Genomic DNA, 112,391 nt, shown 5'->3' with positions numbered 1-112,391 from the left:
CCCACTCGAGGTGGACCACCTTGTAGCCCTTGTCCTTCAATAGCCGCAGCAGCGAAGGCAGGGCCTTGACCGTCGGACCGTTGGCGTCGTGCATGAGAACGATGCCGCGTCCGGTTTTGGTCAGGTTTTCCGCCAGGCGCACCATCAGCACTTCGGTCGTGTCGTTCGGCAACCAGTCGTTGATGCCCAGGTCGATCGACATGACGCCGACCCTGGCGGCCTTCAGCGCCGCCAGCATCGTCGGTGTTTCTTCCAGATACGGGAAGCGGTAAGCCGGCGCGGCCACGCCCAGCGCGGCCTGATAGGCGGCCTGGTTCTTGCGCAGGTCGTCGAGTTGCTGCTGCGCGCCCAGCTCGGACAGGTGCGGATGGGTGTTGCTGTGCAGGCCGGCCGAGTGCCCTTCGGCGACGCCGCGCCGCGCCAGCTCCGGCGAAGCGGCCAGTTTCTCGCCGATCATGAAGAACGTCGCTTTGACGCATTGATCGGCCAGCGCCGCCAGCACGGCGGGCGTGCCCGACGGTTCCGGGCCGTCGTCGAACGTCAGCACGACCTCGCCTTTTTCCAGCGGCAGCGCGGCATGCTGTTGCGTGCCGTACAGCGCGCCGTCGCGTGGCAGCTTGATGGTGCGGCTGGTGCCGAGCTTGTCGGCGCCGCAGTCGGCGGCCAGGGCCGGGCCGGCCAGCGCGGCCAGCACGCCCAGTGCGATGAGCTTGACGACTCTTCCCGCGCAAGCCATGTTCAGACGGCGCGTTGGCGGCGGCGGGCCATTCCCGCCACCAGTGCCACGCCGGCCAGCATCATGGCGTAGGTTTCAGGCTCGGGGACGGCGCTCACGGCCAATTGCGTGCCTTCGATCAGGGCGGCGGGGCTCAAAGCGTTTTCGAGGCCGCCGCTCCAGACGCCAGCGGCGGTCGACAGCGCGTAGTTGGCGGTGTTGCCGGTCGTCCAGGTTGCCGACGTGCCGAAAGCGGAGGTGCCGGTCAGCCAATACGTGCCGGCGCCCAGCGTCCAGTTCAGGTTGGACAGGGTGGCGTTGGACAGCACGCCGGTCAGGTCGCTCGAGTAGATCAGCTTGCCCGATGGCAGCTGTTCGAAGTCGCCGGGCATGGGGAGGCCGGTGGCATCCTGCTTGACCGATGCCATGATGCCCAAGGTCAGCTTGCCCAAACCGCTTTCGTTATCGATGGCGGTCTTGATCGACGTGATTTGCGTCTCGGCGGTCAAGGTGAAGCGGACGGCGTGGCTTTGCTCGTAATGCACGCCGGCTTCGTCGGTGCCGTTGTCGACGTTGTACTTCAGGAAATCATAGGGGCCGAAGCTGTCGAACACCACGGCCGCATGCGCGGAGCCTGCCAACAAGCCGATGATGAGCATTGGAACTGCAAAAAAGCGTTTTGGTGACATGAAAAACTCCGTAATTTCAAACAAGTAGGAAAAGCACAATACCATTATTGCATGCCGACTTGTTAATTGAAATCATGAAATTTATTGCTGTCGTGAAATCGCGACGTTGCTATTTAACACATTTACCGGCGGGGCGGCGTACTTCAGGGCGCGCGGCCCCGGCGCAGCGCCCATCGCGCTGTGGTTACTATTATCTTGCTACTAAGGGGCCGGCGCCGCCGGGCAGCCGGACCACTTGCCGCTGGCCGGAATATGTTCGCCTTTCATGACCAAGGTCAAGGCGCCGAGGCGGGCGTTGTCGCCGACCACGGCGCTGTACAGCACCGCGCTGCGTGGTCCCAGATAGACGCGTGCGCCGATCGTTACGGTGTCGATTTTCATCACCCGGTCCTCGAATAAATGGGTCTGCGGGCAGGTGAGGGCGTTGAGCTCGCTGTAGTCGCCGATGCGCACGCAATCGAACTCGGTGATGTCGGTGGTGTCCAGATAAACGCCTTTACCGATTTTGGCGCCCATCAGGTTGAAGGCCAGCGGCAGCCATGGCGTACCGCGCAGATAGCGCATGAAGTTGGGCACGGCGATGCCTTCGTAGAGGTTGGTGACGCCCTCGGACAGCCAGACGAACGGCGTCCACATCGGCGCCGAATGCTTGCGGTAGCGGCCGATCAGTATCCACTTGAGCAGCGCCACGAAAACGTAATTGCCGACGCCGTAGACCAGCCCCGCCAGGGTCAGGTCCCAAACTACCTCGGCCCAGCGGCCGGCGCCGGCGGCCGGCATCACCTCCAGCACCAGCGTGTAGCCGACCGCGATCACCAGCGCGTGCGGCGCGACGATGCGGAACGCCTCGATCAGGCCGCGCCCGAGCCGGCGCATGGGCGAGGGATGGAACGTCAACGATTCCGGATAGCCGCTGGTCTGCTCGCGCGCGGGCAGGTTGATCGGAGGGGAGCCGAGCCAGGTGTCGCCGCTGTGCATGCGCGCGTTGTCCGGCGCGCGCGAATGGACGCCGATCAGCACTTGCTCGGGCAGCACCGTGCCGTCCGGGATGTAGGCGCCGTTGCCGACGAAGCTGCGGTTGGAGATCACCGTCGGCTGCATCGTCATCCAGCCGCCGTCGATTTCCTCGTCGCCCAGCATGACGGCATCGGCGATGAAGGTCTCGTCGCCCAGGGTCAGCATGTCCGGCACCACGCCCAGCGCGGTGGAGATCTCGGCGTCCTTGCCGACCTTGGCGCCCAGCAGGCGATACCAGTACGGCGCGAACACGGTGGCGTAAATACCGTGCAGCACTTGCAGGCTCGATTCCTGGATTTGGCTGACCAGCCATTTGGCGCAGTAGGTGTTGCTGTGCACCGCGAAGCGGCCCGGTTTCAGCTTGGGCAACACGGTCCAGCGGATGCCCGCCGACAGCAGCGCGGTGAGCAGGATCAGCACCGCGCTGGCGGGGAAGGCCAGCAGGAAGTAGCGCAGCAGGCGGATGCCCATGCCCTCGCCCTGGATCGCCGGCATCACGCCGGCTTCGTCGAACCAGTCGATCAGCACGAAGCTGGGGAACACCGGCATGAAGAACAGGGTGACGATCAGCAGGATGCCGGCGACGAAGAACACGCCTTCGCCCAGGCTGCGCGCGCGCGTGAGCGGCGGGCGTGGCGGCAGGCGGAAGGGATCGAAGGCGCCGGCGTCGCGCGCCGGCGAACCGGCCCAGATGCGGCCCGCCGGCACGCGGGCGCCGTCGCCCAGCGCCGATTGTCCGTCCAAGTGGCCCTGCGCTTCGACATGGGTGTTCCCCTCGAGGATGGCGAAGGAGCTGACGCAGGCGTCGCGCTCCAGCGTGATTTGGCCCAGGCGCAGCACGCCCCGTTCGACGCGGGCGTTCTCGAAATTGACGGCGTTGCCGATGCTGGCGTTGTCGGCGATGGTCAGCAGATCGGGCGCGCGCACGCTCATCGAGCCGATCGTCACATCGCGGCCGATCTTCGCGCCCAGCGCGCGCAGCCACCAGGCGTTGAGCGAGGATCCGCTTAACAGATACGCGGGCGCGGCTTCGACCAGGCGGTCGGCCAGCCACCAGCGGTAGTAGGTCAGGCCCCACAGCGGATAGTCGCCGGCCTTGATGCGGCCCGCGATCAGCCATTTGCCGCCGATGGCGATGGCGAATTCCATCACCGTCGCCAGCAGGAACACGCCGACCGAGGCGGCGATGGCGCGCTTGACGGAGTCGCCCGGGTCGCCGGTGAAGAAGTGGTAGGTGAAGAAGGGCGCCAGCCACTGCGCCATGCGCAGCGCCACCAGCGCCGGCATCACGGCCGCCTGGGCCAGGCCGCAGGTCCAGCGCTTCACTGCGGACGGCGGCGTCCATTCGGCTTCCTCCTTGCCGGCGCTGTGCGCCTCGCCGAGCACCTGCGCGATCTTGCCGACCTCGCGCTGCTGGTAGATGTCGCGCACGGTCACGTGGGCGTAACGCGGATCGGCGCGCAGGGCCGACGCCAGACGCGCGGCAAAAAACGAGTGGCCGCCAAGATCGGAGAAGAAGTCGGCGTGGCGTAGTATCGGCTGGCCGGGGAACAGTTTGCCCAGGGCGGCGAACAGCGCTTCCTCGGCCGGCGTTTCGGGCAGGTCCGAATCCTCGGCGCCGCCGCCGGGCGCGGTGCTGAGCGGCGTGGCCTTCAAGGTCTTGCGGTCGATTTTGCCGGAGGTCAGGCGCGGCATGGCGTCCAGGATTTCGTAGCGGCCCGGGACCATATAGGGCGGCAGCTTGTCGGCCAGGCCGGCGCGCAGCGCGCGCGGGTCAAGCGTCACGCCGGCTTCGGCGACCAGGTAGGCGACCAGCTGGTCGATGCCGTCGTCCTTGCGCAGCAGGACCGCCACGGTGCCGACCCCGTCGGCCTGCGCCAGCAGCGCCTCGATCTCGCCCAGCTCCACGCGGAAGCCGCGTATCTTGACTTGATCGTCGGCGCGGCCCAGGCACACCACCTCGCCGTCGGTGCCGATGCGCGCCAGGTCGCCGGTGCGGTACAGGCGCTCGTCATGCCGGCCGCTGGACCAGGGATTGGGCAGGAATTTTTCCACCGTCAGGTCGGGGCGGCCAAGGTAGCCGGCGGCCAGGCCGGGGCCCGTGATGCACAATTCGCCGATCTCGCCGCGCGGCAGCAGGCGCAAAGGCGCCCCCGGTGCGGCGTCGGGATTGGCGTCGGCATTTGTGTCGAGCACCAGCAGGCCGTAGTTGGGCAGCGGCGTGCCGATGGTGACCGGGTGGCCGGGGCGCAGGCGCGCCAGGCTGGCCGACACCGTCGCCTCGGTCGGGCCGTAGGTGTTGAACATCTGGCGGCCCTCGCGCGACCAGCGTTCGACCAGCGATTCCGGGCACATCTCGCCACCGAGATTGATCAACCGCAGGCTCGGCACGTCCTGGTTGAACAGCGCGAGCAGCGTGGGGACCGCGTGCAGTACCGTCACCTGCTGCTGGTCGAGCATGCGCGGCAGCGTTTCGGGATCGCCGCTGATCTCCTTGGGGCCGAGCCACAGGGTGGCGCCGGCCAGATAGGCGATCCAGATCTCCTCGAACGACATGTCGAAAGCCACCGAGAAGCCTTGATACACCTTGTCGGCCGCCGTCACGCCCAGCACCGCGTTTTCGCTGCGCAGGAAGTGGCAGATGCTGCGCTGGGTGATCAAAATGCCTTTGGGTTTGCCGGTGGAGCCGGAGGTGTAGATCACGTACGCCGGCTGGTCGGGCGAGACCTCGCCGCGCCGCGCCACGGGCGGGTTGGCGGCGTCCAGCAGCGCCTCCGCCGTCCACACCGGGCGGCCGATGCCGGCCAGGCGCGGCGCGAAGGCGGCGCAGGTCAGCACGCCGGCGCCGTCGGCGTCGTCCAGGCACACTTGCAGACGGTCGACCGGCGTGTCCTCGTCGACCGGCAGCCACGCCGCCCCGGCCTTGGCGATGCCGGCCTGCAGCACCAGCAGATCGATCCCGCGCGGCAGCCACAATCCGACGATCCGGCCCGGCCGCACGCCCGCCTCGATCAAGCGCGCGGCTACCAGATCGGCCTGCGCATCGAGTTCGCGGTAGGTCAGTTGGCGTTCGCCGGAGATCAGCGCGATCTGGTCCGGCGTGCGGCGGGCGGTCGCCTCCAGCAGGTCGGCCAGAATCTCCTCGCGCAGCAGTTCGCCCTGCTGGTGGCCATAAAGAATGTCGGCGTGCGGTTGCGGAAGCGTAAGGTGCGGCGTTACTGGCTCGTTCATGCTCAAACTTTATTAGGGGCGTGGTGTCATTGTACGGTACGCCTGGATCTTCCTCGATGGGAAGAATGCAAGTTCTGCTTACAGCCTTTACAATAGGAAATAAGAACCCCTGATTCATACGCCGTTTCAAAAAGGAGTCGCATGTTACCGAACCGTCCTCATATCGCCCCGATGCAATTTGACGATCCGATTGCCGCTTACGAACAGGTTCTGGCCATCTATGACGCCAACATCGCCCACCTGCGCGATGCCATGAAACGCTTCGTCGCCGGCGAGGACCTTGGCGAGCACGTCCGCGCTTGCTATCCCTTCGTCCGCGTCCATACGGACACCGTGGCGCGCGCCGATTCGCGGCTGGCGTTCGGCTTTGTCGCCGGCCCCGGAACCTACGAAACGACCTTGACGCGGCCCGACCTGTTCGCCCGCTACTACCAGGAACAGTTCCGGCTGCTGCTGAAGAACCACGGCCACCACCAGCAGGTGCGGCTGGAGGTGGGCACCAGCGCGCAGCCGATTCCGATCCATTTTTCGTTCGCCGAGCACGAGCACATTGAAGGCAGCATGACGGCCGAACGGCGCCTGTTGATGCGCGATGTCTTCGACTTGCCCAATCTTGCCGCGATGGACGACGGCATCGCCAATGGCACCCACGAGCCGCCGCCGGGCGAGGCGCATCCGCTGTCGCTGTTCACGGCGCCGCGCGTCGACTACTCGCTGCAGCGGCTGCGCCACTACACCGGCACCTCGTGCGAGCACTTTCAGAAGTTCGTGCTGTTCACCAATTACCAGTTCTATATCGACGAATTCGTCAAGCTCGGCCATGAGTTGATGGCGGCGGCCGGGCCGGAGCACGACTACATCGCCTTCGTCGAGCCGGGCAATATCGTCACGCGCCGCGTCGGCGAGGCGGTGCAGGCGGTCGACGCGCTCGGCGCCGCGCTGCCGCGCCTGCCGCAGATGCCCGGTTATCACCTGATCCGCGCCGACGGCGCCGGCATCTCGATGGTCAATATCGGCGTCGGCCCGGCCAACGCCAAGACCATCACCGACCACATCGCCGTGCTGCGTCCGCACGCGTGGCTGATGCTGGGCCACTGCGCCGGCCTGCGCAACACGCAGGAGCTGGGCGATTACGTACTCGCGCACGGCTATGTGCGCGAGGATCACGTGCTCGACGAGGATTTGCCGCTGTGGGTGCCGATCCCGCCGCTGGCCGAGGTGCAGGTGGCGATCGAAGCGGCGGTGGCCGAGGTGACGCAGCTGACCGGGCACGACCTCAAGCGCATCATGCGCACCGGCACCGTGGCCAGCACCGACAACCGCAACTGGGAATTGCTGCCGCAGCGCACGCCCGAGCGGCGTTTCAGCCAGAGCAGGGCGATCGCGCTGGACATGGAAAGCGCGACCATCGCCGCCAACGGCTTCCGTTTCCGGGTGCCGTACGGGACGTTGCTGTGCGTGAGCGACAAGCCGATGCACGGCGAAATCAAGCTGCCGGGCATGGCCAACAAGTTCTATCGAGACCGCGTCGACCAGCACCTGCGGATCGGCATCCGCGCCGTGGAAATGCTGCGCGATCTGGGTGTGGATCGGCTGCACAGCCGCAAACTGCGCAGCTTCACCGAAGTCGCTTTCCAGTAAGGCCGGCGGCGGCCAGCGCAAAAAATATGAATGTCTTTGCAAAATCGCATGCTAATATCGCAGCCGATTTACGATGCAAAATGACAATAATATTTTTGGAGAACTCATGAATTTGAAAATGCTGACCGCCAACGTCCTGGTCGCCTGCGGCGCCATCCTGTCGATCCAGGCCCATGCCGTCACGGTGGATTTTGAAGACGTCCCGGCCTATACCGACCAGGATTTTTCCTCGGGTGGCTTTGATTTCAGCCTGGTCGGGGACGGCGCCGCCGTCACGCCCACCGGTTCCTACTGCGGCGCACAGTGCCCTGACAACGGCACCCAATACTTCGTGGCGCCATATGGCCCGGAGTCGACGTCGCTGACGATGACGAAGGCCGGCGGCGGCTTGTTCGGCCTGTCCAGCTTTGACGGCGCCGGCGCCTTCAACTTCGGTGAGGGCTCGATCTTCATCCCCAATCAGATCGACGTTACCGGCGTGCTGGCCGGCGGCGGTACTGTGCACCAAGCCTTCCAGATCGATAAATCGACCGGCAGTACCGGCGGCCTCAATTTCACCTCGTATGCCTTCTCGTCGAGCTTCACCAACCTGGTGTCGGTCCGCTTCAGCAGCAGCGGCAGCGATCTGTCCGAGTTCAATGGCTTCTCGATCGATAACATCAACGCCACCGCCGTCACCGCCGTTCCCGAACCGGAGACGTACGCGATGCTGCTGGCGGGGCTGGGCATGATGGGCGTTATCGGCCGCCGCCGCCGCAAGGCTTGAAGCGATTCGCGCGAACGGAAATTGGCCGGGGCCTTTGATGGGCGCGGGCTACTCGGTTTTCGATCGCGTCGCCAGCGCCACGATGGCGACGCCGGCGGCGACGATCAGCGCGTCTTCAATCAGGCCGCTGCGGGTTTGGCCGATGCTGGCCATGGCCTTTTTGCGCCCCGACAGCGTCAGATAGGCGAGCGGCACGGCGGTTGCCACCGCGACCGCCGCGCCGGTTTTCTCCTTGCCCTCTGGCGCCAGGGCCGCGCCCGCGATCCCGGCGCTCGCCACGCGTGCCAGCAGTCCCAAAAAAACGGTGCGGTCAGGCGCCGTTTTCATTTTATCGCCCAATAGCTCACCGGCTCCCATGGCCAACGCGCCGTACTTGAACAGGGGGCGGTCCAAAAGTACCAGTTTGCCGGTGGTGTGACGGTGCGCCAGGCGGGCGGCCGAGATGGTGGCCATCGGCGTCATCGAACGGGCGCTGGCAACGGCGCCGATCAGTACGGAAGGCAGCAGGCTGCTGAGTTTCATGTTGTGACTCCTGGTAGTTGGGGATTGTTGATTCTGGTATCGAGTGATAAGAAAAGTCTAGCATTCGCGTGGCGCCGTACGGCGTGCGCGGGAACTTCATCCCTCACGTTAGGTGCGGTAAACCACTGTACCGATCAGCTTGTGTCCGAATGACAGACTTGACCCCGGGGCGGTTTTTGCCAGTGATACTTTTTTTGGTATCGAAAACCCGAAAAAATTGATTGGTTTGTTTTTTGCTCTGCCTCTAAGATGAAATCCGAAAGTTGCACCCAGCGTGGCAGCTCTCCCATAAAAACAGATAACAGACAACACTGGAGACCTATGAACTACCTCACCTCCGGGACTCGCGAGTCCCAGGCGAAGCATCGCCTCGTCCTCAAATCGAGCGTCGCAGTACTGGCCGCCGCCGGCCTTCTGAGCGCCTTCCCGGCCCTGGCCCAAGATACTCCGGCCGCTCCAGCTCCAGCTCCAGCCGTCGCCGCGCCTGCCGCCGCTGAAACACCTGCCGCCGCCGAGACCACGCCCGCTCCCGCGGCCGTCGTCACCGTGACCGGCGTGCGCCGCGCCGCGCAGAGCGCGCAGAAGATCAAGCAGGATTCGGACAACGTCATCGATTCGATCGTCGCCGACGATATCGGCAAATTCCCGGACACGAACGTGGCCCAGACACTGGCCCGCGTCAGCGGCATCCAGGTGCGACGCGACGCCGGCGAAGCCAATACGGTGCTGATTCGCGGCTTGCCCGGCATCGCCACGCTGATCAACGGCCGCGAGATGTTCACCACCACCGGCCGCTATATCAAGCTGGCCGACATCCCTTCGACCATGCTGCAGCGCGCCGACGTCTACAAGTCGCAGAGCGCCGACCAGGTGGAGGGCGGCATCGCCGGCGTGATCGACGTGCGCACCAACCGTCCCTTCGACTTCAAGGAATTCACCGCCAGCGCGCAGGTCGGCGCCAAGAACAAGGACAAGGCCAAGGCCACCGATCCGGAGTTGTCCGGCATGGTGTCGAACCGCTGGAAAACCGGCATCGGCGAAGTGGGCGCATTGTTCGGCGTGTCGTCGATCAAGGACCGCTTCCAGGAGGAGCGCGCGTTCCAGACCTTCCCGATCGATAAAAGCTTCGCCGCGCCCAACCTGACCGGCCCCGATCTGGTCGGCCTGCAGGACGTGCACGGCCAGCGCAAGCGCCAGGCCGCGAACTTCGCGCTGCAATGGAAGCCGAACGCCGATCTGGAGGTGTATGCCGAGGGTTTGCATTCGGTGCTGAAAAACACGGAGGAGACCGACTTCTTCGTCGGCCTGCCATGGGCGACGTCGGCCGATCAGATCAAGGTCACCAAAATTCCGGGCACCAACCAGACCGATACCATCACGTCGACCAATGCGTTCACCATCCTGTCGACCCAGGGCCGCGAGAACACCAGCACCGCTTCGCAGTACGCGATCGGCGCCAACTGGCGCGTGGCGCCGGGCCTGCGCGCGACCACCGAACTGGCGACCACGCGCAGCAAATTCGATTGGGTCAATCCGATCCTCGACACCAGCCTCAATGTCGACAATGTGTTCGTCAAGACCAACGTCAACGGCGGCGCATTCGTGCAGTATCAGAGCCCGGCGTTGAACGATCCAAGCAAAATCTTCCTGTCGCAGTTCTTCGACCGTTACGGCAGGGATCGCGGCAAGTCGACCGACTGGCGTGGCGACGTGACCTACACGCCGGAAGCGGATGGCTTGTTCAAGGAGTTCAGCGGCGGCCTGCGCCTGAATGAGCGCAGCGCCAGCTCGATCAAGTCGTTCGAGGGCAGCGTGCCGACGCCGGCCGGCATCGCCATGTCGAGCATTCCGGGCCTGTCGTGCAGCACCACGGAGTTCTCCGAGAATTACGGCACGCCGAAGTGGTCGACGCCTTGCGCCGGCTTTTTGATCAACAACACCTCGGTGATCCGCGCCGCCGCCACCGGCAACGCCGGCGCCAGGGCGCTCGATCCGGCGTCCTTCTTCTCCAACAAGGAGAAGAACTACGCCTTCTACGGCAAAGCGAAGGTCGGTTTCGACCTGGGCGAGTTCCCGGTCGATGGTGTGCTCGGCGTGCGTGTGACCAAAACCGATTCGGACATCCAGGCCAACGACAGCGTCGATGGCGTGCTGGCGCCGACCAACAAGGACTCGTCCAACACCGAAGTGCTGCCGAGCGCGAACTTCAAGCTGGCGCTGCGCAAGGATCTGCTGGCGCGTTTCGCCTACGCTAAGACGATGACGCGTCCGGACTTCGGCCAGCTTAATCCCGCCACCGCGTACATCAAGCCGAACGGCACCACCAACGTGGCGACGGCGAGCGGCGGCAATTCGGATTTGAAGCCGTTCACCGCGCAGAACTTCGATACCTCGCTGGAGTGGTACTTCGCGCCGACCGGCTCCCTGAGCGGCACGGTGTTCCGTCATAACTTCGACGGCTACATCATGAACCGTGTGATATCGGAGACCTTCCAGGGCATTCCTTACAATACGACCCGCCCGTTCAACACCGACAAGGGTCATCTGCAGGGCGTCGAGCTGGCATACCAGCAGTTCTATGACGGTTTGCCCGGCTGGTTGAGCGGCTTCGGTTTGCAGGCCAACGTGACCTACAGCGAAGGCGGCGTGACCGCGTCCGAGAACAAGGATATCGAGGGCAAGCCGTTCGCTGGCATGTCGCGCCTGTCGTACAACGTCGTGGCGCTGTACGAGAAAGAGGGCTGGTCGGCGCGCCTGGCGTACAACTGGCGTTCGAAGTTCGTCGACACCTACGCCGACACGCCGGACAGGAACAATCCGAACCTGGTGCCGAAGGATTTGATCGTCAAGGCGATGTCGTCGCTCGATGGTTCGCTGAGCTACAAGATCAACCCGCACGTGACCGTCAACCTGACCGGCACCAATCTGCTGAACTTCAAGTTCCAGGATTACTGGTCGGATTCGAAGATCTTCCCGCGTGACACGCGCCGCTATGATCGCACGGTCGGCCTGTCGATGAACTTGAAGTACTGATGTCACCACGTCGTTAAAAACTATCCCGCTTCTGCGGGATAGCTGCATTTTTAAGAGGTCGTAAATGTCGAATCAAAAATTATCGCTGTTGGAAAAAGTGGGCTTTGGCGCCGGCGACATGGCGTTGAACGTGGTGATTTCGTCGATGATGTTGATCATCACGTTCTTCTACACCGATATCTATGGATTGAAGACCTCCGACCTGGCCTTGCTGTTCCTGGTGGTCAAATTCGTCGGCGCCATCGCCGACCTGGTGGTGGGCCAACTCACCGACCGCTATGCCAGCGTGCGCATGGGCCGCTACCGCCCATGGCTGCTGCTGCTCGCCGTCCCCTACGGCATCAGCGTGTTCTTCGTCTTCACCACGCCCGACTGGGGTTACGACGCGAAGCTGGTCTGGGCCTATTCGACCTACATCATCATGACCGTCATGACCTCCGGCGTCGGCGTGGCCTACATCTCGCTGCCGAGCAGCCTGACCAACGATCCGCAGGAGCGCCTGTCGGCCAACGGCTACCGCCTGTTCTTCGCCAAGGTCGGCGCCTTCATGGTGACCGTGGTGGTTCCCGTCCTTTCCGAGCGCTGGGGCGGCGGCAACGCGGCCACCGGCTACCAGGCGGCGATGGCGGTGATGGCGGCGATGGGCGTGGCGCTGTTCCTGTTCTGCTTCTTCACCACCAAGGAGCGCGTGATCCACGTGGTGCAGCGCCAGTCGCTGTGGGCGCAGCTCAAGGTGCTGCTGCAAAACGACCAGTGGCTGATCCTGTGCGGCGTGTGCGTGACCGGCACCATCGGCTATGTGCTGCGCGCGACGGCGGCGATCTATTACGTCAAATACTATCTGGGCGGCGGCACCGCCACCGTGGCCACCTTCCTGTCGATCGGCGTGGTCGCCGCGATCCTGTCGATGATCGCCTCGACCTGGATCACCAAGTTCTATTGCAAGGTCAAGCTGTTCCGCTGGAGCCAGATCGCCGTGGGCGTGATCAGCGCCGCGATCTACTTTTTCGTCAAGCCGGGCGACATCATGCTGGCGTTCGTGCTGTACTTCGTGCTGTCGTTCGTGGTGGACCTGCATGCGCCGGTGTTCTGGTCGGCCATCGCCGAGACCATCGACTACGGCCAGGTCAAGACCGGCAAGCGCGTATCCGGCTTCGCCTTCGGCGGCATCTCGGTGTGCCAGAAGGCCGGCATGGGCGTGGCCGGCGCGCTCGCCGGCGGCCTGCTGACGTACTTCCAGTATCAGCCGAACCACGAGCAGACCGCGTTCGCGCTGCACGGCATCGTGCTGATGATGACCCTGATCCCCGGTTTCTTCCATACCTTGATGGGACTTTTGATGTTCAAATACCGGGTGACCGACGAGTATTACACGGAAGTGAAGAAGCAAATGGGAGCCGATTCTTATGTGGCAGTCTAATTTTTTGGAAAACGAAGCAATGGAAAGCAAAGACGTACTGCAGCCGCTGATCGAACAGCGCGCCGATCCTTTTATCATCCGCCACAGCGACGGCTATTACTACTTCACGGCCTCGGTGCCGCAGTACGACCGCATCGAACTGCGCCGCGCGAAAACCATCGCCGGCCTGGTCGACGCCGAAAAGGTCGACGTCTGGTTCAAGCCGGAGACCGGCGCGTACAGCGAACTGGTTTGGGCGCCGGAGATCCACTTCAACCAGGGCGCCTGGTATGTCTACTTCGCCGCCGCGCCCAGCCGCGAGATCAAGCACAAGCTTTTCCAGCACCGCATGTACGCGATCCGCAACCAGAACGCCAATCCGCTGGAGGGCGAGTGGGAGTTCATGGGCCAGATCGACACCGGCGTCGACACCTTCTGCCTGGACGCCACCACCTTCACCCACAACGGCCAGTTGTACTACCTGTGGGCGCAGAAGGACGTGGCCATCGAAGGCAACTCCAACCTGTACATCGCGCCGATGACAACCCCGTGGCAGCTGGGCGGCCCGCCGGTCATGCTGAGCAAGCCGGAATTCGACTGGGAGATCCGCGGTTTCTGGGTCAACGAGGGTCCGTCCGTGCTGAAAAAGAACGGCAAGATCTTCATCAGCTATTCGGCCAGCGCCACCGACGAGAACTACGCCATGGGCCTGCTGTGGGCGGACGAAAACGCCGACCTGCTGGACCCGTCCTCGTGGACCAAACTGAAGGAACCGGTGCTGCAAACCTGCTTCGAGCACGGCGTCTACGGCCCGGGACATAACAGCTTCACCATCGGCGATGATGGCGAAACTGTCATGTTGGTTTATCATGCAAGGACCTACACCGAGATTATCGGCGACCCGCTGTGGAATCCCGACCGTCATACCTATGTCAAGCCGCTCAAATGGGACGGGCAGGGCATGCCGGTCTTCGGAAAGCCGTCGATCGCTTAAACCCGGTCCGTGCGGCCGGTCGCTGCGCGACCGCCAAGGAATAATCGCGGCGGCCGGCGGGTTCATTCCCCCCGGCCGCCGACTCATTTGAAAGCTGAAAGCCATATCATGCAAGCCTCGATCACTGAATCTCCGTTCGGCCAGATGGCCGACGGCCGCGACGTCACCCGTTACACGCTGACCAACGCCAACGGCATGATCGTCAAGATCATCGACCTGGGTGGCGCCATCACCGAAATCCATGTGCCGGACCGCAGCGGCACGCTGGCCGATGTCAATTGCGGTTACGACGACGTCGCCGCCTACATGGGCGAATCCCATTACTTCGGGGCGCTGATCGGCCGTTACGGCAACCGCATCGCCAACGCCCGCTTCACGCTCGATGGCGAGACCGTCGCGCTGGACGTCAACAACGGCGTCAACCACCTGCACGGCGGGATCGACGGCTTCCACCGCCGCCTGTGGACCGGCGAAACCTTCACCACCCCGAATTCGGCGGGCCTGATACTCAGTTATGTCAGCGCCGACGGCGAGCAGGGTTATCCCGGCAACCTCGAAGTCACCGCCATCTATGAGCTGCGCAACGATAACGAACTGCGTATCGCTTTCCACGCCATCACCGACAAGGCGACGCCGGTCAACCTGACCAACCATGCGTATTTCAACCTGGCCGGCAAGGGCGATATCCTGGGCCACGAGCTGACCATCGTGGCCGACGCCTACACGCCGATCGACGCCGTGCAGATCCCGCTGGGCGATCTGCCGCCGGTCGAGGGCACGCCGTTCGACTTCCGCACGCCGCACGCGATCGGCGAGCGTATCGACCAGGATGACGGGCAATTGCGCAACGGCTTCGGCTACGACCACAACTTCGTGCTGAAAAAAACGAAGCCGGGCGCGCTGGAGATGGCGGCCCGCGTGCGCGATCCGGCCTCCGGCCGCGTGCTGGAGGTGTGGAGCCAGGAGCCGGGCATCCAGTTCTACAGCGGGAATTTCATGAATGACAAGATGGCCGGAAAAGGGCAGATCTACCGCTATCGCAGCGCGTTCTGCCTCGAACCGCAGCATTTCCCGGATTCGCCGAACCGCCCCGACTTCCCGTCGACGATCCTGCGTCCGGGCCAGGAATACTCGACGGTGATGGCTTACCGCTTCAGTACCGACGCGTAGGGCGGCGAAAACCGGCCGGTGATACCGGTTTTGATATCGAAGTTGATTAATAATTTATTGGAAAGATATCTCAGTCCATCTTAGTATGCTTTATCGATGCGGGGGCATGACATTCACGTCCCCGCACAGGAAAATACTGAGGAGAATTGCATGTCTGACAACGACAACAAGAAGGTAAAGCTGCGCTCCGCCGAATGGTTCGGCTCCCAAGACAAAAACGGTTTCATGTACCGCAGCTGGATGAAAAATCAGGGCATTCCTGATCACGAATTCCAGGGCAAACCGATCATCGGCATTTGCAACACCTGGTCCGAGCTGACCCCTTGCAACGCCCACTTCCGCAAACTGGCGGAACACGTCAAACGCGGCATCCTCGAAGCCGGCGGCTTCCCGGTCGAATTCCCGGTCTTCTCCAACGGCGAATCTAATCTGCGTCCCACCGCCATGTTGACCCGTAATTTGGCCAGCATGGACGTCGAAGAATCCATCCGCGGCAATCCGATGGACGGCGTCGTCCTGCTGGTCGGCTGCGACAAGACCACCCCTGCGCTGCTGATGGGCGCCGCCTCGGTCGACATCCCGACCATCGTCGTCACCGGCGGCCCTATGTTGAACGGTAAGCTGAACGGCAAGAACATCGGCTCCGGCACCGCCGTCTGGCAGTTGCACGAGCAGGTCAAGGCCGGTGAACTGAGCATGCACGACTTCCTCGCGGCCGAAGCGGGCCACTCGCGCTCCGCCGGCACTTGCAACACGATGGGCACGGCGTCGACGATGGCCTGCATGGCCGAATCGCTGGGCACCTCGCTGCCGCACAATGCCGCCATTCCTGCCGTCGACGCGCGCCGCTACGTGCTGGCCCACATGTCGGGCATGCGCATCGTCGACATGGTCAAGGAAGACCTGAAGCTGTCGAAGATCCTGACCAAGGAGAATTTCGAGAACGCGATCCGCGTCAACGCCGCCATCGGCGGCTCGACCAACGCCGTGATCCACCTGAAGGCGATCGCCGGCCGTATCGGCGTCGACCTGGAACTGGAAGACTGGACCCGCGTCGGCCGCGGCATGCCGACCATCGTCGACCTGCTGCCGTCGGGCCGCTTCCTGATGGAAGAGTTCTACTATGCGGGCGGCCTGCCGGCGGTGATCCGCCGCATGGGCGAGGGCAAGCTGCTGCCCAACCCGAACGCGCTGACCGTCAACGGCAAGACCATCTGGGAAAACTGCCAGGACGCGCCGATCTACGACGACGAAGTGATTCGTCCGCTGGAGAAGCCGCTGCTCAAGGATGGCGGCATCTGCATCCTGCGCGGCAACCTGGCGCCGCGCGGCGCCGTGCTCAAACCTTCGGCGGCGACGCCGGAACTGATGCAGCATCGCGGCCAGGCCGTCGTGTTCGAGGACTTCGAACACTATAAGAGCCGCATCATCGATCCGGACCTGGTGGTCGACGCCAACTCGGTGCTGGTGATGAAGAACTGCGGCCCGAAAGGTTATCCCGGCATGGCAGAAGTAGGCAACATGGGCCTGCCGCCTAAATTGCTGGCGGCCGGCGTCAAGGACATGGTTCGCATCTCCGACGCCCGCATGAGCGGTACCGCCTACGGCACCGTCGTGCTGCACGTGGCGCCGGAAGCGATGGCCGGCGGCCCGCTGGGCATCGTCAAGGATGGCGACTGGATCACGCTCGATTGCGCAGGCGGTTTGCTGAACCTGGAAATCTCGGACGCCGAAATGGCCGAACGCCAGGCCGCCCGCGTGCCGGGCAGCGCGCCGGGTCCGAAAACCGGCTACCAGCAGCTCTACATCGAACACGTGCTGCAAGCGGATGAAGGTTGCGACTTCGATTTCCTGGTCGGGAATCGCGGTTCGGCTGTTCCTCGCCACTCGCACTAATAATATCGGAGACACCATGCTACTCGTACAATTCAAGAACGAACAAGGCGCGCGCCAGATCGGCGTGCTGGAAGATAAGACCATCCGCGTCATCGATGGCTTTAACACCACCTACGCGCTGGCGCAGCAATCGATCCGCACCGCGATCGGCCTGGCCCAATTGGCCGAGCAATCGGTCGGCTCCACCACCGCGTCGTTCGACGAAGTGGCCGAAAGCGGCCGTCTGCTGGCGCCACTCGATCACACCGACGACGCCCACACCTACGTCACCGGCACCGGTCTGACCCACCTGGGCAGCGCCGACACCCGCGACGCCATGCACAAGAAAATCGGCGGCGACGTCGAAAGCCTGAGCGACTCCATGAAGATGTTCCGCATGGGCGTCGAAGGCGGCAAGCCTGCCGCCGGCGAAGCCGGTGTGCAGCCGGAATGGTTCTACAAGGGCGACGGCTCGATCGTGGCCGCCAGCGGCCAGGACTTGAGCATGCCCGATTTCGCGCTCGACGGCGGCGAAGAGCCGGAAGTGGCCGGCCTGTATGTGATCGGCGACGACGGCCAGCCTTACCGTGTCGGCTACGCCATCGGCAACGAGTTCTCGGACCACGTGACCGAGCGTCAGAACTACCTGTACCTGGCGCATTCCAAGCTGCGCGCCTGCGGCCTTGGCCCGGCGCTGCTGGTCGGCGAGGCGCCTGCCAATATCCAGGGCACGTCGCGCATCTACGACGTCGACGGCCAGGTGCGCTGGGAGAAGGCGTTCTTCAGCGGCGAGCAGAATATGTCGCACACCATCGGCAACCTGGAACACCACCACTTCAAATACCCGCTGTTCAAGCGCGCCGGCGATGTGCATATCCACTTCTTCGGCACCGCCACCCTGAGCGTGGCCGATAACATCGTCGTCAAGCCGGGCGAAACGTTCGAGATCGATTCGCCGCAGTTCGGTCCCGCGCTGCGCAACAAGCTGACCGTGTACAAAACCGAAGTCGCGAAAGTAAAAAGCTTATGATCATCACCGGCGATTCGCTGATTGGCGGCCAGGCCGTCAAAGGCACCGGCGCCGCCTTCCGCGCCTACAATCCATCGCTGCAGCAGTCGATGGACCCGGAGTTCACGACGGCGGACGTCAATCAGATCGACCAGGCCTGCCGCCTGGCCGAAGCGGCCTTCGACACCTTCCGTTCGCTGAGCGACGAGAAGCGCGCCGTGTTCCTGGAAACCATCGGTGAACAGATCATGGCCCTGGGCGATGTGCTGGTGGAACGCGTGATGGCCGAAAGCGGCCTGCCGCGCGCCCGCGTCGAAGGTGAACGTGGCCGCACCGTCGGCCAGTTGAAATTGTTTGCCAACCTGCTGCGCGAAGGTTCGTGGAACGATGTTCGCATCGACAAGGCGCTGCCGGAGCGCGCGCCGCCGCGTCCCGATATCCGCATGCGCATGATCGGCCTCGGTCCCGTCGCCGTTTTCTCGGCCAGTAACTTCCCGCTGGCGTTCTCCGTCGCCGGCGGCGACACCGCGTCGGCCTTCGCCGCCGGCTGCCCGGTGGTGCTGAAGGCGCACTTCGCCCACCCCGGCACGTCGGAGCTGGTTGGCCGCGCCGTCGTCAAGGCGGTCGAGATCTGCGGCCTGCCGGCCGGTGTGTTCTCGCTGCTGACCGGTGTCGGCAACGAGATCGGCCAGGAAGTGGTGCGTCATCCGGCCATCAAGGCGGTCGGCTTCACCGGCTCGCGTGGCGGTGGCCTCGCGCTGATGGCGGTGGCCGCCGCGCGTCCGGTGCCGATCCCCGTGTATGCCGAAATGAGCTCGATCAATCCGGTGTTCCTGCTGCCGAAGGCCTTGGCCACCCGCGCCGAGGAATTGGCCGCTGGTTTCTCCGCCTCGCTGGTGTTGGGTGTGGGCCAGATGTGCACCAACCCGGGGCTGGTGATCGGCATCGCCGGTCCGGACCTGGACCGCTTCAAGGCCGTCGCGTCGACGGCGCTTGCGGGCGGCGCGGCGTGCGCCATGCTGTCGCCGGGTATCGCCGGCAGCTACAAGCGCGGCATCACCCAGCTGGCCGATAACGCCGACGTCAACACGCTGGCGCTGGCGCCGCAGTCGGAAGGCAAGGCCGCTCCGGCGCTGTTCGACACCAGCAGCGCGGCATTCCTGGATCAGCATGTCCTGTCGGAGGAAGTATTCGGCCCGGCCTCGCTGGTCGTGGCCTGCAAGGACATCGCCGAAATGCGCCAGATCGCCGAGGAACTGGAAGGCCAGCTGACCGCCACCTTGCTGATGGACGAAGCGGACCTGGACGCCGCGGCGCAGCTGCTGCCGGTGCTGGAGCGTAAAGTCGGCCGCATCCTGGCCAACGGCTACCCAACCGGCGTGGAAGTGTGCAGCGCCATGGTGCACGGTGGCCCGTTCCCGTCGACGTCGGATGGCCGCAGCACCTCGGTCGGCACCGGCGCGATCACGCGCTTCCTGCGCCCCGTCTCGTACCAGAACCTGCCGCAGCAGCTGCTGCCGCAAGTGCTGCGCGACGAAGGCGGCGCGCCTTGGCGACGCCTTGAAGGTGAATTGAACCACAAGTGATTTGTGGTGGCTGTACCGGCCCCGCCACGGCGGGGCTTTCGTCTATAAAAACAACGGAGACTGTATGACCCAATTGGCTAAATTCGCCAGCCTGCGCGGCAAGCGCGTGTTCATTACCGGTGGCGGCACCGGCATCGGCGAGGCGATGGTGATTTCCTTCGCCGAGCAGGGCGCCAAGGTCGCCTTCGTCGACATCGCCCGCGACGCCAGCCTGGAGCTGGTTCGCCGCGTCAAGGAAGCAGGCTACCCGGAGCCGGAGTTCCGCGTGTGCGACATCACCGACATCCCAGCCCTGCAGTCCACGATGGCCGAAATGGCCGGCATCATCGGTTCGTTCGACATCCTCGTCAACAACGCCGCCAACGACCAGCGCCATGCAACCCAGGACGTCACCGTCGACTACTGGAACGAGCGTATCGCCATCAACCAGCGTCCGATGTTCTTCACCTGCCAGGCGGTTTTCGAGGGCATGAAGGAAAAGGGCGCCGGCTCGATCATCAACGTCGGCTCGATCTCGTGGCAGGTCAAGAACGCCGGCTATCCGGTGTACGCCACCTCCAAGGCGGCGACCCATGGCCTGACCCGTGGCCTGGCGCGCGAATTCGGCGCCCACGGCATCCGCGTCAACACCGTCACGCCGGGCTGGGTGATGACCCAGCGCCAGATCGACCTGTGGCTGGACGAAGCGGGCGAGCAGGATATCAAGCGTAACCAGTGCATGCCCACCAAGTTGATGCCGCAGCATATCGCGTCGATGATTCTGTTCCTGGCCGCCGACGACGGCGCCATGTGCACGGCGCAGGAATTCATCGTCGATGGAGGATGGGTTTAAGTTGTAACGCAGTAGAAGGACCAGCAACACCGTTCGCCGCCCCGGAGACACCACCCTTAGAGGTGGCGGGGCTACATAACCCTAAAAAATTGGTGAGAACATGGTGAATAAATTTATCTCCGCGGTCGCGGTGGGCGCCACAGCCGCGTCTACCGCCTTTGCGGCTTCCCCCGGCGCGTTGACGAGCCCCGATCGCCACATCAGCGTCCAGCTGAACGAGTCGCCCGGCAAACCCCTGACCTATACGGTTTCCCGTGACGGCAAGCCGGTGTTGCTGGCCTCCGAGCTCGGGCTGCAACTGCAAGGCGCCGATCTGGCCGGCGCGCTGACGATCGCCGCCAGCTCCAAGGTCAGTACCGTCACCGACAAATACCAGATGGCCACGGGTAAGAAGCGTGACATCACCTACAGCGCCAACGAACAAACCTACTCCGTGCAGAACGCGCGGAAGCAGAAGATGGACATCGTCTTCCGCGTGTCGAACGACGGCGTCGCCTTCCGCTACATCGTCGCCGAGCCGTCGCTGCCGCGCAAAAAACTGATCCAGGAACGCACCACGTTCGCGCTGCCGACGTCGGCCAAGGCCTGGCTGCAGCCGATCGCGGTTGCGCAAACCGGCTGGGGGCGGACCAATCCATCCTACGAAGAGCACTATCAGATGGACATCCCGGTCGGCACGGTATCGCCATCGCCGGCTGGCTGGGTGTTCCCGGCGCTGTTCAACGCGGGCGACAACTGGCTGGCGATTTCGGAAGCGGGCATGGACGGCAGCTTCCAGGGTTCGCGCCTGGCGCCGGAGTCCAAAGGCGGTAAATACAGCATCGGAAATCCGATGAAGGAAGAAGTCTATCCCGATCGCGGCCTGCTGGCCGATGTCGAAGGCACACTGACCTCGCCATGGCGCCTGATGGCGCTTGGTTCGCTGTCGACCGTGGTCGGCTCGACCCTGGGCACCGACCTGGCGGCGCCGGCGATCGCGTTCGACAAGCAGCTGGTCAAGCCGGGCCACGCGTCCTGGAGCTGGGCGCTGCTGAAGGACGACGCCACCGTCTACGACGTGCAGAAGAAGTTCATCGACTACGCCGCCGACATGAAGTGGGACTACACGCTGGTCGACGCCGACTGGGACCGCAAGATCGGCTACGAGAAAATGAAGGAACTGGCCGACTACGCCGCGACCAAAAACGTCGGCGTCCTGGTTTGGTATAACTCGTCCGGCGCGTGGAACTCGACCGAGTATTCGCCGAAGGGCAAACTGCTGACGCACGAGCAGCGCGTGGCCGAGTTCAAGCGCCTGCGCCAGATGGGCGTCAAGGGTGTCAAGATCGACTTCTTCAACGGCGACGCGCAATCGATGATCGCCTACTACGTCGACATTTTGAACGACGCGGCGGCCGCCGGCCTGCTGGTGAACTTCCACGGCGCCACCTTGCCGCGCGGCTGGACCCGCACCTGGCCCAACCTGATGACGATGGAAGCGGTGCGCGGCATGGAGTTCACCACCTTCGAGCAGGCCGACGAGGACAAGATGCCGACCCACGCGGCGATGATGCCGTTCGCCCGCAACCTGTTCGACCCGATGGATTTCACGCCGATGGTGTTCGGCGACATCCCGAAGATCAAGCGCACCGGCAGCAATGGCTTCGAACTGGCGACGTCGGTGTTGTACGTGTCGGGCATTCAGCACTTCGCCGAAGTACCGGAGGGGATGGCGACCGTGCCGGCCTATGTCAAGAGCTTCCTGCAGGAGTTGCCGCGCAGCTGGGACGACAGCCGCCTGGTCGACGGTTTCCCCGGCAAATACGCGGTGATCGCGCGCCGCGCCGGCGACACCTGGTACATCGCCGGCATCAACGCCACCGAATCCGACAAGGCGCTGACACTGGACCTGTCCTTCGCCGGGGGCAAGCTGGGCACCATCATCGCCGACGGTGAGGGCGAACGGAGTTTTAGCCAACGCGAGATCGCCGGTGGCAAAAAAGCAGCAGTAACCATCAAGCCGCATGGCGGCTTCGTGATAACAATAAAACAGTAATCAGGAGATTTACAATGAATCACATCAAACGTGCAGTTCTCACCCTGTGCCTGGTGGCGTCGGGCGCCGTCCTCGCCGCGCCTGTCGGCGTGACGATCGACACGACCAAGCCTGGTCCGGTCATTAACAAGAACATCTACGGCCAGTTCGCCGAGCATCTGGGTACCGGCATCTACGAGGGCATCTGGGTAGGTCCTAAATCGAAGATCCCGAACGTCAATGGCTGGCGCAAGGACGTCGTCGGCGCGCTCAAAGCCATGCACGTGCCGCTGGTGCGCTGGCCGGGCGGCTGCTTCGCCGACGAATACCACTGGCGCGACGGCATCGGCGCGCGCGAGAAGCGTCCGGTCAAGGTCAACACCAACTGGGGCGGTGTGGAGGAAAACAACGCCGTCGGCACCCACGAATTCTTCGAACTGGCCGAGCAGCTTGGCGCCGAGACCTACGTCAACGGCAACCTGGGCACCGGCAGCGCGCAAGAGATGTCGGAATGGGTCGAGTACATGACCTCCGACAGCAAGTCGACACTGGCGGAGCTGCGCCGCAAAAACGGCCGTGACAAGCCGTTCAAGGTCGACTACTTCGCCATCGGTAACGAGGCATGGGGCTGCGGCGGCAACATGTCGCCGCAACATTATGCGAACCTGTACAAGAACGTCGAAACCTTCCTGCGCGCGCCACCGCAGTACCGCCCGAAGATGATCGCCAGCGGCGGCAACGACCACGATCTCACCTGGACCGAAACGCTGAGTAAAGAGCTCAAGAAGCAGACCTACGGCATCAGCTTCCACTACTACACCATCCCGACCGGCCAGTGGGAAGTGAAGGGGATGGCGACCGGCTTCAAGGAAGACCAGTGGTTCTCGACCCTGTCCAACACGATCAAGATGGATGGCTTCATCAAGAACAATACGGCGGTGATGGACAAGTACGATCCCGAGAAAAAATTGGGCTTCCTGGTCGACGAGTGGGGCACGTGGTACGACGTCGAGAAGGGCACCAACGCCGGCTTCCTGTTCCAGCAAAACACGCTGCGCGACGCGGTGGTGGCCGCGCTGAACTTCAACATCTTCCACGACCACGCCGATCGCGTGCGCATGACGAACATCGCGCAGATGGTCAACGTGCTGCAGGCGATGATCATCACCGACAAGGACAAGATGGTGTTGACGCCGACCTACCACGCGTTCCAGATGTATGTGCCGTTCCAGGACGCCACTTCGCTGCCGCTGAAGTTGACGAATAATCCGCAGTATTCGTACAACGGCAGCAGCATCCCGGAGATCAGCGCTTCGGCCGCCCGCGCCAAGGACGGCAAGCTGTATCTGGCGCTGGTCAACACCAACCCGACCAAGGAAGCGGAAATCGCCGTGGACGTTCCGGGCCAGGCCATCAAATCGGTCAACGGACGGGTGCTGACGTCCGCCGCGATGGACACGCATAACAGCTTCCAGTCGCCGGAGGCGATCAAGCCGGCGCCATTCAGCGCCACCGCCGGCGCCGATGGCAAGCTGACGGTCAAGATCCCGGCCAAGGCCGTTATCGTGGTCGCTGTGGAGTAAGCCGTAAGCCCGCGAGGCCGCGCCCGGCGTGGCCTCGCATAGTCAATCGAGGTTGTAGATGAAGCATATTTTTTCGACGATGGCTTTGGTGTTGGGCGTCGCCGTCCTGTCTGCGTGCACCGCCAAGGAAGTCAGCGTGCACGATCCGGTGATGGCCAAGGAAGGCGATACCTACTATGTTTTCAGCACGGGGCCCGGTATCACTTTCTACAGTTCGACCAATATGAAGGACTGGAAGCTGGAAGGCCGGGTGTTCAAGGACCAGCCGTCATGGGCCAAACGCGCGGCGCCGACCTTCGACGGCCATATCTGGGCGCCGGACGTGCAGTTCCATAACGGTAAATACTATTTGTACTATTCGGTGTCCGGATTCGGTAAAAACACGTCGGGTATCGGCGTCACCGTCAACAAGACGCTCAATCCCCGCTCCCCCGACTACCGGTGGGAAGACAAGGGCATGGTGCTGCAGTCGGTGCCTCTGCGGGACGACTGGAACGCCATCGATTCGAACATCATCGAGGATGAAAAAGGCGTGGCCTGGATGTCGTTCGGCTCCTTCTGGAGCGGACTGAAACTGGTCAAGCTGAACGACGCCTGGACCGGGTTGGCCGAGCCGCAGGAATGGCATTCGATCGCCAGCCGGACCGCCAACGTCGACGCGCCGGCCGGCACGGAGGCCGGGCCGGGCGAGATCGAGGCGCCGTTCATCTTCAAGAAGAATGGCTACTACTATCTGTTCGCATCGTTCGGCCTGTGCTGCCGCAAAGGCGACAGTACCTACAACGTCGTCGTGGGCCGCTCGACATCGGTGACCGGTCCTTACGTCGACAAAAAAGGCGTGGACATGATGAAGGGCGGCGGCTCGCTGCTGATCGCCGGCGACAAGGACTGGAAGGGCCTCGGCCACAACAGCGCCTACACGATGGACGGCAAGGACTACCTGGTGCTGCACGCCTACGAGACCGCCGACAACTACCTGCAAAAGCTGAAAATCATGGAAATGAAATGGGATGCGAACGGGTGGCCGGCGGTTGACCAGGCCGACTTGAACAAATACCGCAGCATGCAGCTGCCGCCTAAATAATGGCGGCGGCCACCCACAAGCCGGCGCGCCGGCGCACCTTGCGCTATGCCGCCAGCGCGATGGCCGCCGCAGCGGTTCCACCGATGGCCGGCGCGGCGACGCCTGCATCCGCCGCAACGGTGGCTGACAAGGCGCCGTTACGCCTGTTCCCGCTGTCGGCGGTGCGTCTGACCGCCAGCCCGTTCCTGGAAGCCCAGCAAACCGACCTGCGCTACATTATGGCGCTGAACCCGGACCGCCTGCTCGCGCCTTTCCTGCGCGAAGCCGGCCTGAAGCCGAAAGAGGCCAGCTACGGCAACTGGGAGTCGACAGGACTGGATGGCCATATGGGCGGTCACTATCTGACCGCGCTGGCGCTGATGTCCGCTGCCACCGGTGATGAAGAAGTCCTCAAGCGCCTGAACTACTTCGTGGCCGAACTCCAACGCTGCCAGGCGAGCAACGGCGACGGCTACATCGGCGGCGTGCCGGGCGGCGCCGCCGCATGGCGCGATATAGCGCAAGGCAAACTCCAGGCGGACGGTTTCTCCGTCAACGGCAAATGGGTCCCCTGGTACAACCTGCACAAGCTGTACGCCGGCTTGCGCGACGCCCACGTCTACGCGGGCAACCAGGATGCTCGCGCGATGCTGATCGCGCTATGCGACTGGACTATCGGGCTGATCTCGCACCTGAGCGAAGAACAGATGCAGAACATGCTGCGCTGCGAGCATGGCGGCATGAACGAAGTGTTGGCCGACGTCTCCGAGATGACGGGCCAGCAAAAATACATGGACCTGGCGATCCGCTTTTCGCACCAGGCCATTCTGCGCCCGCTGGAAGATGGCAAGGACCAGTTGACCGGCCTGCACGCCAATACGCAAATCCCGAAAGTCATCGGCTTCAAGCGCATCGGCGACATCACCGGCCGGCGCGACTGGCAGAAGGCCGCGCAGTTTTTCTGGCAAACCGTGCACGATCACCGCACCGTCGCCATTGGCGGCAACAGCGTCAAGGAACACTTCCACGACCAGAACGACTTCTCGTCGATGATCGAGGAAGTCGAAGGCCCCGAGACCTGCAATACCTACAATATGCTCAAGCTCACCGGGTTGCTGTTCCTCGGCGACGCGAAAGGCAGCTACGCCGATTATTATGAGCGCGCGCTGTACAACCATATTCTGGGATCGCAGCGTCCCCACAGCGGCGGCTTTGTCTACTTCACGCCGATGCGGCCGAACCACTATCGCGTCTATTCGCAGCCGCAGCAGGGCATGTGGTGCTGCGTGGGCTCGGGGCTCGAGAGCCACGCCAAGTACGGCGAGTTCATTTACGCGCATCGCGGCGACAACCTGTACGTCAACCTGTTCATCCCGTCGACCTTGAACTGGCGCGAGCAGGGCGTCTCCATCCGCCAGTCCAACCGCTTCCCCGATGAAGGCAGCAGCACCATCACGGTCAAGGGCAACAAGACCTTCACCTTGAAAATCCGCTATCCGGAGTGGGTGGCGCCCGGGGCGCTGCGCGTAGCCGTCAACGGCAAGCAGGTCGCCGCCAGCATCGGCGCCGACCGCTATGTCAGCGTCCGCCGCCAGTGGCGCGACGGCGACAAGGTCGATATCGCACTTCCGATGACGACCCGGCTCGAACAGATGCCGGACAAATCCAACTACTACGCGGTGCTGCACGGCCCCGTGGTGCTGGCTGCGAAGACCAACCCGTTCCCGGACGAGAAGCTCAATTTCCTGGCCGACGACTCGCGCATGGGCCATATCGCCTCCGGGCCTGTGAGCCCTTTGCAAACGGCGCCGGTGCTGGTCGACGACAGTCCCGCCTTTGCAGGCCGATTCAAGCCGGTATCGGGCAGGGCGCTGACGTTCGTGGCGCCCGGACTGGTGGACGGCAAGGATGGCAAGCAGGGCACCACCTTCGTGCCGTTCTTCCGCGTGCACGATTCCCGCTACATGGTTTACTGGCCGTATGCGACGGCGGCGGATCTGGCGGCCACGCGCGCCAAGGCCGCCGAGGACGAGGCGGCGCGGCTGGAACTGGATGCGCGCACCATCGACCAAGTAGCGCCGGGCGAGCAGCAGCCGGAGTCGGACCACTTCTTCAAGGCCGAAGGCGGCGAATCCGGGTTGGCCAAGGGCCGCCGCTGGCGCCATGCGACAAGCTGGTTCAGCTACGACCTGACCGACAAAAAGTCGGAGGCCCGCGCTTTGCTGCTGACATATTCGAAAGGGGACGCCGGCCGCAGGTTCGATATCCTGGTCAACGGCCAGTTGCTGGCCGAGGTGGCGCTGGACGCCAAGGCCGCGCAGGAGCTGTACACAGTTGAGTACCCGATCGCACCGGCGATGGTCGCGGCGGCTGGCGGGAAACTGGTGGTCAAGTTCGTGGCACGCAGCGGCTCCACCGCCGGCGGCTTGTACGGCCTCCGGCTGCTGCGTTGAGCTATAACTTATGAAGCTTGGCTGATACCGAAATCGATATCGTAGTTGACCAAAATATCATTGGATAGATATTTGTGTTTCTCATAGTATGTGATTAATAAGTATATAAAAATCTAATCTGGAGACCTTGCTATGACATGCAATCGCAGAACCGTACTCAAAGCCGGCGTCGCTGCGGCGATCGTCGCCGCCTTCGGTAGCGTAGGCCCGGCCTTCGCCGCCAAACCGCTGGTCATCGGCTTCTCGCAAGTCGGCGCAGAGAGCGAATGGCGCACCGCCAATACCGTCTCGATCAAGGACGCCGCCAAGAAGGAGGGCATCACCCTCAAATTCGCCGACGCGCAGCAGCGCCAGGAAAACCAGGTCAAAGCGATCCGCTCGTTCATCGCCCAGCGCGTCGATATCATTGCGTTCTCGCCGGTGGTCGAATCGGGTTGGGACACGGTTCTGCGCGAAGCCAAGGCCGCGAAAATTCCTGTCATCCTGACCGACCGCGCCGTCAACGTCACCGACCCGTCGCTGTACGTGACCTTCATCGGTTCCGATTTCGTCGAAGAGGGCCGCCTGGCCGCGCGCTGGCTGCTGGAGCGCGCCAAGAAGACGCCCGACGCCACCTTCAACATCGTCGAGCTTCAGGGCACCGTCGGCTCGGCGCCGGCGATCGACCGTCAGAAGGGCTTCGCCGAAGTCATCGCCGCCAACCCGAAGCTGAAGGTCATCCGCTCGCAGACCGGCGACTTCACCCGCACCAAGGGCAAGGAAGTGATGGAAGCGTTCCTCAAGGCAGAGGGCAAGAAGATCAACGTGCTGTACGCGCATAACGACGACATGGCCATCGGCGCGATCCAGGCGATCGAGGAAGCCGGCATGAAGCCGGGTAAGGATATCCTGGTGGTCTCGATCGACGGCGTGCGCGGCGCCTTCCAGGCGATGGTCGCCGGGAAGATGAACGTGACCGTCGAGTGCAACCCGCTGTTCGGACCACAGCTGATGCAGATCGCGCGCGACGTCGCCGCCAACAAGCCCGTACCCAAGCGCATCACGGTGCAAGAGGGCGTATTCCCGGCCGAGGTGGCGGCCAAGGAATTCCCGAACCGCAAATACTGATAGCCTGCCGCGATGAGTACATTAGCGCAAGCCGCGTCTTCGACAGCGCCGGTGCTGGAGCTGCGCGGCATCAGCAAAGCCTTCCCCGGCGTGCAAGCCCTGAGCGGCGTCGCGCTGAAACTGTATCCGGGCGAGGTGCATACGCTGATGGGGCAGAACGGCGCCGGCAAATCGACGCTGATCAAGGTGCTGACCGGCGTGTACGCGCCGGACCATGGCGAGATCCTGCTCGATGGCCAAGCGATCTACCCGGCGTCGACCCTCGATGCGCAGAACCTCGGCATCAGCACCGTCTACCAGGAAGTGAACCTGTGCCCGAACCTGTCGGTGGCGGAGAATATCTTCATCGGCCGCTATCCGCGCAAGTTCGGCGGCATCGACTGGCGCGGCATGCAGCAGCAGGCGGCCGAGCTGCTGGAGCGGATGCAAATCCGCATCGACGTGACCATGCCGTTGGCGCACTATCCGCTGGCGATCCAGCAGATGGTGGCGATTTCGCGCGCGTTGCTGGTGTCGGCCAAGGTGTTGATCCTCGACGAGCCGACCTCCAGTCTCGACGAGAAAGAGGTCGACCTGCTGTTCAGCGTTCTGCGCGGCCTGCGCGGGCAGGGCATGTCGATTTTGTTCGTCACCCACTTCCTCGACCAGACCTATGCGATCTCCGACCGCATCACCGTGATGCGCAACGGCGAACGGGAGGGGGAGTACGCCTGCGCCGATCTGTCGCGGCTTGAACTGGTGAACAAGATGGTCGGCGCGCCGGCCGCTGCCACGCCCGATGCCTTCACCGCCGTACCCGCCATTGTGAACGATGCCGCCCCCGCCGCAGCGCCATCGAAACTCAAGGCATTCCTCAGCGCCCGCGGCCTTGGCCGCAAAGGCGCGCTGGCGCCGATGGATATCGAGCTGCGCGAGGGCGAGCTGCTTGGCCTGGCCGGCCTGTTGGGCTCCGGCCGCACCGAGGCGGCGCGCCTGCTGTTCGGCGCCGACAAGGCCGACAGCGGCGCCATCACCATCGACGGCAAGGAACGCAGTTTCAACTCGCCGCGCGACGCCATCGCCGCCGGCATCGGTTTTTGTTCGGAAGACCGCAAGCACGAAGGCGCGATCCTCGACCTGTCGGTGCGCGAAAACGTCATTCTTGCCTTGCAAGCCCGCATGGGCTTAACGCGTGCGATCCCGCTCAAACGCCAGCAGCAACTGGCGGAAGGATATGTCAAGGCGCTCGGCATCAAGACCGCCAGCATCGAGACGCCCATCGGCACGCTCTCCGGTGGCAACCAGCAAAAGGTGCTGCTGGCGCGCTGGCTGGCGACCGAACCGAAAATGCTGATCCTGGACGAGCCGACGCGCGGCATCGACGTGCGCGCCAAGCAGGAGATCATGGATTACGTGGTCAAGTTGTGCCGCAAGGGCATGTCGATCCTGTTCATCTCGTCCGAGCTGCCGGAGGTGCTGCGTTGCAGCGACCGCATCGTCGTCATGCGCGACCGTAAAACCGGCGGCGAGTACCCGCGCGGCGTACTCGATGAAACCTCGGTGCTGCACGTGATCGCGGCGGAAGGGGCGCACGCGAAATGAGCGACTCGACCAAAATGAGCATGGTGCGGCACCCGCTTTTCCGGCCGCTGGCGGCGCTGGCGATCCTGCTGCTGATCGACCTGTTGCTGATCCCCGGCTTCTTCCACATCGAGATCAAGGACGGCCACCTGTACGGCAGCTTGATCGATATCGCCAACCGCGCGGCGCCGCTGGCGCTGGCCGCGATCGGCATGACCCTTGTCATCGCCACGCGCGGCATCGACATTTCTGTCGGCGCTGTGGTCGCCATCAGCGGCACCGTCGCCTCGATGCTTATCGGCGGCACCATGGTGATGAACAACGGCGTGCCCGAATACGTCGCCAACACGCCGATGGTGTGGGCGCTGGGCGCCGCCATGGGCGCTGCGTTGCTGTGTGGTGCGTGGAACGGCGTGCTGGTCGCGGGCCTCGGCCTGCAACCCATCGTCGCCACCTTGATCCTGATGGTGGCGGGGCGCGGCCTGGCGCAGTTGCTGACGGACGGCCAGATCGTCACCGTCTACTACGAACCGTTCTTCTTCCTCGGTAGCGGGTATCTGTTTGGCCTGCCGTTTTCGCTGTACATCGTCGCCGCCGTTTTCGTCGTGACGTTCCTGTTGATGCGCAAGACGGCGCTCGGCCTGTTCATCCAGTCGGTCGGCATCAACCCGGTGGCCGCGCGCCTGGCCGGCTTGAAGACCGCGACGCTGATCTTCTTCGTCTACCTGTTCTGCAGCGCCTGCGCCGGACTCTCCGGCCTGATGATCAGCGCGAACATCAAGAGCGCCGACGCCAACAACGCCGGCCTGCTGCTGGAACTGGACGCGATCCTGGCCGTCACCCTGGGCGGCACCTCGCTGGCTGGCGGTAAATTCAGCCTGGCCGGCAGCGTGATCGGCGCCTTGATCATTCAAACGCTCACCTACACCATCTACTCGCTCGGCCTGCCGCCGGAAGTGAACATGGTCGTCAAATCGGTGGTCGTGTTCCTGGTCTGTATTTCGCAGTCGGCCGAATTCAAAAACATGTGGCGCCGCGTCTTCCCGGCCCGCTCCAAAGGAGTCGCAGCATGAGCGCGAGCGTCATGACCGGCGCCGTCGCCGGGGCCAAGCGGTCCCGCCCGCGTGGCCTGACGTCGTCGCCGTATTTCACCTCGCTGGTGACTGTGCTGCTGCTGGCGGTGCTGCTGGTCGCCGGCGGCGCCGCCTACCCGGGTTTCCTGTCGCTGCAGGTGATGTTCAACCTGCTGATCGATAACGCCTTCCTGCTGGTGATCGCGGTCGGCATGAGCTTTGTGATCCTGTCGGGTGGCATCGACCTGTCGGTCGGCTCGGTGCTGGCGCTGACGACGATGATCTCGGCCTGGCTGCTGCAAACCTGGCATGTGCCGCCGCTGCTGGTGATCGCGATTTCGCTGGCGCTGGGCGCCGGTTTCGGCGCGGCCATGGGCGCCATCATCCACTATTTCAAGCTGCAACCGTTCATCGTCACCCTGGCCGGGATGTTCCTGGCGCGCGGCCTTTGCTACCTGATCAGCATTAACTCGATCACCATCGACGATCCGTTGTTCGTCGCCATGTCGCAGACGCAGGTGCCGGTACTGGGCGGCTTCCTGTCGCCGGGCGCGCTGATCGCGCTGGCGATGCTGGCCGTCGCCATCTACGTCGCGCATTGCACGCCGTTCGGCCGCGCCATCTACGCCGTCGGCGGCAACGAGCAGTCCGCGCTGATGATGGGGCTGCGCGTGGCGCGCACCAAGGTGCTGATCTACGCCTTCAGCGGCTTTTGCGCGGCGCTGGCCGGCGTGCTGTTCTCGTTCTATATGTTGTCCGGTTACGGCCTGCACGCGCAGGGCACGGAGCTGGACGCCATCGCTGCGGTGGTCATCGGCGGCACCTTGCTGACCGGCGGCTACGGCTATGTCGCCGGCGCGCTGTCCGGCGTGCTGGTGCTCGGGACCATCCAGACGCTGATCGCCTTCGACGGCACCCTCAGTTCGTGGTGGACCAAGATCGTCATCGGCGGTCTGCTGTTTGTATTCTGCGTCGTGCAGCGCCTGATGGCGATCGGCGCGACGGCTAAAAAATAAGATATTACTGGAGAGAGCTTTGAAAACAAAACTGATGAAATTTGCCGCCATCGCAGCGGCGGGGATGGCTTTTGCCGCGACGAACGGCGCGCAAGCGGCCAACCCGATGTTCCCGAAACTGTTCACCGCCGATCCGTCGGCGTATGTCGACGGCGGCACGGTCTACCTGTACGTGGGCATCGACAGCGCCTCCGTCAAGGACAAGGACTACGTGATGAAGGAATGGCGCGTCTACAGCAGCTGCGACATGCAAAACTGGAAGGATCTCGGCTCGCCGCTTAAGCCGTCGGCCTTCAAATGGGCGATCGGCAAAGTCGACGCCTGGGCCGCCGACGTCACCAAGCGCAATGGCAAATACTACTTCTATTCGACCGTCGATCACGCGACCATCCCCGGCCGCGCCATCGGCGTGGCCGTCTCCGACAAGCCGGAAGGCCCGTTCGTCGACGCGCGCGGTTCGGCGCTGGTCACCAACGACATGACCCTGGAAGCGCCGATCGCGTGGGACGATATCGATCCGGGCGTGTTCGTCGACGACGACGGCCAGGCGTATCTGTACTGGGGTAACACGGTACTCAAATACGCCAAGCTCAAACCGAACATGACCGAATTCGATGGCCCGATCCACACGGTGGGCATGGACCGCTTCACCGAGGCGCCGTACATGCACAAGCACAAGGGCGTGTACTACCTGTCCTATTCGCGCGACTTCCCGGAGACCACCGCCTACATGATGTCGAACAGCCCGATCGGCCCATGGAAGTTCGGCGGCGTGATCATGGAGAAGAACGCCAAGGTCAAGACCATCCACCAGGCCATCGTCGAATTCAACGGCAAGAACTACATCTTCTACCACAACGACAAGCTGCCGACCGGCGGCGAGTACCGTCGCTCGGTGGCGGTGGAGGAGTTCCAGTACAACGCCGACGGCACCATCCCGTTCATCAAGCAAACCAAGGAAGGGCCTGCGGCCAATCCTAGTTCGGCTTGCAAGTGATATTGAAACGATGGGTTTTGACGCAAAATCAATACCCGTCGTGATATCATTTTCCTATGGATACTAATTCGAACTGGTTCCTGCGCGCGCGCCTCAAAACGCGCCAGCTGCTGCTGCTGATCGCGCTGGACGAACAACGCAACATCCACCGTGCGTCGGAAGATTTGCACATGACGCAGCCCGCCGCGTCCAAGCAGCTCAAGGACCTGGAGGAGATGCTCGGCGTGCAGCTGTTCGACCGTCTGCCGCGCGGCATGGAGCCGACCATTTACGGCGAGACGATGATACGCCACGCCCGCATGGCGCTGACCAGCCTCTCGCTGGCGCACGAGGACATCGTCGCCATCAAGGCCGGGCTGACCGGGCAGGTCGACATCGGCACCATCATGACGCCGGGGATCTCGCTGCTGCCGCAGGCGATCACGCGCACCAAGCAGGCGTCGCCGCGCCTGCGCATCGGCGTCGAGATGGAGCAGTCCAACATCCTGCTCGAGCAGTTGCAGCGCGGCCGGCTGGACTTCATGATCGGCCGCATTCCGGAGCGTCAAAGCGCGCAGGGGCTGGCCTACGAGGAGCTGGGCGACGAGCCGGCATGCGCGGTGGTGCGTCCCGGCCATCCGCTGCTCAAGGCGCGCAACCTGCAGCTGCGCGACATCGCCGGGCAGCCGTGGATACTACCGCCGCAGGGCAGCATCCTGCGCGCGCGCTGCGAATTGATGTTCCGCCGCGCGGGCCTGGAAGTGCCGGGCAACGTGGTCGACACCACGGCGGTGCTGCTGATTAAACCGCTGCTGCAGCAGACCGACGCGCTCAATGTGATGCCGATCGCGGTGGCCAAGTATTACGAGTCGCAGGGAGTGCTCAACATCCTGCCGATCGAGCTGCCGTGCCGGATGGACGCTTTCGGCATCATCACGGTGGACGGCCATTTGATGTCCCCGGGCGCGGCGCTGCTGCTGCGCTATGTGCGGGAAGTGGCGAAGGATATCTACCAGATCGCCTAGGCTGTCATTTCGCCCCAGGGCACGCGGATTGTTGACTCAGTCAATCATATTGCGCATACTAGACCCATCGACATCGATGGGAAAGAACATGCACGACACTGTTTTTGACGGCCGCGTCGCCGACGTCCGGGCGTTCAACCGCTTCTTCACGCGCCAGATCGGCGTACTGCGCGAGGGCCTGCTGCACAGCGAATACACGCTCACCGAGATGCGCGTGCTGTACGAACTGGCCAACCAGGGCGACCAGCCGGCATCCACGCTGGGACGCGATCTGGGACTGGACCGGGGTTATCTGAGCCGCATCCTGGCCAAATTCGAAAGCCAGGGGCTGGTGGCCAAGGTGCCATCGCCCAGCGACGGCCGCGCCAAGCTGCTGCATCTCACCCGGCATGGCCGCGCATTGTACGAACCGCTGGACCGCCGCTCGCGCGAGGAGGTCGGCGACCTGTTGTCGCGCCTCGGGGAGCCCGACCAGTTGCGCATGCTCGAAGCGATGCGCACCATCCGCGAGCTGCTCGACACCGGCAGCGGCCTGAAATACGCCCAGCCATTCGTTCTGCGCGCGCATGGACCGGGTGACATGGAGTGGATCACGCGGCGCCACGGCGCGATCTACACAGCGGCGCAAGGCTGGGACGCCAGCTTCGAAAAGCTGGTGGGCGAGATCTGCGCCGACTTCGAACGCCACTTCGATCCGGCGCTGGAGCACTGCTGGATCGCCGAGATGGGCGGTGAGCGGGTCGGCTCGATCGCCGTGGCGCGCGGCGGCGAGGACGGTGTCGCCAAGCTGCGGTTGCTGCTCGTGGAGGAGGCGGCGCGCGGCTCCGGCCTGGGCTCGCGGCTGGTCGACGAATGCCACCGCTTCGCCAGGAGCGCCGGCTACCGCAAAATCCGCCTGTGGACCACAGACCAGCAAAAGGAGGCGCGCCAGATCTACCTGGCCAAGGGCTATACGCTGGTCGCGCGCGAACCGGTGCGCGCTTTCGGCCACGCTATGGTCAACGAGACGTGGGAGATGGCGCTCGACGCGGATCGCCCCGTCGCCTAGTCGATCTTCGGTTTGCGCTCGAAGCTGGCGAAGGTGTCCAGCAGCACCTTGGCGCGGAACGGCTTGACGATGACGCGGCTTACGTCCCGGCTGCGCAATTCGTTGACGAGTTCCGTGGTCGGGCAATCGACCATGACGGCGATCGGTATCCGGGCGTCGCTGGCTGACATGCCGCCGCGCACGCGGTCCAGCAGCGAGAGGTTGTGCCGGGCGCCGCCGAAGGCGCCGCAATCGAGCGAAATGACCGCGCCCTCGAAGGCGCGTTCGCGCAGCAGCCTTTCGGCCGCTTCCTCGGTCGCCGCCTCGTGCACCGCTCCCATGCCCAGCGAGCGCGCCGTCAGCGACACCGTCTTGCGCAGCAGCGGCTGCTCCTCCACCAGCAGCATGTTCAGCGGCCCGGATGGTTTGTCAGGCATCGGCCGACTCGCCGGTCAGTTCGGCCTGCAGCAGATCGCGCAGCGTCGACAGGATCGCCAGTTCGGTGGTGTCGAGCACGCGCGGGCGGTGGTCGATCAGGCACAGCGTGCCGATAGCATGGCCCGACGGCGCGTGCAGCGGCGCCCCCGCGTAGAAGATGACGTTGGGGGCGGCCGTGACCAGCGGATTGTCCGCGAAGCGCAGGTCGGCGCGCGCGTCCGGAATCACGAAGATGTCCTGCTGCAGGATGGCGTGGCCGCAGAACGAGACATCGCGGCCCGTCTCGCACACGTCCAACCCCACGCGCGCCTTGAACCATTGACGGTTGTGGTCCACCAGCGTCAGTAGTGCGATCGGCATGTCGAATTCCTCGGCGGCGAAGCGCACCACTTTGTCGAAGCGCTCCTCCGGCGGTGTGTCGAGGATCAGCATCGCGCGCAGTGCGGCCAGGCGCTCGGCGTCGAAATCGGGTATCGGGGCAGCTTGCATGGCGTCGATCCGCATCATGGGGTTACCGCGACTTTAGCATCTTTTTCACCCCGATTGCGTCGCGCGCCGGTTCTCTGGCACTATAGCCAGCATTTGGAACTCGGTTAAAGGTACAACGATGCGCAATAACAGGCTGGCGGTGTGGTCGGGACGTGTGTTGGCGGCCGCTGTGGCGCTGCTGGCGATCGTGGCGGCGGCGGGGTGGTGGTATCTGCGCGGCAGCCTGGCCGAGTTGGACGGCACCCGCCAGGCGGCGGGGCTGGAAACCACCGCCAGCGTCGCGCGCGACGAGCGTGGCGTGCCGGTCATCAGCGGCGGCAGCCGGCTCGATGTCGCCTATGCCACCGGCTTTGTGCATGCGCAGGAGCGCTACTTCCAGATGGATTTGCTGCGCCGCGCCGCGGCCGGCGAGTTGTCCGAACTGTTTGGCGCGCGCGCGCTGCCGATGGATAAATCGCGCCGGTTTCACCGCTTCCGCGCCCGCGCCGACCTGGCATTGAAGTCCCTGTCGGCGCCGGACCGCGCGCTGCTGGAGCGCTACGCCGCCGGCGTCAACGCCGGCCTGGGCGCGTTGAGCACCAAGCCGTTCGAGTATGCGCTGGTGGGCGTGCCGCCGCGCGCCTGGTCGGCCACCGATTCGCTACTGGTGATCTGGGCGATGTATTTCGACCTGCAAGGGAACCTGCTGCCGCGCGAACTGGCGCGCGGCTGGTTTGCCGAGCACGCGTCCGAGGAGCAGCGCGCCTTCCTGGCGCCCGAATCGACGCAATGGGACGCGCCGCTCAATGCCGACCAGGTGGCGGGCGAACCGCCACCGATTCCGGCGGCGGCGCCGGCGTGGTGGGGCAAACCCGGAACGGCCGGCACGGCGCCGTTGTCGAAGACGGCGTTCGCGCCTTTGCCCGCCGAAATGCTCAACACCGTCGGCAGCAACAACTGGGCGGTGGCCGGCAGCCGCAGCGCCAGCGGCGGCGCCATCGTGTCCGACGATATGCATCTGGGCATACAGCTGCCCGCCATCTGGTACCGCGCCGCCTTGCAGTTCCCCGACGCCAGGGGCGGCCAGCGCCGCGTGGTCGGCGTCACCTTGCCCGGCACGCCGGTGGTGGTGGCCGGCAGTAACGGCCATGTGGCCTGGGGCTTCACCAACAGCTATGGCGATTATCTGGATCTGATCGCGCTCGAAGCCGATCCGGCCAAGCCGGGGCAGGTGCTCACGCAAAGCGGTTGGGAGACGCCATCGGTGCACGAGGAGACCATCCTGGTCAAGGGCGCGCCGGCCGAGACCCTGCTGGTGCGCGAAACCTCGCTCGGCCCGATCCGCGAGGCGATGGGCCGCAGCTATGCGGTCCATTGGACCGCGCACACGCTGGCCGCCGTCAACGTCAACGCGCGGCAGCTCGAATCGGCCGATACGCTGGACCAGGCGTTGGCGATCGCGCCGACGCTGGGCATTCCGGCGCAGAATTTCGTCGGTGGCGACGACAAGGGCAATATCGGCTGGACCGTCGCCGGTCCGCTGCCGCGCCGCGCGCCGGCCGGCGTGGAGATCACCTATCCATTGAGCGCCGACGACAAGGCCGGCGTGTGGGACGGCTGGCTGACGCCGGCCGAGTATCCGAAGGTGGTCAATCCCGCCAGCGGCCAGCTGGCCACCGCCAACAGCCGTCAGCTGGCCGGCGCCGGCGCGCAGTTGCTCGGCGACGGCGGCTTCGATCTGGGCGCGCGCACACACCAGGTGCGCGAGGATCTGACGGCGCTGGGCGCCAAGACCGACGTCCAGAAGGTCTACGCCATCGCGCTGGACGACCGCGCGGTGTTCCTGACGCCGTGGCGCAGGCGCGCCATCGCGGCGCTCGACGGCAAGGCGGTCGCCGACCATCCGCGCCGCGCCGAGGCGCTGGAGCTGCTGAAAACCAGTTGGACCGGCAGGGCCAGTGTCGACTCGGTGGGCTACCGCATCACACGCGCCTATATGTATGCGCTGTACGACATCCTGTTCGAAAACGCCGACCAGCAGATGGCCGCGCTCGACCCGAAGGCCAATATGGCGGCCGTCAGCGCGCGCTGGCCGGTGGTGCTGGCGCGCCTGCTGGACGCGCAGCCGCCGGGATGGCTGCCGCCGCAGTTCGCCGACTGGCAGGCCTTGCAACTGACCGCGCTGGACCGGGTGATCGCCGACCTGACCAGGGACGGCAAGCCGTTGTCGGAGGCCACCTGGGGCAAGCGCAATACCGCCGCCAGCGCGCATCCGATGGCGTCGGCGCTGCCGGTGGTCGGCCGCTTCCTGAAGGTGGCGCCGGACATGCTGTCGGGCGACCAGCACATGCCGCGGGTGGCCGGGCCGACGTTCGGCCAGTCGGAGCGCATGACGGTGACGCCGGGGCGCGAGCAGGAAGGCATCTTTAACATGCCGGCAGGGCAGAGCGGTCATCCCCTGTCGCCGAATTTCCTCGGCGGTCGCGAGGATTGGATTGCTGGACGCGAATCGCCGCTGTTGCCAGGTCCGGCCAAGCATACGCTGACGTTCGTGAAGTGAAAGCGCAGCCGCCCCCGCCCTTGCGATCGGAGTTTTACAGTCTTTTTAGGCCGTGGCCGCCCGCGCCCGGTAGCCGTCCCGCACCCTGGCCGGCCGCCGGCCCAACCCGAACAACGGGCGCAACACGGCAATCCGCCGCACCACCTCGAACACGCCAAAGCTGATGCAAAACGTCAGCACGACCAGGATCAACCCTTCGGTCACCGGCGCCAGTTTGAGCGGCTTGAAGCTATGCGCCATCACAACAATCAACGTCTGGTGCAGAATGTAGACCGGGAACACAGCCTCGGTCAGATACCGCCGCTTGGCGCTGTCGAACGCCAGATGACGGTGGCCAAACCCGCAAACGGCCATGATCGGTGCCCACTGGCACAGGCAATACACCAGTCGCATCACCGGCTTCCACTGCGCGACGGCCGGCAGCGCCGCCTGCGCCTCGGGTATCGAGTAGTAGCAGACGATCGCCGCCCAACTTGCCAGCCACAATCCGAGACTGGTCCAGCGCAGCCGTTCCACGTTCGCCCAGAATCCGCGTTGCGTCGCCAGCAGGGCGCCCAGCAAGAACAGGTAGAAAGACTGCGCGTGGTTATACCAGTCGTCGACCAGTCCATGCGTGGTCGGAAAACGATCGGCCAGCGCGAAGCGGGCGATCGCCAATCCGATCACCGGCAAAACGATGATCTTCCAGCCCGTCAGTTGCCGACCCAGCGCGTTGGACCAGGATTGCAGGCGCGGACCGGCCAGCCAGGCGAGGCCGCCGATCAGCATCGTATACACCCACAGGTAGGCGACAAACCACAGGTGGTTCCAGGTCGGCATGTCGAGGCAATCGCCGCCACGGCAAAATCCCTTGTAGCCGGTGATATACAAGTGCATGAATTCGCCGTAACCACCCTTGTACGCCACTTTCTCAACGACTTCCAGGTATGCCTGCGGCGGCACGATCACCAGCATGCCGAACACCAGCGGCACCAGCAGGCGCCAACTGCGTTGCCCAAGCAGCGCGCCGACGCGGATTTTTTGCAGCATGAAGGCGCTGGCGACGCCGGAAATCATGAACAACAATCCCAGCCGCCAAGGCGAGGACAGGATCATCAACGGCTCGATGGCGTGGCTGGCGTCGGGGCTTTTGACATGCCAGTCCCACGTCACGTAATACATGCCGGTGTGGTACAGGATCAGCAGGAAAAACGCGATGATGCGTATCCAGTCGAGGAAGTACAGGCGATTGTTATCGGGGTTGTGCATGGCCGGCTCTCGTCGTAGGTGCGATGGAGCCAGTTTAGGTAGCGCGCCCCGGGCGCGTCCAGCGCGATGGGGCGAAGCGGGATGCCGCCGGGGCGAGCCGGTTGTGAACGCGGCTCATGGTCCCGCGTAGGCTTTCTTCAGCCCGGCGATATCGAGTTTTTTCATGTCCAGCAGCGCCGCCATGACGCGGCCGCATTTTTCCGGATCCGGGTCGACGATCATGGAGGTGAGTATCGTCGGCACGACCTGCCACGACACGCCGAACTTGTCCGCCAGCCAGCCACATTCCTGGGCTTCCGGGGCGCCGCCTTCGGCCAGGCGTTCCCAGAAATAGTCGATTTCGTCCTGGCTTTCGCAATTGATCTGGAACGATACCGCCGGGGAAAACTGGAACTGCGGGCCGCCGTTCATCAGCGTGAAGCGCTGGCCGTCGAGTTCCACGGCAACGGTCATGACACTGCCCGCTTCGTGGCCGTGGTGTTCCTTGCCGGCCTCGGGATAGCGCGAGATTTCGCAAAGTTTGGCGTTGCGGAAGATGCCGACGTAGTACTCGGCCGCTTCCTCGGCGCGGTCGTTGAACCAGAGGCATGGGGTGATCTTTTGCAGGCTGTGCATGACTGACTCCCGATCGTTGTTGGTCGCCCTGGAAGGCTAGCAGGATGGGGTCTGTCCAGGCGCACGAATGGGTCGTCTAGCCGATGCCGCCATCTTGCAGGCGCTGCATCAAATCCGCGCGGTATTGGCGCGAGCACGGCACGCGGGCGCCGCTGCGCAGCACCAGTTCGCAGTCACCCTTGTCCAGCGGCTGGACGCTGCGTATCCAGTCCAGTTGCACCGCCGCTCGGCGGTGGCAGCGCAGGAAGCGCGGACCGAGTTTTTCCACCAGGCCGGCCAGCGTTTGCCGCATCAGCGGATCGCCGTCGGCGGTGTGCAGCACGACGTAATTATCGGCCGTCTCGATCCACTGGATCTGTTCGACCTTGACGATGCGCGTGCCGCCGCGCTCCGGCACCAGCAACTGGGTGATGGCGGGTAGCGGCTCGGGCGAGGGCGAGGGCGCCGTGGGCGCCGTGGCGCCCAGCCGCTCGCGCACCCGCCGCAGCGCCCGGTGCAGCCGCTGTTGGTCGTAAGGCTTGAGCAGGTAGTCGATGGCGTTGGCGTCGAAGGCGCGGATCGCGTATTCGTCGTAGGCGGTGACGAACACCACCAGCGGCGCGGGCGACGGCAGCGAGGCGGCGACATCGAGTCCGCCGATCTCGGGCATCTGGATATCGAGCAGCAGCACGTCCGGGGCGAAGGCGGGCAGCAATTCCAGCGCCTCGACACCGTCGCGCGCCTCCTCGATGGCGCCGATGTCCGGTTCCAGCGCCAGCATGCGACGTAGCTTGTCGCGCGCGGGGCGCTCGTCGTCGACGATCAGGATGCGTAAGGCAATCGGCATGGCAGTCGCATTTCCGCCCGCACGCCGGCCGGCGCGAGCTGTATCAGGTTGAACGATGCGCGCTCGCCGTACAACCCGGCCAGGCGCTGGCGCAGGTTGCGTACGCCGATGCCGGACGCGCCCTCCGTCTTCACGTCGGCGCCGGGCAGTACGCCGGCGTCGTCTTCCAGCCGCACCACGATGACACCCTGCTCGCGGCTGACGGAGATGTGGATCGCCGTGCTTTGGCGACGCCGTTCGACGGTGTGCTTGAAGATGTTTTCCAATAGCGGCTGCATGCTCATGACCGGGACCGGGCAGGCCAGCAGCGAGTCGTCGATTTGCCAGGCGATGTGCACACGGTCCGAAAAACGTTCGCTCATCAGCGCCGCGTAGCCGCGCAACAGCCGCAGCTCCAGTTCCAGCGGCACCTGGTGCTGCTCGCCCACGTCGAGCGTGGCGCGCAGTACGTCGGCCAGCTGGATCAGCATCGCGTCGGCGCGCGCGACGTCGCTGTGCATCAGCGACGAGATGGTGTTGAGGGCATTGAACAGGAAGTGCGGCTGCAGTTGCTGCGTCAGGCGAAGCAGCTGCGCTTCCCGCAGCGAGGCGTTGACACGCTCGACCCGCAGCTTTTCGTTCATCATCGCGTGGTACGAGAGCACGCCGAAGGTGATACTGGCGAAGATGAAGAAGAACACCGTCATCTTCACGTCTTCGTACAGATACACCTGCGGCCACGCGTGGTGCGCATACGTTTCGCCGGCCAGGCGGTAGACCACGTGCCGGATGCCGAAGGCGATCGGTACGAACGCGACCCAGTAGATCGGCAGCCACACGAGCTGGCGGGAGAACCAGCGCAGCGGCGATGAAATCAGGTGGTCGTGCCGGCGCGTGAAATAACGCTGGAGGATGAGCAGTACGCTGCCGGTGAAGGCCGACGAGGTCTCCCACAGTATCGGCTTCCACACGCCGTGATCGTTGTCGCGCAGGTATTCCTGCACGGCGGTGGTGGTCATCAGGAGCCAGAACAGGACCCAGGCGACCGCGATGATGGTTTGTGTGCGTGTGGGTCGCATGGTTGGCTGTCAGCGGTAGCGCGTTTCCATCAAGTCGATCTCGCGTACCAGTTTACGCGAGATCGCGTCGGAAATGCGGTCGGTGCGGGCCAGGTCGAAGACCGCGCGCCGTTCGGCCGCCAGCGCCGCCAGCCGCAGCTCGTTCTCGGCATGGTCGGTCTTGCGCCACTCCGAGTCGTCATCCCGGTCCACCTCGCTGAGCCGATGCTCGTAGAACGCGATCACGCGCGCCGCCGCATGCGGATAGACCTCGGGGTCGATGCAGGTTTCCGCCGCCATCAGCGAGACCTGCGTTTTCTCGATGGCGGTGATCGCCGCGTTGGCCGCTTCGCGCCGCGCCAGGTCTTCCTCCTGCTGTTCCTCCGGCTCGGCCGGGAAGGTCATGCCAGACAACAGGCGTGGCAGGGCGATGCTGGCGGTCAGCAGCGAAATCAGGATCACCGAACAGGCCAGGAAAATGACCAGCGCGCGCGCCGGGAAGGGTGCGCCACTGGGCAGGGCCAGCGGCAACGTCAGCACGCCGGCCAGGGTGATGGTGCCGCGCGCGCCGGCCAGGGTGGTCGCCAGCAGCAGGCGCGGATTGATTTTCTGGCGATCCTGCTGGCGGATCTTCTGCTTGAAGATGGTCAGCCGCAGCGAGGCCCACACCCATGCCATGCGCAGCACCAGCAGGCCGGCGGTGATGGCGAAGGCGTAGATGACCAGCCACCACGGGTTAAGGTGGCCGCTTTCCATGATCGACAGGCTGGCGCCCCGGAAGATGTCGGGCAGTTGCTCGCCGAGCAGCACGAACATCACGCCATTGAGCGCGAACTGCACCGTATCCCACACGGCGGAGCGCTGGATGCGGGTGTTGGCCAGCGCGTGGCCGCTCAACTCCACGTAGCTCATCGTCACGCCGGCGGCGACGGCGGCCAGGATGCCGGAGCCGTGCAGGCGCTCGGCCACCAGGTAGGCGCCGAACGGCAGCAGCAGATTGACCAGGATCGGCGACCCGGTCGGCTCGCCGAAGCGGCGCGACAGCCAGCGCTGCGCCCACGTCACGGCCAGGGTGACGCCGACGCCGGCGCCGATGCCGGCCACCACCAGCCAGACGAAGGTGATGGCGGCCGTGCCGACCGAGAAGCTGCCGGTCATCGCGGCGGCGACGGCGAAGCGGAAGCACACCAGGCCACTGGCGTCGTTGAGCAGCGATTCGCCCTCGAGGATGTGCATCAGGCGTTTGGGGATCGGCGTGTTGGAGGCGATCGAGCTGACCGCGATCGGATCGGTCGGCGAGATGATGGCCGCCAGCGCGAAGGCGACCGGCAGCGGCATCGCGGGAATCAGCCAGTGGATCAGGAAGCCGGCGCCGACGACGGTGAAGATCACCAGGCCCAGGGCCAGCTCCAGGATCGTGCCCTTGTCGCGCAGCAGGCCGCTTTTGGGTATGCGCCAGCCGTCGAGGAACAGCAGCGGCGGCAGGAAGGCCAGGAAGAACAGCTCCGGTTCCAGGTCCACGCCGTGCGACGACTTGGCGGCGATCAGCGCTCCCAGCGCGATCTGCACCAACGGCAGCGGTATCGCCGGCGGCAGCAGCCGCTTGATATAGGCGCTGGCCACCACCGCCAACAGCATCGCCAACACAACTTCGATTGAATCCATTCCCATCCTTTTCCATTGCAAACCGCTACCAAGCTTACACTATCGCCCGTCCCGTAAAAAGTTGGCGGCGAGCACTGGTCAAGCGGGAATCTTTCTGTCATAATCTGGCCTCTCCATGCGGGAGTAGCTCAGTTGGTAGAGCGCAACCTTGCCAAGGTTGAGGTCGAGAGTTCGAGACTCTTCTCCCGCTCCAGAATTCCTTTGTGACCATCGATTCCGATCCGGCTCACCATCAAGAAACTAGTTATATGCTTGCAAAAAGAAACCCATGAGGTTTCTTTTTTTATTGGCAATGTTTTGCGCTTCTCCGACCCACAACCGTTGTATATCGTGCTTTAAATCAATATCCTGGGGCCCAAAATGTGACGCAAGCGTGTTGCTCCCGCTATACTGGAAACGCAATGGAAGCAAGCCCGCCGTGGGCCATTTCCTATCAGCGGACCCCAGTGGAGAACAATCTATGAAATCAGTTCAGCAGGAAGTGGATGAGCGCAGTAATTTAACAAATTCCAACAAGTTCGAACTGCTGCTGTTCCGTTTGGGCGGCGACGCCAACGGTCAACATTCCGAGTTGTTTGGTATTAACGTCTTCAAAATCCGCGAGATCGTCGCGATGCCGGAAGTAACCGCAGTGGCCGGATCCCCGCCACATATGCTGGGCGTCGTCAATCTGCGCGGTCAAATCATTACGGTGCTCGATTTGCCGGGCATCGTGGGTGTGACCCCAAAAACCGGTCTGAATATTATGTTGGTCACCGAATTCGCGCGCACCACGCAGGCGTTCGCGGTCGAATCGGTGGATGAAATCGTGCGCCTGGACTGGAGCCAGGTGCTGACCGCCGAAGGCACGGCCGGCGGCAAAGTGACCAGTATCGCGCGCGTCGACGGCGACGTGCAGAACACCCGCCTGGCGCAGGTGCTCGACGTCGAAACCATCTTGCGCGAGCTGGTGCCGCCGGAAGGCAAGGACGTCGATCCGGAAACCATCGGCCCGAAAGTGCTGCTGAAACCGGGCGCCGTGATCCTGGCGGCCGACGACTCGGTGGTCGCGCGCAACCTGATCGAAAAAGGTCTCGATGCGATGGGCGTGCACTTCATCATGACCAAGTCGGGCAAGGAGGCGTGGGAGCGCCTGCAGCATATCGCCGACGGCGCCAAGGCCGAAGGCGTGGCCATCACCGACCGCGTGGCCATGGTGCTGACCGATCTGGAGATGCCGGAGATGGACGGCTTCACGCTGACTCGCCTGATCAAGCAGGACGCGCGCTTCTCCAAGATTCCGGTGGTGATCCACTCCTCGTTGTCGGGCAAGACCAACGAGGACCATGTCAAGGGCGTGGGCGCCGACGCGTATGTGGCCAAGTTCTCGGCCGAGGACCTGGCGGGCACCATCCGCACGGTGATCGCCAAGGCCGCCGGCGCAGCCGCCTAAGCGTCACCACCAGCGTCCGCGAACGAATCAGGGTAGTATCGAAGGGCCGTGACGGCGACGTCGCGGCCCTTTTTTCATATAACCCGTTCTCGAAAGGACATACCGTGGCAGCTAAGAAAATTCTGTTTCTGACGGGCGATTTTGCGGAAGACTACGAGACCATGGTGCCGTTCCAGGCGCTGCAGATGGTTGGGCACACGGTGCACGCGGTCTGCCCCGGCAAAAAGTCTGGCGACACCATCAAGACCGCGATTCACGATTTCGAAGGCGACCAGACCTACACCGAAAAGCCGGGCCACCTGTTCGCGCTCAACGCCAGCTTCGACGACGTCGACGTGGCCAAGTACGACGCGCTGATGATCGCCGGCGGCCGCGCGCCCGAGTACCTGCGCCTCAATCCGCGCGTGATCGCCATCGTCCAGGAGTTCGCGGCCGCGTCCAAGCCGATAGCGGCGGTGTGCCACGGCGCGCAATTGCTGGCGGCGGCGGAGGTCATACGCGGCAAAAAAATCTCGTGCTACCCGGCCTGTTCGCCGGAAGTCAAACTGGCCGGCGGCGAGTACGCCGACATCGCGGTCGACCAGGCGGTCACCGACGGTAACTTCGTCACCGCGCCCGCGTGGCCGGCGCACCCCGCGTGGCTCGGCCAGTTCCTGCGCGTGCTCGGAACCGAAATCAAACTGTAGCGAGGTTGCGGGCGTGGAAGCGTATGTGGTCTTCCATGAACGTCGAGATGAAGTAGTAGCCATGGTCGTAACGCGCATGCCGCCGCAGCTCCAGCGGCTGCGCGGCGCTGCGGCAGGCTGCCTCGAACGCCTCCGGATACAGCTGCTCGGCCAGGAATTTGTCGCCCAGTCCCTGGTCGATCAGGATGCCGGCCGGGAAGGGCGTTTTCAGATCGGCCATCAATAGGCTGGCGTCGTATTGCGCCCACGCGGCGGTGTCGTCGCCGAGATAGCCGTTGAACGCCTTGTGGCCCCATGGGCACTTGGTCGGCGCCGCGATCGGCGCGAACGCCGACACCGAGCGGAACACGTCCGGCCGTTTCAGCGCCATCGTCAGCGCGCCGTGGCCGCCCATCGAGTGGCCGAAGATGCCGAGGCGCGCGCCGTCGACCGGCAGCTCATTGACCACCAGCTCGCGCAGCTCGTGGATGTAGCTGTACATGCGGTAGTGCCGCGACCACGGCTCACGCGTGGCGTCCAGATAGAAGCCGGCGCCGACGCCGAAATCCCAGCTGTCCGCCTCGCCGGCGACACCGGCGCCGCGCGGGCTGGTGTCCGGCGCGACGAGGATCAGCCCCGCCTGCGCCGCCGCGCGCTGCGCGCCGGCCTTGGTCATGAAGGTCTCTTCGTTGCAGGTCAGCCCCGCGAGGTAGAACAGCGCCGGCATGCGGCTTTGATCGCCTTCCTGGCGCTCCGGAATGAAGACCGAAAAGCGCATCGGCAGGCCGATCTCGCGCGAGTCGTGGCGGTAGAAACGCTGGGTGCCGCCGAAGCAGGCGTGTTCACTGATTAGTTCAAGCATGTGGTTTTTCCTATGTTCCCTAGCGAACAGTCGTGGTGCGGTTTATCGGCCATAATAATCGAAGTATGGTTTACAGAGGAGAAGTACATGCCGGATATTCAGGTCATCATGGCCGATTTGGGCTGGCCGTTCGCGATCGCGCTGGCTTGGCTGTCGGGAGAATTTCTGCATCGCTGGACTAAGCTGCCACGCATCAGCGTCTACGGCATCGTCGGATTCTTACTTGCGCAAGCGTTCCCCGCCGCGCTCAGCAGCGGCGCCTCCAGCACCGTCACCACCCTGGCCAATCTGGCGTTCGGACTGATACTGTTTGAATTCGGCTACCGCATCAATCTGCGCTGGCTCAGAATTAATCCGTGGATCGCGGTCAGCGGCCTGGCGGAATCGGCGGCCACTTTCGCCGCGGTTTATTTCATCGCTTATCTGACCGGCATGCCGTCGCTGACGTCGCTGTTGCTGGCGTCGCTGGCCATGTCGACATCGCCGGCCGGCGTGCTGCGCGTGATCAATGAGCAGAACAGCTCCGGCCAGGTCACCGAGCGCGTGCTGCACCTGGTCGCGATCAACTGCGTGCTGGCGGTGTTCGTCTTCAAGGTGGTGGTGGGCTTCTGGGTATTCCAGACGTCCGGCAGCCTGCCGCAGGCGATTTCGCATAGCCTGATCGAATTGGTGGTGTCGGCCGTGATGGGCGCGTTGATGGGCTTTGTGGTCCCGGCCCTGTTGCGCCGCCTCGGCGCGCTGGCGCAGGACGGCACCGTCGCCTTTGCGCTTGGCGTGGTGCTGCTGGTCGCCGGCGCCGGCGCCTTCGATGTTTCGCCGGTGCTGGCCACGTTGACCTTCGGCCTGGCCGCGCGCCATAGCCGCGTCGCCTTCAGCCGCACCGAACGCAATTTCGGTGGCATCGGCGAATTGCTGACGGTGCTGCTGTTCGTGTTCGCCGTCTCCACCCTGGAGTGGGAGCGCGTGGTCGATGGCGCGGGCCTGGGCATCGTGCTGCTGCTGGCGCGCTTCCTGGTCAAGACGGCCAGTGTTGCCGCTTTCGCCAAGGTCGGCGGCATCTCGTGGCGCAAAGGCGTGCTGACCGGCGTCGCGCTGGCGCCGATGTCGGTGTTCGTCACGCTGCTGCTCGAACAAACCAAATACATGGGGATTGTGCTGGTCGACGAACTGGCGGCGCTGGCGGCGATGACGCTGCTGCTGGAAGTGGTCGGACCGATCGTCACGCAACGTGCGCTGATCTGGGCCAATGAAACCCAGATCAAGGAGGAAAAGTAAATGCCATTAGAACCGTTCAACACATCGCAACCGCTGACGATGGGCGTGGAGCTCGAGCTCCAGCTGATCAGCCTTTCGGACTACGACTTGACGGCGTCCAGCCCGGACCTGCTGCACCTGTTGGGACGCAAGCCGTTCCCCGGCAACGTCACGCCTGAAATCACCGAGAGCATGATCGAGATTAACAGCGACGTGCACACCAATCACACCGAACTGGTGGCGCAGTTGCAGCTGATCCGCGACACCCTGGTCACGGCCGGCGAACAACTGAACATCGGTATTTGCGGCGGCGGCACGCACCCGTTCCAGAAATGGTCGGACCGGAAGATCTTCTCCAAGCCGCGCTTCAAGGAAGTGTCGGAGCTGTACGGCTATCTGGCCAAGCAGTTTACGATCTTCGGCCAGCACGTGCACATCGGCTGCGCCAACGGCGACGACGCGCTGTTCCTGCTGCATTCGCTCAGCCGCTACGTGCCGCACTTCATCGCGCTGTCGTCATCGTCGCCGTACGTGCAGGGGAACGACACGCTGTTCAACTCCGCGCGTCTGAATTCGGTGTTCGCGTTTCCGATGAGCGGACGCGCGCCGTTCGTGCAGAACTGGGCGAGCTTCGAGAACGAGTACTTCGCCAAGATGGAACACACCGGCGTGATCAAGAGCATGAAGGACTTTTACTGGGATATTCGCCCCAAGCCGGAATTCGGCACCATCGAGCTGCGCGTGTGCGACACGCCGCTGACGGTGGAACGGGCGGCCGCGCTGGCGGTCTATCTGCAATCGTTGTGCAGCTATCTGCTGGAGCGCCGGGAAGAGGCGCCGGCCGAGGATGACTATCTGGTGTATAACTACAACCGCTTCCAGGCCTGCCGTTTCGGACTGGATGGCACGCTGGTGCATCCGAAGAGTTACGAGAGCCTGTCGCTGCGCGAGGATATCCTGACCACCCTGCGCAAGATGGAGCCGTATGGCGCCAAACTAGGCGCCACGGCCGGTTTGCAGCACCTGATGCAGGTCACGCACGAGGGCAGCGACGCGCATTATCTGCGCCAGCAGTTCGATCGTAGCGGTAGCGCCGAGGGCATGGTCGACGCGGCGATTCAGCGGTTCCGCGGCCGATAATCGGCGGTGTTGGCGGATGGCGGCGGACCAGGCGGAATGCCGCAAGCCGCCACGATCCGCCTGCGGCCCACCCGCAAATCTAGCTCTAAAACCGCGTCTCCCGCGCCACGCGCAGAAAGTTATCCAAAATCCCGGTGCAGTCGAGCAGCTCGACGCCGCCGGCGCTGTGGAACTCCGGGTGCCACTGCAATCCCATCACGAACGGCGCCTTGCGATACCGGATCGCCTCCACCATATTATCCGGCACCGACAACGCCTCCACCACCATGTCGCGGCCAAGCGTCTTGACGGCCTGATGGTGGATCGAATTGACCAAGCCGGTCTGATGTCCCTTGAACAGTTTGCTCAACGACGACCCCGCCGGGAAGCTGATCTCATGCCGGTTGCGGTCGTAGTCATCGTTCACGTGCGCCAGCGAATCCGGCACGTCCGAAGCGATATCCTGGTACAAGGTTCCGCCGAACGCCACATTGATCAGCTGGCAGCCACGGCAAATGCCCAGCACCGGCTTGCCGGCCTCGACGAACTCGTGCAACAACTCGAGCTCGTACATGTCGCGCGCGCGGTCGCCGCCCCATTCCGGCCGGGTCGGCGTTTCCGAATAACTCTGCGGTGACACATCGGCGCCGCCCTGCAGCACCAGGCCGTCGAGGTGGCGCGCGTAGTCGCGCAGGCGGATGTTGGAAGGGTGCAGCAGGCCGTCGGTGTTGACCGTCGGGATCATGAACACCAGCACGTCGCGCGACATGACCCACTGCGCGATCGATTCCTCCAGATATTGAAGGTTCTTGCTGCGCAGCCCGGTGGCGCCCGCTTCCGGGTGGAAAATCCGCGCCGAGACGCCGATGTGCAGCGGCCGCTGGATGATGTGGCGGGTGACCGAGGCGGCGACCCGGCGGTAGCGCGCCATGATGACCCGGCCCCACAGGCTGAAGACGTTGTCGCCCGGATCGAGATAGCGGGGCGTGCCGACCTCGGGACGCGCCGAGCGGCGCTCGTGGTCGCTGGCGCGGCGGTGTGGCGTTTGCTGCACGTGCACGTCTTCTGGCGGTACGTCAATGATGTCCTTATCGTCCGGCCCGGTGCTCATGCTGTCCCTCGATTTACTGTTGACATGATGCCAGTGTGCCATACACCGGCGTCGGCGGTCGCCCGCTTCACAAATCCTTACAACTGTCGGACTTCACGAAAGCGAGCAAGGCGTCGGCGAAACCGGCCACCAGCGGATCGGCCTCGCGCAGGCAGACCAGGCCGACGGACGATAGCAACTTGCCGTTTGCCAGCGGCACGAAACGCACGTCCGCCGGCGCCATCAACCGCATGCATTCGGGAACGATGGCGATGCCCAGGTCGGCCGCGATCAGGCTCAGTTGCGACGATTTGCGCGACAGCGCCCGCGCCGGCATCGGAAAGAAACCCTGCTCCAGGCAGAGGTTGGCGACCAGGTAGCTCAGGCCGCCACGGTCCTTGTGCGGGATCGAGATGAACTTTTCCTTGCTCAGGCTGGCGAGTTCGACGTTGTCGAGCGCGGCCAGCGGCGAGTTGTGCGATACCGCCACCATCAGCCGCTCGGTCGACACTTCGCGCACGTGGATGTGCGGATATTTGCGCAAGGTCGGCAGGCGGATCAGGCCGATGTCGGCGCGGCCTTCCTCGATATCGAGTGTCTGGTTTTCCGACGGCGCCATCGACACTTCCAGGGTCACGCCCGGGAATTGGTCGAGCAGCCTGGCAATGGCGGCGGTCAGGGCGGGCGTCAGGATCACCGAGCTTGAATGCTGAAGCCGGATCACGCCGCGCGCGCCGAGTCCCACTTGGCGCGCCTGCACCACCGTGTCGTCGATGTCGTCGAGGATGCGCTTGCCGCGCTCGAAGAACAACTGGCCGGCCGGTGTCAGCTCGATATGGCGCGAGTCGCGCGTCAGCAACTGCGTTTGCAGCTCGTCTTCCAGTTCTTTGATCTGGCGGCTCAGCGCCGACTGGGCGACGTACAGCTTTTCGGCCGCGCGCGAATAACTTCCCGCCTCGACGATTTCAACGAAGTATTTGAACTGTTTAAGCGATATCACCGTGTATGCCGTTTCGAGATAGATGGCCGCCGTATTTGATATTGGCTTGAATAGGGCGGCGCCGTTAAAGTGAAGCGTCTCTTCTTCATTTACGGAACCGCCATGTTGGAGCTTATCGGAATAATCGGCATGGTATTGAGTATTGCAGTAAAACTGATATGCGTCCAGATCGGGTGCGGCAGCGGCAAAGACGAACACGAGGATTGAAGTGGCAGCCCATATAATTGGGCATGAATAAAAATAATCTTCGTATCGCCGCACGCGTGCTGGCGTCGGTGGTGCTGTCGGTGTTCGCTACATGGGGCGGGCTGGCACTGTGGTTTCAGCTGCCCGTCCTGCGGCTGCCGGTGGTGGTGGCGTGGGGCGTGGGCGCCGTCGTCACGCTGGTGCTGTGGTGGCGCAAGCGCGACGGGCGCGTGGCGCTGCCATGGCTGGCCGCGATGATCGCGCTGATGGCCTGGTGGAGCACCTTGCAGCCGACGCACAACCGCGTGTGGGCCGACGACGTGTCGCGCATGGTCACTGGCCAGGTGCAAGGTAGCGTGGTCACTCTGGACCAGGTGCGTAATTTCGACTGGCGCAGCGATACCGACTACACGCAGCGCTGGGAAGCGCGCAGCTACGACCTGGATCGACTGCGTTCGGTCGATGTGGCCATGTCCTACTGGATGGGGCCCGCGATCGCGCACACGCTGGTGTCGTTCGGCTTTGCCGATGGCCGCTATCTGACGTTCTCGATCGAGATCCGCAAGCAGCGCGGCGAGAGCTTCGACGCGATCGCCGGGTTTTTCAAGGGTTTCGAGACGGTGCTGATCGCCGCCGACGAACGCGATATCCTGCGGGTGCGCACCAACGCGCGCGGCGAGGACATGTATTTGTACCGGTTGAAGATGCCGCCCGAGGCGATGCGCTCGTTGTTCCTGGCGTATCTGGAGGAGGGCGCGACGCTCAAGCGCGAGCCGCGTTTCTACAATACGTTGACGGCCAACTGCACCACGATCATTTTCGAGATGGCGCGCCGCATCGATCCGGGATTGCCGTTCGACTGGCGCCTTCTGGCTTCGGGTTACCTGGACCGGTATATGTTCGATATCGGCGCGTTGGCCGGCGAGCAGAATTTCGAGGCGCTGCGCCGGAACGCACATATCACCGAACGCGCCCGCGCCGCCGACAAGGCCGAGGATTTTTCAGCCCGCATCCGGACAGTTCCCAGATGAGGCATCGCCCGGCTTCTTCTAGCGCGCGAAATACAGCTGGTTCACACGATCGAGGCTGACTTCCCGCGCCCGCTGCGACAGCACGACTTTCCCGCTCTGCATCAGGTAAACATGATCGGCGATGCCGATCGCCCGTTCCGTATTCTGCTCGACCAGAATAATGGTGCGCCCGCCGGCCTTGAGCCGCTCCAGCGTCTCGAACACCTCGTTGACGATCACCGGCGCCAATCCCAGCGACGGCTCGTCGACAATCAACAGGCGCGGCTCGGACATCAAAGCGCGCGCCATCGCCAGCATCTGCGCCTCGCCCCCCGACAGCAAACCGGCCAACTGCGCCCGCCGCTCGCGCAGACGGGGAAACATCAGGTACGACTTCTCCAGCCGCGCTTTGACGTGCGCCCGGTGCGACGGATGATATGCGCCCATGATCAGATTCTCCTCGACGCTCATGTCGCGGAAGGTCAAACGGTCCTCGGTGATCAGCGCCACCCCATGGTCGGCCATATGCCAGGTCGGCGTGCCGTTCAACCGGTTGCCATCGAGACGGACCTCGCCACCGTTCACCTGCAGCAGTCCCATGATGGTGCGCAGCAAGGTGGTCTTGCCGGCGCCATTCGGTCCGATGATGGCCGTCAGCTCGCCGGCCTGCGCGCGCATCGACACGTCCCACAGCACATTGATGGCGCCATAACCGGCGCGCACCCGGTCCAGTTCAAGCATTGCCGGCTCCAACCGTGGTCCCGGTATAACTGCGCATCACCTCCGGATCGCGGAAGACGGCATCCGGCGTGCTGTCGGCGATCAACTGGCCGAAGTTGAGCACCACCACCCGCGCGCACAAGGCGCTGATGGTCTCGATATCGTGCTCGATCATGACGATGCCGACCCCGAAGCGCGTATGCATCTCCCTGAGCATCTCCATGAAGCGGCGCTTGCCCGTGGTCTCCAGCCCGGCCAGTACTTCGTCGAGCAGCAGCAGCTTGGGCGACGTCGCCAGCGCCTTCGCCACCTCCAGCGCCTTCAACTCGGTCAGCGACAGTTCGGTGGAGGCGTCGCGCGCGGCCTTGTCGGCCAGGCTGGTGAACTCCAGGATCTCGTCGATCTGCCGCGTATCGATTTTCTCCGCGCCGAAGCGCTGCGCGACGATCAGGTTCTCGCGCACCGTCAGCTCATGCATTGGCTGCGGCACCTGAAAGGTGCGGCCGATGCCGAGCCGCGCGCGCCGGTACAGGGGCGTGCGCAGCACGTCGTGGCGATCGAAACGAATGCTGCCGCCCGTCGTGCGCACCAGCCCCGAGATGGCGTTGAACAGCGTGGTCTTGCCGGCGCCGTTGGGACCGACCAGTCCAACCACGTCGCCGCTGCCGACGTTGAGCGTGACGTTGTTGACCGCCGTCAGGCCGCCGAAGCGCACCGAGAGGTTGTTCAGTTCAAGCATGGTCGTTCCTTCCTGGCTTGGATGCGGACTTTTGCAGCAGCGGCAGCAGACCGGTGGGACTGAAGATGATCATGGCGACCAGCAGGCCTCCCAGCACCAGTTGATGGCCGGTCGGGATCAGTGCCTTGAACACCAGCTGGTCGAGCAGATACACCACCAGCGCGCCGAGCACCGGTCCGGCGATGGTGCGGTAGCCGCCGAAGATGGCGGCGACGATGGGCAGCGTCACCCAGACCCCGGAGAACGCGTAATCCGGTTCGAGGAAATTCAGGTAATGGGCGTTGAACGCGCCCGCCACGCCGGCCATGAAGGCCGACACCATCAGCATCACGCCTTTGAGCAGCGTGCTGTTGACGCCGACCACGCGGGTTGCGTCCTCGCTGCCGTGCATGGCGCGCAGGGCCAGGCCGTAGTGGCTGGCGCGGATGGCGCGGAAGGCCAGCGCGAACAGCAGCACGATGGTGAGGATGACCAGGTAGGCGCCGGTCTTGCCGCCCATGTCGAAGCCGAACAAGCTCCGTGGCACCGCCGGCAGCACCGGAATATTGCCGATGCCGCCCGAGCCACCCGTCGCCGACGTCCATTCGGTGGCGACGATGCGGAAAATGTGGGCGTACGCCAGGATCGCCAGCGCGAAATAGGGGCCGCGCAGGCGCAGCACCGGCAGCATCGCCAGCGAGGCGATCACCGCGCCGGCCCCGCCCAGCGCCATCCCGGCCGGCACCGGCATCCCCGCCTTGAGCGTGACGATGGCCGAGACGTAGGCGCCGACGCCGAAAAAGGCGCTGTGGCCGAAGCTGACCATGCCGCCCAGATTGCCCAGCAACGCCCACGACAGCGCCACGCAGCCGATCACCAGCGCCGCCACCAGCATGCTCATGATGTACTGATTCGCTCCGAGCAGCAGCGGCACGGCGACGTAGCCGACGGCCAGCAGCGCGATGAACGGCGTCCAGCCGCGTCCCGCCGTGAACCGGCCGCTCATCCGCGCCTCCGGCTTGTGCCCATCAAGCCATTTGGCATCACGAACAGCACCAGCAGGAACAGCAACATGCCGGCCAGCTCCTGCAGGGCCGAACTGGCAAGGGTGACGGTCAGCGCCTCGGCCACGCCGAGCAGCACGGCGCCGAGCAGCACGCCGGGAATCGAACCCACGCCGGCCAGCACGGTGATGATGAAGGCCTTGACGGTCAGCGCGCCGCCATATGCCGGCTGGATCACGCCGTAGCTGTACAACGCCACGCCGGCGAATCCCGCCAGCATGCCGGCGACGATGAAGGACACCAGTTCCGTGCGGCCCGGCGCAATCCCCATCAACTTGGCCGCCTCGCGGTTGCTGGAGACGGCGCGCAGCGCGCGGCCATACCAGCTGCGCGACAGCCACCACCACAACGCCGCCATCAGCAGCAGGCTGACGATGAAGAACGCCGCTTCGCCGCGCATGCTGTACAGCGGGCCGACGACGAACGCTTCCTGCAGCCAGCTGGAACTGGTCGAGCGCACGTCGGCCTTCCAGATCAGCAGGATCAGGTTGGTCATGACCACGCCGATGCCGAAGGTGAGGATCAGCGAATTGATCTCGCGGTCGTGGCGGATGCGGCTGACGATGCCGTACACGCCGGCCGACGTCAGGCTGACCACGATCACGGCGATCGGAATCGCCCATGCGGGATTGAGTCCCAGCGCCGATTCCACCGTGTAGGCGATGTAGGCGGCCAGCAGCACCAGCTCCCCGTGGGCGAGGTTGATCACCCGCATGGTGCCGAACACCAGCGCCAGTCCCAGCGCGATCAGCGCGTAGGAGCCGCCCTGGAGCAAGCCGGAATACAGCGCCTGCAGTATCAGGTCCGTCATGCGCGGGTGTCCCCGTCCGGGATCACCATGGCTTTCCCGGATAGACCATCTTGCCGGTGGCGTTGGCCGCCGGCCAGACGATGACGATGTTCTTGCCCTGATGCTGGGCCATGCGGTGGACGAAGTTCAGGTTGTCGCCATTGGCGCCGAACTGCACGCGGCCGATCAGGGTTTCGCGGTCGGTCTTGCGCAGCTCCTCGGCGACGCCGCCTTTTTTGACCGTGCCCTTGTCGGCGGCGCGCGCGATGGCCTCGAACAGCAGCATCGATTGCACGTAGCCGAACTGGCCCAGGTAGTCCGGCTCCTTTTTGTACAAGGCTTTGTAGGCGGCGGCAAAAGCCTTGCCGTCGGCCGTGTCGAAGGTGGCGGGGAAGGGCAGCAGCGCGGTCCCGAACACATTGGGCATCAGGTCGGGGAATTCGGCCGCCATCTTCGGCGTGGCCAGCGACCACACGCCGATCAGCGCGTTGACGGGCGGCTTGAGCACGCGCGCCGCGCGCAGGATGCCGACGTAGTCGTTCTCGTAGCCGACCATTAAAATCACTTCGGACTTGTCCTGCAAGCGGATCTTGTTGACGATCGGCTTGAAGTCGGTGATGGCCGGGTCGAACGAATGCGCGGTGGCCTTCACGCCCTTGGCCGCCAGCGCCTTTTGCACCGAGTTGGCCAGGTCGGACGTGGCTTCCTTGGTCGAGAAGACGATGGAGACGCTCTTGGCGCCCATCTCGGCCAATGTCCCCAGCACGGCTTTCTCGTAACCGGCGGTGTTATTGATGCGGAAAAAATTCTTGCGGCCGCTGTTGACCAGGCTATCGTCGACGCCACCGGAGGTGATATACGGCAGTCCCAGTTTGTTGGCCGCGTCGGAGGCGGGCGAGATGTTATTGGAGCCGTAGCCGCCGGTGATGGCGATGGCGCCGTCGCTGGCCAGCTTCTCCACCGCCGCCACCGCCTTGGCGGGCGCCGACTCGTCGTCGATGGTGACGATTTTGATCTTGTGTTTGCCGTTGCCCTTGTTGAAGACATCGGCGGCGACCATCACGCCTTCCTGCATGCCGGCGCCCACCCGCGCCAGCGTGCCGGTCAGCGGCAACTGCGCGCCGACGACGAATTCCTCCGCTTGCGCGCGCGACCCGATTGCCGCCACCGCCGCCATCAGTGACGCTGCCGCTATTATTTTTTTCATGACCGTCTCCACCCATTTAGGTTATTTTTGTGCCAGTTGCCGCAGCCGTCCTTTCAAGATCTTGCCGGTCGTTGCAGCTGGCAGTGTTTGCATCGCGATGATCTCCGACGGGCATTTGTAAGGCGACAGCCGGCCCGCCAGGTACTGCTGTAGTTCCATGGTCAACTCGGCGGTCGAACCGCCGTGGCGCGGGTCGAGTTCGACGAAGGCGACCACCTCCTCGTTGCCGTCGCCCTGTTTCGAATCGCGGCCCACCACCGCCGACTGCGTCACCGCCGGATGGGCGTTGAGCACCGTCTCCACTTCCAGCGGATAGACGTTGAAGCCGGAGCGGATGATCAGCTCCTTGGTGCGGCCGACGATGAACAGCGCGCCGTCGGCTTCCTGGCGCGCCATGTCGCCGGTGTTGATCCAGCCGCCGGGGCGCATCGCCGCCGCCGTCAGTTCCGGCTCGCGGTAGTAGCCCAGCATGATGTTCGGGCCGCGCACCCATAGCTCGCCGTCGGCGCCGGCGGCCACGTCGCCGCCCGTCTTGTCGACCACGCGCACCTCGACACCCGGAATCGCCATGCCGACCGAGGCGTCGCCACGCGGCGCGTCCAGGCGCGTCTGGCTCACCGTCGGCGAGGTCTCGGTCATGCCGTAGCCGTTGTGCAGCGCCACGCCCAGCAGGTGCTCGACCTGCGTTTTCAGGCTGGGCGACAGCGGCGAGCCGCCGGCGTAGGCGAAGCGCAGCCGGTTTTCCAGCCGGCGCGGTAGTCCGTCGTCGCCGCGCCCGAGTTTCTCCAGCAGGCGCGCGTACATCGCCGGCACGCCTTGCAGGATGGTCAGGCGGTCGTCGCGGATCGCCGCGATCAGCGCATCGGGCGTGAAGCGCGGACACAGGTACAGGCAGGCGCCCGCGTACAGGGTGCCCAGCATGACCGAGGCCAGGCCGTAGACGTGCGTGATCGGCAGCACCCCGTAGGCGCGGTCGTCCGGCGTCAGGCCGCGCAGCGTACTCGAAATGGCGGCGATGAACAAGAGGTTGCGGTGCGTGAGCATCACGCCCTTGGGATTGCCGGTGGTGCCGGTGGTGTAGATCAGCGCCGCCACCTGGTGCTCCGGCGAGGCGTGCGGCGCTTCCCGGGCGCCGCCGGCATGTAACGCGCCGATCATCCAAGGATGGTCGTCGAAGGGCGGCTGCGCCGGCTCGGCGCCGTGGCGCCGGCCGTGGGCCGTGGTTTCGGGGGAGGCTGGTGTCGACGTGTAGATCACGCGCCGCGCGCCGCTGTGGCCGAGGATCTGGTCGACCTCGCGCGCGGAAAGGCGGCCATTGACGTGGACGATCCAGGCGTCGATGTCGGCGGCGGCGAAGGTCAGCACCACTTGGGCGGCGCAGTTCTCGCCGACCACCATCAGGCGGTCGCCGGCGCGTACATCGAGCTGGCGCAGCAGCCGGGAAGTTTGATCGACCGCCGCCGCCAGTTGCGCGTAGCTCCAGTGCCGGCGGCCGTCGTGCAGCGCCGGCGCCTCCGGCGCGCGCGCGGACCAGCGGCGCGGGATGCCGCTGATGCGGTCCGGCAGCGATGCCAGCACCTGCTCGACGTCGATACCGGCGTTGACGCCTATGCCGTTCATCCGGCCCGCGCCGCAATTTTTTGGTCTGTTGTCATGGTCTCCCTTTCGGAAGCCCCCAATGTGCCGATTCGGCCAGACCCTGTCAAGCTTTGATGTCGATCAGCGTGCCGAGGTTTTGGTCGGCGGCCTGTATCACTTTGGCCGACAGGTCGAACTGCGCTTTGTAAACCAGCGAGTTGGTGGCCTCGGTGGCGAAGTCGGTGCCGCTGGTTTCCGACGACTGCATCTGCCGCGCCTGGACCGACAGCGTGACGCCGCCGCCGGCTGGCGAGCTTTCCTGGAACGAGGCGCGCGCCGGTTGAAAGCCGGCGGTGCTCATGTTGGCGACCGAATGCGCGCTGTTGGCCAGCGCGCCGGCGCTGGCTTGCAGGCCAGTGGCCGCAGTGTGGATGGTAGATATCGCCATGATAGTTACTTGCCTGTTATTACCCTATGGAAATCAACTCAAGTGTAGCTCAAATATTGCCCGTGCGTACGTTAACTAGATCGTTAGACAATAAATTGGTTCAAAAACCGCCGTTTCTATGCTACGCTGCGCGCCTTAGTTGTTTTTGAGAAATAATCAGGGGAGTAGTAATCATGGCGTTTTTTGATTTTCTGGAGAAGGACCGCACGATCGCGGGTTCCGGCTTCAACCGCTGGCTGGTGCCGCCGGCGGCGTTGGCGATCCACCTTTGCATCGGCATGGCCTACGGGTTCTCCGTGTTCTGGCTGCCGTTGTCGCGCGCGGTCGGCGTCACCGAGCCGCTGGCCTGCGCGGCCGAGATGGATTTGATGGCCCGCATCCTGTCGTCGACCTGCGATTGGCAGATCTCGATGCTGGGCTGGATGTACACGATGTTCTTCGTCTTCCTCGGCCTGTCCGCGTGGCTGTTCGGCGGCTGGCTGGAACACGCCGGTCCGCGCAAAGCGGGCGTGGTGTCGGCGCTGTGCTGGTGCGGCGGTTTGGTGATTTCGGCGCTGGGCGTCTACCACCACCAGATCTGGCTGATGTGGATCGGTTCCGGCGTCATCGGCGGCATCGGACTGGGTCTCGGCTACATTTCGCCGGTGTCGACCCTGATCAAATGGTTCCCGGACCGTCGCGGCATGGCGACCGGCATGGCCATCATGGGCTTCGGCGGCGGCGCGATGATCGGCGCACCGCTGGCCGACATGCTGATGAAGCACTTCGCCACCGACGCCGGCGTCGGCGTCTGGCAAACCTTCCTGGCCATGGCGGCGATCTACTTCGTCTTCATGATGGCGGGCGCGCTGTCGTACCGCGTGCCGGCCACCGGCTGGAAACCGGCCGGCTGGGCGCCGCCGGCGACCAACGCCAACGCCATGATCACCACCCGCCACGTCCACGCCAGCAAGGTGTGGGGCATTCCGCAATTCTGGCTGGTGTGGCTGGTGCTGTGCCTGAACGTGACGGCCGGTATCGGCATCCTGGGCATGGCCTCGCCGCTGCTGCAGGAGATCTTCGGCGGCCAACTGCTGGGCGTGGGCACCGCGTTCAACGAGCTGACCCTGGCGCAGAAGGGCCAGATCGCCGCCATCGCCGCCGGCTTCACCGGCTTGCTGTCGCTGTTTAACATCGGCGGCCGCTTCGTGTGGGCGTCGTGCTCCGACTTCCTGGGCCGCAAAGTCACCTACGGCATCTTCTTCGTGCTGGGCTTCGCGCTGTACGCGTCGATTCCGTCGATGGCGCACGGCGGCCACCTGCCGCTGTTCGTCGGCTTCTTCTGCATCATCCTGTCGATGTACGGCGGCGGCTTCGCCACCGTGCCGGCCTACCTGGCCGACCTGTTCGGCACGCAGATGGTGGGCGCCATCCACGGCCGCCTGCTGACCGCATGGGCCGCCGCCGGCGTGTTCGGCCCGATCCTGGTCAACTACGTGCGCGAATACCAGATCGCCAACGGCGTGCCGAAGGCCCAGGCCTACGACTTCACGATGTACGTGCTGGCCGGCCTGCTGCTGGTCGGCCTGGTGTGCAACCTGCTGGTGCGTCCGATCGCCGACAAGCATTTCATGACCGACGCCGAACTGGCGGCCGAGAAGAAGCTGGCGCACGAGCGCGACGCCGCCGCATCGACCGGCGCGGCCGCCGCGTCGGGCGGCGCCACCAGCCCGATCGCGGTGGCCTTCGGCTGGCTGGCCGTCGGCATCCCGATGGCCATCGGGATTTCCATCACGGTGCAGAAGGCCTCGGTACTGTTCAAGTAATGCCGTAGTTTCCAGCGGCGCAAAGGGCCGGTTCAGCTTGTGCTGAACCGGCCCTTTTCATTGTCCGGGGGTTGCGGTATGTCATGGGCGGCAGACATTGATGGTGACGTAGGGCAAAACAGGCGGGCCATTTATTGAAAGGACGGGTCGGTGCACGTTTGATCTAGATCATATGGCGCGGGTGGGGCTGACGTAGCCTTGGCATTCGCGCTGCAGACGCGTCGTCGAAAACCGGATCGACACAACCGCTGGATTTCAAGACACCCCCCTTTACTTTTTTCGAGGCATACTTATGTATCCATTTTCCCAGTCAGTGACCCCCGCCGCCAGAACCCATCTGGAAGCGCAATTGTCGTTCTTTAACGACATGTCGAAGTCCTTGTTCCGTACCGTTCAGCAATACAGCGATTTGAATATTCAACTGGCGCAAACCCTGCTGGAAGAAAGCACCACGACCGGCCAGCAATTCATCACCGCGAATCGCCCGACCGAGGCGATCGCCGCAGCGGCGGCGCACGCCCAGCCGGCGGCCGAAAAGCTGCGCGCTTATCAGCAGCACCTGTCGCGTATTGCCGCCGACACCCAGGTTGACCTGTCCAAAGTCGCCGAAGAGCACGTACAGGAAACCAGCCGCACCGCCCGGGCGCTGGCCGATGAGGTGGCCCGCGTGACGTCGGAGGAAACCGAAAAAAACCTGCGCAGCCAGCAGGATGCGGTCAGCAAGTTCACCGATCCATTCATGAATCAGTTCGACGGCGCGCGCCAGCCGCGCGGCACCGAAGTGCGCGGCAGCCAGTCGCTGCAAAGCGGCGGCCAGAACGGCGCCGAAAGCCCGACGGGCAGCATGCAGGGTGGTCAAGCCACCCAAGCACAAACGGCGGCACAGGCGGCCGCGCAGGGCAGCAAGCAAGCCGGAGCCCGCAAGGAAACTTGATACCGGTTGTAATAAAATAAAATGAGGTTTGCCGTGTGCGGGGTCGAGGATCACCGCGCGCGGCATTTTTTTCGTCCATGCTTTATCATGGCCAGCTTATGCTGTCTGGAGATAGGGTATGACAACTTCCACCACCGCGCAGCCGGAATCGCTGCACATCGTTTGTCCACATTGCGACGCGGTCAACCGCCTGCCCGCCGCCAGGCTGTCGGCCGAGCCGGTGTGCGGCAAGTGCCAGCGCGCGCTGTTCACCGGCCAGCCGGTCGATCTGTCAAGCGCGCGCTTCGCCAAGCATATCGAACGCAGCGATATTCCGGTGCTGGTGGATTTCTGGGCGCCGTGGTGCGGTCCATGCCGGACGATGGCGCCGTTTTACGCGCAGGCGACCCAGCGGCTGGAGCCGCAGTTCCGCGTCGTCAAGGTCAACACCGAAGAGGCGCAGGATTTGTCGGCGCGCTATGCGATCCGCAGCATTCCAACCTTGGCGTTGTTCCGCGGCGGGCGGGAAATCGCGCGCCAGCCGGGGGCGATGGATGCGTCCAACATCGTCGCGTGGGCCACGCAGAACAACCGGGGATGATTATTCGGCCGCGCGGTCCAGCCATTTCCCGATGCCGTCGAGCGTGCGGAAATCCGCGATCGAGCGGGTGTTGATGTGCGGGTGGCGCGCCTGCAGCATTTTCGTCAGCGCCGATCCGGGACCGAGTTCCAGCGCGTAGGTGATGCCCGCTTCCGCGCACGCATCCATGCAGGCGAGCCAGCGGATTTTTTCCGCCATTTGGCGCGACAGCACGTTCACCGCTTGCTCTTTGCTATCGACGGCCGTCGCGTCGATGCCGGCCAGGACCGGTGCGGTCATCGGGCCGAACGCCGTTTGCCGCAGCGCGTCGGCGAACGGCCGCACGGCGTCCTGCATGAACGGCGTGTGCGATGCCACTTCGACCGGCAACAGCGTGCATCGTCCTCCCGCCGCGATGGCGTCCGTCTCCAGCTTCCGCGCTGTTTGTGCCAGGCCTCCGGCGACGCAGGCGTCGTCGCCGGTTTCTATGCTGATATGAAAGGCGTGCGACGTCGCCAGTTCTTCGAGCCGCTTTAAGCTCAGACCCGACAACGCCAACAGCGCCTGGCCAGGATGGGTCCCCAGGCACGCGTCCATCAATTGCGCGCGCCGGGCCGCCAGCCCGGTGGCTGTCACGGCGTTGAACGCGCCGGCCACGCCGTAAGCCGCAAGCTCGCCGATGCTGTACCCGGCCACCAGCGCCGGCCGCGGCGCGAATTCCCGGATCGCTTCCCACATGCCCAGGGTGGCGGCCACGATCAAAGGCTGTGCGTTGCTGTTGGCGTAAATGTCCGCGCCATCGAAAACCCGCGGCATGGCTGCGGACAGGCCGTCGATCAGTGCGGCCGCGCTGGCGCTGGTGCGCGCCAGGTCGAACATCTGCGCATGCTGGCCGCCCTGCCCGGGGCAGAGCAGCAGCAGGCGTGGTTGGGCGCCGTATGCCATCGTCAGCGCCTTTCCGCGTCCAGCGCGGCGATGGCCTGCACAAGACAGCTTGCCGCCAGCAGATCGGCGGCGCCGCCCGGTGACAGTCGCCGCTTCACGAACAGCTGATGGCTGGCCAGCGCCTGGCCGAGCCAGTCGGCGCGCGCGGTGCCGCCGGCGTCGATGAAGCGCTGCGCGTGCTGCCGAACCGTCTGTGCGCCTTGCGGGCCGGCGCGGTGGTAGACGTTGCTGTCGCTGATGTGCGCCATCAGCGCGAACAGCGCGTCGATGCGCGCCAACGTCATCGTCGCGCCGCGCGCGCGCGAGGCTTGCAGCGCCGGCACGCCGATTTCGAACACCGACGGCAGGCCAAGCGCACCTTCCTCGCGCGCGCCGCTCGCCGCGTAGCGCGCCGCCACGCGCAAGCCGTTGCTGTTTGCCGCTGCGGGTGCGGACGGCGCGCTGGCGTGCATCGCCAGTTCCTCGCCCCAGCGTATCAGCATGGTGGCGCGCAGCGCGGCCGGCGCCATCGGCGTGCCCTGTGCGCGGGCGCGGCCCGCCGCCGCGCACAGCAACCCAAGGCTGAAGATGGCGCCGCGATGGGTGTTGATGCCTCTCGTCGCCTTCAGCATGGATTTTTCCGCGGCGATGCCAAGTTGCTTCAACCTGGCGAAGGGCGCATCGTTCAATCCCGCCAGGCAGATGTCTTTGAAATAATGGCGCAGCGAGAACAGGCTGCGCATGAAGGTGGCCGCGTTCATGTCGTCATGGCTGCCCGAGTCGACCAGCGACACCAGTCCCGGTTTCGGATAGAGACATAGTTCGGTGTACAGGCTGCCGACGGCGAGCCGTGCGATCTCGCGGGCGAAGCGTCGCTGTGTCGAAACGCCTGGCGGTCGTGCCGCGTGGGGAATGAGCGCGTGGGTAACGGCGGCAGGGATGGCCGGGCGCATTACGACGGCTCCAGCAGCGCCAGCAGCGACGCGGTGTCGGCCAGACGCACCGCGCCCAGTTCCTTGACGATCACCTTGGCGGGATTGGCGATGGCCATCCGCCACTCCTTCCACGATACGGCCGCGCCGCCGGGGAAAACGATCTCGCCGTCGAGCGGCAACTGCGCGGCATGACGGGACAACATGGCCAGGCCGTCCTCCAGCTGCCGCCGGCTGGTCGGATGAAACAGGATATCGACATCGGAGGTTTCCGACACATAGGGGAGCTCGGTGATCGCCTCCATCGCCAGCGAGCCGTAGGCCCGCAGATGCATGCCCGCAGCGTCGCGTTGGAGCGCGGCCAATTGCGCGCGCCAGGTGCTTGGCGACGCGCGCAGCACGGCCGCCAGCTCCATCGCCGTAGCCGATTTTTTGATATGGGCCACACGCGCCCTCAGCGAAATGCGCGTTTTCTGTCCGCTGTCCTCATCGGGGGGCAACGGCAGTCCAAGGCAGATTTCGTCCGGCGCCGCGTCGGCGTCGGCGCGCCGAACGATCACCGGCCATGATTGGATTTGCCATAGCCTGAAGGCGGCCCTGTGCTGCGGTTCGTCGGTGGCCTGCGCGGCCAGCCAGCCGGCGTCGTCGAGCCAGACGAGCATATGGCGTTCCAACATGGGGACCGTTGTTCCGGCCCCGGGCTTGCCGGCTTGGTCAGGCGGTGCGTACATCGCCGTCCGTCATCACCGCGTCGATCACCGGCTGCGCCAGGCGTCGCCCGCCGCGCTCGAGGCCCAGCGCGCTGCGGCGGTCGCCGGCGGCCGGTTCGGCCAGCGCCGCCTTCAATTGCGCCGCCAGATCGCCTTCCCAGATCGCCTGCAGGCCGCCCATGCGCAGGTAGTTCTCCGGTCCCGGCGCGAATACCGGATTGTCTTGCGCCAGTTCCGTCAGGCGTTCCTCCGGCACCTTGGTGATGCGCGCCATCGCCGGCAAACCCATGACGCGGATGGTGGCGTCGGGCAGGGCGTAGCAGGCGTCGGCCATCAGACCGCTGGTGATGAAGCCACCCGACAAGGCCTGGTCGTACACCAGGCCGATGATCTTATGGCCTTTGCGCCGCGCCAGGTCGACGCATTTGCCCAGGTGGGCCATATAGCTATTGATGCCTAACATTTCGTCGCGATGACGCAAACGCTGGCCTTGCGTATCGATCAGCATCAGGATCGGCTTGCCGGGGAGTTCACGCACGGTGTGCAGGATGCCGCGTGCCTGCGCCAGCGCGATCTCCACGCCGATCGGCGTGTGGCCGGTGGTGCCGATGACGGCCAGGGTTTGGCCGTCCACCTGTCCGCTGCCGGACAGGAAATCGTCTTTTTCGACGATCGAGTGACCTTGCGGGAACAGCGCGTCCGCCAGTTTTTTCCAATCCATGTCAGGCTCCCATGCGGCGCGCCGCGGCCACCGCGATAAAACTATCCACTTCCAGCATCGGCACGTTGGCCGCGTCGGGTATCTGCATCGCGCTCCAGATGTCGACCGGATCGGGCAGGGCGCCGAAGCGGGCGATACGTCCGGTAAGCATGTGCTGCTCGGCCTCCAGCGCCTCCAGCGTCAGTTCAGCGGGCTGCGTGGAATACTCGGCCACCGCTTGCTGCGCGGCGGCGCGGAAGGCCGCGATGTCGTCGGCGACGATGCGCTGGCAGTCGCCCATCAGATAACGGTGCTTGCCGCCGGTGCTGCGCCAGACCAGCGCGCGGTCGCGCGAATCGAATTCCTCGACGCCGTTGGCGGTTTCGATCACTTCCGGACCGGACATCGCCAGCCGGCCTTCCTCCGACATCACCACCACGTTGGCGCAGCGCGAGACGATGCCCATGCCGCCGAAGGCGCCGTTGGAGCCGCCCACCAGCACGATCACCGGTACGCCGGCGGCGCGCGCGTCGAGCAGGGCGCGCATCACTTCCGACACCGCGATCAGGCCGGCGTTGGCCTCGTGCAGGCGCACGCCGCCCGATTCGACCAGCAGCACCACCGCGGCCACCTTGTCGGCGACGGCGCGGCGCAGCAGTCCGACCAGTTTGGCGCCATGGACCTCGCCCACCGCGCCGCCCATGAAGCCGCCTTCCTGCGCGCCCGTGTAGACCGGCACGCCGCCCAGCAAGGCGCGGCCGACGGCCACGCCGTCGTCGAACGCCACCGGCGCGTTGAGCTGGCCCAGATGCGGGCTGACGACGCGTTTGTACGGCGGCAGGAATTCCTCGAAGCTGCCGGCATCGAATAGCGACTGCAGGCGCTCGCGCGCGGTCGCCTCCTGATAACTGACGGCGCGGATTGGGTTCACGTCCGGATTCACGGCGCTGTTCATGATGCATCTCCCAGCATCGTTTGCACGGCCTGGTCGAGCCGCAGGCTGACCACGGCCGGCGTCGCGCCCATGTCGTTGATCGAGATACGGGTGTCGGCCAGCATCCAGCGAGCGTGGAAGTCGTTCATCACGGCTTGCCAGATCGGGCCGAAGCCCACCGCCGCGGTGGTGATCTCGATGGTGCAGGCGCCGTCGAGCGCCGCCGGCTCGATCAGCACTTCCAGATTGCCGGAACCGACCACGCCGACCACTTGCGGGTCGGTCTTGAGGCGGCGGGTTCCTTGCTCGAATCGGTAGTTCAGGGTTTCCATAGTTATTCCTTTACCAGTTGCGGAAACGCTTGGGCGGCTGGTACAAACCGCCCGATGCGCGCACCAGGTCTTTCATATTGCGGGCGGCCAGCAAGTCGCGCGTGGCCAGGCGCTTGTCGACGCCGAGGTCCTCCGCACGCTGGATGATGCCACGATCGCGCAGGTTCTCCACCATGCGCGCGTCGCGTCCCAGTCCGACCGGCGTATAGCCGGCCACGCCGCGTATCGCCTGCTCGCGCTCCTCGTCGGTGCGGCACAGCAGCAGGTTGGCGATGCCTTCTTCGGTCAGGATGTGGGTGACGTCGTCGCCGTAGATCATCACCGGTGGAATCGCCATCTTGGCCTGTTCCATCAGTTCCCAGGCGTCGAGCTTTTCGACGAAGGCAGGCTGCATATGCTCGCGGAAGGTTTCCACCATCTGCACCACCAGCTTCTGGCCGCGCGGGATGGTGTTGCGGCCTTCGCGCGCCTGCTGGCCCGCCTTCAGCCATGCCGGACTGGCGTGGCGCCGTCCGCGCGCGTCCGCACCCATGTTGGAGGCGCCGCCGAAGCCGGAAATGCGGCCCGCCGTCGCCGTCGACGAATTGCCCTGCAAATCGATCTGCAAGGTCGAGCCGATGAACATGTCGCAGGCGTAGTGGCCGGCGGCCTGGCACATGGCGCGGTTGCTGCGCATGGTGCCGTCCGGGCCGATGGCGAAGACGTCGGGCCGCGCGTGGATGTAATCCTCCATGCCCAGCTCCGAGCCGAACGAATGCACCGATTGCACGAAGCCCGCCTCGATCGCCGGAATCAGCGCCGGGTGCGGGTTGAGCGCCCAGTGCTTGCCGATCTTGCCGCGCAGGCCGAGCGACTCGGCGTAGGTCGGCAGCAGCAGCTCGATGGCGGCGGTGTCGAAGCCGATGCCGTGGTTCAGGCGCTGCACGCCGTATTCGGCGTAGATGCCTTTGATGGCCATCATCGCCATCAGCACCTGGATTTCCGAGATCTGCGCCGGATCGCGCGTGAACAGCGGTTCGATATAGTAAGGACGCGGCGACTGCACGACGAAATCGACCCAGTCGCCCGGCACGTCTACGCGCGGCACGCTGTCGACGATGCGGTTGACTTGGACGACGACGATGCCCTGCTTGAAGGCGGTCGCCTCGACGATGGCCGGCGTGTCCTCGGTGTTCGGGCCGGTGTACAGGTTGCCGTGGCGGTCGGCCGCCTCCGCCGCGATCAGGCACACGCGCGGCGGCAGGTCGATGAAGTAGCGGCTGAACAGCTCCAGATAGGTGTGGATCGCGCCGATATTCAGCTTGCCGGCCGACGCCAGCCGCGCCACGCGCGCCGCCTGCGGGCCGGAGAACGAAAAGTCCAGCTTCGAGGCGACGCCGCGCTCGAACACATCCAGATGCTCGGGCAGCGCCAGCACCGACTGCAGCATGTGCAGGTCGTTGACCCGTTCCGGATTCAGATGCGCGAGCGCGTGGCCGAGGAAGTCGGCCTGTTTCTGGTTGTTCCCTTCAAGGCAAACGCGGTCGCCGCATTCGATCACCGCGTGCAGCAGATCGGCGATGCGCGCGGCCGGCAGGCTTTTGCCCGTCAGGTCGGTGCCCAATTCCGTGCCGGCGCGCTTGAGTCGTGCGGCGCGGTTAAGCTGCAAGGTGTTCCATGCGGCGACTGTCATTTACTTTGCTCCCATAATCATGTCAGGCAGGCCTGTGGCGATGGACGGGAACAGGCATAACAAGATCACCGCCACGAACATCAGCACCAGGAAGGGGAACACGCCCCAGATCACATCCTTGAGCGGGATGTCTGGCGCGATGTTCTTGATAACGAATATATTGAGCCCCACCGGCGGATGGATCAAGCCCATTTCCATCACCACGGTCATCACCACGCCAAACCAGATCAAATCGAAACCGGCGTCCTTCAACGGCGGCAGGATGATCGGCGCGGTCATCAGGATAATCGAAACCGGCGGCAGGAAGAAGCCGAATACCACCACCATCAGCAAAATCACCGTCAGCAGCAGCCATTTCGACAGGTGCAGGCTGACCACCCAGTTGGCGGCCGACTGGCTGATGTGCAGATAGCTCATCACGTAGGAGTACAGCAGCGACATCCCGATGATCAGCAACAGCATCGTCGATTCCTTGATCGATGAACTCAGGATGGGCGACAGGTCCTTCGGCCTCCACACGCCGTAGATCACCGCCAGCAGCACCATCGCCAGCAGCGCGCCCAGGCCGGCCGTTTCCGACGGCGTGGCGAAGCCGCCGTAGAGCGCGACCATGACGCCGATCAGCAGCACGATGAACGGCAGCACGCGCGGCAGCATTTCCACTTTTTGCTTCAAGGTGAAATGTTCATCTTCCAGGTAGGGCGATTTTGCGCCGCCGTTCTGGTAGATGGCCAGCGCCATCTTGTATTCCTTTTGCGCGCGGTAGACGGCATAGCCGGCGAACAGCGCGACCAGCAGGACGCCGGGGCCGATACCGGCCAGGAACAGGCGGCCCAGCGACTGCTCGGCGGCGACCGCGTACAGGATCATCGTGATCGACGGCGGCAGCAGGATGCCCAGGGTGCCGCCGGCGGCGATGATGCCGGCCGCGAAACCGGGCGAGTAGCCGCGTTTGCGCATTTCCGGAATCCCCGCCGAGCCGATGGCCGAGCAGGTGGCGGGCGAGGAGCCGGCCATGGCCGCGAACAGCGCGCAGGCGAACACGTTGGCGATGCCCAGGCCGCCGGGGACCTTGTGCATCCAGGTGTGGATGGCGGAGTACAGGTCCTTGCCGGCCGGTGACTTGCCGATGGCCGCGCCCTTCAGGATGAACAGGGGAATCGACAGCAAGGTGATCGACGCCATCTCCTCGTAGACGTTCTGCGTGATCGTGTCGAGCGAGGATGACGGCATGAAGAAGTACATGAAGCCAGTCGCCACCACGCCCAGCGCGAAGGCGATCGGCATCCCGGAGAACATCACCACCAGGGTGACGGCGCCGTACAGCGCGCCCAAAGTCAGTTCGCTCATGCCACACGCTCCAGCGTTGGTTTGGATTTGTTGGTCATTCTCGCCAGCGTTTGCAGCACGATCTGGAGGGTCAGCAGCGTCATGCCGGCCGCCATCATCGAGTACGGTATCCACAGCGGCGGCGCGAAGGTCGACGACGTGGTCTGGCCATCGACCCAGGCTTCGTGGAACAGCGCCCACGATTTCCACGAGAAGAAGGCGCAAAACAGCGCCGAGAGCAGGTCGACGAACAGCAGGCGCGCCGCGTTCACGCCGCGCGGCAGCAGCGAGGCCACCGCCTCGATGCCGATATGGCCGCGATGCGACTGCACGAAGGCCGTGCAGAAGAACGTCACGCCGACCAGCATGAACACCGACGCTTCGTCCTGCCAGTCGGTGGGCGCGTTGAAGAAGTAACGCGACACCACCGAATACGTCAGCACGATGGCGGTGAGCACCAGCGCGATCATCGACACGAACAGCAGCGCGCGATTGACACGGTCCAGCAGCGCGGTTGCCGCCGCTACGACGGCGTTGTCGGGTGGGGCGGGGCCGCGCCCCGGCTCCAGCTCAACGCCGTGGCTCATAGCGTCTGCTCCGCCAATTTCAGCAGTTTGGCGCAGTTATCGTTCTTCTCTCCATAATCCTTCCAGGCGGTGGTGCGGGCGATGGCCTGCCATTTTTTCACCACGGCCGGATTCAGGTCGACCACCTTGGCGCCGACCTTCTGGTACACGGCGGCCACCTGGATGTCGTCGGCCTTGGCCGATTTGAGGGCGAACGCTTCCAGTTCGGCGCCGACCGTCAGGATCAATTGCTGCTGGTCCTTCGGCAGCTTGTCGAAGATCGCGCGCGACATCATCAGCGGCTCGAACATGAACCAGTAGGCGCCGTTGCGGCCCGTGGTCAGCGCCTTCGACACTTCTTCCAGGCGGAAGGAGATCAGCGAGGTGGAGGAGGTCAGCGCCGCCTCCATCGCGCCGGTCTGCATCGCCGCGTAGATTTCGTTGGACGGCAGCGACACCACGGCGGCGCCGGCGGCCTTGAGGATCAGGTCCATCTCGCGCGAGCCGCCACGGATCTTCATGCCCTTGGCGTCGTCCGGATCGATCACCGGCTTGGTGCGCGAGGCGACGCCGCCGGCCTGCCAGATCCAGCTCACCAGCACGATGCCTTTGTCGTAGAGAATGCGACTGAGTTCCTTGCCCACTTCGGCGTTCTTCCAGCCGTACGCCTGCTCGTACGACGTCACCAGCCCCGGCATCAGGCCGATGTTCACCTCGGGCACTTCGCCGCCCGCATACGACAGCGGCACCAGCGACAGATCGAGCGCGCCCTTGCGCATGGCCGAGAACTGGGCGTTGGTCTTCATCAGCGAGGAACCCGGATAGATCTCGAATTTCAGGCCGCCCTTGGAGCGTTTTTCCACTTCGGCGGCGAACATGCGCGTCATGCGGTCGCGGAAGTCGCCCTCGTTGATGGTCCCGCCCGGGAACTGGTGGGAGATTTTAAGCGTCTTGGTCTGCGCCCAGGCAGGTTGGAAGAGTAACGGGCTTGTGGCCAGCGCGGCGAGTACGGACCTGCGGGTAAAAGTGGTCATACATTTCTCCAAGAAAATTGATGTTCAGAAATATTATATTTATTGCATAGTTTATGCAATCTTCTTTTTTGTGTATACAAGATCGTTCACCGTGGATACATTGTCAAGCTCAAAATCGCTCTTATAATGAAGCCTGTATTTCTGAAGGCATCGCCAACCCATGACTAATCACTCCGCAAGCCTGCGTGAACAAATAGAAGAAATGATCGCCGTCGGGGTGTTCAAGCCCGGCCAGCATCTGGACGAGACGGAATTGGCGACCCGATTCGGGGTCTCGCGCACGCCGATCCGCGAAACGCTGATACAGCTGGCGTCAATGGGGCTGGTGGTGATCCGGCCGCGCCGTGGCGCCATCGTGGCGGAATTGGGGCCGCAGCAGCTGGTGGAGATGTTCGAGGTGATGTCGGAAATGGAGGCGACCTGCGGCCGGCTGGCGGCGCGGCGCATGACGCCGGAGGAGCAGAAGGCTTTGCTGGCGGCGCACCAGGCCTGCCTCGCGGCGCTGGAGGCGCATGAGCCGGACGATTACTACTATAAGAACGAAGTGTTCCACGAGGCGATCTACGCCGGCAGCCATAACCAGTTCCTGATCGAGCAAACGCGCAATCTGTACCGGCGCCTGCGGCCGTATCGCCGCCTGCAGCTGCGCGTGCGCGACCGCCTGGCCAATTCCTACCGCGAGCACGAAGGGGTGGTGCAGGCGATCGTGTCCGGCGACGGCGACCTGGCGGCGCGGCTGCTGCGCGAGCACGTGATGATCCAGGGGCAGCGCTTCTCGGACCTGATGGCGTCCCTGCCGCAGTTGTCGCAGCACGCGGCTTGATTGCGCCGCGCCCGAGTTAGTCCTGGCTGGCCGCGCCGCGCATGATGCGCACCGGTTTGATGTTGGAGGCGGCCGGATCGGCCGGCAGCATGTCGGCCAGGGTCTGGCCGTCCAGCACCGCCAGGAAGGCTTTGGTGGCGTCGTTGAGCGTATGTTTGAGGCGGCAGTCCGGCGTTAGCGGACAGGTATCGTTGGCGCGGTCGAAGCACTCGGCCATGAAAAAATCCGTCTCCGTGGCCCGCACCAGCGCGCCGATGTTGATGTCCTTCGGATCCTTGCCGAGACGCAGGCCCCCATTGCGGCCGCGCACCGTCTCCACCAGCCCGGACTGGCCCAATTGATAGACCACTTTCATCAGATGGTTTTTCGAGATCACGTGCAGGTCGGCGATATCCTGGATCGTGACCAGGCGATCCCGGTTGGCGCTGAGGAACAGCAGCGTGCGCAACGAGTAGTCGGTAAAAGAGGTCAGTCGCATCGATGGGTACTTAAGACGGTTTAAGGCGCTATTCTACCTGCGGATGTATATTCGTGCGTGGGCGTACCGACGATCGCTTTCAGGGAACGCAGACTTAGTCAACATCAAGGAGGAATCATGGTCAACGAAGATACGCGCCGCGAATTTGTCAACGAGCTTTGGCAGCGGTTTGAAGCATTGCAGCAGTGGGCGGAAGAGAACTGGCCGGACAAGGAAAATCCGCTGTCCAGCGCCGATTTCGTCGAGTCGCGCAAGGAGATACTGGGCTTGCGCAATCCGGCCCAGGCGCCGGGCGGGGTGCCGGCGGACCGCGAGCCGGAGCAGGGCGGGGCGCAGTATGTGAACGTGAATCCCGCGCCGTGGCCTTGAGCGGTTGCTAAAGCGCCGCTTCTAATGCGTTACCGGCTTGCCGGTTTGGGCCAGCAACCAGGCAATCACGCTGAGTACCAGACTGGCAAGCACACCCCACGCCAGTTTCAACGCGCTGTCGAACAGCAGCGGCGCGACCAGTCCCGAAACGAGCGCGAATAGCAGCATCTGGATGAACGACTGCATCGACGACGCCAACCCGCTGTTGTTCGGGAAGTAGTCCAGCGCGATCATCGACAGCGGCGTCATGGCCAGCGCCAATCCGAACGAGTAGATAAACAGCGGCATCACCGCCCAAGGCACCGCCGCCACATAATGGTAGTTGTAGGCGACGTTGATCAGGCCCGCCGCGATCATGACGGCAAAGCCCATCCACGCCTGCGTGTTGCGGGCGAATTTGTGCGCGAACTTGCCGGACAGCGCAGACCCCACCACCATGCCGCCGATCAGCGGCACGAACATCCACGCGAACGCGGTTTCCGGCAAATGCAGAATGTTCATGACGAAGTAGGCGGCCGAGCCGATATACAGCGCCACGCCGGCGAAGCACATGCCGACCGCTATCGACAGCAACAGGAAGTGATGGTGACTCAGTACCTTCCAGTAGTTCTTCGCGATCGGTGCGAGGTGGAAGGGATGGCGGTCCTTGACGGCCAGGCTTTCGGGCAGCGCGCGCTGCACGGCGATGAACATCAGAAGGCCGAAGGCGGCGAGGAACCAGAACACCGAGCGCCAGCCGAAACCGACCTGCAACCAGCCACCCAGCACCGGCGCGATGGCCGGGGCCAACCCGAACACCATCATGATATGGGCCAAAATCTTTTGCGCCTCGGCGCCGGAGAATCGGTCCATGACGATGGCGCGGCCCACCACCGAGCCGGCGCCGGCGGCCAGGCCCTGCACCACGCGGCAGGCCAGCAGGACGCCGATCGACGGCGCCATCGCCGCGCCGATCGAGGCGGCGATGTACAGCACCAGCGAAATCAGGATCACGGGGCGGCGGCCGAAGGAGTCGGACAGGGTACCGTAAAACAGCATCATGAAGGCGAAGCAGAACAGGAACATGCTCAGGGTTTGCTGGATGATCAGCGGACTGGCGTCGAAGGTCTGGGCGATGGCCGGGAAGGAGGGCAGATAGGTGTCGATGGCCAGCGGTCCGACCATGGTCAGCCCGGCCAGCAGCAGTGTCAGCAAAATATTCATGAAAGGCGTATTGTTCGTTAGACCCGGCATTTTACGCGATATGCGATTACCGCATATCGAAGGGTGAAAAGCTTAGTTCTTATTTGAAGGCGCCGCGGCTAAGCTGTAAAGTGGGTTATTGCGCCCGCGTTTTTATTTCTATATTTGAGACATCATGACCATCGATACTTTTGACGGGACCGGCGTGAAGCCGTCGCACTGGAATTTGGACAGCGTCGTCGAGCAACTGCGCGTCTCGCGCGAGGCCACGCACAATATCCGCCATCATGGCAAGGTCAGGGAGCTGCCGTCGCGGGAAGCGTTGACCATCATCGTCAACGGCCTGTCGGCGGTCTTGTTCCCCACCCACTACGGCCGGCCGAACCTGACCGACGAAAGCATCGATTATTTTGTCGGCGATACGCTCAACACCACCTTGAACCGCCTGACCGAACAGGTCAGGCGCGGTTTGCAGTTTTCGTGCGAGGAGGCGGTGGTCGACGAGGAAAAGCTGACGCGCTGCGCGCACGCCATCACGCGCGAATTCGCGGCCGGCCTGCCCGCGATCCGCGCGCTGATGGTCTCCGACGTGCAGGCGGCGTTTTCCGGCGATCCGGCGGCGACGTCGGTCGCGGAGATCATGTTGTGCTATCCCGGCACGATCGCGATCCTGTATTACCGTCTGGCCCATAGCCTGCACCGCCTCGGGTCGCCGTTCCTGGCACGGTTGATCTCCGATATCGGCCATTCGCTGACCGGTATCGACATCCATCCCGGCGCGCAGATCGGCGGCAGCTTCTTCATCGACCACGGTACCGGCGTGGTGATCGGCGAGACCGCCATCATCGGCCAGCGCGTGCGGCTGTACCAGCATGTCACGCTTGGCGCCAAGCGCTTCCCGGCCGACGACAAGGGCATGCTGATCAAGGGCGTGCCGCGCCATCCGGTGGTGGAGGACGACGTCGTTATCTACGCCGGCGCGACGATTTTGGGCCGCATCACGATTGGCGCCGGTTCCACCATCGGCGGCAATGTGTGGCTCACGCAGAGCGTCCCGGCGGGCAGCAACGTCTCGCAGGCGCAGATGCGCAACGATTAGGCGGCCGATTTCAACGGCGCCGCGTCGATCCGCACTTGCCGGCCGGCGTGCGCCGGCGCCAGCCGCGGCCCCTGTCCGAACACCTGTTCGCGCAGGGTCCCTGGTGAGTACTCCTTGCGATAGCGGCCGCGCCGCTGCAACTCCGGCACAATGAGTTCCACCACGTCGCGCATGCTTTCGTGGGCCACCGCGAACGCCAGATTGAAGCCGTCGATTCCCGTCTCGTCCTGCCATGCCTCCAGTTGATCGGCCACCTGCGACGGATCGCCGACCAGTACCGGTCCGCGCCCGCCAAGGCCGATGAACTCCGCCGCCTCGCGCACCGTCCACTTGCGGTCCGGGTCCGCCTGGCTGAACGACGCCAGGGCCGAGCGTCCGGCGTCCGAGTCGATATATTCGATCGTCGCGTCGAGTGCGAAGCGGCTGAAGTCCACGCCGGTCCAGCCGGACAGCAGCGCCAATGCCGCCTCTATATCGATATGCCGGCGATACTCTTCGTGCCTGGCGCGCGCCTGCGCCTCGGTCGGCGCGGTCACGATCAGCGCCTGCGCGTAGATCTTCAGTTCATCGCCATCGCGGCCCGCCGCCCGCACGGCGGCGCGCAAATCGTCGGCATACTTTTTTACCACTTGCTTGCTGGGGCCACTGACGAAGGTGCACTCCGCGTGCCTGGCCGCGAACGCCGTGCCGCGCGGCGAGGTGCCGGCCTGGTACAGCAACGGCGTGCGTTGTGGCGACGGTTCGCACAGATGGAAGCCGGGCACCTTGTAGTGCCGTCCCGCGTGGTTGATCGGATGCACGCGCGATGGCTCGGCGTAGACGCCGCGCCGCTTGTCGTTGACCACCGCGTCATCGTCCCAGCTTTTTTCCCACAGCTTGTAGACGACATCCATGTACTCGTCCGCCAGGTCGTAGCGATCGTCGTGGCCCAATTGCTGGTTAAGCCCGAGGTTGCGCGCCGCGCTATCGAGGTAGCCGGTGACGATATTCCAGCCGATGCGGCCGCGCGTCAGGTGGTCGAGCGTCGAGATGCGGCGCGCGAAGGTGTAGGGATGCTCGTACGTCAGCGCGCACGTCACGCCGAAGCCAAGGTGCGTTGTCGCCTGCGCCATGAGCGGCACCAGCGCCAGCGGATCGTTCAGCGGCGCCTGAACGCCATGCCGCAGCGCCGCGTCGGCGCTGCCTTGATACACATCGTAGGCGCCCAGCACATCGGCCAGGAACACCGCATCGAAGCGGCCTTCCTCCAGCAAGCGCGCCAGCTCGGTCCAGTGATCAGGATCGGTGTAGCGGTGGCCGTTGTCGCGCGGATGCGTCCACAGACCCGGCGACTGGTGGCTCACCGTGTGCATCTGGAAGGCGTTGAAGCGTATTGGCTTGCCCATCATTTTCCGGAGGCGGGTTTGCCGCCGGCTTCCAGCGCCAGTTGATAGTCGGTCTTGGCATAGTCGGCGAAGTGCTTCTTGGTCACCTCCAGGAACTCGCGCGAGCGGTAGGCGGCCGCGATATCCTTGGCGAACTGCTTGTCCTTGTCCGCGGTGCGCACCGCCACCAGATTGGCGTAGTTGGGCGAGATTTTCTCCGTCGTCAGCGCATCCTTGAGTTTCAGGCCCGACGCCAGCGCGTAGTTACCGTTGACGAAGGAATAGTCGGTGTCCTGCAGCGAGCGTGGCAACTGCGCCGCTTCCAGCGGTATCAATTTGATTTTCTTGATGTTGGTCGCGATGTCTTTTTCGGACGCCCGCACCGGGTCGTATTTGTCGCGCAGCTTGATCCAGCCCAGTTGATCGAGCAGCACCAGCGCGCGCGCCTGGTTGGTCGGGTCGTTGGGCAGCGCCACGGTGGTGCCTTCCTTCACATCGCTGAGCGTCTTGTGCCTTTTGCTGTAGATGGCGATGGGGGCCGTGGGCACCTTCACCAATTCGCTCAGTTGCAGCTTGTGCTCCGTCGAGAACTTGGTCAGGTAGATAATGTGCTGGAAGATGTTGGCGTCGAGCGAACCCTCGGCCAGCGCGAAGTTGGGCTGGATGTAGTCGTTGAACTCCACCAGCTTGACCTTGTAGCCCTGTTTTTCCAGGATAGGCTTGATGCCCAGCTTGACCTGGTCGGCGTACGGACCGGCGCTGGTGCCGATCACCAGTTCCTTCGGGTCTTTGGCGTTGGCGATGGTGTTGGCGCCGGTGGCGATGAGCAGGGCTGCCAGCAGCAGTTGACGGCGATTCGGGGTTTTCATTTGTTTTCCTCTAGCGTTTATCGATACGTTTGGCGATGCGGTTGCCGGTGAACTGGATCAGCTGCACCATGACGATCAGGATGGCGACGGTGGCGACCATGATGTCGGTTTCGAAGCGGTAGTAGCCGTAGCGGATCGCCAGGTCGCCGATGCCGCCGCCGCCCACCACGCCGGCCACGGCGGAATAGGACAGGAAGCTGATCGACAGCACGGTGAGCGCCAGAACCAGTCCGGAGCGCGCTTCGACCAGCAGCACCCGCAGCACGATTTGCAGTTCCGACGCGCCCATCGCGTGCGCCGCCTCGACGACGCCGCGCGGCACTTCGCGCAGGTTCTGCTCCACCATGCGGGCGAAGTAGGGGATGGCGGCGAACGACAGCGGCACGGCCGCGGCCAGCGGTCCGATCGAGGTGCCGGCGATGATGCGGGTGAAAGGCACCAGCGCCACCAGCAGGATGATGAAGGGGAAGGAGCGCACCGTATTGACGAACCAGCCCAGCACCAGCGCGGCGGGACGGTTTTGCAGCGATTGACCGTCGGCGACCAGGAACAGCAGGATGCCGAGCGGACCGCCGATCAGCACCGCCGCCGTCAGCCCGATGCCGAGCATCGTCAGGGTCTGGCCCAAGGCGGTCCACATTTCGGGCAGCATGGCCATGACGTTGACCGCCGACACGCTCAGGGAGCTGATCGACTCAAACATGGGCGCTCTCCCGGTTGGCGGCCGAGGCGCGCGAGGCCGCATCGGCGATGCCCAGCGCGGCCGCGCCATGCTGCGCCAGCTCGCGGCCCAGCGCCGTCTTGCGCGGGACCGTCAGGCTGGCCGCATCGTCGAGCGCGAACTGTTCGGCGATGGCGCCGTCCTCGATGACGGCGACGCGGTTGCAAATTTCGCCGATCACCGACAGCTCGTGGCTGACGATCACAATGGTGACGCCGAGCCGGCGATTGATGTCGCGCAGCGTCGCCAGCAGGGCGCGGGTGGTTTCGGCATCCAGCGCGGACGTCGGTTCGTCGCACAGCAGCACGGCCGGTCCGCTGGCCAGCGCGCGGGCGATGGCGACGCGCTGTTTCTGGCCGCCGGACAGCTGCGCCGGATAGCTGGCCGATTTTCCGCCCAACTCGACCAGTTCCAGGCATTGGTTGACACGTTCGGTGATGCGGTCGGCCGTCAGTCCGCCGTGGATGCGCAGCGGGAAGGCGACGTTGTCGAAGACGCTGGCGTTTTGCAGCAGATTAAACTGCTGGAAGATCATGCCGATGTTGCGGCGGGCGTCGCGCAGCGCGCGCTTGTTCAACGACGTCAGCTCGCGGCCGTCGACCTGGATCAGGCCCTGGTCCGGGCGTTCGAGCAGGTTGATGAGGCGCAGCAGCGTGGATTTTCCGGCGCCGCTTTTGCCGATCAGGCCAAAGATGTCGCCCTGGTCGACCGACAGCGAGACGTTGCGCACGGCGTGGAACGTTCCGCCGCCGGGCAGCGGGAACGTTTTATCCGCATGGGTGATGTTAATCAATGGAGTCGTCATCGGCGATATCACGAGTAGGCGGTGGGGTCGGGTACCGTGCCATCGAGCGCGTAGCGTCCGAGATCGCGGATTTTGTAGTCGACCGGATCGTGCAGGGTGTGCACGCGCACGTTGCGCCAGAACCTGTCGTAGCCGTAGCGGGCCGAGGTCGAGCGCGCGCCCGTGAGTTCGAACATCTGGTTGCTGATATCGATGCCGGCGGTATGTGCCAGCACCTTGGCCTCGGCCACGGCGACGGCCAGTTCGCCGCGCTGGCGGGCGGTGACCGCGCTCCCGAGTCGGAACAAGCGGTCCAGTTCCCGCGCCGCGTGGTCGGCCAGCACCGCCGCGGGCCGCAGCTTGAGCCACAGTTGGCCGAAGCGGTGTTGTATCAGCGGATCGGCGGCTGCCGACGCCGCGCCGGAGGCGAACCATGGCCGCGCCTCGCTCAAGGTGTAGGCGCGCGCCGCCTCGAAGGCGCCCTCGCCGATGCCGAGGTACAGATTGGCCATGATCAGTTGCGCGATCTGCGAGCGCAAGGTCGCGCGCGCGGTCGGCGTATGGCCCGGCGCCTGCAGCACTTGCGTCGATGGCAGCGCGACCTGGTTGAAGTGAACGTTGCCGCTGTCGGTCTGGCGCTGGCCGAAGGCGTCCCAGTCGGCTTGCACGGACACGCCTTCCTGGCGCGTCGGCAGCACGCCGATCAAGGCGGTTTCGGTCTCCGCGTGCCAGGCCGAGATGGTCAGCCAGTCGGAGCCCACGGAGCCGGACGAAAAACTCTTGACGCCATCGAGCACGAAGCCATAGTCGGCTTCCACCGCCGTGGTGCGGCGGTCCAGCGGATTTAGCGCGTTGCCCCAGAACAGATTCTGTTCCACGGTTAGTGTCAGGAAGCGGCGCTGCTGCTGCGGCGTGCCGTATAGATCGACACCCGCCAGTTGCAGATAGTGGAAGCCGAGGACGTGCGCCAGCGCGCTGTCGGCGCGCGCCACGATGCGGATCACCTGGTAGACCGTCGGCCAGTCCGCGCCCTGGCCGCCGAAGGCGGTGGGGATCGACAGCGTCAGCAAGCCGGATTCGCGTATCCATTCGCGCTCCCGCGCCGCATGGCCGCCGGCCTGGTCGCGGGCGTTGGCTGTTTCCGCCAGACGTTTCGCCAGATCGGCGGCGACGTCCAGCGGGTCCGGTGCCGCGTCCTGTGCCGGATGCGCCGCCGTTTTGAGTAAAGCTTTAGACATGGTATGTCCATTGGATGGTGGGGGTGTTTTTAGTATTGCATCCCCGTCGTCATACCGTACACGAAGAAATCCAGCTTTCCATATGCGGAAAAATCATGGTACGGAATCCGCATATCAAAGCGTAAAACTATTCGTTTTGTTTTCAAAGGTGCGGATTTATTCTGGTCGCCACAACATCAATGGGGACCAGAGCATGAGCATTCTTCTTATAGGCGGCAGCCCAGCGGCGACATCGAGCACCGGCCGTTTGCTGGATCATGTCGGCGAAAAGCTAGCCTTGCACGGCCATCGCTACAGCAAGCTGCAGGTGCGCGATCTGCCGCCGCAGGCGCTGCTGCATGCCGATACGTCGGACCTGGCGATCAAGCGCGCGCTGGCCGCGGTCGCCGCCGCCGACGCCGTGGTGATCGCCACTCCGGTCTATAAAGCGTCGTTCACCGGCATTCTGAAGGCCTTCCTCGACCTGCTGCCGCAGGACGGCCTGGCCGGCAAACTGGTGCTGCCGCTGGCCACCGGCGGCAGCCAGTCGCACATGCTGGCGCTGGACTACGCGCTGCGGCCGGTGCTGCACGCGCTCGATGCGCGCCATGTGCTCACCAGCGTTTACGCCACCTCCCAGCAGTTGGTATGGGTCGAGGGTTCCGGCCTGGCGCTGGACCAGGCGATTTCCTGGCGCGTGCAGGCCGGCGTCGAAGCCCTGGCGGCCGGCTTGAACGCCCTCAGTGGCCGCATCGGCGACAGCTATGTTGTGCAGGCCGAACCGGTACGTCTGGCAAGTTAAGTCACCTTCAAGGAAGCATTCATGAGCATCGAACAAAAACGCGCCGCGCGCCGCTACACATTGGGTCTGCTGTTCGCCGCCGGCGTGCTGGCTGCCGGAGCGCCGACCATCGCGGCGGCGCAGGCCAAGCCGGAAGCGCAGACCCTGCGCATCGGCTATCAGAAATACGGCACCTTGACCTTGCTGAAGGGGCGCGGCACGCTGGAACAGCGCCTGGCGACCAAGAACATCACCGTCAAATGGACCGAATTCCCGGCCGGGCCGCAACTGCTGGAGGGGCTCAATGTCGGCAGCGTCGATTTCGGCACCGTCGGCGAAGCGCCGCCGATCTTCGCGCAGGCGGCCGGCGCCAACCTGGTTTATGTCGGCAACGAGCCGCCGTCGCCGGCCAGCGAGGCGATCGTGGTGCAGAAGGATTCGAAGATCCGCAGCCTGGCCGAGTTGAAAGGCAAGAAGGTCGCGCTGAACAAGGGATCGAACGTGCACTACCTGCTGGTCAAGGCGCTGGAGAAGGCCGGCATCGGCTACAAGGAGATCGATATCGTCTTCCTGCCGCCGGCCGACGCGCGCGCGGCGTTTGAACGCGGCAGCGTCGATGCGTGGGCGATCTGGGATCCGTTCCTGGCCGCCGCCGAGAAGCAGCTGGGCGCGCGCGTTCTGGCCGACGGCAAGGGCCTGGTCGCCAACCACCAGTTCTATCTGGCGGCGCGTCCGTATGCGGAAAAGAACCAGGAAGTGGTCCGCATCGTGCTCGAGGAAATCGCCAGGGTCGACGAGTGGGGCGCCAGGAATCCGAAGGAAGTGGCCACCATCCTGTCGGCGCAAACCGGGCTCGATACGGAAGTGGTGGCGCTGGCCGCCTCCCGTTACGCCTATGGCGTCAAGCCGATCACCGCCGACGTGCTGCAACAGCAGCAAAAGCTGGCAGACGCCTTCTCCAATCTCAAGTTGATCCCGAAACCGATCGTGGTCAAGGACGCACAACTGCCTGCGAAACAGCTGGCGGCGCAATAAAGGAATCGAGTACACCATGTCATTGAATATCTTCTGGTTTATCCCCACCCATGGCGACAGCCGCTATCTTGGCACTTCGAAGGGCGCACGCCCGGTCGATGCCGATTATCTGAAACAGTGCGCGGTCGCCGCCGACACGCTCGGCTACGACGGCGTGCTGCTGCCGACCGGCCGCTCGTGCGAGGACGCATGGGTGGTCGCCTCGTCGCTGATCAGCGTCACGCAAAAGCTCAAGTTCCTGGTCGCCATCCGTCCCGGCCTGACGACGCCGGGCCTGGCGGTGCGCATGGCCGCCACCTTCGACCGCTTGTCGAACGGCCGGCTGTTGATCAACGTCGTCACCGGCGGCGACCAGGGGGAGCTGGAGGCGGACGGCCTGTACGCCGACCACGCCAAGCGCTATGAAATCTCGGATGAATTCATCCGCGTCTGGCGCGCGTCGGTGGCGGGAGAGGGCGGCGACGCCGGCTACGATTTCGAGGGCAAGCATATCAAGGTGAAGGGCGCCAAGACGCTGTATCCGGCGGTGCAAAAGCCCTATCCACCGCTGTACTTCGGCGGTTCCTCGGAGCCGGCGCACGAACTGGCGGCCGAACAGATGGACGTCTACCTGACCTGGGGCGAACCGCCGGCCGCCGTCGCCGAGAAGATCGCCGACATCCGCGCGCGCGCCGCCAAGCATGGCCGCACCGTGAAATTCGGCATCCGCCTGCACGTGATCGTCCGCGAAACCAACGAAGCCGCGTGGCGCGCGGCCGATGAACTGATCAGCCATCTGGACGACGACATCATCGCCAAGGCGCAGGCGGCGTTCGGCAAAATGGATTCGGTGGGGCAGCAGCGCATGGCCGCCTTGCACGGCGGCCGCCGCGACAAGCTGGAGGTCTCGCCCAACCTGTGGGCCGGCGTCGGCCTGGTGCGCGGCGGCGCCGGCACCGCGCTGGTCGGCGACCCGGAAACGGTGGTCGCGCGCATCCAGGAGTATGCGGATCTGGGCATCGACACCTTCATCTTCTCCGGCTACCCGCATCTGGAGGAATCGTACCGCTTCGCCGAACTGGTGTTCCCGCTGCTGGGTAAAGGCAAAGCGGTGGGCGAACAGTCGTTGAGCGGGCCGTTCGGCGAAGTGATGGCCAGCGATATCGTGCCGAAGAAGGCGGCTTGAGATGGCGGCCGTCCTACCCCAACCCTTGGTCAAGAGCACCCGCAAGCCCGCGCGCAAGAGTAGCGGCGGCGCCGGCGGCCGGGCGCCGGTCAGCGTGTTCGCGCCGTGGATCCTGCCGGTATTGCTGATCGCCGGCTGGCAGGCGGCCTCGCAACTGGGCTGGCTCTCGAGCCGCATCCTGCCGGAGCCGTGGGCGGTGGCAAAGGCCTTCTGGACGCTGGCGGAGTCCGGCGAATTGTGGGTGCACCTTCGCACCAGCTTGTGGCGCGCCGTCAGCGGCTTCGCCATCGGCGCCGGACTCGGTCTGGCGCTCGGCCTGCTGACGGGCAGTTTCCGCCGCGCCGAGACGCTGCTCGACACCACGCTGCAAATGGTACGCAACATCCCGGCGCTGGCGCTGATACCGCTGGTGATCCTGTGGTTTGGCATCGATGAAACGGCCAAGCTGTTCCTGCTGGCGGTGGGTGTGTTCTTCCCGGTGTATCTGAACACCTTCCACGGCATCCGCTCGGCCGACCAGGGCTTGATCGAGATGGCGCGCAGCTACGGCCTGTCCGGCTGGCCGCTGTACCGCGACGTGATCCTGCCGGCGGCGCTGCCGTCGATCCTGGTGGGCGTGCGGTTTTCGCTCGGCCTCGTGTGGGTGCTGCTGATCGTGGCGGAGACCATTTCGGCGCAGGCGGGCATCGGCTACATGACGATGAACGCCCGCGAGTTCCTGCAGACGGACGTCGTGCTGGTCGGGATACTGCTATATGCGTTGCTGGGCAAGGCGGCCGACCTGCTGTCGCGCGGCCTGGAAAAGCGCTTCCTGCGCTGGAATCCCGCCTACCGTTGATTTGATGGAGTAAATAATATGAACATTTCGACCGCGTTATTCGATGTCCCCGGCCTGTCGAAGGCGAGCAGGCAAAGCACGGCGGCACCGGCGCCGGCGCCCATCAAGCGCCAGGGCGTGTCGCTGGCGCTGGAAGGCTTGAGCAAATCCTTCGGCGAGCGCGAGGTGTTGAAGGATGTGCGGCTGGAGCTGCATCCGGGCGAGTTTGTCGCCGTGGTGGGGCGCAGCGGCTGCGGCAAGAGCACTTTGCTGCGCGCTATCGCCGGCCTGGAGACGGTCGACCAGGGCAGCATCGCGATCGGCACGGGCGCCATCGGGGCCAGTATCCGCATCATGTTCCAGGAGGCGCGCCTGCTGCCGTGGAAGACGGTGCTGGAAAACGTGGCGCTCGGGTTGCCACGCTCGCTGAACGCGGCGGCGGCGACCTTGTCGACGGTGGGGCTGGCCGAACGCGCCGACGATTGGCCGGCGGAGCTGTCCGGCGGCCAGCGCCAGCGCGTGGCGCTGGCGCGCGCCTTGCTGCACGAGCCGCAGTTGCTGCTGCTGGACGAGCCGCTCGGCGCGCTGGACGCGTTGACGCGCATCGAGATGCAGCAGCTGATCGAGGCGTTGTGGCTGCAGCGCGGGTTCACGGCGGTGCTGGTGACGCATGACGTGCAGGAGGCGCTGGCCTTGGCCGATCGCGTGGTGCTGATCGAGGACGGGCGCATCACGCTCGATCTGAAGGTGGACTTGCCGCGCCCGCGCGCGCGCGGCAACGCCGCTTTCGCCGCGCTGGAGCAACGGCTGTTGAGCAGTATCCTGCATCACCCGGCGCCGCCGCACGCCGCCGCCGCGTAAGCGAGGACCGCGCGGCCTGGCGCTGGTCGCCGGTTATGCGCGATTTTCCGGATCGGCCCTTCGCTCGGGCGGCTCGCCCTCCTCGAAACCGGCGACAAACAGCATGAGCAGGTCGGCGTCGACTTTCTCATATCCCGCCTCCAGAACGTCTTTGCCGATCTTGGTCAGCTCCGCCGGGCTGGCCCCGGCGTTCAAATTATCGATGGCATGTCTGGTTGCCTTGCCTAGCGCGAACACTAACTCTGCAGTCATAGTTTTTTCTGTGGCACTCATTTACACTCTTTCATTTCGGGCGCGCGGCTGTCCGCGCTGATGGCTGTCGCAGGCTGATGTGCCCGCCGGGCTCAGCATAGCAGGTTGCTGTTGATGAAGCCCCCGGCGCCGCGAGCAACAGGACGTGGCTCGCCCCGCGCATGCATTGGCGCGGGTCCGCCTTTTGGCGGATTTCAATCGCCCCGCACTCCGCTATCATCTCTCCTACCGGCCCTATGATCGATTTTATCGATAGTAACGCGGTAAATTTTTCGTTTTACAACTTTAGATGTCGCGAGCATAATCGTTCGCACTCGAGGACATGTACGGGCTGACAGAACCAGCCCCGTCGCGTTCTCATCCGTATGTCAACATTCTGGAGTTCTACAATGAAAAAAATCTTTGCCCTGCTGGTCGCCGCTGGTATCTCGATGTCCGCCGTGGCCGCACCTGAGACGTTCTCGTCCGATGCCAACCACACCTTCTCGAGCTTCACGTATAGCCACTTCGGCTACTCGCTGCAGACGAGCCGCTTCAACAACACCAGCGCCAAGATCACGATCGACCGCGCCGCCAAGACCGGCTCGGTGGAAGCGACCATCGACACCAAATCGGTCGATACCGGCTCGAAACTGTTCGACCAGCACATCCAGGGCGAGGATTTCCTCGACACCGGCAAGTTCCCGACCATCACCTACAAGTCGACCAAGGTCAACTTTAAGGGCGACGCGCCATCGACCATCGACGGCAACCTGACCATCAAGGGCGTCACCAAGCCGGTGACCCTGACCGTGACCGGCTTCAAATGCGCCGACCACCCGATGATGAAGAAACTGGCTTGCGGCGCCAACGCCACCGCCACCATCAAGCGCACCGAGTTTAACGCAGGCAAATACGCACCGAACGTCGGCGACGACGTTACCCTGACCTTCGCGGTCGAAGCCATCAAGGACTAATCGAACCGGGCTCGCTCGTTTCGTTGGCCTGTGATGTGGGCCGGCGCGGTATTCGTTCCGCGCCGGCCCATTATTTTTAGGAGTAGTACGATGAAATTGAAGCAGCTCGCTGTTGCAGTCACCCTGATCCACGCCGCCGGCCTGTCCACCTTGGCGCAGGCCGCCACGGATCTGATCATTACCAACGGCAAGATCGCCACGATGACGAAAGAGGGCGCGTTCGTCCAGGCGCTCGCCATCAAGGACGGCAAGATCGAGGCCGTCGGCAGCAATGCCAGCATCCTCAAGCTCAAATCGGCCAACACCCGGTTGATCGACGCCGGCGGCAAGACCGTCATTCCCGGCCTTAACGACTCCCACCTGCACATCATCCGCGAGGGCTTGAACTACAACGCCGAGCTGCGCTGGGACGGCGTGACGTCGCTGAAGAAGGCGTTGCAGATGCTCAAGGAGCAGGCCGCGCGCACGCCGGACGGCGCCTGGATCAAGGTCGTCGGCGGCTGGAACGAATACCAGTTCGAGGAAAAGCGCCTGCCGACCCTGGCGGAGATCAATGAAGCGGTGCCGGACAAGCCGGTGTTCCTGCTGTACCTGTACGGCCTGGGCTTCCTCAACCAGAAGGGCATCGCCACGCTGGGCTACAACGCCGACACCAAGTTCAAGGATGGCGTGGTCGAGCTGGGCGCGGACGGCAAGCCGACCGGCCTGCTGATCGCCAAGCCGAACGCGATGATCCTGTACACCACGCTGGCCAAGACCAACGTGCTGCCGCGCGAGCAACAAATCAATTCCACACAGCAGTATTACAATGAACTGAACCGTCTTGGCCTCACCAGCGCGATCGACGCCGGCGGCGGCGGACAGGCTTATCCGGACGACTACGCGGTCAGCCTGGAACTGGCCAAAAACGGCAAGTTGACGGTGCGCACCTCGTATTACCTGTTCGCGCAAAAGCCGGGCAAGGAGCTGGAGGATTACCAGCGCTGGCTGACGCAGACCAAGCCGGACAAGAACGACCACTTGTTCTACGCCAACGGCTACAACACCGAGGGCGGCGGCGAGAACCTGGTGTGGAGCGCGGCCGATTTCGAGAACTTCCTGGAGCCGCGGCCGAACATGCCCAAGGAAATGGAGGGCGAACTGGAGCCGGTGCTGCGCCTGCTGATCAAGAACCGCTGGCCGTTCCGCATCCACGCCACCTATGACGAGAGCATCGACCGCGATTTGGCGGTGATCGAAAAGGTCAACCAGGATCTGCCGCTGAACGGGCTGCGCTGGTTCTTCGACCATGCCGAAACCATCAGCGACAAGCAACTGGCGCGCGTCAAGGCGCTGGGCGGCGGCATCGCCGTGCAGAACCGCATGTACTTCCAGGGCGAACTGTACTGGAAGCAGTACGGCGCGCAAACCCGTCAGATGCCGCCGATCAAGAAGATACTGGAGATGAAGATTCCGGTGGGCCTGGGCACGGACGGCACGCGCGTCAGCAGCTACGGTCCGTGGCCGTCGATTTACTGGGCGGTGACGGGCAAGACGGCGGGCGGCCTGAGCCTGTGGCAACCGGGCGATGTGCTCAGCCGCTATCAGGCGCTAAAGCTGATGACGCAGGGCAGTGCGTGGATGAGCGGCGAGGAAAAGCTCAAGGGCACGCTGGCCAAGGGCCAGTACGCCGACGTGGTGATCTTGCCGCAGGATTATTTCTCAATGGATGTCGAGAAGATCAAGAATCTTGAAAGCAGCCTGACCATCGTCAACGGCAAGGTGGTGTACGCGGCGCCGGAGTACCAGCAATTGGCGCCGGCCGTGCCGGACGTGCAGCCGGAGTGGAGCCCCGTCAAGTATTACGGCGGCTACCAGAACAAGTAATCCGTCACACCAGCCCGTACCATCCCAGCACGGCGCCGGCACCAAGCAGCCACAGTAAATGCAGCTTGGTGCGCCAGATGATGACGCCAGCGGCCACCGACAACAGCCACAACGGCCAGTCGGTGGTCCAGTCGCTGTTGGCGCTGCCCAGGATGATCCCCACGGACACCATCAATCCCACCACCACCGGCGTCATGCCTTGCTTGAACGCCCGCACGCCCAGCAACTCGCGGTTGCGGTGGCCCCAGCGCGCCGCCAGATACGTCAACGTGGTGCTCGGCAGCAAAACGCCGAACATCGTCACCGCCACGCCGGCGAACGCCGCCGTATAGCTACCGGCGTTCAAGCCCACGTTCCAGCCCATCAGCGCGACGAACAGGACGTTCGGCCCCGGCGCGGCCTGGGCGATGGCGATCGAGTCGTTGAATTGCGATTGCGTCAGCCAATGGTGCTCCTCGACCAAAAAGCGGTGCATCTCCGACGTGGTCGAGATCGCGCCGCCGATCGACAGCAGCGACAGCAGCATGTAATGGCCGAACAGGTTCAGCCAGTCGGTAAAGCTCAAGACGATATGGATAGGCGCCGCGGTCATGGTGATTTCGCCTTCATGGTGCGGTAGGTCAGCGTGACGGCGATGCTGCCAAGGATCAGCAGGGTGTAGGCCAGCGGCATGCGCATGACCACGACAAAGCCGACGCACAGCACGGCGATCAGGCCGGTCAGCCACATCGGCAGCGGATGCTTGCGCAGCGCCGAGGCCAGTTTCACGCCGGTGGCGGCGATCATGCCGGCCGACACCGCCGCCATGCCGCGCAGCGCGCCGGCCACGCCCGGATGGTGGGCATATTGCGCATGCAGCAGCGCCAGGCACAGCACCACGATCAACGGCACCGTCAGCATGCCCGCCAACGCCGTCATGGCGCCCCGCAGACCGTAGTAGCGGCTGCCGATCATCAGCGACAGGTTGACGACGTTCGGGCCCGGCATGATCTGGGCGACCGCCCAATCCTCGACGAACTCATCCTGCGTGAGCCAGCGCTTGCGCTCGACCATCTCGCGCTGCACGACCGCGAGCACGCCGCCGAAGCCTTGCAAGGCCAGGATGGTGAACGATAGGAACAAATCAAACAGCGAAGTGGGGCGGGGGCGCGGCGTTTCTGGAGTCATCCAGCCATTATCGCCCCGGTTATTGCCTTGTGTCTATTGCCTTCAGTGCGAGCAATATTTTAATTCCGGAATGATAGGAAGCTGACATTGACTTTGAATCTGTGTCGCCCATACTCTCGTTGCACGTCACTTTGATCGGGATCAAATGTCCCTCAACCTTTTGCAAAGGATCATGATGAACGCACTCCTATCCCCCCGTCTGGAATCCGTCCCGAAGAATGATGTCACTCAGCAGCGGCACGACGAACAAAGCAGCGCCGTCGTCGAACGCGGCATCACCGTGCAGGCGAGTTTCAACACGATTTGCGCGATCGAATATATGAAGTCCCACAATGTCGCCCCGCAGGTGATCGAACGCGTGCTGCTCAATCCGGAACAGCGGCGCAAGGCGCATCACTGACTGCAACATGAACCGAGTTTGTGTTTAGTTATGCACACATCATGTTGACAAGAATTTTTTTAAAATAATTTCGTGTAACAATCGATGTAACCGTAAGTCGTTGATTTACAAGGGCTTTAATTTTGCCTTTTGGATGGGCAGTTTGTAGAAAACCGCGTCGTTACAGGCTTCCCGCGTTGTCAATGGGGTGTTGTCCACATAGATATCCACAGAGGCTGTGGATATCCAAAAAAACGCTTAACAATCCGTAGCTTAGAGCGATTTTTTTAACGGCGGCAAAACGCTGGCCACCACAATGTATGGCGTGGCCGGTTCTTCGAGCGGACTGACCGTCACGCGCAGGCGCACTTCCTGGCCATCGCGGCGCCAGGCGGTGACGACGTCGGTCCAGCTTTCCCCCTCTTTGACGGCTTGCAATGCATCGGCCAGTTGGTCCTGCGGGTACGATGGCGGATGCAGCAGGCGCAGGTCGGCGCCGATCAGCTCGTCGCGGGTGAACTGCAGCACGCTACTGAACTTGTCGTTGACGGTGGCGATCCTGCCGTGCCGGGTCAAGGTCATGATGATGGCGTGCTGGTCGACGGCCGCCAGCAGCCGCTGCGCGTGGTCCAGTTGCGTCTGCAATGCCACCGTCTGCCGGTGCGCTTCCTCCAAGCCGTGATACGCGCGCAACGACGAAATCACCGTCGTGAACAGCTTGCGCGTGGTCAGGTCGGTCTTGCACCAGAAATCGTTGATGTCGTAATCGAGGATGATGCTGTGTTCCAGCGCCTGTCCCGGCTGGCCGGTGCGCAGCACAATGCGCACCAGCTGGTTATGCAGCGCGTCGCGGATCTGGCGCGCGACGTTGAGTCCGGCGTCGCTGGTCTCCATGATGACGTCCAGCAGCACCAGCGCGATGTCGGGGGTGTTGCGCAGGGTATTGAGCGCTTCCTCGCCGCTGTACGCATGCAGGAAGCTGAGCCGGCGTCCCAGGAAGCACACATTGCTAAGCGAGAACTTGGTGACCACGTGGACGTCGACGTCGTCGTCCACGATCAGTACCCGCCACGGCGGCGGCGCCGACGCCGTTCCCGCCTGCGGCGCGCCGGCCGGTGCAACCTCGTCTTCTATCATCCAATCCGTGTCATCATCATTCTGGTTCATGCATCATTCCCGAGGCGAGTCTATGGAGGCCATGCGTACCCCCAGAGCCACACTATTCCTCACACGTACTTTTGTCAAAGGATTCCCCTGTGCGACGTGACATAGTTGTCTCCATCCCTACTTATGCACAGAAAAATATTTTTCAAGCGACCTCAAAAAGCTTGGCCACGAAAATATTTGATGTTGTAAGTGGTTGATTTTATTGGGGAAAAAATCTGCCTTCGGATTGGGCATTTTATTAAAACCCCCGCCGTTAAAGGCGTTCTCGGCTGTCAAGTGGGGGTTATTCACAACGTTATCCACAGTTGGTGTGGATATCTGCGAAATCCGCTTTAAATACGCTGGCTTACCGCTGTTTGCTGAGAAACAGCGTAGGCCGCGCCCATCAGCAGTGCCCAGACCAGCACGGCGTGCAACGCCAGCGCGCCGCCGACGACGGCATCGGCCTGGCCGCCGGCTAATGTCATGTAGGCCAGCAGCGCGATCGCCGGCGGCGTGCTGTAGGCGATCAGGCGCTGCGTGTGATGTGGCGCGCTGCGCGCCAGCATCCTGACCACGGTCCTGCCGTCCGCCATCATCCACGTCAGCGCTCCAGCCGAGAACAAGGCCCATCCCGGCATTTCAAAGCCCAGCATGCCGACGGCGTACGCCAAAGCCAGCAAAAGGCCGCTCAGGGGAAGCGGGCGGACCGGCACGGCGGTGGTGGGCTTGTTCATGATGGTACTCGGTTGGCTGGGTAGGAGTATTCAGGATACGGGAGGGCTGATAATTGGTAAAATTTATTGTTCCTATGGTTTCGATAGTTATTTGCGTAGCGGGTGCGGCTGCCGCTGATGTGCCTGCGGAAAAAATCGCCTATGATGCGGGCTGTTAATTAATCTCTCGCGGTATGACCTTTCTATTGCTGTCGTTACGTCGGCTGGTGGTGTTGTTGGTGTTTGCGTCGTCAAGTGCGATGGCGCTGGACGGCAAAATTCCCCTGGACCAGCTGCATCACGATATCTGGACCGGCAAGGATGGCGCGCCAGCCCAGGTATCGTCGATGGCGCAGACCGCCGACGGTTGGCTGTGGATCGGCAGCGTCGACGGTTTCTACCGGTTTGACGGTATGCGCTTCCGGCGTTTCGAGGCATTGAACGGCGAGACGGCGCCCAAGCGTCCGGTGACCGCGCTGACGGCGCTGCGCGACGGCGATCTGCTGATCGGCTACCTGTTCGGCGGACTCAGCCGCCTGCACGGCGGCCACATCATGCATTACCCGGCGTTGGTGGGCAACGCGCCGATCGGGCCGGTGACGAGCGCTACCACCGATGAGCGCGGGCAGTTGTGGGTCGCCACCACCAGCGCGCTGCTGCAACTGCGCGGCGGCGCCTGGCGCGACGTCGGACCGGAGCTCGGCTTGCCGGCGGGCGAGGTGTCGAACGTGGTGGCGGACCAGTACGGCCAAGTCTGGGTCGCGGTCGGCCACGCCTTGTACGTGATGCCCGCCGGCGCCCAACGGTTCCGGCAGGTGCAGCGCCAGGACGTGCACACGGTTAACCTGATCGAGTCGCCCGATGGGCGCCTGTGGCAGGACCTGCACGACAGGCTGATCCCGGTGCCGGGCCAGCACCGGGGCCCGCTGATGCCGCGCCCGGCGTGGCTGGCGCAATCGCAGGGCCAGGAAAACGGCTTGTTCGACCGCGACGGCAACTTCTGGTCGCTGGCCTGTCCCGTCGGCGTGTGCCGCACCGCTGGCGTGGGCGCCATGCCCGGCCGTCAAATGGCGCCCAATGCCGGACCGCGCGACCGGCTCGACCAGCCCTGGCAACTCAGCAGCCTGACCGGCAACATTCTATTCGAGGACCGCGACGGCAGCATCTGGATCGGCACCCAGGCCGGCGTCGAACGCTTCCGCCACAACCGCCTGGCGCCGGTCGCCCTGGCCGGCGGCGGACGCACCTTCAAACTGGCGCGCGACCACTTCGGCCAGGTGCTCGCGCTCAGCCTGCCGTCGGGGCGGGTGTGGCGCCTGCGCGCCGACGGCGCCCAGGCCATCGATGAAGGCTTCCCGCCGGGCAACGTGGGCGCCATCGGCAACGCCCGCGATGGCGCCTTGTTGCTGGCCCGCCCGAACGGACTGGAAGTGCGCTATCCGAACCGTTCCGAGCGCATTGCCTATCCATCGAACCCGGCCGATCCCGCCGGTCCGGTGGACGTGTCGCGCGTGTTCGATGACGGCGACGGATTGTGGGTGCGCATCGCGCGGCGCGGCCACTTCCGGTTCGCGGGCGGGAAGTGGACCAGCGAGGTCGATTTGGGCTTGCCTCCGGGTAGCTTCGTCGGCGAGGCGGGCGCCCGCAGCGGCACGCTGTGGCTCGGCTATGACAATGGCGCGATCGTTTATTTCGATCATGGCAAGGTCACGCGTTACCCGCAATCCCTTGAGAACGACATCGGCCCCATCACCCATCTGCATGTGCTCGGCGACGAGGTGGTGGCCGGCGGCGCCGGCGGCCTGGCGGTGCTGCGCGGCGGCGCGTTCCAGCGGCTGGCCGCCGCCGATGCCGATGTGCTGGCCGGGGTCTCGGGCACCGTCGTGGGCGCCAACGGCGACCGCTGGCTCAACGGCAGCAAGGGCGTGGTGTACGTCAAGGCGGCCGACTGGCAAGCGGCGGCGGGCGCGCCCGGCGTGCCGCTGAAGTACATCCTGTACGGCGTGCTGGACGGCTATCCGGGTTTTGCCGACACCAGCACGCGCCGACCGTCGGCGCTGGGCGGCGTCGACGGCCAGTTGTGGTTTGTCGGCGCCACCGGCATGGCCCGTCTGGATACCACCACCTCCTATCCGGCGCCGCACGCGCCGTCGGTGGTGGTCGAAACCCTGGTGGCCAGGGGCGAGCGCCACCTGGACTTTTCGAAGCCGGTGCGACTGGCCCCGGGCACGACGTCGTTCCGCATCGAGTTCACCGCCCTCAGCTACAGCATGCCGGAGATGGTGCGCTTCCGCTATCGGCTGGAGGGCGTCGATGCCGACTGGCAGGATTCCGGCAACCGCCGCGCGGTGTCGTACACCAATGTGGGGCCGGGCGATTACCGCTTCCGCATCGCCGCCGTCAACGAGTTGGGCCAGTGGAACGCGCGCGACACGTCGATCGACGTGACCATCCTGCCGACGTTTGCACAGACACCGCTGTTCTACGGCCTGTGCGCGCTGGCGGCGGCCGGCGCGCTGTATCTGCTGTACCGCTTGTGGCTGCGCCAGGCGACCCTGCGCATCGCCGCGCGCATGGCCGAGCGCGAGCGCATCGCCCGCACGTTGCACGATACCTTCCTGCAAAGCGTGCAGGGGCTGGTGCTGGGTTTCCAGACCGCGATGAGCGCCTTGCCGGAGGATTCGTCCACCCGCGCGCGGCTCGAGCGCATGCTGCTGCTGGCCGACCGCGTGATCGAGGAGGGACGCGACGAGGTGCAGGACCTGCGCTCGAGCGCGATGAGCGACGGCGATCTGGAGCGCGGGCTGACGATCGTCGGCGAGGTGCTGCAGGAAAGCCATCAGAGCGTGTTCAGCCTGCGCAGCGAGGGCGCCGCGGTGGATTTGACGGAAGACGCAAGTTGCGAGGCCTACAGCATCGGCCGCGAGGCGCTGATGAACGCCTTCCGCCACGCCGGCGCCAAATCGATCCAGGTGACGTTGGGCTACGGCGCCGGCCAGTTCGTGCTGCAGGTGGCCGATGACGGCAAGGGTATTCCCGCGGAGATACTGGCCGATGGCAAACGCGCCGGCCACTGGGGCTTGCCGGGCATGATGGAGCGCGCCGCGCGCATCGGCGCCACATTGACGATCGACAGCCCGCTGATCGGCACGCGTGTCAGGCTGGCGGTTCCCGCCGCGCTGGCCTATGTCGGCCAGTCGCGCTGGAAGCGTTGGCTGCGGCGTTTGCGGCGGCGGGGGTAGCGAAGCGCCGCCGCGCACGGCAGGCTTGCGCGGCTAAGCGGCCGGCGCCGTGCCGATCGCGGCCAGCAGTTGGCGCACCGCGCCGTGCGCCATCACCACTTCCGGCGCGTCGTGCAGCAAGGCGTTGTACTTGGCGCGGAATTCCATGTCGCCTTGCTCGGACGGGCCGATCAGCGCCTCGACCGCGCGGCGGAACACCAGCGCGTCGGCGGCGGCGATGGTCTCCGGTTCGTCGAGCCGCTCGTCTATCTGCGCCATCAGCCCGGACAGCTTTTGCAGCCAGGCGAAATGCGGGTGGTTGGTCACCAGCTGCAACAGCTCGAGCGGACTGCCGACCGCGCCAAAGTACTGGGTTTCGATGTGCAGCAATTGCTTGTGCAGGTCGCGCAAGCCGCGCGCCAGCGCGTTCAGCTGCGCGCGTTGCGCGGCGTCGTCCGGTGTGGTCATGTCAGGTCCGTTGAGTAAAATATTGAAGTGCGATTTAGCGGCCAGCTTAGCAGACTTGCCAGCTCGCCGGCGCCTACATTTAGATAGTGGCGCTCGCCCGGTCCGGCGCCTAACATGATCGTTCCCCTATACACCATATGGAAGCCATCATGATGAACCCAAAACTCGAAGTCCTGACCCCGACCAACTGCCAGCTGATCTTCATCGACCAGCAACCGCAGATGGCGTTCGGCGTGCAGTCGATGGACCGCCAGGTACTGAAGAACAACACCGTGGCGCTGGCCAAAGCGGCCAAGATCTTCAATATCCCGACCATCCTCACCACCGTGGAAACCCAATCGTTCTCCGGCCACACCTATCCGGAATTGCTGGACGTATTCCCAGGCAAGGATATCCTGGAACGCACGTCGATGAACTCGTGGGACGACCAGAAAGTGCGCGACGCGCTGGCCGCCAACGGCAAGAAAAAGGTGATCGTTTCGGGCCTGTGGACCGAGGTCTGCAACAACAGCTTCGCGTTGTGCGCGATGCTGGAAGGCGGCTACGAGATTTACATGGTCGCCGACGCGTCGGGCGGCACGACCAAGGAAGCGCACGATTTCGCGATGCAGCGCATGATCCAGGCCGGCGTGGTACCGGTGACCTGGCAGCAAGTCATGCTGGAATGGCAGCGCGACTGGGCGCACCGTGAGACCTACGATGCGGTGATGGCCGTGGTGCGCGAGCATTCCGGCGCGTACGGCATGGGCGTCGATTACGCTTACACGATGGTGCACAAGGCGGCGCCGCGCACCACCAGCGACCACAAAACGCTGGCGCCAGTCGCAGCGAAATAAGCCGGTTCATGGCGGCGTGACCGTGGTCAGAAAACGCTCAACAGACCACGCCTCGCCGCCACGGTCGCGGCCTCCGTGCGGCTCGCCACATTCAACTTGGCCAGGATATTATTGACGTGGAACTTGACCGTGCCCACCTCGATCGCCGCGCTGCGCGCGATCATCTTGTTGCTCTTGCCCGTGGCCAGATGCGCCAATATTTCCAGTTCCCGGCGCGACAAACGCGTCGTCTCGGCGCGCTCTGCCAGCTTGCCGGCCACCTCCGCCGGCAAAAACTTGTGCCCGGCCGCCACCGCCTTGATGCACTTGGCCAACTGCTCGGAACCGCTATCCTTCAACAGATACGCCATCGCACCGGCCTGCAAGCCGCGATATACATCCTCGTCGCCCTGATAAGTCGTCAGGATGATGATGCGCGCCTGCGCATCGCCTGCGCGGATATGCCCGATGGCGTCGACGCCATGCATCTCCGGCATGCTCAAATCCATGACGACCACGTCCGGCCGGTGCTGCCGGTACAGCGCCACCGCCTGCAAGCCGTTGGCCGCCTGCGCCACCAGCCGGAACTCCGGCATCGAATTGATCAGGGCGCTAAGCCCGGCGAGGATGAGCGGATGATCGTCGGCGATCAGGATGGAGGTGGTGTCCATGGCGGATTTCCCTTCAGGGTGATGTGAAAAGCGGTGCCGTGCGGCTGGCGCGAGGTGCTCCAGATGCGCCCGCCGTGCGCCTCGATGATCGTGCGGCAGATCGACAGGCCCAGGCCCGTGCCGCCCGGCTTGGTGGAAAACAGCGGATCGAACAGCCGCTCGGCCAGTTTGGCGGAGACGCCGACGCCGTTGTCCTCCACGCTGACGCGCAAGGCGCCGGAAATATCGGCCAGCGTCGAGCGCAGCTCCAGCCTGCGGGGCCGGTCGTGCACATCCTTCATCGCCTCGATGGCGTTGAGCACCAGATTCATCATCACTTGTTGCACCTGCACGCGGTCGGCATACAATTGATGCTCGCCCAGCGCCAGGCCGTCGCAGACTTCAATACTGTGTTTATTCAACTCCGCGCGCAGCAGGCGCAGCACTTCGCGCAGCGCGTCGTCGACGCCGAACAAGGTCGGCACCGGACTGCTCTTGCTCGACATGCCGCGGATGCTGCGGATGACGTCGCCGGCGCTCGCGCCGATGTGCATGATCAGTTTCAGCGCGTCGCGGGCCTGCTCGAGCTGTGGCGGGGTGTGCGTCAGCGCGTTCAGGCCCACTTCCGCATGCAGCACCATGGCCGCCAGCGGCTGGTTGACTTCGTGCGCGATCGACGCGGCGAATTCGCCCATGGAGGTGATGCGGGCCAGCCGTGCCAGTTCTTCCGTGGCATGCTGCAGCGCTTGCTCGGCTTGCAGCCGGCGCGCTTTTTCCTGCTGCAGGCGGCGGTACAACTGCTCGTTATCGAGCGTCAATACCGCCGCGTTGTCCATGGGCTTGGGCATCGTTACTTGGCGGTCTGGGTCTGCGCCGCCAGGTGCTCGCCGATGAACCAGCTTTGCAGCTCGTTGCTGCGCACCACCTGGCTGACGATCAGGTCGTTGGTGCCGTCATCGCCGGCCTCGGCGGCCGCGCGCGCCAGCGGACGCGCTTCGACCAGGATGGTTTCGTGCGAGTCGAGCAGCCGGCCCAGCTGGGCCAGCGCCGATTCGCGGCCGCGCGGGGCGGTGCGCGAAATGGTCGACTCGTCGGCGATGTCCTGCGCCAGCGCGAAGGTCACGCCGCCAAGGGTCTGCACGCGTTCGGCGATGGCGTCCATGATCACCACCTGTTCGGTGTAGTGCTTGTCGAACAGCAGGTGCAACTGGTGGAAGGTGGCGCCCGAGGTTTGCCAGTGCGCTTTCTTGTAGGCATCGCGCATGGCCATGGTATGGGCCAGCAGGCGGTTCAAGGCGCGCACGCCTTGCGAGCGCACTTCCGCGCTCAGGCCGATGCGCACGTTGGCCAGCGCGCCGAAGTCTTGCAGGATGTCGGAGGGTTTCTCGTTGCTCATGATGTGCTTTCAAAGTGTTCCGCGCCGCAGTCCGCATGGGGGCACCGGATGCTCACATTATCCGGCGCGCGGCCGGATAATCCCTTATCCGAAAGAGTGACGTGGAATGTTCATTGGGGAGGGGGATCGACTACCCGATAGGGGTACCGGCTTGCCGCCGGCACCGCTACCGCCAGGCGCGAGGCTCAGGACTTGAGGAAGTCCAGCAGGTCGGCGTTGAGCTTGTCCTTGTGGGTGGTCGGCAGGCCGTGCGGCGCGCCTTCGTAGATTTTCAGCGTGCCGTTCTTGACCAGCTTGACGGCGGCCTTGGCGGCGGTGTCGATCGGGACGATCTGGTCGTCGCTGCCGTGCACGAACAGGGTCGGCACATCGATCTTTTTCAGGTCTTCGGTGAAGTCGGTTTCCGAGAACTGCTTGATGCAGTCGTAGGCGTTCTTGATGCCGCACTGCATGCCTTGCGCCCAGAAGGTATCGCGCACGCCCTGCGACGGCTTGGCGCCTTCGCGGTTGTAGCCGTAGAACGGCAAGGTCAAATCCTTGAAGAACTGCGAGCGGTCGGCCAGCACGGCGCTGCGGATGCCGTCGAACACCGACATCGGCAAGCCGTTCGGGTTGGTGTCCGACTTGACCATCTGCGGCGGCACGGCGCCCACCAGCACCGCCTTGGCGACGCGGCCGGTGCCGTGGCGGCCGATGTAGCGCGCCACTTCGCCGCCGCCGGTGGAGTGGCCCACCAGGGTCGCATCCTTCAGGTCCAGCGCGTTCATCAGGGTCGCCAGGTCGTCGGCGTAGGTGTCCATGTCGTTGCCGTTCCACGGCTGGCTCGACAGGCCGTGGCCACGGCGGTCATGGGCGATGACGCGGTAGCCGTTGCTGGCCAGGAAGATCATCTGGTCTTCCCAGGCGTCGCCTTGCAGCGGCCAGCCGTGGCTGAAAACCACGGCCGGGCCGGTGCCCCAATCCTTGAAATGGATGCGGGTGCCGTCTTCGGTGATGACGCTGTCGACTGAGAGTTTGCTGTTGGACATTTGATGCTCCTTGATGGGTGGGGGGATACTGCCATAGCAGTGTAGTCAGCCCGTCGAAGTAAAGCTCCTGCCAAAAGGCCAGTCCATCGCTCAGCGTTTGGGTGGGCGTTCCTCTTTGGTGATGCTGACGGCGATCGGATCGCTGGAGGGGAAGGTTTCCTCCAACGCCTCGTCGAGCACGTCTTGCTCGTGGGCGGACGGCCGCTCGGACGGCGCCGGCGTGGCGGGGGAGGGGGGAGGCGATGCGTCTGGCTTGCTCATGGTGATCCTTTCAGGTGGCGATTCACTGCGTTTATTGGGGGACGGCGTTGGATGCCGGCGCGCCGTCGTAGTTCACAGGCAACCAGTCATAGCGGCCGTCGCGCTGGCGGATGTGGCCGAGGCCGGGAAAGGCGATATGCGCCGCGCCTACGATCATGTGCTTGCTGGCGGCCATTTGCAACAGGCGCACGCGTGTACCGTGCGCGTCGTCCTCGCTGCTGTCGTATTTGACGGTCGCCCGCGGGTGCGGCAGCTGGATCGCGGACACGTGGACGATGTCGCCCCAGATCAGCAATTGCTGGTTTTTATTTTTCACCAGATACATTGCGTGCCCGGGGGTATGACCGGGCGCGGGCAGCGCCTCGATGCCGGGTTCGAGCGGGCCGAACGTGCCGTAGGGCTGGTAGCGGCCGGCCGCCTGGTAGGGCGCGACGGCGGCCTGGGCGGCATCGAAGAAGGTCGACAGGAAGTCCGGCGCCTTGGCCTTGTTGGCCGCGGTCAGCCAGTAGTCGGCCTCGGCTTGCGACAGCCGCAGCACCGCGTTGGGGAAGGCCGCCGCCCCTTGCGCCATGATGCCGCCGGCGTGGTCCTTGTGCAGATGGGTGATCAGCAGCTCGTCGACCTGTTCCGGGCGGTAGCCGGCGGCGCGCAGGTTGGCCAGCAGCTTGCCGCAGCAGTCGCCGTACAGGGCGCCGGCGCCGGCGTCGACCAATATGAGTTTCTTGCCGGTGTTGATCAGGAAGGCGTTGATCGAGCCTTGCACCGGCTGCGCCAGCTCGGCGTCGGCCAGGTCCTGTTTGATCGCGTCCGGCTTGATGTGCGTCATCACGGTATCGATGGGGAAGGCGTGGCTGCCGTCGGACAGGGCGGTGATTTCGTAGTCGCCCAGCATCATGCGGTAGTAGCCGGGCGCCTGGGTGCCGACCAGCGGCGCGGCGGCGCGGCCGGCCGGGGCCAACAAGGCGCAGGCCACGGCCAGTGTCGCGGCCAGGAGTTTGGTACGATTCATGCGGGAGTGCTCCTGTATCAACGATGGGTGCGTTGATGCTAGCGGAACACAAGCCGCGTCGCCCCTGTCTTAGGGCAGGGTACGGTCGTCGATGATCATGCCTGGCGCGTCAAGCAGGCCCATCACCGCGTCGACGATGGCCGCCGGTTGCCCGTCCTTCACTTCCACCACTTTGATGTCGCCGAAAGGCTTACGGGCGGTACGCAGCTGGGCGGCGCTGGTTTCGATGCCGTCCCACTCGGAAGCGCGGGCGCGCCAATAGGCTGGCTTGGCCGCTTGCGCCGCCTGGGCGGCCGCCGATGCCGGACCAATGTCGGCGTTGAAACTGGTGGCGGGATAGGCGCAGGGGGCGCCGGGGTTGCCCTGTTCCGCCGCCGTCAGGCAGGCCAGCGCGCTATCGAGTTGTGCGGCCCGGTCAGCCGGCAGCGCATCTTCATGCATCGGCTGTACCAGGACCAGGCCGGTGACGGCCGCGCCGCGCGACCGCAGCGCGAAATGTTGCGCCACCATGGCGCCGTAGCCTGCGCCCACCACGACGAAGGGCGCCTCCAGCCGCGCGTTCTTGATCAGGAAGTTCAAATCCTTGCTGGCGTTGGCGACTGTGGAGGCGCGGATGATCGGATCGCTCGAACCGAGCCCGGCGCGGTCGTAGACGCAAGCGCGGGTGCGCTTGGCGACTTCCGGCAGGACCGCCGACCAATCCCATCCGGCACGGCCGATGTCGGCCTCGAACAGCACGGTCGGTGAACCCTTGCCGATGCAATACATATTGAGTTTGCGCCCGCCGACATCGACCTTGATTTTGGGGCCGGCGAGGGCGTCCTGTCCCGCTGGCGGAGCTGCATGGCCGCTGGCGCTGGCCAGCAGGAGGGCGGCGGCGACGATGGCCGGGAGCGTGGAATTGGTCATGAATTTAAATATGAATTATAAGAACCACCGGGGTCAAGTCTGACATTCGGACACGAGCTCAGGAGCTACGTGGCTGAGCTTGTGTCTGAATGTCAGACTTGACCCCCGCCCGCCCACTTGTCATCGACCTTGATGATGAACGCGGAGAACTTCGGATTGATCCAGAAGCAGTCGAGGTCGTAGTAGCCGTACTGTCCATGCTCGTCCAGGTCGGTGCCGTCGAACTCCGAGAAATCGTGCTGGTACAGTTCCATCACGTGGCGCACCACAAGGCGCTCGCTGGTGTGCGCCAATCGTACTTCAATGCTCATAAGAGTCCGACCGGGTCGCCGATTGCTCCTCGAACCGTGCGCGTGCCGGGCCCGACGATCGTTGTTTGTTCCCGGAAAAATTACTATTTTATCACGGGCTTTGGCGTTTTGATCGTCGGCCGGCGCCGGCTTACAGGTCGGTTTCCGCCTCGGCGATGGTCTCGCGCACCTCGTCGGCGAAGCCGAACTGCACCTCGTGGCCGCCGGGGCCGTCCTGGTACATGAAGTGCACCGGGCCGTCGTCGTCGGCGACGATCCAGGCGTCGACCTCGGCGCGTTTGTGCGGATCGGCCAGGCTGGCCACATCGATTTTTTCCCGCATGCCGGGCCGCAATTCCTTGACGACGGCCTTGGTCCGTTCCGTGCTGACCGGGATGTAAGTTGCCGCGTGACGATCTATCATGGTGCCTCCTTGTTGTTGAATAGCGAGTTTAGCCGATCACGCCAGATGCACGAGTCCGCGACGCGCGGCGACCATGGCGGCCTCGGTGCGGGTGCAGACGTTGAGCTTGGACATGATGCTTTTGACGTGGAATTTGACGGTGCCGACGCCAATGCCGGCCGCGCGCGCGATGACCTTGTTGCTCATGCCGGTGGCCAGGTGGCCGAGGATGTCGCGTTCGCGCGGCGTCAGCTGGTTGCCGTGGATGCGGCTGGCCAGTTTGAGGGCCAGTTCCGGCATCATGTATTTTTTACCCGACAGCACGGTGTGGATGCAGGCCATCAGGTCGTCGAGCGGGGCGCTTTTGAGCATGTAGGCGCTGGCGCCGGCGCGCATGCCGCGGTCGGCGTCCTCCTCGCGCTCGTGGCCGCTCAGGATGATGATCTTGGCGTCCGGCCGGCGCGCGCTGATGCGGCCGATGGCTTCGATGCCGTCGCAGTCCGGCATGTTCAGGTCGATCAGCAGCAGGTCGGGCTGCAAGCGTTCGCACATTTCGACGGCCTGGCTGGCGCTGCTGGCCTGGCCCAACAGTTTGAAGTTGTCCTCCGATTCGATCAGCGACGCCATGCCGGCGCGGATCAGCGGATGGACGTCGGCGATGACGATGGATGCGGAAGTGTTCATGTCGAGCTCCTCTGTGTTGTTGATGAGCTCATTTTGCGCAACATTGCCCGGCGCCGATAGTTATACCTTGGTATGGTGCCCGCCAAAAGACCAGGAGGCGGTGGCGCCGCCGCGCGGTAAGATGGCTCCATCTTAAGGAGGAGCGACCATGGGCAACAGCTGTGCACACCTGAACCTGATCCATACGCGCGGCGCCAACACGGCAGGCTGCGAGGAATGCCTGAAGACCGGCGACAGCTGGGTACACCTGCGGGTGTGCATGATCTGCGGCAAGACCGGTTGCTGCGACGATTCGAAGAACAAGCACGCGAGCAAGCACTTCGCGGAGACGGGCCATCCCATCATCCGCTCGAAGGAACCGGGCGAGACGTGGGGCTGGTGCTATGTCGACCGCAAGATGTTCGACCCCATTTGAACCGCGGCGGAGACGTTATCTCAGCTTGGGCACGTTGTCGCGCGACAGCATCACGCCCTTCGGGACCTGGTCGGCCGAGAAGAACAACCAGTCGTGGTTGCCCAAGCTGATGTTAACGCCCGGCACCCGGAAGTGGCCGCTCAGGGTCGCGGTGAAGAAAATCTGCGGGCTGTCGTCGTAGCGGGCATCGAGCAGCACCACGAACAGTGACGAGCCGCCGGCGTCCAGGGTGAGGCCCGTATCGCTCAGCGCGACGATGCGTCCGTGTCCGGTTTGCAGCAGGCCGCCCAGCGAGCGCGCATAGACGAAGGAGAGCAGGGTGCCGGCCCGCTGCCATTCGCGCAGCTTGGCCTGGGATTCCTCGGCGCGGCTGACGGCAGGCACGCCGGCTAATTTCAATGTCGCAACATTCGAGTTCATGGTCGGAAAGTCCTTTCACGCGATGGTTCCATTTTGCGCCAAGGGCCGGCCCGCGGTCCACCAGAATCGGCATGACCAGCGGCGCGATACCGAGTTGTCGTATTTCTGGCAAAGTAGAGGATGGAGCGGGCGACCGCCGCACGCATACACCACCTGATTGGAGATTCTCAATGACCAACGCAAGCTATCCCGACGTCCGCCTTCTGATCGACAACGAATGGCGCGAAGCCGCCGGCGGCAAGACCATTCCGGTGCTCAATCCAGCCACGGGCCTGGCCATCGGCACGGTCGCCCACGCCAGCATCGCCGACCTCGACCACGCCCTGGCGGCCGCCCAGCGCGGCTTCGATGCCTGGCGCAAGATTTCCGCCTTCGAGCGCACCGCCATCATGCGCCGCGCCGCCAGCCTGCTGCGCGAACGCGCCGACGCCATCGCCCGCCTGCTGACGCAGGAGCAGGGCAAGCCGCTGGTGCAGGCGCGCGGCGAAGCGCTGGCCGGCGCCGACATCATCGACTGGTTCGCCGCCGAAGGCATGCGCGTCTACGGCCGCATCGTGCCGTCGCGCAACCCGGCCGCGCAGCAACTGGTGCTCAAGGAGCCGGTCGGCCCGGTCGCCGCCTTCACGCCGTGGAACTTCCCGATCAACCAGATCGTGCGCAAGCTGGCGGCCGCGCTCACCACCGGCTGCTCGTTCCTGTGCAAGGCGCCGGAAGAGACGCCGGCGTCGCCCGCCGCGCTGATGCAGTGCTTTGTCGACGCCGGCGTGCCGCCGGGAACGGTCGGCCTGGTGTTCGGCGACCCCGCCGAAATTTCCGGCTACCTGATTCCGCATCCGGTCATCCGCAAGGTCACCTTCACCGGCTCGACGCCGGTCGGCAAGCAACTGGCCGCGCTGGCCGGCGCCCACATGAAGCGGGCGACGATGGAGCTGGGCGGCCACGCGCCGGTCATCGTGGCCGAGGACGCCGACGTCGCGCTGGCCGTCGCCGCCAGCGGCGGCGCCAAGTTCCGCAACGCCGGCCAGATTTGCATCGCGCCGACGCGTTTCCTGGTCCACAACAGCATCAAGGCCGAGTTCACCCGGGCGCTGGTGGCGCACGCCGAGAGCCTGACCCTGGGCGACGGCATGGCCGACGGCACCACGCTCGGCCCGCTGGCCAACGCGCGCCGCGTGGCCGCGATGAGCCAGGTGGTCGAGGACGCGCGCAGCAAGGGGGCCGAGGTGGCCACCGGCGGCCAGCGCGTCGGCACCACCGGCAACTTCTTCGCGCCGACGATCCTGGCCGACGTGCCGCTCAACGCCATGGTGTTCAACGACGAACCGTTCGGTCCGATCGCGGCGGTGCGCGGCTTCGACACGCTGGAGGAGGCGATCGCCGAATCGAACCGCCTGCCGTTCGGGCTGGCCGGTTACGCGTTCACGCGCTCGATCAAGAACGCGCACCAGCTGATGCACAACGTCGAGGTCGGCATGCTGTGGATCAACCAGCCGGCCACGCCGAGCGCCGAATTGCCGTTCGGCGGCGTCAAGGATTCGGGCTACGGTTCGGAAGGCGGTCCGGAGGCGCTCGAGTCCTATCTGAACACCAAGGCGGTGTCGATGGTCGGCGTATAAACGCCGCTCCCGCTGGCGTCAGAACGCGCTCTTGACGACGCCGCCATCGACGCGCAGCGCGGCGCCGGTCGTCGCCGACGCCAGCGGGCTGACCACGTAGGCCACCAGCGAGGCCACCTCCTGCGGCGTGGCGAAGCGCTTGATCAACGAGGTCGGCCGGACGTGCTCGAAGAATTCCGACTCGACCTGCTCGGCGCTCTTGTCGCTCGAGCGCGCCAGGTCGGCGACGAAGTCGCCCACGCCGCGCGACTTCGTCGGCCCCGGCAGCACGCTGTTGACGGTGATGCCGGTGCCGGCCACCGACTCGGCCAACCCGCGCGATACGGCCAGTTGCGCGGTCTTGGTCATGCCGTAATGAATCATTTCACTCGGAATTTGCACCGCGCTTTCGCTGGAGATGAAGACGATGCGCCCCCAGTTCGCGCGTTTCATTTCCGGCAGCACCAGCCGCGCCAGGCGCACGCCGCTCAGCACGTTGACGTCGAAGAAGCGCTGCCAGTCCTCGTCGGGAATATCCTCGAACGCCTTGGCTTCGAAGATGCCGAGGTTGTTGACCAGGATGCTGATGCCGGGGTGCCGCCGGACCACGTCGTGCGCCGCCTCGGCGTTGCCCAGGTCGCCCGCGTAACCGAATACCGTGCCCTGCGTCTCCCGGCGGATGCGCTCGACCACCTCGTCGACCCCGGCCTGCGAGCGGCCGTTGACGATCACGTGCGCGCCCTCGCCGGCGAGCGTGTGGGCGATCGCGTAGCCGATGCCGGCGGTGCTACCGCTTACCAGGGCCACCTTGCCCTTCAATTGCAAGTCCATGTCGCTTCTCCCGTGTCGATCACTTCAAAAATTGAACCAGTTTAGGCACCACTTGCGCGGTGGCCTCCTCCATCAGCCAATGCCCGCTGCCCTTGATGACCACGCCCTCGACGTTCTGGTCGACCAGGCGCGCCTGCTCGATCAGGAACTGGCCGGACGCTTTTTCGCCGGTCAGCACCAGCATCGGCATCGTCAGCGGCGTTTTCATGTACTCCCCGAACTCTACCGCGTCCTGGGCAAACGCGCGGAACACTTCGAAGCCGGCCGCCATGTGGCCCGGCTGCGCGTATTCGGCCGCGTAGAACTTGCGGTCGGCTTCGCTCAGCGATTTGGTTTTATCGGCGGCGAAATCGTTCCAGAAATGCTCGAAATAGGTGCGTTCGCGGCCCTTGACCAGCGCCAGCGGCGTCTCGCCGTAGAAATGGAAGTGCCACAGGTCGCGCAGCAGCCAGACATCCTTCCAGTTGCCGACGCCCGGCAGGAAGGCGTCCATCAGCACGATCTTGCTGACTTCCTTCGGATACTGGGCGGCATAGGCATACGCCACCATCAGGCCGATGTCGTGGCCGACGATCTTGGCCGACTTGATGCCCAAGCTCGCCGCCAGCGCATGCACATCCTGCGCCATCGCCGATTTGGTGTACGGCCCGGCGGGCAGGCCGGACTGGCCAAAGCCGCGCAAGTCCGGTGCGATGACCAGATGGTCCTTCGCCAGCTGGGCCATCAGCGGCAGCCACATATGGCTCGACTGCGTGTAGCCGTGCATCAGGATGACCGGGTCGCCCTTGCCGGCGGACAGGTAATGCAGCTTGACGCCGTTGGCTTCGACGAAGTTGCTTTTGGGGCCTTGGCCTTGAGCCTGGGCCTGCGCCTGGCCGAGCGCGACGCATAGCATCAGCAAACCGATTTGAAACAACCTGGGGATAGTGCCTCGCATGATGACCTCCTGTGGATAAAATCGCAGCATAGCCAAGCGCCGACGGCGGAGATACCCACGATCGGGTGATTTCTATACAATATTCGCCGTAGCGGAATATTTAATAATTACAACTACTTGACGTTTGCTTCCTTCATGAAAAGTCCACTAGCCGGTGCCCGGATGGTGCTGGCGTCGCTGGCGCTGGCCGGCTGTTGCTTGCTGCCGCCCGTTTGCCAGGCGGCCGTCGCCCAGCGCCCGCCGATCGCCTTGCACCACACCAGCTGGACGGCGCGCGACGGCGCCCCGGCGCTGGTGTTGTCGATGACCCAGACCAGCGACGGCTGGCTGTGGCTGGGCGGTCCAACCGGCCTGTATCGGTTTGACGGCATGCAGTTCGAACCGTTCGCTCCCTCCAACGCGGCGTTGTTGACGAAGAACGTCAGCGCGGTCAGCGCGGCGGACGGCGGCGACCTGTGGATCGGCTACCGCACCGGCGGGGCCGGCTCGCTGCGACAGGGACGTATCCGCAACTACGACGAGCGCGACGGCTTGCCGCGCCGCGCCGTCTGGAGCTTCGCGCATGACGGCATCGGACGCACATGGGCGGCCACCGCGCAGGGCGTGTTTTATCTCGAGGGCGAGCGCTGGCGCGCCGCGGCGGCTGCGTGGGATCTGCCGGACGGGCGCTACAAAACGCTGCTGCGCGACCGCCGGGGCGTGCTGTGGTTGCAGGGCGATAGCGGGGTGTATTCGCTCGCGCCCGGCGCCACGCGCTTCGTCAAGGCGCCGGTCGACAGCGGCACCGGCGTGCTGTTCAACCTGTCCGATGGCAGCGTGGTCAGCTGGGATGCCGCGCACGCCCGCTTCAACCGGCTGCCCGGGGGCAAGCCGGTGGCGCAGCCGCCGCTGTGGCAAAACCTGGGCGACCCGACCGCCTTGCTGTTCGACCGTGGCGGCGACCTGTGGGCCGGCTTCACCGAGGGTGTGGAATACCGCGGCCGGGGCGGCATCGCGGCCACGCGCCCGCCGCAAGGCTTGAGCGGGCGCACGGTCGGCGCCATCTTCGAGGACAAGGAAGGCAATATCTGGACGGCGACCTCGACCGGCATCGACCGGTTTCGCAGCGCTCGCCTGACGAGAATCGACGTGCCCGAAGCGGCGCTGGGCGCCGCCATCCTGGCCGACGACGACGGCGGCGCCTGGGTCGGCGGCTACCACGTGGCCGCCGACGCCGCGGGCGTGGTCCGGCTGACTGCGTTGTGGCCGCCGGCGCGGGGCGGATGGGGCAACCTGCTCACCGGCTATGCCCGCACCGGCGACGTGCTGTGGGGCGCGACGTACGGGGCGCTGCGCCGGGTGCACGGCGGCGACAGCCGCGAGGTCGCGTTGCCCGCCGCCGCCGCCGGCGTGATGGTGCAGTCCGTCCTGGCGGAAGACGACGGCAGCGTGCTGGTGGCGCCCCAGCGGCATGGACTGTTTCGGCTCAAGCCCGGTGGCGGCTGGCAAACGTTGAGCCATCCCGGCGAAATCAGCGTCATGGCCCGCTCGCCGTCGGCCGGGTTGTGGGTGGGCTACTACCCCGGCCTGGTGGCCCGCGCGGACGGGGACGGCTGGCGCCGCTACGGCCCGGCCGAGGGACTGTCCATCGGGCTGGTGATGGCGCTGCACCTGCGCGGACCGCATGTCTGGGCCGGCGGCGACAACGGGCTGGCGCTGTATGAACAGGGCCGCTTCAGGCGGGTCGGCGGCGTCAATGGCGAGAATTTCGATGGCATCTCGGGCATCGCCGAACTGGCGAGCGGCGATCTCTGGCTGAACGCGACGGCGGGCCTGTTCCGCATTCCCGGCGCCGAGATCGCCCGCTTCAAACGCGATCCGGCTTACCGGGTGCGGCACGAGCGGCTCGACCAGCTCGATGGACTGGAGGGCGCCGCGCCGCGGCTGGCGCCGTCGCCGTCGCTGGTGCAGGCGTCCGACCAGCGGCTCTGGGTGGTGCGCTCGACCGGCCTGTTCCGCCTGTCGCCGGCCGAGCGGGCGCCGTCCGCGCCGGCGCACCCGGTCATCATCAAGGCGATCGGCGCGCCGGGCGCCGCCCAGCCGCTGCGCCGGGATGCGCGCTTCGCCCCCGGCAGCTCGGCCTTGCAGATCGATTACACCATTCCCTCGCTGGCGCTGCCCGAGCGCGTGCGCTTCCGCTATCGCCTCGAAGGTGTCGATAGCGGCTGGCAGGACGCCGGCGCGCGGCGCAGCGCCTATTACAGCAACCTTGGCGCCGGCGACTACCAGTTCCGCGTGATGGCGTCGGACTACAACGGCGCCTGGTCGGACCAGCCGACGTCGGTGCGGTTCTCGATCGCCCCGGCCGTCACGGAGACGTGGTGGTTCAAGGCGGCCTGCGGCGCGCTGCTGCTGTCGGCCGCCTGGCTGGCCTACCGCCTGCACATCGGCCGCATGACGCGGCAAGTCACCAGCCGCCTGCAGGCGCGCGCCAGCGAGCGCGAGCGCATCGCCCGCGAGTTGCACGACACCTTGCTGCAATCGGTGCAAAGCCTGATCCTGCATGTGCACGCGGCGGCGATGCGGCTGCCGGCCGCCGACACCACCCGCGTGCAATTGGAAACGGCGCTGCGGCATGCCGACAATGTGGTCGACGAGGGACGCGGACGGATACTGGAATTGCGCGGCGACGACGTTGGCGAGCTTTGCTTCCCGGATGCGGTGCTGGCCGCCGCCGCGCGCCTGCAGCCGCCCGGGGCCCGGCCGGTCGAGCTGAAAATGCGCGGCGCGGCGCGCCAGTTGCATGCGGCGATCGGCGGCGAGGCGCTGGCGATCGTCACCGAAGCCCTCGCCAACGCCTACAGCCATGCAAAAGCCGATAAAATAGAAGTGGAGCTTCAGTATGGCGGCCGCGAACTGCGCTGCATCGTTCGCGACGATGGCGTCGGCATTCCCGCCGACGTGGTCAACGACGGCGGACGCCCGAACCACTGGGGCATGCGCGGCATGGCCGAGCGCGCGGCGCGGATCAACGCCAGGCTGGCGTTGCGCAGCGACACGCGGGGCACCGAATGGCAGCTGGCATTGCCGGCGGCGCTGGCATACACTCGATAGGGTGATGGAAAGTTTCATCGGCGATGTTACGCTCACGCGGGTCAATGGAGGAGCGCTGCGATGGCAGGACATGGGGCAGGGCAAGGGGAACAACAACGGGCAGGACAAGGCGGCGCAACCATCAGTGTGATGATCGCCGACGATCATCCGTTGCTGCGCAGCGGGATCGCCGCCGTGCTGGCTTGCGACCCCCAATTCCGTGTGGTGGCGGAGGTCGGCAACGGCGACGAGGCCGTCGCGCATTACCAGCGCCTGCGTCCCGACATTACGCTGATGGATTTGCAGATGCCCGGCCTGAACGGCATCGACGCCACCACCGCCATCCGGGGCATCGATCCCCACGCGCGCATCATCATCCTGACCACCTTCGGCGGCGACGTGCAAGTGTCGCGGGGGCTCAAGGCGGGGGCTTGCGGCTACATCCTCAAGAACGTGGCGCGCACCGAATTGAGCGACTACATCGTTGCCGTATATGGCGGGCGGCGGCCGCTGTCGCGGCAAGTCGCCGGCAACCTGGTCAACAGCTTCCAGCGCGACGTGCTGAGCAAGCGCGAGATCGAAGTGCTGCGCCTGGTCGCCGAGGGCAATTCGAACCAGCGCGTGGGCGGACAGCTGGGCGTGAGCGAGGACACCGTCAAGACGCACATGAAAACGGTGCTGCAAAAGCTCGACGCGCGCGACCGCACGCACGCGGTGACGATTGCCTTGCGCCGTGGATACTGGGAAAGTTCGTCGCTGGAGTGAGGGGAGGCGGGCGGGTATTGGCATATCGGTAGCCGACCTGTATGCTGCCGGCGACGCCCCTCACCAACAACCAACACGAAAGACCACCATGAACAAGCTGTTTTCCACCTGCGCCATCGGCCTGACGCTCACCCTGGCGCTGGCCGCCTGCGACAAGACCAAGCCGCCCCAGCCGGCCACCACCGAGGCCGTGCCGAACGCCGCCAACGTCGCGCCGGCCGTCGTCGCCTTGCAGAAGATCGATACGGTGACCGGCACCGGCAAGGACGCCGTGGCCGGCGCCACCGCCGTGGTCCACTACACCGGCTGGCTGTACGAGCCGAACTCCCCGCAACAGCACGGCGCGCAGTTCGACTCGTCGAGCGGCCGTCCGCCGTTCAGCTTCCCGCTCGGTGGCGGCCAGGTCATCAAGGGTTGGGACGAAGGCGTGCAGGGCATGAAAGTCGGCGGCAAGCGCACGCTGATCATTCCAGCGGCGATGGGCTACGGCGACAGCGGCGCCGGTCCGATTCCGCCCAACGCCAACCTGATCTTCGACGTCGAGCTGCTCGACGTGCAATAAGCCGGCGCGCTGGCGCGGCCCGCCTCCTGCGAATTCAGGCGGGCGCGGCGCCGCCGCCAGGCACGGCCGACAACGCTTGCTCGGCCACCGCTTCCAGCATCTCCCGGCTGAAGCCGGCTTTCGCCTGTACCGCCATGCCGTGCATCACGGCCATCAGAAACGCCGCCAGCGCCTCCGGGTTGGCGTGCGGCGGCAGATCGCCCTCGGCCTTGGCCCGGACGAAACGTTCCCGCAACTGTGTCTCGCCGGCCGCGCGGAAGTCGATCAACGCCTGCCGCACCGGCTCCGACTCGTCCGATCCCGCCACCGACCCGTTAATGCCAAGACACCCCGCTTGCTCCGGGGAGCGCGTGTTCAGTTCGACTGAACTGAACAGTATGTGCCGCGCCGCCTCGCGCGCGGTCGGCATTCCCAGCGCTTCCGGAATATGGTTCATGAAGCGTTCCTGATAGCGGTCCAGCACGCGGCGAAACAGCGCTTCCTTGTTGCCGAAGGCCGAATACAGGGCGGGGCGCTCCACACCGGCGGCCTCGGTCAGGTCGGCATAGGACGTGCCCTCATAGCCCTTGCGCCAGAAAACGCACAGCGTGGCATCGAGCACTTTGTCGACATCGTATTCGCGATGGCGTCCCATCAGATCACCTCACATTTAAAATAACGACTGTTACGAAATCGCTTGACAGCCCTTTCCAAAATTATATACTAATCGTTATCGTAACGGTCGTTACGAATAGTCTTCGACAACCAACAGGGGTTTGTATGCTGAAAACATTGACGGGCAAGGTAGCTTTGGTAACAGGTGGTTC

Annotated in this window: 108 protein-coding genes and 1 tRNA gene (2 of these 109 cut by a window edge); 51 read left to right on the top strand and 58 right to left on the bottom strand. The window is 64.5% G+C overall.

What is annotated here, in order from left to right:
• The 3 genes from BMX85_RS02625 to BMX85_RS02615 all read right to left on the bottom strand — a co-directional run.
• On the bottom strand, positions 1-736 hold the 5' portion of the coding sequence (locus tag BMX85_RS02625) for a polysaccharide deacetylase family protein (protein ID WP_090314120.1). Its footprint begins 8 nt before the window's first position; only the first 736 of its 744 coding nucleotides appear in the window; the start codon lies at positions 734-736; its stop codon lies off the left edge, out of view.
• A 2-nt stretch (positions 737-738) separates the two neighbouring features.
• Positions 739-1,374, bottom strand: a complete 636-nt coding sequence (locus tag BMX85_RS30885; RefSeq protein WP_229210258.1) for a PEP-CTERM sorting domain-containing protein — start codon at positions 1,372-1,374, stop codon at positions 739-741.
• Positions 1,375-1,605: 231 nt separating this feature from the next.
• Entirely contained in the window at positions 1,606-5,652 is a 4,047-nt protein-coding gene (locus BMX85_RS02615; RefSeq protein ID WP_090314119.1) for a Pls/PosA family non-ribosomal peptide synthetase, read from the bottom strand.
• Positions 5,653-5,793: 141 nt separating this feature from the next.
• On the opposite strand from BMX85_RS02615, the gene BMX85_RS02610 reads away from it, so the two are divergent.
• Complete coding sequence (locus BMX85_RS02610; RefSeq protein WP_090314118.1) at positions 5,794-7,293, top strand: AMP nucleosidase; 1,500 nt, start codon at positions 5,794-5,796, stop codon at positions 7,291-7,293.
• Between the two features lie 106 nt (positions 7,294-7,399).
• Positions 7,400-8,059, top strand: a complete 660-nt coding sequence (locus BMX85_RS02605) for an NF038120 family PEP-CTERM protein (RefSeq protein ID WP_229210257.1) — start codon at positions 7,400-7,402, stop codon at positions 8,057-8,059.
• Between the two features lie 48 nt (positions 8,060-8,107).
• Here the strand turns inward: BMX85_RS02605 and BMX85_RS02600 are convergent, their stop codons facing one another.
• Positions 8,108-8,581 carry a hypothetical protein gene (locus tag BMX85_RS02600; protein WP_090314116.1) on the bottom strand — a complete coding sequence of 158 codons (474 nt, stop codon included), beginning with the start codon at positions 8,579-8,581 and terminating at the stop codon, positions 8,108-8,110.
• Positions 8,582-8,902: 321 nt separating this feature from the next.
• On the opposite strand from BMX85_RS02600, the gene BMX85_RS02595 reads away from it, so the two are divergent.
• The 19 genes from BMX85_RS02595 to BMX85_RS02505 all read left to right on the top strand — a co-directional run bounded on the left by BMX85_RS02595 (position 8,903) and on the right by BMX85_RS02505 (position 35,397).
• Positions 8,903-11,614 (top strand): TonB-dependent receptor, encoded by a 2,712-nt coding sequence (locus tag BMX85_RS02595; RefSeq protein WP_090314115.1) that lies wholly within the window; start codon positions 8,903-8,905, stop codon positions 11,612-11,614.
• Positions 11,615-11,678: 64 nt separating this feature from the next.
• Entirely contained in the window at positions 11,679-13,034 is a 1,356-nt protein-coding gene (locus tag BMX85_RS02590) for an MFS transporter (RefSeq protein WP_090314114.1), read from the top strand.
• 19 nt (positions 13,035-13,053) lie between these two features.
• Positions 13,054-14,007: a glycoside hydrolase family 43 protein gene (locus BMX85_RS02585; protein WP_090314113.1), complete on the top strand. Its 954-nt coding sequence runs from the start codon at positions 13,054-13,056 to the stop codon at positions 14,005-14,007.
• A gap of 108 nt (positions 14,008-14,115) precedes the next feature.
• A complete protein-coding gene (locus tag BMX85_RS02580; RefSeq protein WP_090314112.1) occupies positions 14,116-15,177 on the top strand; it encodes an aldose epimerase family protein in 1,062 nt (353 codons plus the stop codon).
• Positions 15,178-15,327: 150 nt separating this feature from the next.
• The gene (locus tag BMX85_RS02575) at positions 15,328-17,073 is read left to right on the top strand and encodes an IlvD/Edd family dehydratase (protein WP_090314111.1); all 1,746 of its coding nucleotides are present in this window, start codon (positions 15,328-15,330) and stop codon (positions 17,071-17,073) included.
• 16 nt (positions 17,074-17,089) lie between these two features.
• Positions 17,090-18,082 carry an AraD1 family protein gene (gene araD1 / locus BMX85_RS02570; RefSeq protein ID WP_090314110.1) on the top strand — a complete coding sequence of 331 codons (993 nt, stop codon included), beginning with the start codon at positions 17,090-17,092 and terminating at the stop codon, positions 18,080-18,082.
• Positions 18,079-19,647 (top strand): aldehyde dehydrogenase (NADP(+)), encoded by a 1,569-nt coding sequence (locus BMX85_RS02565; protein ID WP_090314109.1) that lies wholly within the window; start codon positions 18,079-18,081, stop codon positions 19,645-19,647. Before araD1 ends, BMX85_RS02565 begins: the two co-directional genes overlap by 4 nt.
• 64 nt (positions 19,648-19,711) lie before the next feature.
• Positions 19,712-20,479: an SDR family NAD(P)-dependent oxidoreductase gene (locus tag BMX85_RS02560; protein WP_090314108.1), complete on the top strand. Its 768-nt coding sequence runs from the start codon at positions 19,712-19,714 to the stop codon at positions 20,477-20,479.
• A 178-nt stretch (positions 20,480-20,657) separates the two neighbouring features.
• Positions 20,658-22,514 carry a glycoside hydrolase family 97 protein gene (locus BMX85_RS02555; protein WP_229210256.1) on the top strand — a complete coding sequence of 619 codons (1,857 nt, stop codon included), beginning with the start codon at positions 20,658-20,660 and terminating at the stop codon, positions 22,512-22,514.
• 14 nt (positions 22,515-22,528) lie between these two features.
• A complete protein-coding gene (locus BMX85_RS02550; protein WP_090314106.1) occupies positions 22,529-24,076 on the top strand; it encodes an alpha-N-arabinofuranosidase in 1,548 nt (515 codons plus the stop codon).
• A 58-nt stretch (positions 24,077-24,134) separates the two neighbouring features.
• Positions 24,135-25,160 (top strand): arabinan endo-1,5-alpha-L-arabinosidase, encoded by a 1,026-nt coding sequence (locus tag BMX85_RS02545; protein ID WP_090314105.1) that lies wholly within the window; start codon positions 24,135-24,137, stop codon positions 25,158-25,160.
• Positions 25,160-27,592, top strand: a complete 2,433-nt coding sequence (locus BMX85_RS02540) for a glycoside hydrolase family 127 protein (protein ID WP_307172632.1) — start codon at positions 25,160-25,162, stop codon at positions 27,590-27,592. The genes BMX85_RS02545 and BMX85_RS02540 overlap by 1 nt, the downstream gene beginning before the upstream one ends.
• A 132-nt stretch (positions 27,593-27,724) precedes the next feature.
• Entirely contained in the window at positions 27,725-28,699 is a 975-nt protein-coding gene (locus tag BMX85_RS02535; RefSeq protein ID WP_090314104.1) for an ABC transporter substrate-binding protein, read from the top strand.
• Positions 28,700-28,711: 12 nt separating this feature from the next.
• Positions 28,712-30,280: a sugar ABC transporter ATP-binding protein gene (locus BMX85_RS02530; RefSeq protein WP_090314103.1), complete on the top strand. Its 1,569-nt coding sequence runs from the start codon at positions 28,712-28,714 to the stop codon at positions 30,278-30,280.
• Positions 30,277-31,332, top strand: coding sequence for an ABC transporter permease (locus BMX85_RS02525; RefSeq protein WP_229210255.1), 1,056 nt, complete (start codon positions 30,277-30,279; stop codon positions 31,330-31,332). Before BMX85_RS02530 ends, BMX85_RS02525 begins: the two co-directional genes overlap by 4 nt.
• An 11-nt stretch (positions 31,333-31,343) precedes the next feature.
• Positions 31,344-32,348, top strand: coding sequence for a galactofuranose ABC transporter, permease protein YjfF (gene yjfF / locus BMX85_RS02520; RefSeq protein ID WP_090315168.1), 1,005 nt, complete (start codon positions 31,344-31,346; stop codon positions 32,346-32,348).
• Between the two features lie 19 nt (positions 32,349-32,367).
• Entirely contained in the window at positions 32,368-33,345 is a 978-nt protein-coding gene (locus BMX85_RS02515) for a glycoside hydrolase family 43 protein (protein ID WP_229210254.1), read from the top strand.
• A gap of 56 nt (positions 33,346-33,401) precedes the next feature.
• Complete coding sequence (locus BMX85_RS02510) at positions 33,402-34,349, top strand: LysR family transcriptional regulator (protein ID WP_090314101.1); 948 nt, start codon at positions 33,402-33,404, stop codon at positions 34,347-34,349.
• Positions 34,350-34,437: 88 nt separating this feature from the next.
• On the top strand, positions 34,438-35,397 hold the full coding sequence (locus tag BMX85_RS02505) for a bifunctional helix-turn-helix transcriptional regulator/GNAT family N-acetyltransferase (RefSeq protein ID WP_090315166.1): 960 nt from the start codon (positions 34,438-34,440) through the stop codon (positions 35,395-35,397).
• Here BMX85_RS02505 and BMX85_RS02500 read toward each other — a convergent pair.
• Complete coding sequence (locus tag BMX85_RS02500) at positions 35,394-35,813, bottom strand: response regulator (protein ID WP_090314100.1); 420 nt, start codon at positions 35,811-35,813, stop codon at positions 35,394-35,396. The genes BMX85_RS02505 and BMX85_RS02500 overlap by 4 nt on opposite strands.
• Positions 35,806-36,303 carry a GAF domain-containing protein gene (locus BMX85_RS02495; protein WP_090315164.1) on the bottom strand — a complete coding sequence of 166 codons (498 nt, stop codon included), beginning with the start codon at positions 36,301-36,303 and terminating at the stop codon, positions 35,806-35,808. Before BMX85_RS02495 ends, BMX85_RS02500 begins: the two co-directional genes overlap by 8 nt.
• 118 nt (positions 36,304-36,421) lie before the next feature.
• On the opposite strand from BMX85_RS02495, the gene BMX85_RS02490 reads away from it, so the two are divergent.
• On the top strand, positions 36,422-38,842 hold the full coding sequence (locus BMX85_RS02490) for a penicillin acylase family protein (RefSeq protein WP_090314099.1): 2,421 nt from the start codon (positions 36,422-36,424) through the stop codon (positions 38,840-38,842).
• Positions 38,843-38,887: 45 nt separating this feature from the next.
• On the opposite strand, the gene BMX85_RS02485 is transcribed toward BMX85_RS02490, so the two are convergent.
• The 5 genes from BMX85_RS02485 to BMX85_RS02465 form a co-directional block, all read right to left on the bottom strand.
• Complete coding sequence (locus BMX85_RS02485) at positions 38,888-40,090, bottom strand: acyltransferase family protein (RefSeq protein ID WP_090314098.1); 1,203 nt, start codon at positions 40,088-40,090, stop codon at positions 38,888-38,890.
• 114 nt (positions 40,091-40,204) lie between these two features.
• On the bottom strand, positions 40,205-40,705 hold the full coding sequence (locus BMX85_RS02480; protein WP_090314097.1) for a VOC family protein: 501 nt from the start codon (positions 40,703-40,705) through the stop codon (positions 40,205-40,207).
• A gap of 76 nt (positions 40,706-40,781) precedes the next feature.
• Complete coding sequence (locus BMX85_RS02475) at positions 40,782-41,531, bottom strand: LytR/AlgR family response regulator transcription factor (RefSeq protein WP_090314096.1); 750 nt, start codon at positions 41,529-41,531, stop codon at positions 40,782-40,784.
• A complete protein-coding gene (locus BMX85_RS02470; RefSeq protein WP_090314095.1) occupies positions 41,507-42,589 on the bottom strand; it encodes a sensor histidine kinase in 1,083 nt (360 codons plus the stop codon). The genes BMX85_RS02475 and BMX85_RS02470 overlap by 25 nt, the downstream gene beginning before the upstream one ends.
• A 9-nt stretch (positions 42,590-42,598) precedes the next feature.
• Positions 42,599-44,233, bottom strand: coding sequence for a Na+/H+ antiporter (locus BMX85_RS02465; RefSeq protein ID WP_090314094.1), 1,635 nt, complete (start codon positions 44,231-44,233; stop codon positions 42,599-42,601).
• Positions 44,234-44,350: 117 nt separating this feature from the next.
• Here BMX85_RS02465 and BMX85_RS02460 point away from each other — a divergent pair.
• From BMX85_RS02460 to BMX85_RS02450, 3 genes are all read left to right on the top strand, one after another.
• Positions 44,351-44,426 (top strand) — tRNA-Gly (locus tag BMX85_RS02460).
• A gap of 267 nt (positions 44,427-44,693) precedes the next feature.
• A complete protein-coding gene (locus BMX85_RS02455) occupies positions 44,694-45,665 on the top strand; it encodes a chemotaxis protein (RefSeq protein WP_090314093.1) in 972 nt (323 codons plus the stop codon).
• 104 nt (positions 45,666-45,769) lie between these two features.
• Positions 45,770-46,351, top strand: coding sequence for a DJ-1/PfpI family protein (locus BMX85_RS02450; RefSeq protein WP_090314092.1), 582 nt, complete (start codon positions 45,770-45,772; stop codon positions 46,349-46,351).
• On the opposite strand, the gene fghA is transcribed toward BMX85_RS02450, so the two are convergent.
• Positions 46,341-47,192, bottom strand: a complete 852-nt coding sequence (gene fghA / locus BMX85_RS02445; protein ID WP_090314091.1) for an S-formylglutathione hydrolase — start codon at positions 47,190-47,192, stop codon at positions 46,341-46,343. The genes BMX85_RS02450 and fghA overlap by 11 nt on opposite strands.
• 87 nt (positions 47,193-47,279) lie before the next feature.
• Here fghA and BMX85_RS02440 point away from each other — a divergent pair, with 87 nt between their 5' ends.
• Both BMX85_RS02440 and BMX85_RS02435 read left to right on the top strand, forming a co-directional pair.
• Positions 47,280-48,467: a cation:proton antiporter gene (locus BMX85_RS02440; protein WP_090314090.1), complete on the top strand. Its 1,188-nt coding sequence runs from the start codon at positions 47,280-47,282 to the stop codon at positions 48,465-48,467.
• On the top strand, positions 48,468-49,586 hold the full coding sequence (locus BMX85_RS02435; protein ID WP_090314089.1) for a YbdK family carboxylate-amine ligase: 1,119 nt from the start codon (positions 48,468-48,470) through the stop codon (positions 49,584-49,586).
• 85 nt (positions 49,587-49,671) lie between these two features.
• Here the strand turns inward: BMX85_RS02435 and BMX85_RS02430 are convergent, their stop codons facing one another.
• Both BMX85_RS02430 and BMX85_RS02425 read right to left on the bottom strand, forming a co-directional pair.
• Complete coding sequence (locus tag BMX85_RS02430) at positions 49,672-50,676, bottom strand: gamma-glutamyl-gamma-aminobutyrate hydrolase family protein (protein WP_229210253.1); 1,005 nt, start codon at positions 50,674-50,676, stop codon at positions 49,672-49,674.
• Positions 50,677-50,743: 67 nt separating this feature from the next.
• Positions 50,744-51,655: a LysR family transcriptional regulator gene (locus tag BMX85_RS02425; RefSeq protein WP_090314088.1), complete on the bottom strand. Its 912-nt coding sequence runs from the start codon at positions 51,653-51,655 to the stop codon at positions 50,744-50,746.
• A gap of 230 nt (positions 51,656-51,885) precedes the next feature.
• Between BMX85_RS02425 and BMX85_RS02420 the strand changes: the two genes are divergently transcribed.
• Positions 51,886-52,872, top strand: coding sequence for an Lnb N-terminal periplasmic domain-containing protein (locus tag BMX85_RS02420; RefSeq protein ID WP_090314087.1), 987 nt, complete (start codon positions 51,886-51,888; stop codon positions 52,870-52,872).
• 18 nt (positions 52,873-52,890) lie between these two features.
• On the opposite strand, the gene BMX85_RS02415 is transcribed toward BMX85_RS02420, so the two are convergent.
• The 7 genes from BMX85_RS02415 to BMX85_RS02385 form a co-directional block, all read right to left on the bottom strand.
• Complete coding sequence (locus tag BMX85_RS02415) at positions 52,891-53,592, bottom strand: ABC transporter ATP-binding protein (protein WP_090314086.1); 702 nt, start codon at positions 53,590-53,592, stop codon at positions 52,891-52,893.
• Positions 53,585-54,310, bottom strand: coding sequence for an ABC transporter ATP-binding protein (locus tag BMX85_RS02410; RefSeq protein ID WP_090314085.1), 726 nt, complete (start codon positions 54,308-54,310; stop codon positions 53,585-53,587). The genes BMX85_RS02415 and BMX85_RS02410 overlap by 8 nt, the downstream gene beginning before the upstream one ends.
• Positions 54,303-55,295: a branched-chain amino acid ABC transporter permease gene (locus tag BMX85_RS02405; protein WP_090314084.1), complete on the bottom strand. Its 993-nt coding sequence runs from the start codon at positions 55,293-55,295 to the stop codon at positions 54,303-54,305. Before BMX85_RS02405 ends, BMX85_RS02410 begins: the two co-directional genes overlap by 8 nt.
• Complete coding sequence (locus BMX85_RS02400) at positions 55,292-56,164, bottom strand: branched-chain amino acid ABC transporter permease (protein WP_090314083.1); 873 nt, start codon at positions 56,162-56,164, stop codon at positions 55,292-55,294. The genes BMX85_RS02405 and BMX85_RS02400 overlap by 4 nt, the downstream gene beginning before the upstream one ends.
• 22 nt (positions 56,165-56,186) lie before the next feature.
• Complete coding sequence (locus tag BMX85_RS02395) at positions 56,187-57,350, bottom strand: ABC transporter substrate-binding protein (protein ID WP_090314082.1); 1,164 nt, start codon at positions 57,348-57,350, stop codon at positions 56,187-56,189.
• A gap of 21 nt (positions 57,351-57,371) precedes the next feature.
• Entirely contained in the window at positions 57,372-58,970 is a 1,599-nt protein-coding gene (locus BMX85_RS02390) for a class I adenylate-forming enzyme family protein (protein ID WP_090314081.1), read from the bottom strand.
• An 82-nt stretch (positions 58,971-59,052) separates the two neighbouring features.
• Entirely contained in the window at positions 59,053-59,376 is a 324-nt protein-coding gene (locus BMX85_RS02385; RefSeq protein ID WP_090314080.1) for a flagellar basal body rod C-terminal domain-containing protein, read from the bottom strand.
• A 173-nt stretch (positions 59,377-59,549) separates the two neighbouring features.
• On the opposite strand from BMX85_RS02385, the gene BMX85_RS02380 reads away from it, so the two are divergent.
• From BMX85_RS02380 to trxC, 3 genes are all read left to right on the top strand, one after another.
• Positions 59,550-61,181, top strand: a complete 1,632-nt coding sequence (locus BMX85_RS02380; protein ID WP_090314079.1) for an OFA family MFS transporter — start codon at positions 59,550-59,552, stop codon at positions 61,179-61,181.
• Between the two features lie 292 nt (positions 61,182-61,473).
• Complete coding sequence (locus BMX85_RS02375) at positions 61,474-62,115, top strand: phasin family protein (RefSeq protein ID WP_090314078.1); 642 nt, start codon at positions 61,474-61,476, stop codon at positions 62,113-62,115.
• A gap of 118 nt (positions 62,116-62,233) precedes the next feature.
• The gene (trxC, locus tag BMX85_RS02370) at positions 62,234-62,695 is read left to right on the top strand and encodes a thioredoxin TrxC (protein ID WP_090314077.1); all 462 of its coding nucleotides are present in this window, start codon (positions 62,234-62,236) and stop codon (positions 62,693-62,695) included.
• On the opposite strand, the gene BMX85_RS02365 is transcribed toward trxC, so the two are convergent.
• From BMX85_RS02365 to dctP, 10 genes are read right to left on the bottom strand one after another with little or no spacing between them, the layout of a single operon-like run.
• Complete coding sequence (locus BMX85_RS02365) at positions 62,696-63,619, bottom strand: ACP S-malonyltransferase (protein WP_177196630.1); 924 nt, start codon at positions 63,617-63,619, stop codon at positions 62,696-62,698.
• A 2-nt stretch (positions 63,620-63,621) separates the two neighbouring features.
• Positions 63,622-64,551 carry a triphosphoribosyl-dephospho-CoA synthase MdcB gene (mdcB, locus tag BMX85_RS02360; RefSeq protein ID WP_090314076.1) on the bottom strand — a complete coding sequence of 310 codons (930 nt, stop codon included), beginning with the start codon at positions 64,549-64,551 and terminating at the stop codon, positions 63,622-63,624.
• Positions 64,551-65,207 (bottom strand): malonate decarboxylase holo-[acyl-carrier-protein] synthase, encoded by a 657-nt coding sequence (gene mdcG / locus BMX85_RS02355; RefSeq protein WP_229210252.1) that lies wholly within the window; start codon positions 65,205-65,207, stop codon positions 64,551-64,553. Before mdcG ends, mdcB begins: the two co-directional genes overlap by 1 nt.
• Before the next feature lie 37 nt (positions 65,208-65,244).
• A complete protein-coding gene (mdcE, locus tag BMX85_RS02350; protein WP_090314074.1) occupies positions 65,245-65,961 on the bottom strand; it encodes a biotin-independent malonate decarboxylase subunit gamma in 717 nt (238 codons plus the stop codon).
• 1 nt (position 65,962) lies between these two features.
• Positions 65,963-66,895 carry a biotin-independent malonate decarboxylase subunit beta gene (locus tag BMX85_RS02345; protein ID WP_090314073.1) on the bottom strand — a complete coding sequence of 311 codons (933 nt, stop codon included), beginning with the start codon at positions 66,893-66,895 and terminating at the stop codon, positions 65,963-65,965.
• Positions 66,892-67,206 carry a malonate decarboxylase acyl carrier protein gene (gene mdcC / locus BMX85_RS02340; protein ID WP_090314072.1) on the bottom strand — a complete coding sequence of 105 codons (315 nt, stop codon included), beginning with the start codon at positions 67,204-67,206 and terminating at the stop codon, positions 66,892-66,894. The genes BMX85_RS02345 and mdcC overlap by 4 nt, the downstream gene beginning before the upstream one ends.
• Before the next feature lie 10 nt (positions 67,207-67,216).
• Entirely contained in the window at positions 67,217-68,878 is a 1,662-nt protein-coding gene (gene mdcA / locus BMX85_RS02335) for a malonate decarboxylase subunit alpha (protein WP_090314071.1), read from the bottom strand.
• Positions 68,879-70,228 carry a TRAP transporter large permease gene (locus BMX85_RS02330; RefSeq protein ID WP_090314070.1) on the bottom strand — a complete coding sequence of 450 codons (1,350 nt, stop codon included), beginning with the start codon at positions 70,226-70,228 and terminating at the stop codon, positions 68,879-68,881.
• Positions 70,225-70,794, bottom strand: a complete 570-nt coding sequence (locus tag BMX85_RS02325) for a TRAP transporter small permease (RefSeq protein WP_090314069.1) — start codon at positions 70,792-70,794, stop codon at positions 70,225-70,227. Before BMX85_RS02325 ends, BMX85_RS02330 begins: the two co-directional genes overlap by 4 nt.
• On the bottom strand, positions 70,791-71,807 hold the full coding sequence (gene dctP, locus BMX85_RS02320; protein ID WP_090314068.1) for a TRAP transporter substrate-binding protein: 1,017 nt from the start codon (positions 71,805-71,807) through the stop codon (positions 70,791-70,793). The genes BMX85_RS02325 and dctP overlap by 4 nt, the downstream gene beginning before the upstream one ends.
• A gap of 160 nt (positions 71,808-71,967) precedes the next feature.
• Between dctP and BMX85_RS02315 the strand changes: the two genes are divergently transcribed.
• Positions 71,968-72,630, top strand: coding sequence for a GntR family transcriptional regulator (locus BMX85_RS02315; protein WP_090314067.1), 663 nt, complete (start codon positions 71,968-71,970; stop codon positions 72,628-72,630).
• Between the two features lie 16 nt (positions 72,631-72,646).
• Here the strand turns inward: BMX85_RS02315 and BMX85_RS02310 are convergent, their stop codons facing one another.
• Positions 72,647-73,108 carry an RrF2 family transcriptional regulator gene (locus BMX85_RS02310; RefSeq protein ID WP_090314066.1) on the bottom strand — a complete coding sequence of 154 codons (462 nt, stop codon included), beginning with the start codon at positions 73,106-73,108 and terminating at the stop codon, positions 72,647-72,649.
• A gap of 117 nt (positions 73,109-73,225) precedes the next feature.
• On the opposite strand from BMX85_RS02310, the gene BMX85_RS02305 reads away from it, so the two are divergent.
• Positions 73,226-73,477 (top strand): hypothetical protein, encoded by a 252-nt coding sequence (locus BMX85_RS02305; RefSeq protein WP_090314065.1) that lies wholly within the window; start codon positions 73,226-73,228, stop codon positions 73,475-73,477.
• A gap of 21 nt (positions 73,478-73,498) precedes the next feature.
• Here BMX85_RS02305 and BMX85_RS02300 read toward each other — a convergent pair whose 3' ends face one another.
• Positions 73,499-74,680, bottom strand: a complete 1,182-nt coding sequence (locus BMX85_RS02300; RefSeq protein ID WP_090314064.1) for a multidrug effflux MFS transporter — start codon at positions 74,678-74,680, stop codon at positions 73,499-73,501.
• Positions 74,681-74,834: 154 nt separating this feature from the next.
• Here BMX85_RS02300 and epsC point away from each other — a divergent pair, with 154 nt between their 5' ends.
• Positions 74,835-75,758 (top strand): serine O-acetyltransferase EpsC, encoded by a 924-nt coding sequence (gene epsC / locus BMX85_RS02295; RefSeq protein WP_090314063.1) that lies wholly within the window; start codon positions 74,835-74,837, stop codon positions 75,756-75,758.
• Here the strand turns inward: epsC and BMX85_RS02290 are convergent.
• Genes BMX85_RS02290 through BMX85_RS02270 form a run of 5 tightly spaced genes read right to left on the bottom strand, consistent with a single transcriptional unit; the run spans position 75,755 to position 80,734 of the window.
• On the bottom strand, positions 75,755-77,143 hold the full coding sequence (locus tag BMX85_RS02290) for an LLM class flavin-dependent oxidoreductase (protein WP_090315158.1): 1,389 nt from the start codon (positions 77,141-77,143) through the stop codon (positions 75,755-75,757). The two genes, epsC and BMX85_RS02290, sit on opposite strands and share 4 nt — an antisense overlap.
• Positions 77,143-77,991 carry a MetQ/NlpA family ABC transporter substrate-binding protein gene (locus tag BMX85_RS02285; protein ID WP_090314062.1) on the bottom strand — a complete coding sequence of 283 codons (849 nt, stop codon included), beginning with the start codon at positions 77,989-77,991 and terminating at the stop codon, positions 77,143-77,145. The genes BMX85_RS02290 and BMX85_RS02285 overlap by 1 nt, the downstream gene beginning before the upstream one ends.
• Positions 77,992-78,001: 10 nt before the next feature.
• Positions 78,002-78,694: a methionine ABC transporter permease gene (locus BMX85_RS02280; RefSeq protein WP_090314061.1), complete on the bottom strand. Its 693-nt coding sequence runs from the start codon at positions 78,692-78,694 to the stop codon at positions 78,002-78,004.
• On the bottom strand, positions 78,687-79,517 hold the full coding sequence (locus BMX85_RS02275; protein ID WP_090314060.1) for a methionine ABC transporter ATP-binding protein: 831 nt from the start codon (positions 79,515-79,517) through the stop codon (positions 78,687-78,689). Before BMX85_RS02275 ends, BMX85_RS02280 begins: the two co-directional genes overlap by 8 nt.
• Before the next feature lie 8 nt (positions 79,518-79,525).
• Positions 79,526-80,734 (bottom strand): acyl-CoA dehydrogenase family protein, encoded by a 1,209-nt coding sequence (locus BMX85_RS02270; protein WP_090314059.1) that lies wholly within the window; start codon positions 80,732-80,734, stop codon positions 79,526-79,528.
• A gap of 193 nt (positions 80,735-80,927) precedes the next feature.
• Between BMX85_RS02270 and ssuE the strand changes: the two genes are divergently transcribed.
• The 5 genes from ssuE to BMX85_RS02245 are packed head-to-tail and all read left to right on the top strand — an operon-like array spanning position 80,928 to position 85,372.
• Positions 80,928-81,515 (top strand): NADPH-dependent FMN reductase, encoded by a 588-nt coding sequence (ssuE, locus tag BMX85_RS02265; protein ID WP_090314058.1) that lies wholly within the window; start codon positions 80,928-80,930, stop codon positions 81,513-81,515.
• Between the two features lie 21 nt (positions 81,516-81,536).
• Positions 81,537-82,529: a sulfonate ABC transporter substrate-binding protein gene (locus tag BMX85_RS02260; RefSeq protein ID WP_090314057.1), complete on the top strand. Its 993-nt coding sequence runs from the start codon at positions 81,537-81,539 to the stop codon at positions 82,527-82,529.
• Positions 82,530-82,551: 22 nt separating this feature from the next.
• Complete coding sequence (ssuD, locus tag BMX85_RS02255) at positions 82,552-83,694, top strand: FMNH2-dependent alkanesulfonate monooxygenase (RefSeq protein ID WP_373923313.1); 1,143 nt, start codon at positions 82,552-82,554, stop codon at positions 83,692-83,694.
• A gap of 1 nt (position 83,695) precedes the next feature.
• Positions 83,696-84,532 carry an aliphatic sulfonate ABC transporter permease SsuC gene (gene ssuC / locus BMX85_RS02250; protein ID WP_090314055.1) on the top strand — a complete coding sequence of 279 codons (837 nt, stop codon included), beginning with the start codon at positions 83,696-83,698 and terminating at the stop codon, positions 84,530-84,532.
• A gap of 18 nt (positions 84,533-84,550) precedes the next feature.
• On the top strand, positions 84,551-85,372 hold the full coding sequence (locus tag BMX85_RS02245; protein ID WP_090314054.1) for an ATP-binding cassette domain-containing protein: 822 nt from the start codon (positions 84,551-84,553) through the stop codon (positions 85,370-85,372).
• Positions 85,373-85,405: 33 nt separating this feature from the next.
• On the opposite strand, the gene BMX85_RS02240 is transcribed toward BMX85_RS02245, so the two are convergent.
• Entirely contained in the window at positions 85,406-85,645 is a 240-nt protein-coding gene (locus BMX85_RS02240; RefSeq protein WP_229210251.1) for a hypothetical protein, read from the bottom strand.
• A 368-nt stretch (positions 85,646-86,013) separates the two neighbouring features.
• Here BMX85_RS02240 and BMX85_RS02235 point away from each other — a divergent pair, with 368 nt between their 5' ends.
• On the top strand, positions 86,014-86,580 hold the full coding sequence (locus BMX85_RS02235) for a YceI family protein (RefSeq protein WP_090314052.1): 567 nt from the start codon (positions 86,014-86,016) through the stop codon (positions 86,578-86,580).
• A 90-nt stretch (positions 86,581-86,670) separates the two neighbouring features.
• On the top strand, positions 86,671-88,446 hold the full coding sequence (locus BMX85_RS02230; protein WP_090314051.1) for an amidohydrolase: 1,776 nt from the start codon (positions 86,671-86,673) through the stop codon (positions 88,444-88,446).
• Positions 88,447-88,450: 4 nt separating this feature from the next.
• Here BMX85_RS02230 and BMX85_RS02225 read toward each other — a convergent pair whose 3' ends face one another.
• Positions 88,451-89,038, bottom strand: a complete 588-nt coding sequence (locus BMX85_RS02225) for a chromate transporter (RefSeq protein WP_090314050.1) — start codon at positions 89,036-89,038, stop codon at positions 88,451-88,453.
• Entirely contained in the window at positions 89,035-89,613 is a 579-nt protein-coding gene (locus tag BMX85_RS02220; protein WP_090314049.1) for a chromate transporter, read from the bottom strand. Before BMX85_RS02220 ends, BMX85_RS02225 begins: the two co-directional genes overlap by 4 nt.
• Before the next feature lie 172 nt (positions 89,614-89,785).
• On the opposite strand from BMX85_RS02220, the gene BMX85_RS02215 reads away from it, so the two are divergent.
• Positions 89,786-90,013, top strand: a complete 228-nt coding sequence (locus tag BMX85_RS02215; protein WP_229210250.1) for a hypothetical protein — start codon at positions 89,786-89,788, stop codon at positions 90,011-90,013.
• A 252-nt stretch (positions 90,014-90,265) separates the two neighbouring features.
• Here the strand turns inward: BMX85_RS02215 and BMX85_RS02210 are convergent, their stop codons facing one another.
• Positions 90,266-91,159, bottom strand: a complete 894-nt coding sequence (locus BMX85_RS02210; RefSeq protein ID WP_090314048.1) for a PAS domain-containing protein — start codon at positions 91,157-91,159, stop codon at positions 90,266-90,268.
• A 332-nt stretch (positions 91,160-91,491) separates the two neighbouring features.
• Positions 91,492-91,875, bottom strand: coding sequence for a hypothetical protein (locus BMX85_RS02205; RefSeq protein ID WP_090314047.1), 384 nt, complete (start codon positions 91,873-91,875; stop codon positions 91,492-91,494).
• 185 nt (positions 91,876-92,060) lie between these two features.
• Between BMX85_RS02205 and BMX85_RS02200 the strand changes: the two genes are divergently transcribed.
• Positions 92,061-95,096, top strand: a complete 3,036-nt coding sequence (locus BMX85_RS02200) for a sensor histidine kinase (RefSeq protein WP_143067881.1) — start codon at positions 92,061-92,063, stop codon at positions 95,094-95,096.
• A 33-nt stretch (positions 95,097-95,129) separates the two neighbouring features.
• On the opposite strand, the gene BMX85_RS02195 is transcribed toward BMX85_RS02200, so the two are convergent.
• Positions 95,130-95,543, bottom strand: a complete 414-nt coding sequence (locus tag BMX85_RS02195; protein ID WP_090314045.1) for a hypothetical protein — start codon at positions 95,541-95,543, stop codon at positions 95,130-95,132.
• Between the two features lie 149 nt (positions 95,544-95,692).
• Here BMX85_RS02195 and BMX85_RS02190 point away from each other — a divergent pair, with 149 nt between their 5' ends.
• Entirely contained in the window at positions 95,693-96,379 is a 687-nt protein-coding gene (locus BMX85_RS02190) for a hydrolase (RefSeq protein WP_090315155.1), read from the top strand.
• 26 nt (positions 96,380-96,405) lie between these two features.
• On the opposite strand, the gene BMX85_RS02185 is transcribed toward BMX85_RS02190, so the two are convergent.
• From BMX85_RS02185 to BMX85_RS02145, 10 genes are all read right to left on the bottom strand, one after another.
• Entirely contained in the window at positions 96,406-97,029 is a 624-nt protein-coding gene (locus tag BMX85_RS02185; protein WP_090314044.1) for a response regulator, read from the bottom strand.
• Positions 97,008-97,856, bottom strand: coding sequence for a sensor histidine kinase (locus BMX85_RS02180; RefSeq protein ID WP_090314043.1), 849 nt, complete (start codon positions 97,854-97,856; stop codon positions 97,008-97,010). The genes BMX85_RS02185 and BMX85_RS02180 overlap by 22 nt, the downstream gene beginning before the upstream one ends.
• 2 nt (positions 97,857-97,858) lie before the next feature.
• Positions 97,859-98,404 carry a Dps family protein gene (locus BMX85_RS02175; protein WP_090314042.1) on the bottom strand — a complete coding sequence of 182 codons (546 nt, stop codon included), beginning with the start codon at positions 98,402-98,404 and terminating at the stop codon, positions 97,859-97,861.
• 185 nt (positions 98,405-98,589) lie between these two features.
• Positions 98,590-99,432: an alpha/beta fold hydrolase gene (locus tag BMX85_RS02170; RefSeq protein WP_090314041.1), complete on the bottom strand. Its 843-nt coding sequence runs from the start codon at positions 99,430-99,432 to the stop codon at positions 98,590-98,592.
• Positions 99,433-99,522: 90 nt separating this feature from the next.
• The gene (locus tag BMX85_RS30360) at positions 99,523-99,693 is read right to left on the bottom strand and encodes a hypothetical protein (protein WP_177196629.1); all 171 of its coding nucleotides are present in this window, start codon (positions 99,691-99,693) and stop codon (positions 99,523-99,525) included.
• Between the two features lie 31 nt (positions 99,694-99,724).
• Positions 99,725-100,702 (bottom strand): MBL fold metallo-hydrolase, encoded by a 978-nt coding sequence (locus BMX85_RS02165; protein WP_090314040.1) that lies wholly within the window; start codon positions 100,700-100,702, stop codon positions 99,725-99,727.
• 69 nt (positions 100,703-100,771) lie between these two features.
• Positions 100,772-101,611, bottom strand: a complete 840-nt coding sequence (locus tag BMX85_RS02160) for an alpha/beta fold hydrolase (RefSeq protein ID WP_090314039.1) — start codon at positions 101,609-101,611, stop codon at positions 100,772-100,774.
• A gap of 92 nt (positions 101,612-101,703) precedes the next feature.
• Entirely contained in the window at positions 101,704-101,922 is a 219-nt protein-coding gene (locus BMX85_RS02155; RefSeq protein ID WP_143067880.1) for a hypothetical protein, read from the bottom strand.
• Positions 101,923-102,052: 130 nt separating this feature from the next.
• Entirely contained in the window at positions 102,053-102,325 is a 273-nt protein-coding gene (locus tag BMX85_RS02150) for a hypothetical protein (RefSeq protein ID WP_143067879.1), read from the bottom strand.
• Between the two features lie 36 nt (positions 102,326-102,361).
• Positions 102,362-102,988, bottom strand: coding sequence for a response regulator (locus BMX85_RS02145; RefSeq protein WP_090314036.1), 627 nt, complete (start codon positions 102,986-102,988; stop codon positions 102,362-102,364).
• 148 nt (positions 102,989-103,136) lie between these two features.
• Between BMX85_RS02145 and BMX85_RS02140 the strand changes: the two genes are divergently transcribed.
• Positions 103,137-103,403: a UBP-type zinc finger domain-containing protein gene (locus tag BMX85_RS02140; RefSeq protein ID WP_090314035.1), complete on the top strand. Its 267-nt coding sequence runs from the start codon at positions 103,137-103,139 to the stop codon at positions 103,401-103,403.
• Positions 103,404-103,418: 15 nt separating this feature from the next.
• On the opposite strand, the gene BMX85_RS02135 is transcribed toward BMX85_RS02140, so the two are convergent.
• Entirely contained in the window at positions 103,419-103,823 is a 405-nt protein-coding gene (locus tag BMX85_RS02135) for a hypothetical protein (protein ID WP_143067878.1), read from the bottom strand.
• A 170-nt stretch (positions 103,824-103,993) separates the two neighbouring features.
• Between BMX85_RS02135 and BMX85_RS02130 the strand changes: the two genes are divergently transcribed.
• On the top strand, positions 103,994-105,439 hold the full coding sequence (locus BMX85_RS02130) for an NAD-dependent succinate-semialdehyde dehydrogenase (RefSeq protein ID WP_090314033.1): 1,446 nt from the start codon (positions 103,994-103,996) through the stop codon (positions 105,437-105,439).
• An 18-nt stretch (positions 105,440-105,457) separates the two neighbouring features.
• On the opposite strand, the gene BMX85_RS02125 is transcribed toward BMX85_RS02130, so the two are convergent.
• A complete protein-coding gene (locus BMX85_RS02125) occupies positions 105,458-106,249 on the bottom strand; it encodes an SDR family NAD(P)-dependent oxidoreductase (RefSeq protein WP_090314032.1) in 792 nt (263 codons plus the stop codon).
• Between the two features lie 19 nt (positions 106,250-106,268).
• Complete coding sequence (locus tag BMX85_RS02120; RefSeq protein ID WP_229210249.1) at positions 106,269-107,186, bottom strand: alpha/beta fold hydrolase; 918 nt, start codon at positions 107,184-107,186, stop codon at positions 106,269-106,271.
• A 135-nt stretch (positions 107,187-107,321) separates the two neighbouring features.
• Here BMX85_RS02120 and BMX85_RS02115 point away from each other — a divergent pair, with 135 nt between their 5' ends.
• The 4 genes from BMX85_RS02115 to BMX85_RS02105 all read left to right on the top strand — a co-directional run bounded on the left by BMX85_RS02115 (position 107,322) and on the right by BMX85_RS02105 (position 111,585).
• Positions 107,322-110,279 (top strand): sensor histidine kinase, encoded by a 2,958-nt coding sequence (locus BMX85_RS02115; RefSeq protein WP_090314031.1) that lies wholly within the window; start codon positions 107,322-107,324, stop codon positions 110,277-110,279.
• Positions 110,280-110,283: 4 nt separating this feature from the next.
• The gene (locus BMX85_RS31285; RefSeq protein ID WP_255372367.1) at positions 110,284-110,409 is read left to right on the top strand and encodes a hypothetical protein; all 126 of its coding nucleotides are present in this window, start codon (positions 110,284-110,286) and stop codon (positions 110,407-110,409) included.
• Positions 110,409-111,023 (top strand): response regulator, encoded by a 615-nt coding sequence (locus BMX85_RS02110; protein ID WP_090314030.1) that lies wholly within the window; start codon positions 110,409-110,411, stop codon positions 111,021-111,023. Before BMX85_RS31285 ends, BMX85_RS02110 begins: the two co-directional genes overlap by 1 nt.
• A gap of 88 nt (positions 111,024-111,111) precedes the next feature.
• A complete protein-coding gene (locus BMX85_RS02105) occupies positions 111,112-111,585 on the top strand; it encodes an FKBP-type peptidyl-prolyl cis-trans isomerase (RefSeq protein WP_090314029.1) in 474 nt (157 codons plus the stop codon).
• Positions 111,586-111,619: 34 nt separating this feature from the next.
• On the opposite strand, the gene BMX85_RS02100 is transcribed toward BMX85_RS02105, so the two are convergent.
• Positions 111,620-112,219: a TetR/AcrR family transcriptional regulator gene (locus BMX85_RS02100; protein ID WP_090314028.1), complete on the bottom strand. Its 600-nt coding sequence runs from the start codon at positions 112,217-112,219 to the stop codon at positions 111,620-111,622.
• Positions 112,220-112,344: 125 nt separating this feature from the next.
• Between BMX85_RS02100 and BMX85_RS02095 the strand changes: the two genes are divergently transcribed.
• Positions 112,345-112,391: the 5' end (the start) of an SDR family NAD(P)-dependent oxidoreductase gene (locus BMX85_RS02095; RefSeq protein WP_090314027.1), read on the top strand. 712 nt of this gene lie beyond the right edge of the window; the window shows 47 of its 759 coding nt (coding positions 1-47); its start codon is at positions 112,345-112,347; its stop codon lies off the right edge, out of view.

This window comes from Duganella sp. CF517, from assembly GCF_900110275.1.
Lineage (GTDB): Bacteria > Pseudomonadota > Gammaproteobacteria > Burkholderiales > Burkholderiaceae_D > Rugamonas.
Note: the sequence above shows the minus strand (reverse complement) of the source record. Positions and strands in the feature narration are given on the sequence as shown.

Coding starts and splice junctions, on each gene's coding strand:
- BMX85_RS02475 (WP_090314096.1), bottom strand. CDS start 41,531: ATGCCGATTGCCTTACGCATCCTGATCGTCGACGACGAGCGCCCCGCG.
- BMX85_RS02600 (WP_090314116.1), bottom strand. CDS start 8,581: ATGAAACTCAGCAGCCTGCTGCCTTCCGTACTGATCGGCGCCGTTGCC.
- BMX85_RS02560 (WP_090314108.1), top strand. CDS start 19,712: ATGACCCAATTGGCTAAATTCGCCAGCCTGCGCGGCAAGCGCGTGTTC.
- BMX85_RS02395 (WP_090314082.1), bottom strand. CDS start 57,350: ATGAAAAAAATAATAGCGGCAGCGTCACTGATGGCGGCGGTGGCGGCA.
- BMX85_RS02605 (WP_229210257.1), top strand. CDS start 7,400: ATGAATTTGAAAATGCTGACCGCCAACGTCCTGGTCGCCTGCGGCGCC.
- BMX85_RS02150 (WP_143067879.1), bottom strand. CDS start 102,325: ATGATAGATCGTCACGCGGCAACTTACATCCCGGTCAGCACGGAACGG.
- BMX85_RS02270 (WP_090314059.1), bottom strand. CDS start 80,734: ATGTCTAAAGCTTTACTCAAAACGGCGGCGCATCCGGCACAGGACGCG.
- BMX85_RS02465 (WP_090314094.1), bottom strand. CDS start 44,233: ATGGATTCAATCGAAGTTGTGTTGGCGATGCTGTTGGCGGTGGTGGCC.
- BMX85_RS02490 (WP_090314099.1), top strand. CDS start 36,422: ATGCGCAATAACAGGCTGGCGGTGTGGTCGGGACGTGTGTTGGCGGCC.
- BMX85_RS02365 (WP_177196630.1), bottom strand. CDS start 63,619: ATGGCATACGGCGCCCAACCACGCCTGCTGCTGCTCTGCCCCGGGCAG.
- BMX85_RS02180 (WP_090314043.1), bottom strand. CDS start 97,856: ATGCCCAAGCCCATGGACAACGCGGCGGTATTGACGCTCGATAACGAG.
- BMX85_RS02530 (WP_090314103.1), top strand. CDS start 28,712: ATGAGTACATTAGCGCAAGCCGCGTCTTCGACAGCGCCGGTGCTGGAG.
- BMX85_RS02540 (WP_307172632.1), top strand. CDS start 25,160: ATGGCGGCGGCCACCCACAAGCCGGCGCGCCGGCGCACCTTGCGCTAT.
- BMX85_RS02505 (WP_090315166.1), top strand. CDS start 34,438: ATGCACGACACTGTTTTTGACGGCCGCGTCGCCGACGTCCGGGCGTTC.
- BMX85_RS02235 (WP_090314052.1), top strand. CDS start 86,014: ATGAAAAAAATCTTTGCCCTGCTGGTCGCCGCTGGTATCTCGATGTCC.
- BMX85_RS02500 (WP_090314100.1), bottom strand. CDS start 35,813: ATGCCTGACAAACCATCCGGGCCGCTGAACATGCTGCTGGTGGAGGAG.
- BMX85_RS02195 (WP_090314045.1), bottom strand. CDS start 95,543: ATGACCACACCGGACGACGCCGCGCAACGCGCGCAGCTGAACGCGCTG.
- mdcC (WP_090314072.1), bottom strand. CDS start 67,206: ATGGAAACCCTGAACTACCGATTCGAGCAAGGAACCCGCCGCCTCAAG.
- BMX85_RS02215 (WP_229210250.1), top strand. CDS start 89,786: ATGATGAACGCACTCCTATCCCCCCGTCTGGAATCCGTCCCGAAGAAT.
- BMX85_RS02590 (WP_090314114.1), top strand. CDS start 11,679: ATGTCGAATCAAAAATTATCGCTGTTGGAAAAAGTGGGCTTTGGCGCC.
- BMX85_RS30360 (WP_177196629.1), bottom strand. CDS start 99,693: ATGAGCAAGCCAGACGCATCGCCTCCCCCCTCCCCCGCCACGCCGGCG.
- BMX85_RS02160 (WP_090314039.1), bottom strand. CDS start 101,611: ATGACCAATTCCACGCTCCCGGCCATCGTCGCCGCCGCCCTCCTGCTG.
- BMX85_RS02585 (WP_090314113.1), top strand. CDS start 13,054: ATGGAAAGCAAAGACGTACTGCAGCCGCTGATCGAACAGCGCGCCGAT.
- BMX85_RS02380 (WP_090314079.1), top strand. CDS start 59,550: ATGGCGTTTTTTGATTTTCTGGAGAAGGACCGCACGATCGCGGGTTCC.
- BMX85_RS02230 (WP_090314051.1), top strand. CDS start 86,671: ATGAAATTGAAGCAGCTCGCTGTTGCAGTCACCCTGATCCACGCCGCC.
- BMX85_RS02305 (WP_090314065.1), top strand. CDS start 73,226: ATGGTCAACGAAGATACGCGCCGCGAATTTGTCAACGAGCTTTGGCAG.
- ssuE (WP_090314058.1), top strand. CDS start 80,928: ATGAGCATTCTTCTTATAGGCGGCAGCCCAGCGGCGACATCGAGCACC.
- BMX85_RS02545 (WP_090314105.1), top strand. CDS start 24,135: ATGAAGCATATTTTTTCGACGATGGCTTTGGTGTTGGGCGTCGCCGTC.
- BMX85_RS02430 (WP_229210253.1), bottom strand. CDS start 50,676: ATGAGCACCGGGCCGGACGATAAGGACATCATTGACGTACCGCCAGAA.
- BMX85_RS02170 (WP_090314041.1), bottom strand. CDS start 99,432: ATGTCCAACAGCAAACTCTCAGTCGACAGCGTCATCACCGAAGACGGC.
- fghA (WP_090314091.1), bottom strand. CDS start 47,192: ATGCTTGAACTAATCAGTGAACACGCCTGCTTCGGCGGCACCCAGCGT.
- BMX85_RS02115 (WP_090314031.1), top strand. CDS start 107,322: ATGAAAAGTCCACTAGCCGGTGCCCGGATGGTGCTGGCGTCGCTGGCG.
- BMX85_RS02310 (WP_090314066.1), bottom strand. CDS start 73,108: ATGCGACTGACCTCTTTTACCGACTACTCGTTGCGCACGCTGCTGTTC.
- BMX85_RS02580 (WP_090314112.1), top strand. CDS start 14,116: ATGCAAGCCTCGATCACTGAATCTCCGTTCGGCCAGATGGCCGACGGC.
- BMX85_RS02375 (WP_090314078.1), top strand. CDS start 61,474: ATGTATCCATTTTCCCAGTCAGTGACCCCCGCCGCCAGAACCCATCTG.
- dctP (WP_090314068.1), bottom strand. CDS start 71,807: ATGACCACTTTTACCCGCAGGTCCGTACTCGCCGCGCTGGCCACAAGC.
- BMX85_RS02565 (WP_090314109.1), top strand. CDS start 18,079: ATGATCATCACCGGCGATTCGCTGATTGGCGGCCAGGCCGTCAAAGGC.
- mdcE (WP_090314074.1), bottom strand. CDS start 65,961: ATGGATTGGAAAAAACTGGCGGACGCGCTGTTCCCGCAAGGTCACTCG.
- BMX85_RS02285 (WP_090314062.1), bottom strand. CDS start 77,991: ATGAAAACCCCGAATCGCCGTCAACTGCTGCTGGCAGCCCTGCTCATC.
- BMX85_RS02485 (WP_090314098.1), bottom strand. CDS start 40,090: ATGCACAACCCCGATAACAATCGCCTGTACTTCCTCGACTGGATACGC.
- BMX85_RS02220 (WP_090314049.1), bottom strand. CDS start 89,613: ATGACTCCAGAAACGCCGCGCCCCCGCCCCACTTCGCTGTTTGATTTG.
- BMX85_RS02525 (WP_229210255.1), top strand. CDS start 30,277: ATGAGCGACTCGACCAAAATGAGCATGGTGCGGCACCCGCTTTTCCGG.
- BMX85_RS02140 (WP_090314035.1), top strand. CDS start 103,137: ATGGGCAACAGCTGTGCACACCTGAACCTGATCCATACGCGCGGCGCC.
- BMX85_RS02105 (WP_090314029.1), top strand. CDS start 111,112: ATGAACAAGCTGTTTTCCACCTGCGCCATCGGCCTGACGCTCACCCTG.
- ssuC (WP_090314055.1), top strand. CDS start 83,696: ATGGCGGCCGTCCTACCCCAACCCTTGGTCAAGAGCACCCGCAAGCCC.
- BMX85_RS31285 (WP_255372367.1), top strand. CDS start 110,284: ATGGAAAGTTTCATCGGCGATGTTACGCTCACGCGGGTCAATGGAGGA.
- BMX85_RS02435 (WP_090314089.1), top strand. CDS start 48,468: ATGCCATTAGAACCGTTCAACACATCGCAACCGCTGACGATGGGCGTG.
- yjfF (WP_090315168.1), top strand. CDS start 31,344: ATGACCGGCGCCGTCGCCGGGGCCAAGCGGTCCCGCCCGCGTGGCCTG.
- BMX85_RS02210 (WP_090314048.1), bottom strand. CDS start 91,159: ATGAACCAGAATGATGATGACACGGATTGGATGATAGAAGACGAGGTT.
- BMX85_RS02135 (WP_143067878.1), bottom strand. CDS start 103,823: ATGAACTCGAATGTTGCGACATTGAAATTAGCCGGCGTGCCTGCCGTC.
- BMX85_RS02300 (WP_090314064.1), bottom strand. CDS start 74,680: ATGAATATTTTGCTGACACTGCTGCTGGCCGGGCTGACCATGGTCGGA.
- BMX85_RS02225 (WP_090314050.1), bottom strand. CDS start 89,038: ATGACCGCGGCGCCTATCCATATCGTCTTGAGCTTTACCGACTGGCTG.
- BMX85_RS02550 (WP_090314106.1), top strand. CDS start 22,529: ATGAATCACATCAAACGTGCAGTTCTCACCCTGTGCCTGGTGGCGTCG.
- BMX85_RS02440 (WP_090314090.1), top strand. CDS start 47,280: ATGCCGGATATTCAGGTCATCATGGCCGATTTGGGCTGGCCGTTCGCG.
- BMX85_RS02480 (WP_090314097.1), bottom strand. CDS start 40,705: ATGCACAGCCTGCAAAAGATCACCCCATGCCTCTGGTTCAACGACCGC.
- BMX85_RS02455 (WP_090314093.1), top strand. CDS start 44,694: ATGAAATCAGTTCAGCAGGAAGTGGATGAGCGCAGTAATTTAACAAAT.
- epsC (WP_090314063.1), top strand. CDS start 74,835: ATGACCATCGATACTTTTGACGGGACCGGCGTGAAGCCGTCGCACTGG.
- BMX85_RS02260 (WP_090314057.1), top strand. CDS start 81,537: ATGAGCATCGAACAAAAACGCGCCGCGCGCCGCTACACATTGGGTCTG.
- BMX85_RS02325 (WP_090314069.1), bottom strand. CDS start 70,794: ATGAGCCACGGCGTTGAGCTGGAGCCGGGGCGCGGCCCCGCCCCACCC.
- BMX85_RS02410 (WP_090314085.1), bottom strand. CDS start 54,310: ATGCTTGAACTGAACAACCTCTCGGTGCGCTTCGGCGGCCTGACGGCG.
- araD1 (WP_090314110.1), top strand. CDS start 17,090: ATGCTACTCGTACAATTCAAGAACGAACAAGGCGCGCGCCAGATCGGC.
- BMX85_RS02185 (WP_090314044.1), bottom strand. CDS start 97,029: ATGGACACCACCTCCATCCTGATCGCCGACGATCATCCGCTCATCCTC.
- BMX85_RS30885 (WP_229210258.1), bottom strand. CDS start 1,374: ATGCTCATCATCGGCTTGTTGGCAGGCTCCGCGCATGCGGCCGTGGTG.
- BMX85_RS02165 (WP_090314040.1), bottom strand. CDS start 100,702: ATGAATCGTACCAAACTCCTGGCCGCGACACTGGCCGTGGCCTGCGCC.
- trxC (WP_090314077.1), top strand. CDS start 62,234: ATGACAACTTCCACCACCGCGCAGCCGGAATCGCTGCACATCGTTTGT.
- BMX85_RS02240 (WP_229210251.1), bottom strand. CDS start 85,645: ATGAGTGCCACAGAAAAAACTATGACTGCAGAGTTAGTGTTCGCGCTA.
- BMX85_RS02125 (WP_090314032.1), bottom strand. CDS start 106,249: ATGGACTTGCAATTGAAGGGCAAGGTGGCCCTGGTAAGCGGTAGCACC.
- BMX85_RS02595 (WP_090314115.1), top strand. CDS start 8,903: ATGAACTACCTCACCTCCGGGACTCGCGAGTCCCAGGCGAAGCATCGC.
- mdcG (WP_229210252.1), bottom strand. CDS start 65,207: ATGTTGGAACGCCATATGCTCGTCTGGCTCGACGACGCCGGCTGGCTG.
- BMX85_RS02405 (WP_090314084.1), bottom strand. CDS start 55,295: ATGAGCGGCCGGTTCACGGCGGGACGCGGCTGGACGCCGTTCATCGCG.
- BMX85_RS02190 (WP_090315155.1), top strand. CDS start 95,693: ATGATGAACCCAAAACTCGAAGTCCTGACCCCGACCAACTGCCAGCTG.
- BMX85_RS02245 (WP_090314054.1), top strand. CDS start 84,551: ATGAACATTTCGACCGCGTTATTCGATGTCCCCGGCCTGTCGAAGGCG.
- BMX85_RS02510 (WP_090314101.1), top strand. CDS start 33,402: ATGGATACTAATTCGAACTGGTTCCTGCGCGCGCGCCTCAAAACGCGC.
- mdcA (WP_090314071.1), bottom strand. CDS start 68,878: ATGACAGTCGCCGCATGGAACACCTTGCAGCTTAACCGCGCCGCACGA.
- BMX85_RS02275 (WP_090314060.1), bottom strand. CDS start 79,517: ATGACGACTCCATTGATTAACATCACCCATGCGGATAAAACGTTCCCG.
- BMX85_RS02495 (WP_090315164.1), bottom strand. CDS start 36,303: ATGCAAGCTGCCCCGATACCCGATTTCGACGCCGAGCGCCTGGCCGCA.
- BMX85_RS02400 (WP_090314083.1), bottom strand. CDS start 56,164: ATGACGGACCTGATACTGCAGGCGCTGTATTCCGGCTTGCTCCAGGGC.
- BMX85_RS02420 (WP_090314087.1), top strand. CDS start 51,886: ATGAATAAAAATAATCTTCGTATCGCCGCACGCGTGCTGGCGTCGGTG.
- BMX85_RS02615 (WP_090314119.1), bottom strand. CDS start 5,652: ATGAACGAGCCAGTAACGCCGCACCTTACGCTTCCGCAACCGCACGCC.
- BMX85_RS02575 (WP_090314111.1), top strand. CDS start 15,328: ATGTCTGACAACGACAACAAGAAGGTAAAGCTGCGCTCCGCCGAATGG.
- BMX85_RS02535 (WP_090314104.1), top strand. CDS start 27,725: ATGACATGCAATCGCAGAACCGTACTCAAAGCCGGCGTCGCTGCGGCG.
- BMX85_RS02290 (WP_090315158.1), bottom strand. CDS start 77,143: ATGGGCAAGCCAATACGCTTCAACGCCTTCCAGATGCACACGGTGAGC.
- BMX85_RS02175 (WP_090314042.1), bottom strand. CDS start 98,404: ATGAGCAACGAGAAACCCTCCGACATCCTGCAAGACTTCGGCGCGCTG.
- BMX85_RS02385 (WP_090314080.1), bottom strand. CDS start 59,376: ATGGCGATATCTACCATCCACACTGCGGCCACTGGCCTGCAAGCCAGC.
- BMX85_RS02330 (WP_090314070.1), bottom strand. CDS start 70,228: ATGAGCGAACTGACTTTGGGCGCGCTGTACGGCGCCGTCACCCTGGTG.
- mdcB (WP_090314076.1), bottom strand. CDS start 64,551: ATGCGCCCGGCCATCCCTGCCGCCGTTACCCACGCGCTCATTCCCCAC.
- BMX85_RS02110 (WP_090314030.1), top strand. CDS start 110,409: ATGATCGCCGACGATCATCCGTTGCTGCGCAGCGGGATCGCCGCCGTG.
- BMX85_RS02610 (WP_090314118.1), top strand. CDS start 5,794: ATGTTACCGAACCGTCCTCATATCGCCCCGATGCAATTTGACGATCCG.
- BMX85_RS02205 (WP_090314047.1), bottom strand. CDS start 91,875: ATGAACAAGCCCACCACCGCCGTGCCGGTCCGCCCGCTTCCCCTGAGC.
- BMX85_RS02145 (WP_090314036.1), bottom strand. CDS start 102,988: ATGAACACTTCCGCATCCATCGTCATCGCCGACGTCCATCCGCTGATC.
- BMX85_RS02155 (WP_143067880.1), bottom strand. CDS start 101,922: ATGAGCATTGAAGTACGATTGGCGCACACCAGCGAGCGCCTTGTGGTG.
- BMX85_RS02470 (WP_090314095.1), bottom strand. CDS start 42,589: ATGCGACCCACACGCACACAAACCATCATCGCGGTCGCCTGGGTCCTG.
- BMX85_RS02345 (WP_090314073.1), bottom strand. CDS start 66,895: ATGAACAGCGCCGTGAATCCGGACGTGAACCCAATCCGCGCCGTCAGT.
- BMX85_RS02130 (WP_090314033.1), top strand. CDS start 103,994: ATGACCAACGCAAGCTATCCCGACGTCCGCCTTCTGATCGACAACGAA.
- BMX85_RS02120 (WP_229210249.1), bottom strand. CDS start 107,186: ATGCGAGGCACTATCCCCAGGTTGTTTCAAATCGGTTTGCTGATGCTA.
- BMX85_RS02100 (WP_090314028.1), bottom strand. CDS start 112,219: ATGGGACGCCATCGCGAATACGATGTCGACAAAGTGCTCGATGCCACG.
- BMX85_RS02390 (WP_090314081.1), bottom strand. CDS start 58,970: ATGAACGGCATAGGCGTCAACGCCGGTATCGACGTCGAGCAGGTGCTG.
- BMX85_RS02315 (WP_090314067.1), top strand. CDS start 71,968: ATGACTAATCACTCCGCAAGCCTGCGTGAACAAATAGAAGAAATGATC.
- BMX85_RS02415 (WP_090314086.1), bottom strand. CDS start 53,592: ATGCTTGAACTGGACCGGGTGCGCGCCGGTTATGGCGCCATCAATGTG.
- BMX85_RS02280 (WP_090314061.1), bottom strand. CDS start 78,694: ATGTTTGAGTCGATCAGCTCCCTGAGCGTGTCGGCGGTCAACGTCATG.